This is a genomic window from Nonomuraea gerenzanensis, assembly GCF_020215645.1.
Classification (GTDB): domain Bacteria; phylum Actinomycetota; class Actinomycetes; order Streptosporangiales; family Streptosporangiaceae; genus Nonomuraea; species Nonomuraea gerenzanensis.
Window position 1 is genome coordinate 10,129,987 of the sequence record NZ_CP084058.1, and the last position, 112,553, is coordinate 10,242,539.

The 112,553-nt window shown below is 71.9% G+C and carries 102 protein-coding genes and 1 tRNA gene (2 of these 103 only partly in view); 45 read left to right on the top strand and 58 right to left on the bottom strand.

The features are described from left to right. The 3 genes from metG to LCN96_RS47130 all read right to left on the bottom strand — a co-directional run. Positions 1 to 898 carry the 5' portion of a methionine--tRNA ligase gene (gene metG / locus LCN96_RS47120; protein WP_225268909.1) on the bottom strand. It extends 719 nt beyond the left edge of the window, so 898 of the gene's 1,617 nt are visible here — the first part of the coding sequence; it begins with the start codon at positions 896 to 898; its stop codon lies beyond the left edge, outside the window. Between the two features lie 87 nt (positions 899 to 985). Beyond that, a complete protein-coding gene (locus LCN96_RS47125; protein ID WP_225268910.1) occupies positions 986 to 1,990 on the bottom strand; it encodes a hydroxyacid dehydrogenase in 1,005 nt (334 codons plus the stop codon). 138 nt (positions 1,991 to 2,128) lie between these two features. Then, positions 2,129 to 4,912, bottom strand: coding sequence for a helix-turn-helix transcriptional regulator (locus tag LCN96_RS47130; protein ID WP_225268911.1), 2,784 nt, complete (start codon positions 4,910 to 4,912; stop codon positions 2,129 to 2,131). A gap of 207 nt (positions 4,913 to 5,119) precedes the next feature. On the opposite strand from LCN96_RS47130, the gene LCN96_RS47135 reads away from it, so the two are divergent. The 3 genes from LCN96_RS47135 (at position 5,120) to LCN96_RS47145 (ending at position 8,871) form a co-directional block, all read left to right on the top strand. Beyond that, a complete protein-coding gene (locus tag LCN96_RS47135; RefSeq protein ID WP_225268912.1) occupies positions 5,120 to 6,118 on the top strand; it encodes a hypothetical protein in 999 nt (332 codons plus the stop codon). Continuing rightward, the gene (locus LCN96_RS47140; protein ID WP_225268913.1) at positions 6,118 to 7,665 is read left to right on the top strand and encodes a clostripain-related cysteine peptidase; all 1,548 of its coding nucleotides are present in this window, start codon (positions 6,118 to 6,120) and stop codon (positions 7,663 to 7,665) included. Before LCN96_RS47135 ends, LCN96_RS47140 begins: the two co-directional genes overlap by 1 nt. Positions 7,666 to 7,770: 105 nt before the next feature. Beyond that, entirely contained in the window at positions 7,771 to 8,871 is a 1,101-nt protein-coding gene (locus LCN96_RS47145; protein WP_225268914.1) for a winged helix DNA-binding domain-containing protein, read from the top strand. Here the strand turns inward: LCN96_RS47145 and LCN96_RS47150 are convergent. From LCN96_RS47150 to LCN96_RS47160, 3 genes are read right to left on the bottom strand one after another with little or no spacing between them, the layout of a single operon-like run. Continuing rightward, entirely contained in the window at positions 8,842 to 9,657 is an 816-nt protein-coding gene (locus LCN96_RS47150; protein WP_225268915.1) for a carbohydrate ABC transporter permease, read from the bottom strand. The genes LCN96_RS47145 and LCN96_RS47150 overlap by 30 nt on opposite strands. Beyond that, complete coding sequence (locus LCN96_RS47155; protein WP_225268916.1) at positions 9,654 to 10,535, bottom strand: carbohydrate ABC transporter permease; 882 nt, start codon at positions 10,533 to 10,535, stop codon at positions 9,654 to 9,656. Before LCN96_RS47155 ends, LCN96_RS47150 begins: the two co-directional genes overlap by 4 nt. Continuing rightward, positions 10,532 to 11,776, bottom strand: coding sequence for an extracellular solute-binding protein (locus LCN96_RS47160; protein WP_225268917.1), 1,245 nt, complete (start codon positions 11,774 to 11,776; stop codon positions 10,532 to 10,534). Before LCN96_RS47160 ends, LCN96_RS47155 begins: the two co-directional genes overlap by 4 nt. A 118-nt stretch (positions 11,777 to 11,894) precedes the next feature. Here LCN96_RS47160 and LCN96_RS47165 point away from each other — a divergent pair, with 118 nt between their 5' ends. The 5 genes from LCN96_RS47165 (at position 11,895) to LCN96_RS47185 (ending at position 16,906) form a co-directional block, all read left to right on the top strand. Then, a complete protein-coding gene (locus LCN96_RS47165) occupies positions 11,895 to 12,650 on the top strand; it encodes an IclR family transcriptional regulator (protein ID WP_225268918.1) in 756 nt (251 codons plus the stop codon). Then, the gene (locus LCN96_RS47170) at positions 12,647 to 13,627 is read left to right on the top strand and encodes a sugar kinase (RefSeq protein ID WP_225268919.1); all 981 of its coding nucleotides are present in this window, start codon (positions 12,647 to 12,649) and stop codon (positions 13,625 to 13,627) included. The genes LCN96_RS47165 and LCN96_RS47170 overlap by 4 nt, the downstream gene beginning before the upstream one ends. A gap of 84 nt (positions 13,628 to 13,711) precedes the next feature. After that, a complete protein-coding gene (locus LCN96_RS47175; protein ID WP_225268920.1) occupies positions 13,712 to 14,758 on the top strand; it encodes a serine/threonine-protein kinase in 1,047 nt (348 codons plus the stop codon). Between the two features lie 38 nt (positions 14,759 to 14,796). Continuing rightward, positions 14,797 to 15,171: a BlaI/MecI/CopY family transcriptional regulator gene (locus tag LCN96_RS47180; protein ID WP_225268921.1), complete on the top strand. Its 375-nt coding sequence runs from the start codon at positions 14,797 to 14,799 to the stop codon at positions 15,169 to 15,171. Positions 15,172 to 15,247: 76 nt separating this feature from the next. Further along, entirely contained in the window at positions 15,248 to 16,906 is a 1,659-nt protein-coding gene (locus tag LCN96_RS47185; protein WP_225268922.1) for a catalase, read from the top strand. Positions 16,907 to 16,961: 55 nt separating this feature from the next. Here LCN96_RS47185 and LCN96_RS47190 read toward each other — a convergent pair whose 3' ends face one another. From LCN96_RS47190 to LCN96_RS47210, 5 genes are read right to left on the bottom strand one after another with little or no spacing between them, the layout of a single operon-like run. Continuing rightward, a complete protein-coding gene (locus tag LCN96_RS47190; protein WP_225268923.1) occupies positions 16,962 to 17,867 on the bottom strand; it encodes a dihydrodipicolinate synthase family protein in 906 nt (301 codons plus the stop codon). Then, positions 17,864 to 18,853, bottom strand: a complete 990-nt coding sequence (locus tag LCN96_RS47195; protein WP_225268924.1) for an oligopeptide/dipeptide ABC transporter ATP-binding protein — start codon at positions 18,851 to 18,853, stop codon at positions 17,864 to 17,866. The genes LCN96_RS47190 and LCN96_RS47195 overlap by 4 nt, the downstream gene beginning before the upstream one ends. Then, positions 18,846 to 20,783 (bottom strand): dipeptide/oligopeptide/nickel ABC transporter permease/ATP-binding protein, encoded by a 1,938-nt coding sequence (locus tag LCN96_RS47200; protein ID WP_225268925.1) that lies wholly within the window; start codon positions 20,781 to 20,783, stop codon positions 18,846 to 18,848. The genes LCN96_RS47195 and LCN96_RS47200 overlap by 8 nt, the downstream gene beginning before the upstream one ends. Then, positions 20,780 to 21,739 (bottom strand): ABC transporter permease, encoded by a 960-nt coding sequence (locus LCN96_RS47205; RefSeq protein WP_225268926.1) that lies wholly within the window; start codon positions 21,737 to 21,739, stop codon positions 20,780 to 20,782. Before LCN96_RS47205 ends, LCN96_RS47200 begins: the two co-directional genes overlap by 4 nt. Beyond that, entirely contained in the window at positions 21,736 to 23,340 is a 1,605-nt protein-coding gene (locus LCN96_RS47210) for an ABC transporter substrate-binding protein (protein WP_225268927.1), read from the bottom strand. Before LCN96_RS47210 ends, LCN96_RS47205 begins: the two co-directional genes overlap by 4 nt. 136 nt (positions 23,341 to 23,476) lie before the next feature. On the opposite strand from LCN96_RS47210, the gene LCN96_RS47215 reads away from it, so the two are divergent. Beyond that, positions 23,477 to 24,187, top strand: coding sequence for a FadR/GntR family transcriptional regulator (locus LCN96_RS47215; protein WP_225268928.1), 711 nt, complete (start codon positions 23,477 to 23,479; stop codon positions 24,185 to 24,187). A 95-nt stretch (positions 24,188 to 24,282) separates the two neighbouring features. On the opposite strand, the gene LCN96_RS47220 is transcribed toward LCN96_RS47215, so the two are convergent. After that, positions 24,283 to 24,867: an HD domain-containing protein gene (locus LCN96_RS47220; RefSeq protein WP_225268929.1), complete on the bottom strand. Its 585-nt coding sequence runs from the start codon at positions 24,865 to 24,867 to the stop codon at positions 24,283 to 24,285. Between the two features lie 49 nt (positions 24,868 to 24,916). Between LCN96_RS47220 and LCN96_RS47225 the strand changes: the two genes are divergently transcribed. Beyond that, on the top strand, positions 24,917 to 25,780 hold the full coding sequence (locus LCN96_RS47225) for a DUF4429 domain-containing protein (RefSeq protein WP_225268930.1): 864 nt from the start codon (positions 24,917 to 24,919) through the stop codon (positions 25,778 to 25,780). Positions 25,781 to 25,849: 69 nt separating this feature from the next. Next, positions 25,850 to 26,182, top strand: a complete 333-nt coding sequence (locus tag LCN96_RS47230) for a hypothetical protein (protein ID WP_225268931.1) — start codon at positions 25,850 to 25,852, stop codon at positions 26,180 to 26,182. 48 nt (positions 26,183 to 26,230) lie between these two features. Here the strand turns inward: LCN96_RS47230 and LCN96_RS47235 are convergent. The 3 genes from LCN96_RS47235 to LCN96_RS47245 all read right to left on the bottom strand — a co-directional run bounded on the left by LCN96_RS47235 (position 26,231) and on the right by LCN96_RS47245 (position 27,921). Continuing rightward, positions 26,231 to 26,307, bottom strand: a tRNA-Lys gene (locus LCN96_RS47235). Positions 26,308 to 26,351: 44 nt separating this feature from the next. Further along, positions 26,352 to 27,278: a nucleoside hydrolase gene (locus LCN96_RS47240; protein WP_225268932.1), complete on the bottom strand. Its 927-nt coding sequence runs from the start codon at positions 27,276 to 27,278 to the stop codon at positions 26,352 to 26,354. A gap of 250 nt (positions 27,279 to 27,528) precedes the next feature. Further along, positions 27,529 to 27,921 carry an OsmC family protein gene (locus tag LCN96_RS47245; RefSeq protein ID WP_225268933.1) on the bottom strand — a complete coding sequence of 131 codons (393 nt, stop codon included), beginning with the start codon at positions 27,919 to 27,921 and terminating at the stop codon, positions 27,529 to 27,531. A gap of 51 nt (positions 27,922 to 27,972) precedes the next feature. On the opposite strand from LCN96_RS47245, the gene LCN96_RS47250 reads away from it, so the two are divergent. Together LCN96_RS47250 and LCN96_RS47255 are read left to right on the top strand one after the other, a co-directional pair. Further along, positions 27,973 to 28,677 carry a ferredoxin reductase domain-containing protein gene (locus tag LCN96_RS47250; protein ID WP_225268934.1) on the top strand — a complete coding sequence of 235 codons (705 nt, stop codon included), beginning with the start codon at positions 27,973 to 27,975 and terminating at the stop codon, positions 28,675 to 28,677. Positions 28,678 to 28,729: 52 nt separating this feature from the next. Beyond that, positions 28,730 to 29,533 carry an FAD:protein FMN transferase gene (locus tag LCN96_RS47255; protein ID WP_225268935.1) on the top strand — a complete coding sequence of 268 codons (804 nt, stop codon included), beginning with the start codon at positions 28,730 to 28,732 and terminating at the stop codon, positions 29,531 to 29,533. Between the two features lie 215 nt (positions 29,534 to 29,748). Here LCN96_RS47255 and LCN96_RS47260 read toward each other — a convergent pair whose 3' ends face one another. Continuing rightward, on the bottom strand, positions 29,749 to 30,024 hold the full coding sequence (locus LCN96_RS47260; protein WP_148442270.1) for a hypothetical protein: 276 nt from the start codon (positions 30,022 to 30,024) through the stop codon (positions 29,749 to 29,751). A gap of 132 nt (positions 30,025 to 30,156) precedes the next feature. Here LCN96_RS47260 and LCN96_RS47265 point away from each other — a divergent pair, with 132 nt between their 5' ends. Together LCN96_RS47265 and LCN96_RS47270 are read left to right on the top strand one after the other, a co-directional pair. Next, positions 30,157 to 30,537, top strand: coding sequence for a phage holin family protein (locus tag LCN96_RS47265; protein ID WP_225268936.1), 381 nt, complete (start codon positions 30,157 to 30,159; stop codon positions 30,535 to 30,537). A 9-nt stretch (positions 30,538 to 30,546) separates the two neighbouring features. Beyond that, positions 30,547 to 31,893 carry an aromatic amino acid ammonia-lyase gene (locus tag LCN96_RS47270; RefSeq protein ID WP_225268937.1) on the top strand — a complete coding sequence of 449 codons (1,347 nt, stop codon included), beginning with the start codon at positions 30,547 to 30,549 and terminating at the stop codon, positions 31,891 to 31,893. Positions 31,894 to 31,975: 82 nt separating this feature from the next. Here LCN96_RS47270 and LCN96_RS47275 read toward each other — a convergent pair whose 3' ends face one another. Continuing rightward, on the bottom strand, positions 31,976 to 32,965 hold the full coding sequence (locus LCN96_RS47275; RefSeq protein ID WP_225268938.1) for a LacI family DNA-binding transcriptional regulator: 990 nt from the start codon (positions 32,963 to 32,965) through the stop codon (positions 31,976 to 31,978). Positions 32,966 to 33,196: 231 nt separating this feature from the next. Between LCN96_RS47275 and LCN96_RS47280 the strand changes: the two genes are divergently transcribed. Both LCN96_RS47280 and LCN96_RS47285 read left to right on the top strand, forming a co-directional pair. Further along, positions 33,197 to 34,054 (top strand): amidohydrolase, encoded by an 858-nt coding sequence (locus tag LCN96_RS47280; protein ID WP_225268939.1) that lies wholly within the window; start codon positions 33,197 to 33,199, stop codon positions 34,052 to 34,054. Beyond that, positions 34,051 to 34,650 (top strand): cysteine dioxygenase, encoded by a 600-nt coding sequence (locus tag LCN96_RS47285; RefSeq protein WP_225268940.1) that lies wholly within the window; start codon positions 34,051 to 34,053, stop codon positions 34,648 to 34,650. Before LCN96_RS47280 ends, LCN96_RS47285 begins: the two co-directional genes overlap by 4 nt. Before the next feature lie 60 nt (positions 34,651 to 34,710). Here the strand turns inward: LCN96_RS47285 and LCN96_RS47290 are convergent, their stop codons facing one another. Beyond that, the gene (locus LCN96_RS47290) at positions 34,711 to 35,367 is read right to left on the bottom strand and encodes a hypothetical protein (protein ID WP_225268941.1); all 657 of its coding nucleotides are present in this window, start codon (positions 35,365 to 35,367) and stop codon (positions 34,711 to 34,713) included. Positions 35,368 to 35,391: 24 nt separating this feature from the next. Then, positions 35,392 to 36,540, bottom strand: coding sequence for a CynX/NimT family MFS transporter (locus LCN96_RS47295; protein ID WP_225268942.1), 1,149 nt, complete (start codon positions 36,538 to 36,540; stop codon positions 35,392 to 35,394). 92 nt (positions 36,541 to 36,632) lie between these two features. Here LCN96_RS47295 and LCN96_RS47300 point away from each other — a divergent pair, with 92 nt between their 5' ends. Next, positions 36,633 to 37,625, top strand: coding sequence for a LacI family DNA-binding transcriptional regulator (locus tag LCN96_RS47300; protein WP_404823898.1), 993 nt, complete (start codon positions 36,633 to 36,635; stop codon positions 37,623 to 37,625). A gap of 100 nt (positions 37,626 to 37,725) precedes the next feature. Here the strand turns inward: LCN96_RS47300 and LCN96_RS47305 are convergent, their stop codons facing one another. After that, on the bottom strand, positions 37,726 to 38,916 hold the full coding sequence (locus tag LCN96_RS47305) for an MFS transporter (protein WP_225268943.1): 1,191 nt from the start codon (positions 38,914 to 38,916) through the stop codon (positions 37,726 to 37,728). 59 nt (positions 38,917 to 38,975) lie between these two features. Between LCN96_RS47305 and LCN96_RS47310 the strand changes: the two genes are divergently transcribed. The 9 genes from LCN96_RS47310 (at position 38,976) to LCN96_RS47350 (ending at position 48,808) form a co-directional block, all read left to right on the top strand. Next, entirely contained in the window at positions 38,976 to 39,950 is a 975-nt protein-coding gene (locus tag LCN96_RS47310) for a DUF5937 family protein (protein WP_225268944.1), read from the top strand. An 84-nt stretch (positions 39,951 to 40,034) separates the two neighbouring features. Further along, positions 40,035 to 41,000, top strand: a complete 966-nt coding sequence (locus tag LCN96_RS47315; RefSeq protein WP_225268945.1) for a sugar-binding transcriptional regulator — start codon at positions 40,035 to 40,037, stop codon at positions 40,998 to 41,000. A gap of 131 nt (positions 41,001 to 41,131) precedes the next feature. Continuing rightward, the gene (locus LCN96_RS47320) at positions 41,132 to 42,220 is read left to right on the top strand and encodes an ABC transporter substrate-binding protein (protein WP_225268946.1); all 1,089 of its coding nucleotides are present in this window, start codon (positions 41,132 to 41,134) and stop codon (positions 42,218 to 42,220) included. Then, positions 42,220 to 42,981, top strand: coding sequence for an ATP-binding cassette domain-containing protein (locus tag LCN96_RS47325; RefSeq protein WP_225268947.1), 762 nt, complete (start codon positions 42,220 to 42,222; stop codon positions 42,979 to 42,981). The genes LCN96_RS47320 and LCN96_RS47325 overlap by 1 nt, the downstream gene beginning before the upstream one ends. A 5-nt stretch (positions 42,982 to 42,986) precedes the next feature. Further along, complete coding sequence (locus LCN96_RS47330; RefSeq protein ID WP_225276213.1) at positions 42,987 to 44,210, top strand: sugar ABC transporter permease; 1,224 nt, start codon at positions 42,987 to 42,989, stop codon at positions 44,208 to 44,210. Continuing rightward, entirely contained in the window at positions 44,210 to 45,685 is a 1,476-nt protein-coding gene (locus tag LCN96_RS47335) for an FGGY-family carbohydrate kinase (RefSeq protein ID WP_225268948.1), read from the top strand. Before LCN96_RS47330 ends, LCN96_RS47335 begins: the two co-directional genes overlap by 1 nt. Next, positions 45,682 to 47,109 (top strand): FGGY-family carbohydrate kinase, encoded by a 1,428-nt coding sequence (locus LCN96_RS47340; RefSeq protein ID WP_225268949.1) that lies wholly within the window; start codon positions 45,682 to 45,684, stop codon positions 47,107 to 47,109. The genes LCN96_RS47335 and LCN96_RS47340 overlap by 4 nt, the downstream gene beginning before the upstream one ends. Further along, on the top strand, positions 47,106 to 47,807 hold the full coding sequence (locus LCN96_RS47345; protein ID WP_225268950.1) for a histidine phosphatase family protein: 702 nt from the start codon (positions 47,106 to 47,108) through the stop codon (positions 47,805 to 47,807). The genes LCN96_RS47340 and LCN96_RS47345 overlap by 4 nt, the downstream gene beginning before the upstream one ends. After that, on the top strand, positions 47,804 to 48,808 hold the full coding sequence (locus tag LCN96_RS47350; protein WP_225268951.1) for a 2-hydroxyacid dehydrogenase: 1,005 nt from the start codon (positions 47,804 to 47,806) through the stop codon (positions 48,806 to 48,808). The genes LCN96_RS47345 and LCN96_RS47350 overlap by 4 nt, the downstream gene beginning before the upstream one ends. On the opposite strand, the gene LCN96_RS47355 is transcribed toward LCN96_RS47350, so the two are convergent. The 5 genes from LCN96_RS47355 to LCN96_RS47375 all read right to left on the bottom strand — a co-directional run bounded on the left by LCN96_RS47355 (position 48,798) and on the right by LCN96_RS47375 (position 55,506). Beyond that, entirely contained in the window at positions 48,798 to 49,658 is an 861-nt protein-coding gene (locus LCN96_RS47355; protein WP_225268952.1) for a carbohydrate ABC transporter permease, read from the bottom strand. The two genes, LCN96_RS47350 and LCN96_RS47355, sit on opposite strands and share 11 nt — an antisense overlap. After that, entirely contained in the window at positions 49,655 to 50,536 is an 882-nt protein-coding gene (locus tag LCN96_RS47360; protein ID WP_225268953.1) for a carbohydrate ABC transporter permease, read from the bottom strand. The genes LCN96_RS47355 and LCN96_RS47360 overlap by 4 nt, the downstream gene beginning before the upstream one ends. 52 nt (positions 50,537 to 50,588) lie before the next feature. After that, complete coding sequence (locus tag LCN96_RS47365; RefSeq protein WP_225268954.1) at positions 50,589 to 51,884, bottom strand: ABC transporter substrate-binding protein; 1,296 nt, start codon at positions 51,882 to 51,884, stop codon at positions 50,589 to 50,591. 129 nt (positions 51,885 to 52,013) lie between these two features. Continuing rightward, the gene (locus LCN96_RS47370; protein WP_225268955.1) at positions 52,014 to 52,787 is read right to left on the bottom strand and encodes an AMP-binding protein; all 774 of its coding nucleotides are present in this window, start codon (positions 52,785 to 52,787) and stop codon (positions 52,014 to 52,016) included. A gap of 337 nt (positions 52,788 to 53,124) precedes the next feature. Next, the gene (locus LCN96_RS47375) at positions 53,125 to 55,506 is read right to left on the bottom strand and encodes an ATP-binding protein (RefSeq protein ID WP_225268956.1); all 2,382 of its coding nucleotides are present in this window, start codon (positions 55,504 to 55,506) and stop codon (positions 53,125 to 53,127) included. A gap of 84 nt (positions 55,507 to 55,590) precedes the next feature. Between LCN96_RS47375 and LCN96_RS47380 the strand changes: the two genes are divergently transcribed. Next, positions 55,591 to 57,453, top strand: a complete 1,863-nt coding sequence (locus LCN96_RS47380) for an ABC transporter ATP-binding protein (protein WP_225268957.1) — start codon at positions 55,591 to 55,593, stop codon at positions 57,451 to 57,453. Positions 57,454 to 57,460: 7 nt separating this feature from the next. On the opposite strand, the gene LCN96_RS47385 is transcribed toward LCN96_RS47380, so the two are convergent. Beyond that, on the bottom strand, positions 57,461 to 58,897 hold the full coding sequence (locus LCN96_RS47385; RefSeq protein ID WP_225268958.1) for a penicillin-binding transpeptidase domain-containing protein: 1,437 nt from the start codon (positions 58,895 to 58,897) through the stop codon (positions 57,461 to 57,463). A 36-nt stretch (positions 58,898 to 58,933) separates the two neighbouring features. Next, positions 58,934 to 59,293 carry a MerR family transcriptional regulator gene (locus LCN96_RS47390; RefSeq protein WP_225268959.1) on the bottom strand — a complete coding sequence of 120 codons (360 nt, stop codon included), beginning with the start codon at positions 59,291 to 59,293 and terminating at the stop codon, positions 58,934 to 58,936. A gap of 81 nt (positions 59,294 to 59,374) precedes the next feature. On the opposite strand from LCN96_RS47390, the gene LCN96_RS47395 reads away from it, so the two are divergent. Beyond that, positions 59,375 to 60,298 (top strand): aldo/keto reductase, encoded by a 924-nt coding sequence (locus LCN96_RS47395; RefSeq protein ID WP_225268960.1) that lies wholly within the window; start codon positions 59,375 to 59,377, stop codon positions 60,296 to 60,298. 49 nt (positions 60,299 to 60,347) lie between these two features. Here LCN96_RS47395 and LCN96_RS47400 read toward each other — a convergent pair whose 3' ends face one another. Beyond that, entirely contained in the window at positions 60,348 to 60,974 is a 627-nt protein-coding gene (locus LCN96_RS47400) for a TetR/AcrR family transcriptional regulator (protein ID WP_225268961.1), read from the bottom strand. An 85-nt stretch (positions 60,975 to 61,059) separates the two neighbouring features. On the opposite strand from LCN96_RS47400, the gene LCN96_RS47405 reads away from it, so the two are divergent. Beyond that, entirely contained in the window at positions 61,060 to 62,373 is a 1,314-nt protein-coding gene (locus LCN96_RS47405; RefSeq protein WP_225268962.1) for a GH1 family beta-glucosidase, read from the top strand. On the opposite strand, the gene LCN96_RS47410 is transcribed toward LCN96_RS47405, so the two are convergent. Further along, on the bottom strand, positions 62,355 to 63,245 hold the full coding sequence (locus tag LCN96_RS47410; protein ID WP_225276214.1) for a prefoldin domain-containing protein: 891 nt from the start codon (positions 63,243 to 63,245) through the stop codon (positions 62,355 to 62,357). The two genes, LCN96_RS47405 and LCN96_RS47410, sit on opposite strands and share 19 nt — an antisense overlap. Positions 63,246 to 63,476: 231 nt before the next feature. Here LCN96_RS47410 and LCN96_RS47415 point away from each other — a divergent pair, with 231 nt between their 5' ends. Then, complete coding sequence (locus tag LCN96_RS47415; protein ID WP_225276215.1) at positions 63,477 to 64,910, top strand: aldehyde dehydrogenase; 1,434 nt, start codon at positions 63,477 to 63,479, stop codon at positions 64,908 to 64,910. Between the two features lie 200 nt (positions 64,911 to 65,110). Here the strand turns inward: LCN96_RS47415 and LCN96_RS47420 are convergent, their stop codons facing one another. The 5 genes from LCN96_RS47420 to LCN96_RS47445 all read right to left on the bottom strand — a co-directional run bounded on the left by LCN96_RS47420 (position 65,111) and on the right by LCN96_RS47445 (position 72,061). After that, entirely contained in the window at positions 65,111 to 65,863 is a 753-nt protein-coding gene (locus tag LCN96_RS47420) for an alpha/beta hydrolase (protein ID WP_225268963.1), read from the bottom strand. Positions 65,864 to 65,873: 10 nt separating this feature from the next. After that, complete coding sequence (locus LCN96_RS56990; RefSeq protein WP_263657403.1) at positions 65,874 to 68,273, bottom strand: LuxR C-terminal-related transcriptional regulator; 2,400 nt, start codon at positions 68,271 to 68,273, stop codon at positions 65,874 to 65,876. A 116-nt stretch (positions 68,274 to 68,389) separates the two neighbouring features. Next, positions 68,390 to 68,770 carry an AMP-binding protein gene (locus LCN96_RS47435; RefSeq protein WP_225268964.1) on the bottom strand — a complete coding sequence of 127 codons (381 nt, stop codon included), beginning with the start codon at positions 68,768 to 68,770 and terminating at the stop codon, positions 68,390 to 68,392. A gap of 77 nt (positions 68,771 to 68,847) precedes the next feature. After that, on the bottom strand, positions 68,848 to 71,265 hold the full coding sequence (locus tag LCN96_RS47440; RefSeq protein ID WP_225268965.1) for a LuxR C-terminal-related transcriptional regulator: 2,418 nt from the start codon (positions 71,263 to 71,265) through the stop codon (positions 68,848 to 68,850). 52 nt (positions 71,266 to 71,317) lie between these two features. Then, complete coding sequence (locus tag LCN96_RS47445; RefSeq protein WP_225268966.1) at positions 71,318 to 72,061, bottom strand: AMP-binding protein; 744 nt, start codon at positions 72,059 to 72,061, stop codon at positions 71,318 to 71,320. A 78-nt stretch (positions 72,062 to 72,139) separates the two neighbouring features. On the opposite strand from LCN96_RS47445, the gene LCN96_RS47450 reads away from it, so the two are divergent. From LCN96_RS47450 to LCN96_RS47460, 3 genes are all read left to right on the top strand, one after another. Next, entirely contained in the window at positions 72,140 to 72,679 is a 540-nt protein-coding gene (locus tag LCN96_RS47450; RefSeq protein WP_225268967.1) for a TetR/AcrR family transcriptional regulator, read from the top strand. 57 nt (positions 72,680 to 72,736) lie between these two features. Further along, positions 72,737 to 74,587 carry a translational GTPase TypA gene (typA, locus tag LCN96_RS47455; RefSeq protein WP_225268968.1) on the top strand — a complete coding sequence of 617 codons (1,851 nt, stop codon included), beginning with the start codon at positions 72,737 to 72,739 and terminating at the stop codon, positions 74,585 to 74,587. Positions 74,588 to 74,939: 352 nt separating this feature from the next. Further along, positions 74,940 to 77,336 carry a hypothetical protein gene (locus tag LCN96_RS47460; protein ID WP_225268969.1) on the top strand — a complete coding sequence of 799 codons (2,397 nt, stop codon included), beginning with the start codon at positions 74,940 to 74,942 and terminating at the stop codon, positions 77,334 to 77,336. 27 nt (positions 77,337 to 77,363) lie between these two features. On the opposite strand, the gene LCN96_RS47465 is transcribed toward LCN96_RS47460, so the two are convergent. From LCN96_RS47465 to LCN96_RS47480, 4 genes are all read right to left on the bottom strand, one after another. After that, complete coding sequence (locus LCN96_RS47465; RefSeq protein ID WP_225268970.1) at positions 77,364 to 78,014, bottom strand: DUF2461 domain-containing protein; 651 nt, start codon at positions 78,012 to 78,014, stop codon at positions 77,364 to 77,366. Positions 78,015 to 78,057: 43 nt separating this feature from the next. Beyond that, a complete protein-coding gene (locus LCN96_RS47470; RefSeq protein ID WP_225268971.1) occupies positions 78,058 to 78,852 on the bottom strand; it encodes a polysaccharide deacetylase family protein in 795 nt (264 codons plus the stop codon). A gap of 30 nt (positions 78,853 to 78,882) precedes the next feature. Then, positions 78,883 to 79,188: a hypothetical protein gene (locus tag LCN96_RS47475; protein ID WP_225268972.1), complete on the bottom strand. Its 306-nt coding sequence runs from the start codon at positions 79,186 to 79,188 to the stop codon at positions 78,883 to 78,885. A gap of 140 nt (positions 79,189 to 79,328) precedes the next feature. Beyond that, the gene (locus LCN96_RS47480; protein ID WP_225268973.1) at positions 79,329 to 79,940 is read right to left on the bottom strand and encodes a helix-turn-helix domain-containing protein; all 612 of its coding nucleotides are present in this window, start codon (positions 79,938 to 79,940) and stop codon (positions 79,329 to 79,331) included. 90 nt (positions 79,941 to 80,030) lie between these two features. Here LCN96_RS47480 and LCN96_RS47485 point away from each other — a divergent pair, with 90 nt between their 5' ends. After that, positions 80,031 to 80,870 carry a DMT family transporter gene (locus LCN96_RS47485; RefSeq protein WP_225268974.1) on the top strand — a complete coding sequence of 280 codons (840 nt, stop codon included), beginning with the start codon at positions 80,031 to 80,033 and terminating at the stop codon, positions 80,868 to 80,870. 70 nt (positions 80,871 to 80,940) lie between these two features. Continuing rightward, a complete protein-coding gene (locus LCN96_RS47490; protein WP_225268975.1) occupies positions 80,941 to 81,834 on the top strand; it encodes a sensor histidine kinase in 894 nt (297 codons plus the stop codon). On the opposite strand, the gene LCN96_RS47495 is transcribed toward LCN96_RS47490, so the two are convergent. Then, positions 81,831 to 82,415 carry a sigma-70 family RNA polymerase sigma factor gene (locus LCN96_RS47495; RefSeq protein ID WP_225268976.1) on the bottom strand — a complete coding sequence of 195 codons (585 nt, stop codon included), beginning with the start codon at positions 82,413 to 82,415 and terminating at the stop codon, positions 81,831 to 81,833. The genes LCN96_RS47490 and LCN96_RS47495 overlap by 4 nt on opposite strands. Positions 82,416 to 82,663: 248 nt before the next feature. Here LCN96_RS47495 and LCN96_RS47500 point away from each other — a divergent pair, with 248 nt between their 5' ends. The 4 genes from LCN96_RS47500 to LCN96_RS47515 are packed head-to-tail and all read left to right on the top strand — an operon-like array spanning position 82,664 to position 86,675. Beyond that, positions 82,664 to 83,740: a PLP-dependent cysteine synthase family protein gene (locus tag LCN96_RS47500; protein WP_225268977.1), complete on the top strand. Its 1,077-nt coding sequence runs from the start codon at positions 82,664 to 82,666 to the stop codon at positions 83,738 to 83,740. A gap of 60 nt (positions 83,741 to 83,800) precedes the next feature. Continuing rightward, positions 83,801 to 84,835: a FecCD family ABC transporter permease gene (locus tag LCN96_RS47505; RefSeq protein WP_225268978.1), complete on the top strand. Its 1,035-nt coding sequence runs from the start codon at positions 83,801 to 83,803 to the stop codon at positions 84,833 to 84,835. Further along, the gene (locus tag LCN96_RS47510; protein ID WP_225268979.1) at positions 84,835 to 85,878 is read left to right on the top strand and encodes a FecCD family ABC transporter permease; all 1,044 of its coding nucleotides are present in this window, start codon (positions 84,835 to 84,837) and stop codon (positions 85,876 to 85,878) included. The genes LCN96_RS47505 and LCN96_RS47510 overlap by 1 nt, the downstream gene beginning before the upstream one ends. Beyond that, positions 85,875 to 86,675 carry an ABC transporter ATP-binding protein gene (locus tag LCN96_RS47515; protein WP_225268980.1) on the top strand — a complete coding sequence of 267 codons (801 nt, stop codon included), beginning with the start codon at positions 85,875 to 85,877 and terminating at the stop codon, positions 86,673 to 86,675. The genes LCN96_RS47510 and LCN96_RS47515 overlap by 4 nt, the downstream gene beginning before the upstream one ends. A gap of 19 nt (positions 86,676 to 86,694) precedes the next feature. On the opposite strand, the gene LCN96_RS47520 is transcribed toward LCN96_RS47515, so the two are convergent. From LCN96_RS47520 to LCN96_RS47545, 6 genes are all read right to left on the bottom strand, one after another. Continuing rightward, a complete protein-coding gene (locus tag LCN96_RS47520) occupies positions 86,695 to 88,419 on the bottom strand; it encodes a tetratricopeptide repeat protein (protein ID WP_225268981.1) in 1,725 nt (574 codons plus the stop codon). A 463-nt stretch (positions 88,420 to 88,882) separates the two neighbouring features. Next, positions 88,883 to 90,058: a signal recognition particle-docking protein FtsY gene (gene ftsY / locus LCN96_RS47525; RefSeq protein ID WP_225268982.1), complete on the bottom strand. Its 1,176-nt coding sequence runs from the start codon at positions 90,056 to 90,058 to the stop codon at positions 88,883 to 88,885. A 76-nt stretch (positions 90,059 to 90,134) separates the two neighbouring features. Continuing rightward, a complete protein-coding gene (smc, locus tag LCN96_RS47530; protein WP_225268983.1) occupies positions 90,135 to 93,833 on the bottom strand; it encodes a chromosome segregation protein SMC in 3,699 nt (1,232 codons plus the stop codon). Between the two features lie 171 nt (positions 93,834 to 94,004). Beyond that, positions 94,005 to 94,199 carry a hypothetical protein gene (locus tag LCN96_RS47535; protein ID WP_043618321.1) on the bottom strand — a complete coding sequence of 65 codons (195 nt, stop codon included), beginning with the start codon at positions 94,197 to 94,199 and terminating at the stop codon, positions 94,005 to 94,007. 190 nt (positions 94,200 to 94,389) lie between these two features. After that, positions 94,390 to 94,677 carry an acylphosphatase gene (locus LCN96_RS47540; RefSeq protein WP_225268984.1) on the bottom strand — a complete coding sequence of 96 codons (288 nt, stop codon included), beginning with the start codon at positions 94,675 to 94,677 and terminating at the stop codon, positions 94,390 to 94,392. Positions 94,678 to 94,689: 12 nt separating this feature from the next. Further along, entirely contained in the window at positions 94,690 to 95,586 is an 897-nt protein-coding gene (locus LCN96_RS47545; RefSeq protein ID WP_225268985.1) for a LysR family transcriptional regulator, read from the bottom strand. A 93-nt stretch (positions 95,587 to 95,679) separates the two neighbouring features. Here LCN96_RS47545 and LCN96_RS47550 point away from each other — a divergent pair, with 93 nt between their 5' ends. Continuing rightward, on the top strand, positions 95,680 to 96,954 hold the full coding sequence (locus LCN96_RS47550) for an MFS transporter (protein ID WP_225268986.1): 1,275 nt from the start codon (positions 95,680 to 95,682) through the stop codon (positions 96,952 to 96,954). Here the strand turns inward: LCN96_RS47550 and mutM are convergent. The 8 genes from mutM to LCN96_RS47590 all read right to left on the bottom strand — a co-directional run bounded on the left by mutM (position 96,902) and on the right by LCN96_RS47590 (position 104,732). Further along, entirely contained in the window at positions 96,902 to 97,747 is an 846-nt protein-coding gene (gene mutM / locus LCN96_RS47555) for a bifunctional DNA-formamidopyrimidine glycosylase/DNA-(apurinic or apyrimidinic site) lyase (protein ID WP_225268987.1), read from the bottom strand. The genes LCN96_RS47550 and mutM overlap by 53 nt on opposite strands. Positions 97,748 to 97,828: 81 nt before the next feature. Then, the gene (gene rnc, locus LCN96_RS47560; protein ID WP_225276217.1) at positions 97,829 to 98,548 is read right to left on the bottom strand and encodes a ribonuclease III; all 720 of its coding nucleotides are present in this window, start codon (positions 98,546 to 98,548) and stop codon (positions 97,829 to 97,831) included. A gap of 216 nt (positions 98,549 to 98,764) precedes the next feature. Next, positions 98,765 to 98,944 (bottom strand): 50S ribosomal protein L32, encoded by a 180-nt coding sequence (gene rpmF, locus LCN96_RS47565; protein ID WP_033409409.1) that lies wholly within the window; start codon positions 98,942 to 98,944, stop codon positions 98,765 to 98,767. Between the two features lies 1 nt (position 98,945). Further along, entirely contained in the window at positions 98,946 to 99,515 is a 570-nt protein-coding gene (locus tag LCN96_RS47570; protein WP_311132102.1) for a YceD family protein, read from the bottom strand. 54 nt (positions 99,516 to 99,569) lie between these two features. Continuing rightward, on the bottom strand, positions 99,570 to 100,046 hold the full coding sequence (gene coaD / locus LCN96_RS47575; RefSeq protein WP_225268989.1) for a pantetheine-phosphate adenylyltransferase: 477 nt from the start codon (positions 100,044 to 100,046) through the stop codon (positions 99,570 to 99,572). Between the two features lie 14 nt (positions 100,047 to 100,060). After that, entirely contained in the window at positions 100,061 to 100,627 is a 567-nt protein-coding gene (gene rsmD / locus LCN96_RS47580) for a 16S rRNA (guanine(966)-N(2))-methyltransferase RsmD (RefSeq protein WP_225268990.1), read from the bottom strand. A gap of 336 nt (positions 100,628 to 100,963) precedes the next feature. Continuing rightward, a complete protein-coding gene (recG, locus tag LCN96_RS47585) occupies positions 100,964 to 103,141 on the bottom strand; it encodes an ATP-dependent DNA helicase RecG (RefSeq protein WP_225268991.1) in 2,178 nt (725 codons plus the stop codon). 46 nt (positions 103,142 to 103,187) lie between these two features. Beyond that, the gene (locus tag LCN96_RS47590) at positions 103,188 to 104,732 is read right to left on the bottom strand and encodes a DAK2 domain-containing protein (protein ID WP_225268992.1); all 1,545 of its coding nucleotides are present in this window, start codon (positions 104,730 to 104,732) and stop codon (positions 103,188 to 103,190) included. 199 nt (positions 104,733 to 104,931) lie between these two features. Between LCN96_RS47590 and rpmB the strand changes: the two genes are divergently transcribed. Further along, positions 104,932 to 105,117: a 50S ribosomal protein L28 gene (rpmB, locus tag LCN96_RS47595; protein ID WP_043618345.1), complete on the top strand. Its 186-nt coding sequence runs from the start codon at positions 104,932 to 104,934 to the stop codon at positions 105,115 to 105,117. A 219-nt stretch (positions 105,118 to 105,336) separates the two neighbouring features. Here rpmB and LCN96_RS47600 read toward each other — a convergent pair whose 3' ends face one another. Next, positions 105,337 to 107,046, bottom strand: coding sequence for a hypothetical protein (locus LCN96_RS47600; protein WP_225268993.1), 1,710 nt, complete (start codon positions 107,044 to 107,046; stop codon positions 105,337 to 105,339). Between the two features lie 266 nt (positions 107,047 to 107,312). Beyond that, the gene (locus LCN96_RS47605) at positions 107,313 to 108,260 is read right to left on the bottom strand and encodes a thiamine-phosphate kinase (protein WP_311132644.1); all 948 of its coding nucleotides are present in this window, start codon (positions 108,258 to 108,260) and stop codon (positions 107,313 to 107,315) included. 68 nt (positions 108,261 to 108,328) lie between these two features. Between LCN96_RS47605 and LCN96_RS47610 the strand changes: the two genes are divergently transcribed. After that, positions 108,329 to 108,562 carry an Lrp/AsnC family transcriptional regulator gene (locus LCN96_RS47610; RefSeq protein WP_225268994.1) on the top strand — a complete coding sequence of 78 codons (234 nt, stop codon included), beginning with the start codon at positions 108,329 to 108,331 and terminating at the stop codon, positions 108,560 to 108,562. Positions 108,563 to 108,572: 10 nt separating this feature from the next. Then, positions 108,573 to 109,004 carry a DUF3515 family protein gene (locus LCN96_RS47615; protein WP_225268995.1) on the top strand — a complete coding sequence of 144 codons (432 nt, stop codon included), beginning with the start codon at positions 108,573 to 108,575 and terminating at the stop codon, positions 109,002 to 109,004. 16 nt (positions 109,005 to 109,020) lie between these two features. Here the strand turns inward: LCN96_RS47615 and LCN96_RS47620 are convergent, their stop codons facing one another. The 3 genes from LCN96_RS47620 to LCN96_RS47630 all read right to left on the bottom strand — a co-directional run bounded on the left by LCN96_RS47620 (position 109,021) and on the right by LCN96_RS47630 (position 111,905). Then, positions 109,021 to 110,115 carry a D-alanine--D-alanine ligase family protein gene (locus LCN96_RS47620; protein ID WP_225268996.1) on the bottom strand — a complete coding sequence of 365 codons (1,095 nt, stop codon included), beginning with the start codon at positions 110,113 to 110,115 and terminating at the stop codon, positions 109,021 to 109,023. Positions 110,116 to 110,179: 64 nt separating this feature from the next. Then, positions 110,180 to 111,190 carry an NAD(P)H-dependent glycerol-3-phosphate dehydrogenase gene (locus LCN96_RS47625; protein WP_225268997.1) on the bottom strand — a complete coding sequence of 337 codons (1,011 nt, stop codon included), beginning with the start codon at positions 111,188 to 111,190 and terminating at the stop codon, positions 110,180 to 110,182. 4 nt (positions 111,191 to 111,194) lie between these two features. Then, entirely contained in the window at positions 111,195 to 111,905 is a 711-nt protein-coding gene (locus LCN96_RS47630; RefSeq protein WP_225268998.1) for a lysophospholipid acyltransferase family protein, read from the bottom strand. A gap of 79 nt (positions 111,906 to 111,984) precedes the next feature. Here LCN96_RS47630 and cofC point away from each other — a divergent pair, with 79 nt between their 5' ends. Continuing rightward, positions 111,985 to 112,553: the 5' portion of a 2-phospho-L-lactate guanylyltransferase gene (cofC, locus tag LCN96_RS47635; protein ID WP_225268999.1), read on the top strand. Its footprint extends 97 nt past the window's final position; the window shows 569 of its 666 coding nt (coding positions 1-569); the start codon lies at positions 111,985 to 111,987; its stop codon lies beyond the right edge, outside the window.

Below are 112,553 nucleotides of genomic sequence, written 5' to 3' on the forward strand. Positions count from 1 at the left end.
GGCCGGGCAGCCGCAGCCCGTTGGCCATGAGCAGCGCCGGCCAGATGACCGCGTGGAAACGGAGGATGTCCTTGCCGATCAGGTGCACGTCGGCGGGGAAGCGCGTCTCGAACTTCTCCTGGTCCTGGTTGTAGCCGGCCGCCGTCGCGTAGTTCAGCAGCGCGTCCACCCAGACGTAGATGACGTGCTTGTCGTCCCACGGGATGGGCACGCCCCAGTCGAAGGTGGAGCGGGAGATGGACAGGTCCTGGAGGCCCTGGCGGACGAAGTTGACCACCTCGTTGCGGGCGGACTCGGGCTGGATGAAGCCGGGATTGGCCGCATAATGCGCGAGCAGCTTGTCGCCGTACTCGCTCAGCCGGAAAAAGTAGTTCTCCTCCTTGAGGATTTCCACCGGCCGCTTGTGGATCGGGCAAAGCTGCTTACCGGCGTACTCTCCCGTGCCCGCGATCAATTCGCCGGGAAGTTTGTACTCCTCGCAGCCGACGCAGTACGGGCCTTCGTATCCGCCCTTGTAGATTTCCCCCTTGTCGTACAGGTCCTGGACGAACTCGCGCACCCGGTCGGTGTGCCGCTTCTCCGTGGTGCGGATGAAATCGTCGTGGGCGATCTCCAGGTGCCGCCAGAGGGGTTTCCACGCCTCCTCCACGAGCTTGTCGCACCAGTCCTGCGGGGCGACGCCCTTGGCCTCGGCGGTGCGCAGCACCTTCTGGCCGTGCTCATCGGTGCCCGTGAGGAACCACACCTGCTCGCCGCGCTGCCGGTGCCAGCGGGTGAGGACGTCGCCCGCGACGGTCGTGTAGGCATGACCCAAGTGCGGAGCGTCGTTCACGTAGTAAATGGGAGTGGAGACGTAGAACGCCTTTCCACGCTGATTGCCGGATCCGGTGGACACCATGGGCGAGATCCTACTGGCCGCGTCACAGTCGTTTCACTTGAATGGGCAAGCCGGCGGTTTCCAGCGCGGGCCGGCGAATAATTCCGTTCAGGCGAGCTTGGCCAGGTCGTCCGCCACCACGCCGTGCGCGAACGGCAGCCCCCTGGCGTACCTGGCCAGCTCGTCCACGGCCAGGTCGGCGATGCGGGCCAGCTCGCCGCCCAAGGAGCCGGCGATGTGCGGGGTGAGCAGCACGTTCGGCAGGTCGTACAGGGGCGAGTCCGCGGGCAGCGGGTCGGGCTCGGTGACGTCGATGACGGCGTACAGCCGCCCCGAGGCCAGCTCGGCGATGAGCGCGTCCTGGTCCACGAGGGCGCCGCGGGCGGTGTTGATCAGGGTGGCGCCGTCGCGCATGCTCGCCAGGCGGGCGGCGCTGACGAGGTGGCGGGTCTCGGGCAGCGCGGGCGCGTGCACGCTGACGACGTCGCTGCGCTCGAACAGCTCATCCAGCTCGACGCGTGGCACGCCGAGGTCCTCCGTCAGGTACGGGTCCGCGACCAGCACCTCCAGCTCGAACGGCCGCAGCAACTCGATCACCCGCCGCCCGATCTTGGACGCGCCGATGATGCCGACCGTGCGCCGGTAGTTGCCGAACCCGGGGAACGTCGCGTCGAGGTCCACCCGCAGCCCCCGGTGCTCCCGGTAGAGCCGGGCGATGTCCGTGACCCGCTTGTTGGCGAACAGGATCGCGGCCAGCGTGTACTCGGCGACGGGCTCGGCGTTGGCGGCCGCCGCGGAGGAGACGAGCAGGCCGCGTTCCCAGCACGCCTCGGTGATGTGGTGCTTCACCGAGCCGGCCGCGTGCACGACGGCCCGCAGGCGCGGGGCCGCGGCCAGCACCTCGGCGGTGATGGGCGGGCAGAACCAGCTCGTGTAGAGCACCTCCGCCTCGGCCAGCGCCGCGGCCACGGCCGGGTCGGCGAAGTCGGCGGCCACCAGGTCGGGGTCCACGTCGGCGACCGCGACCAGGCGCTCGCGCACCGGGGCGGTGACGAGCCGGGCGACGATCTGCGGTCCCATCGCGAGCAGGGTCTTCGGCCGCGAAACGGTCATCACGCTCCCCCGGACGTCAACAAGGTCACCGCGATCATAACGATCGTCCCCGGAACGGACCCGCCCGGGCCGTCTGATGCACGACCCGGCCCGCGCACGCGGAAAGCCGCCCCGCTGGTCCCACCGGGAAACGGCACCTCACTCCCCGAGATCGCTCAGCTTCCCGATCAGCGCCGTGCGGGAGGTGATGCCGAGCTTGGTGTAGATGTGGCTCAGGTGGTACTCGACGGTCTTGACGCTCAGCACCAGCTTGCGTGCCGCCTGCCGGTTCGTCAGCCCCCGGCTGATCAGCACCGCGACCGTGTGCTCCTGCGGCGTCAGCCCCAGCCGGGCGGTGTCCTGCGGGCGCAGCACCGCCCGCCCGCTCGCTGCCAGCTCCAGGTCGCACTGCTCCAGGTACGGCAGCGCCCCCAGCCTGGACAACGTGAGCTGGGCCGCTTCGAGCTGCTCGGCGGCGGCGGAGCGGCGGCCCCTGCGGCGTAGGAACGTTCCGTAGGCGAGCTGGATCCTGGCCTCCTCGAACGGCATCTCGATCTTGGCCGTGTGCTCCAGCGCCACCTGGTAGCAGATCTCCGCCTCGCCGTGCTCGTGCCTGGAGGCGTGCAGCCCGGCCCTGGCGCGGGCGGCGGCGGCCAGCACGCTGCGCCGCTCCCTGTCCAGGGCGAGCAGCTCGCACGGGATGAGCACCGCCTCCGCCTCCTCCGGCCTGCCGACGTTGACCAGGGCGTCCGCCAGGAGCGTGCGCCAGAGCACCACGGTCGGCTCGTCAGGCAGGTCCGTCCTGGTGAGCGGGGTGAGCGCGGTCACCACGGCGTCGTGGTCGCCGCGCGCCGTGGCCACCAGGGCTTCGGCGGCGGCCGTGCTGACCTGGGCGGAGACGTTGCCGGGCGAGCAGGCGGCGCGGGCGGCTCGGACGTGGGTGGCGGCCCGCTCCCACTCGCCGCGTGCGGCCGGGACGAGCGCGGCCACGGCGTGGGCGTAGCTGGCCAGCCAGGTCTGGCCGAAGTCGTCGGCGGTCGAGGCGCCGAGCTCGGCGTGCCCGGCCGCGTCGTCCCACCGGCCCAGCCGGTACTCGGCCTGGGCCAGCGCGACCGCCACCAGGAGCTGGAAGGGGGCCGACCGGCCGGCGCCGACGGCCAGCAGGCCGAGCAGGTCGGCTTGGGCTCCTGCCAGGTCGTCGGCCCACAGGCGCAGGGTGCCGCGGCCGAGCAGCGCGTCCAGCTCGCCGGAGCCGGCCTGCGCGGGCACCGGCAGCTCGGCGCCCTCCGCCAGCCCCGCCTCGACGTCCCCCGCCAGCCCCAGCCCGACCAGCCGGGCGAACCGCACGAACTCGGTCCCGTCGCAGGGCGGGCACGTGGCCCGTTCCGCCCACCGGGCCGCGTCGGCGCCGCACCCCTTGAGCAGCGCCGCCATCGCCTGCCGGCCGGCGACGGCGGAGGCGAGCCACCCATCACCGCCCCCGCGCCCGCACGCCTCACCGCGCCCGTGCGCCCAGGCGTCGTCGAGGTGCCGCACCGCCTCCTCCACGCGCCCCGCCACCAGCGCCACCGCCCCCTGCGCGTACCCGTGCACCCCGGGGTCCCCGCCGGGCGCCACCTGCGCCGCCAGCGCCTCCGCGTCGCCGGGACGGCCGGCGGCCAGCAGGGCCTCCACCGTCTCGGCGATCAGCCGGTCCCGCTCGGGCCCGTCCTCGGTGAGCTGCACGGCCCGGGTCAGGCATCCGCACGCCCCGGCCCAGTGCCCGGCCGCCGCCTGCCGCCGCCCGACCAGCGCCACCTCCCGGACGAGGTCGCCGTCCACCTGGTCGGCGGCGGCGAGCCGGTGGTGCAGCCGGTGCACCACGTCATCGACGAGGGAGGCGGCCAGCAGGTGCAGCCGCCGCCGGGTGGCGGGCCCGAGGTCGTGGTAGACGGCCGCCCTGACCAGCGGGTTCGGGAAGCCCACCGACACCCCGGAGCCCGTACGCCACTCCACGAGCAGCTTCGCGCCGGTGAGCTGCTCCAGCGCCGGCAGCGGCTCGGCCAGCTCGGCCATGCGGGCCACGAGGTGCAGGGGCGCGGACGTGCCGAGCACGGCGGCGGCGGTGAGCAGCCGCTGCGCGGCGGTGTCGCACTCCCCCAGCCGCCCGCGCACCAGCGTGGCGTAGGCGCGCGGCGCCGGCAGCGGCGCGTCCACGTCGGACAGCGTCTCGGCGCGCACCTGCTGGAGCAGCGCCCGCGCGTGCAGCGACACGCCCTTGGTGTGCTCGTGCAGCCGCTCGGCCGCCTGGGGCGTCAGCCGTACGGGGCCGAGGCGGGCGCTGAGCGCCTGCAGCTCGCGCGCGCTCAGCCCGCCCAGCGGCAGCCGCAGCGCCGCGCTGCTGCGAAGCAGCCGCCGCAGCCCGTCGGGCAGCCGGGGATGGTCGCTCTCCCTGACGATCACGATGGCCAGCACCCGGTCGGTACGCAGCCGCCGCAGCGCGAACGTCAGCGCCTGCAACGAGGGCAGGTCCGCCCAGTCGACCCCGTCGATGGCGATCACCACCGGCGCGCCGAGCTGGAGCTGGGCCAGCAGCTCCAGCAGCGCGGCCCCCACCACCAGCGGGTCGGGCGTGACCCCGGTGGCCGGCCTGGCCAGCCCCGCCAGCGCCTCGGGCGCCTGCTGGGCCTGCGCCCCGAGCTGCCCCAGCATGCCGTACGGCAGCTCGGACTCGCCTTCGTCCCCGCTGCACTCCAGCACGATCGCGTTCTCGATCGTGGACAGGAACTCTCCCGCCAGCGCCGTCTTGCCGATCCCGGCGGGACCCTCCAGCACGACGAGGCTCGACCGCCCCTCGCAGACCCGGCCGAGCTGGGCGTGGAGCACCGCCAGCTCCCGACACCGGCCGACGAACTGTTCGTCCCTTGAGCGCTCGGGTCCCTTGCGGAGGGCGTGCACCGCCATCGGACTCACCCCCTCGCCGGATGTTCCCTAGGCCAAAGTTCATCGTGTGCCTTGGCCCGGCGGGCGTCCAGTGTCCTTGACCCGAGTCAGCTCTTTCGGTCATTAGGGAAACGCCCCGGGGTTATCCCCAGGGCGTTCCCTGATGCTCGCGGCAAAACCCGTTCATACCGTCCAACGTGGACGAATGCCCCAAAACGCCGGGAGAACATGATGCCGTCCTACATCGCCGAGGAGCAGCGGGGAGCGGAGGCACGGATTCTCAACGTGCTGTTCCCCACGATCCTCCAGGGACTCCAGCTGACCCACCAGGCAGCGGACCAGTTCGGCGCACGTCCGCAACAGGCGCACATGCTGCCGATGAGGCCGCGCGTGGAGCACCGGCCCGTCGACTACCAGCAGCAACAGCAGCAGTACGCCACCCCGGAGACCTACGCCCAGCTCGCCGCCGACCGCTCGTTCATGGACGTCGCCGCCGTCCTCATGCCGGTCGTACAGGCCATCATCCCGCCGCTCGTGGAGCAGCTCCTCTCCTTCGGCCCGCCCAAGGCCGACACCGACCAGAACGAGGAGGAGCGCTTCCTGCAGTTCGTGCCGCAGCTGCTCGGCACGGTCACGCCGATCATGATGCAGGTGCTGCCCGGCCTGCTGCGGGGCATGCACGGCATGCGCGCCGAGCACCCCGTACGCATCACCGACCGCGAGCTGAACCAGCGCTACTTCGGCCCCATCGTGCAGGCCACGCTGCCCGCGATCGTCTCGCAGCTGCCCGAGCTGCTGGCCATGGTGCACGGCGACCAGCGCTCCCCCGTCCGCTACGAGCGCATGCCCGGCCGCGGCCCGATCCAGCTCATGCGGATCAACAGGAACGACCTCGTCAACGCGCACCGGCTGCGCGACGGCGACGTCCTGCACCTGACCGAGACCCCGGCCCAGCCCGGCACCACCGAGATCCGCATCACCACCGCGCCGCACAGCATGTGGTGGAAGGGCGTCCAGGTCACCGACGAGACCGACAGGCAGCTGTGCTTCGTCGAGGCCGACGGCGACCGCTACGCCTCCTTCGAGTCCAGGGCCGTGCAGGCCGGCGGCGCGATCGTGCTGTGGAAGGCGCGGATGTTCGGCGAGCACACGCCGATGTACCTCATCCCGATCGGCGAGCTGTCGCCCGACGGCAAGTGCTTCAACTTCCACTGGGCCGCCGACTGATGGCCGGGCCCACGCTGCGGCTCGGCAGCAGAGGAGAAGAGGTCAGGCGGCTGCAGGAGCTGCTGCGCGCCCGCGGCTACCGGGTACAGGCCGACGGGTACTTCGGCGGCGCCACCTACGGGGCCGTGCTCAGCGTCCAGCAGCGCGAGGGGCTGCCCGCCGACGGCGTGGCAGGACCGGGCACGTGGCGGGCGCTCGGGCGGACCGGGACGACCATGGCGGACGAGCCCCGCCGGGACGAGCCGGCCGAGTGGAACGTCATGATCTACATGGCGGGCAACAACAACCTGTCCGACGCGGCGGGCCGCGACCTGGAGGAGCTGCGCTCCGTCCAGTCGTACAACGGCGTCCGCGTCACCTGCTTCGTCAAGCGGCAGGACACCGGCGGCAGGGCCCAGCACATGGAGATCAGGGCCGGCGGCGCGCCCGACCTGATCGAGGAGCTGCACCCGCCCGTCGACTCCGGCCACCCGCAGACGCTCCTGGACTTCGTCCGCTGGTCCGTCAGGCGCGCGCCCGCCAGGCGGCACGCCCTGGTGATCTGGAACCACGGCGGCGGCTGGACCCCCGACGACCTCGACCAGATCTACACCCAGGTCAGGGGCCGCGCGGTGCGGCGCGACGTGGAGAGCGGATACGTCCGCAGGGCGCCGCGCGCGTCCATGGCCGACGGCGAGCCGGCCTTCTCCGAGCTGTCCAGGCTCACGGAGTCGCAGGAGATCACCAAGGCGCTGTTCAGCACCTCGCTGACCGAGGTGCTGCGCCTGCCGACCGGGCACGACAGGGCGATCGCCGGCGACGACGGCACGCTGCACTCGCTGGACACCATCGAGCTGTGCAACGTCATGCGGGCCGTCCACCAGGAGCTCGGCCGGCCGGTCGACCTGCTCGGCATGGACGCCTGCCTGATGAGCAACCTCGAGGTCTGCTACGAGCTGCGCGAGCACGTCGGCGTCGTGGTGGGCTCGGAGGAGCTCGAACCCAACGAGGGCTGGCCGTACACCGAGATCCTGTCCGCCATGGCGGCCGACCCGCGCATGGACGCGCGCGAGCTCGGCCGGATCGTGGTGGAGGAGTACGTCAAGTCCTACCGCGGCACGCACCAGACCGTCACCCAGTGCGCGGTGGACGCGACGCGGATCGAGGAGTTCATGCGCGAGTTCCAGACGCTGGCCGAGAGCATGCGCCGGCAGGTGCAGGTCAACCGGTCCGTCGTGGACAGCGTGCAGTCGGTGGCGACCCGCTTCCACCTCGACCGGTCGCTGATGGACCTGCGCACGATCTGCCTGGCGCTGGTGGCCGACTCGCGGACCGACCCGACGCTGGCCTCGGTGGCCGACAAGCTGCTGGCCATCCACGGGCCGGGCGGCTTCGTGATCAACGAGGGTCACCAGGGCGAGAAGGTCGAGGAGTGCGGCGGGCTGAGCGCGTACTTCCCGATGGAGCGCACGATCTCGCGCTACTACGGGGACCTCCAGATCTCCCAGCACACCGAGTGGGACGAATTCCTCAGGGATTACGCCAACGCGCGTACCATCAGGCGGTAGGAGGACCGTTCAGGCAGCGTTTCAGGCCACATGCCGGTGATCCGCCGGCGTCGCTGGGGCTATTGCGGCCCGGGACCGGCCGCAATAGCCCCTACCTTTACTGTCATGGATCCCCTCATCAGCCGCAGGGCCCTCAACCGGGCCACGCTGGAGCGGCAGCACCTGCTGCGCCGCACCGACCGCACCGTGATCGAGGTCGTGGAGCAGCTCGGCGGGCTGCAGGCGCAGACCCCGCACACCTGGTACGTCGGCCTGTGGACCCGCATCGCCGGGTTCGAGCCCGCCCAGGCCGCCGACCTGCTGCTCTCCCGTGAGCTGGTGCGCATCGCGCTGCAACGCTCCACCATTCACCTGGTCTCCGCCCGCGACTGCCTGGCCATGCGGCCGCTGCTGCAGCCGGTGACCGAGCGCATGACGCGCACGACGTTCGGCAAGCGGCTGGCCGGCGTGGACCTCGGCGAGCTGGCGGCGGCGGGGCGGGCGCTGCTGGAGGAACGGCCGATGACGTTCGCCGACCTGGGGCGGGCGCTGGCCGAGCGCTGGCCGGACCACGACCCGCACGCGCTGGGCCAGGGGGTGCGCTGCTTCGTGCCGCTGGTGCAGGTGCCGCCGCGCGGCGTGTGGGGCAGGAGCGGCCCGGTCGCGCACACCAGCGCGGAGTCCTGGATCGGCTACGAGGTGCCGCCGATGACGCCGGCCGAGCTGGTGCGGCGCTATCTGGCCGCGTTCGGGCCCGCCTCGGTGCAGGACGCGCAGACCTGGTCGGGGCTGACCCGGCTGGGCGAGGTGGTCGAGTCGATGGACCTGGTCAGGCTCAGGGACGAGCACGGCAGGACCCTCTACGACCTGCCGGACGCGCCCCGGCCGGGCGCGGACGTGCCCGCCCCGGTGCGGCTCATGTACGACTTCGACAACCTCTTCCTGTCCTACGCCGACCGCTCCAGGGCGATCAGCGACACCGGGGCGGCGGCGATCCAGGGCTTCATGGGCACGAACGTGGTGCCCCGGGTGATCCTGGTGGACGGGATGACGGCCGGCGACTGGACGGTCACCCGCGCCAAGGGCGTCTCCACGCTGAACCTGCACCAGTGGGAGCCGATCAAGGTGCTGGACGAGGTCGAGGAGGAGGGCCGGCGGCTGCTGGAGCTCCTGGCCCCGGGCGACCGGCACGAGATCTCAGTCCTTGACGGCGCCTCCAAGTCCTGACACCAGCCGCCGCTGCACGGCGACGAAGAAGATCAGCACCGGGATCGTCATCAGCGTCGAGGCCGCCATGATCCCGCCCCAGTCGTTCTCGTCCGGCTTGAAGAAGACGAGCAGCGCCGCGGGCAGGGTCTGGTTGTCCTTGGCCGAGATGATGAAGGTCCTGGCGAAGACGAAATCGTTCCACGCGGTGATGAAGGAGAACACGCTGGTCGCCACCAGCCCGGGGGCGACCAGCGGGAACAGGATCCGCCACAGCACGGTCGCCCGCCCGGCCCCGTCGATCATCGCCGCCTCCTCCAGCGCCTCGGGCACGGCGGCGACGAACCCGCGCATCAACCAGATCGCGAACGGCAGCGTGAACGCGAGCTGCACCAGCACCAGCGAGGCCAGCGTGTTCAGCAGCCCCAGGTCCCGCACCACGAAGAACAACGGGATCGTCAGCGCCTCGACCGGCACCATCTGCGCGATCAGGAACATCACCAGCACGGTCGTCCTGAACCGGAACCTGAACCTGGTCACCGCCACGGCCGCGAGGAAGGCGACCCCGGCCGACAGCACGACCACGCTCAGCGCCACGCCCGCGCTGTTGAGCAGGTAACGCCCGAAGCCCTCCCCGGTCAGCACCCTGGCGAAGTTGTCCAGGGTCGGGTGCAGGGTCCACGGCCTGACCTCCAGCGACTGGATCTCGCCGTCGGGCTTGAGCGCCGACACCACCATCCAGTACAGCGGGAACGCGGTCAGGAACGCGACCACGCAGGCCACGGTGTTCGGCACGGTCCTTCTCACAGCCGTTCTCCTCCGCGTCGCAGCGCCCGGATGTAGAGCAGGGTGAACGCCAGCAGCACGAGCGTCATGACGACGGCGATGGCCGAGCCGAGCCCGTACTCCGAGGAGCCGAACGCGGTCTGGTAGGCGTACACGTTCAGCACGGTGTTCTGCCCGGCCACGCCGCCGCCGTTGGTCATCACGTAGATCTGGGTGAACACCTTGAAGTCCCAGATCACCGACTGGATGACGACGATCGCGATCAGGGGCCGCAGCATCGGCACGATCACCTTCCAGAACGCGTGCCAGGCCGAGGCCCCGTCGAGCGCCGCCGCCTCCAGCACCGAGCCGGGGATGGCCTGGATGCCCGCGTACAGCGTGAGCATGACCAGCGGGAACGAGTGCCACACGATCGTCGCCCCGACCACGAGGAAGGTGACCCAGCGGTCGTAGAACCAGTTGAACCCGTCGAGCCCCAGCACCTGGTTGACCAGCCCGAGGTCGGCGTCGAACAGGAACATCCACACGGTGGAGCCGGTCATCGCGGGCGCCGCCCACGCGCCCAGCGCGGCCAGCGACAGCGCCGTCCGGGGGATGGGGCCGGTGCGGGTCAGCAGCACCGCCAGCGCCGCCCCGACCGCCAGCGTGGCCAGCACCAGCGCCGCCGCGAAGGCGACCGTCTGCAGCAGCACCTCCCAGAACCGGCCGTCGCCCAGCAGCGTCGCGTAGTTCCCGAACCCGACGAACGTGCTCGGCTGCCCGCCGCTGACCTGGGCCTGCCGGTAGTCGAAGACCGACAGCAGGCCCAGCATGTAGAGCGGGTAGCCGAGCAGCGGCACCAGCACGGCCGCGGCGGGCAGCAGGTAGAGCCAGGGCCGATGGTCGAGCCCGGCTCTCACGAGCGGCCGAAGGCCGTCTTGACGGCGGCGGCCGCCTCGGTGGTGGCGGCGTCCACGGTGGCCTGCCCGGTGGCGATCCTCTGCAGCATCGTGGGGATGACCTTGCCGTTGTCGATCTTCACCCAGGCGGGGTCGATCGGGACGAACTTCGTGCCCCCGGCCACCGTGTCGAGGAACGGCTTCAGGAACGGGTCCTTGGCCGCCAGCTCCTCCCGCGCCGAGGTGAGCGTGGGCAGGTTGCCCATGGCCTCGTACATCTTGGTCTGGTACGCCTTGCCGCCCAGCAGCTCGACGAACTCCACGGCCAGCGTGCGGTGCCCGGCGTTCTTCATGACGCCGAGGTTGTTGCCCCCGGCGAAGGCCGGCGCGATCGAGCCCTCGGCTGAGCCGGGCAGCGGGACGACCGCGTACTTGCCGGCCGCCGCCCCGGCGTCCACGGCGGAGCGGCTGAAGTTGCCCAGGATGCCCATGGCGGCCTTGCCACTGGCGAACAGTTCGACGGTCTTGCCACCGGTGAGCGACACGCAGGCCGAGGGTGGGCAGATGTCGTCCGTCAGCAGGTCCGTGTACGCCTTGACGCCCTTGCGCGAGGCCGGCGAGTCGAGGGCGGTGATGTCCCCGCCGGCGTCCCAGACGAAGGGCAGGGCGCCGAAGGTGTACTCGCCGCCGACGGCGATGCCGTACAGGTCGGGTTTCTTCGCCCGGATCGTGCGGGCGGTCTCGGTCAGCTCGGCGATCGACGCCGGCGGTTCCAGCTTCAGCTCCTCGAAGACGTCGGTGCGGTAGTACAGGGCGCGGATGCCGATGAACCAGGGCAGGCCGTACTGCTTGCCGTTGACGGTGGCGGACTCGACCAGGGCCGGCGTCAGGTCCTTGCCCGCCAGGTCCAGCTCGGCGAAGCCGCCGGCGGCGGCGTACTCGGCCAGGTCGGTGTTGCCGTACTCGGCCACGTCGGGCGAGCTGGCCGGGTCGTTGAAGGCGCCCTTGAACTTCTCGTGGCGGGCGGGGGTGGTGGGGATGTAGGTCACCTCGACCTGGACGCCGGCGTGCGCGGCGGTGAACTCCTTGACGGCCTCGGCGACGACCTTCTCCTTCGGAGCGCGGTTCGGCTCGTCGTAGAGCCAGACGCGCAGCGTGCCGGTCTTCTCGTCGCCGCCGCCCGTGGCGGGGGCGGTCGAGGGGGCGCAGGCGGCCAGCGCGAGCAGGGCGGCGCCGGCGGCGACATAGTTAAGAAACTTCACTATTACCTCCCGAGCGCGACCCTAGGAACCGGCGGACCGGACGGAAAGTCAACACGCGGGTTGTTGTGCAGTGCACAACGACATGTTGCAGAGCGGGCCGGCCGGTAGGGTGGCCCGCGTGCAGGAACGCAACCAGTCCGCCTCGCTCAGGCGCGCGCTGACCGTGCTCGACCAGGTACGCGAGCACCCGGGCCTGACACTCACCCAGCTCGCCGAGGCGGTCGGCCTGTCCAAGAGCACCGTGCTGCGGCTGACCGTGCCCCTCGTCGAGGCCAAGCTCCTCGACCGTGACCGCCGGACCGGCGTCTACCGCCTGGGCCACGGCACGCTCCGGCTCGGTCAGGCCTACCTGTCCACGCTCGACCTGCGGGCGGTGGCGGCCGAGGAGTCGCACCGGCTGATGAGCGAGGTGCGCGAGACCGTCCACCTGGTGGTGCACGACCACCCGCACGTCGTCTACATCGACAAGGTGGAGAACGAGGCCAACGTGCGCATGGCCTCCCGGATCGGCAGCCGCGGCCCCGTCCACTGCACCGCCGTCGGCAAGGCCATCCTCGCCTGGCAGCCCGAGGAACTGCTGGCCGGCCTCGTCCTGGAGCCCAGGACGAGGCACACGATCACCGACGCCGAGCGGCTGCGCGCGGAGCTGGCGCACATCAGGCGCCGCGGCTACGCCGTGGACGACCGCGAGAACGAGCCCGAGGTGCGCTGCGTCGCCGCGCCGATCTTCAACCACCAGGACGCCGTCGCCGCGGCCATCTCCGTCTCCGGCCTCACCTCGCGGATCACCGCCGCGCGGGTGCGGGAGCTGGGGCCGCTGGTGGCCGGGGCGGCGGCCCGCATCTCAAGAAAGCTGGGGAGCACGAGCCGATGACTGAGCTGGTGACTGGGCCGATGACCGAGCCGATGACTGGGCTGGTGACGTTCGGCGAGACGATGGCCTTGTTCGCGGCCCGCCGCACGGGCCCGATGCGTTTCGCCCGTGACTTCGACCTGGGCCTGGGCGGCGCCGAGTCCAACGTGGCGATCGGCGTGGCCCGGCTCGGCCACGACGCGACGTGGATCGGCCGGGTGGGTGCCGACGAGTTCGGCGACCTGATCAGGGCCACGCTCACCGGCGAGGGCGTGCGCACGCACGCGATCCCCGACCCGGCCGCGCCCACCGGCCTGATGATCAAGGGCAGGCGCACGGCCGACCTCATCGACGTGCGGTACTACCGCAAGGACAGCGCGGGCTCCCGGCTAAGCCCCGCCGACCTCGACCCCGGCCTCATCCGCTCGGCCAAGGTGCTGCACGTCTCCGCCATCACGCCCGCGCTCTCCGCCTCGGCGCGCGAGGCCGTGGGCCACGCCATCGGCGTGGCGCGCGAGGCCGGGGTGACCGTCTCGCTCGACGTCAACTACCGGCGGGCGCTGTGGACGCCGCAGGAGGCGGGGAAGTGGCTGCGGGAGGTGGCCGGCGAGGTGGACGTGCTGTTCGCGACCGAGGCGGAGGGCCGGCTGATCGCCGACGTCGAGGGGGCCGAGGAGCTGGCAGGGGCGCTGGCGGGGCTGGGGCCGCGGCACGTGCTGCTCAAGTTCGGCGCCCAGGGGGCGCTGGAGCTGTCCGGCGGCGTCGTGCTGCGGGCGGAGCCGTACCGGGTGACGGAGGTCGACTCGGTGGGCGCCGGCGACGCCTTCGCGGCGGGCTGGCTGGCCGACTGGCTGGCGGGGGCCGAGCCCGAGCGGCGGCTGGCCACTGCGTGCGCGGCCGGGGCGTTCGCGGTCACCAGCCAGGGCGACTGGGAGAGCCTGCCCCGCCGCGCCGACCTCGACCTGCTCCGCACCCCCGCCGACGGCGTCAGCCGCTGACCACCGCACGAGCGGCGGCGCACGCGGCCCGCCGTCCGGCCCATCAACATCCCACCGAGTCCCGATATGTCGTAGCCTGCCGGAATGCTCGATCATCATCTCGACGCGCTCTTGCAGGCGGCCACCGACCGCGATCCCGACCGGCTCTTCGAGCACGCCTCCCAGCTCTACGCGGCGACGGAGCACACCGACAGGGCGACCCTGTCGGCCGTGGCCGCCCGGTTCGGCACGGTCTTCGACCTCGTCCCGCCCGGCATCGGCGCCCGCCTCGGCATCGTGGCGGGCGCGCTGGCGGAGCGCGGCGCCGACCCCGTCCCGCTGGGCGCGCCCCTCGTGGACCAGCTGGTCGGGCTGCTGGAGCAGTCGGCGCGGTTCGCCGCGGCCTGGCGGTCGGCCACCGGCGAGGCCCCGCCCGAGCCTGACGACGACGACCCGGCCTGGGTGCCGAGCGCGGCCGGCCGCCTGACCGGCCTGCCGGAGCAGGAGGCGTTCGCGCTGGCCGACGCGTGGGCGAGCCTCTACATGGCGCAGATGCCGGTCCTGTCCATCCTGCAGCTCTCGCCCGAGCTGCGTGCCGCGCTGCCGAGCCGCGAGCGCCTGGTCGCGGCCCTGACGGCGGTCATCGAGGACCGCGGCGACCTGGAGTGGCTGGCCGGCCTGCTCTCCGTGCTGGAGGGCGAGCACCTGATCGTCCTGCACCGGCGGGAGCGCCGCGGCTACGAGGTCGTCATCGGCGGGATCGGCGACAACTTCCAGCTGCACACCCTGCTGGCGGACGTGGTGAGCGGCCCTGCCGAGCACGGCCTGATCGAGGGCGTGCAGCCGGAGCCCGAGTGGGTCATGGGCGCCTCGGACGGCGACGTGGACCCCGAGGACGGCCCGGTGCACGGGCAGTTCAACCTGGTGGACGCCTACGGCAAGTGGATCTGGAACGAGGGCGTGCCCGCCGACATCCCGCAGCTCGACGGGGTGCGGGTGGTCGTGCTGGACCCGCCGCCGTACGAGCGGTCGTGGAGCCCCGGCAGGCGCTACCCGATGATGCCCGGCACCATCCGCCTGGAGCGCATCCTGCCGGCCGACGAGGCGGCGGCGTGGCTGGCCAGGATCGCCCTGGAGAGCGATTCCCAGTAGGGGATGCCGATCAGGGCTCAGCCCTTACCATGTGGGGCATGAAGCGCCCCCTCGGTGAGCTCGAATCCACGATCATGGACAGGATGTGGTCCTACCGCAGGCCCGCCTCCGTCCGTGACGTGCTCGATGACCTGCGTACGGAGCGCGAGATCGCCTACACCACGGTCATGACCGTGATGGACAAGCTGCACACCAAGGGCCTGCTCAGGCGCGAGCCGGTCGGCCGCGCCTACGTCTACGAGCCGATCGCCACCAAGGAGGCCTACACCGCCGAGCTGATGCGGCACGCGCTGGCCGCCAGCGGCAACCAGGCCGCCACCCTCGTGCACTTCCTGGAGCGCCTCACCCCGGAGGAGGCCACCGCCCTGGAGACCGCGCTCCAGGTCGTGCCGCCCGGCAGCCGCCGCCCGTAGGCGCAACCTTTGCCCGTTCGCCCTGCGGTCTTGATGGCCGGAGGGGAAGGTCTCGTCCGGGGGAAGGAACGGTGCGATGACAGACGTCTCGGGCATGGGTTCGCAGCCTGACGATCGGCGCGGGGTGCTCACCAACCGGCAGGGCCACCCGGTCTACGACAACCAGAACCAGCGTACGGTCGGCCCGCGCGGCCCGGCGACGCTGGAGAACTACCAGTTCCTGGAGAAGATCAGCCACTTCGACCGGGAACGCATCCCCGAGCGCGTGGTGCACGCCAGGGGCACGCTCAGCTACGGCTACTTCGAGGCGTACGGCAAGCTCGGCGACGAGCCCATCGGCCGCTACACCCGCGCCAAGCTCTTCCAGCAGGAGGGCCTGCGCACCGACGTCGCCGTGCGCTTCTCCACCGTGATCGGCGGGCGCGACTCGGCCGAGACCGCCCGCGACCCGCGCGGCTTCGCCATCAAGTTCTACACCGAGGACGGCAACTGGGATCTGGTCGGCAACAACCTGGCCGTCTTCTTCATCAGGGACGCGATCAAGTTCCCCGACGTCATCCACGCGCTCAAGCCGGACCCGGTCACCTTCCGGCAGGACCCGAACCGGATCTTCGACTTCATGTCGCAGACACCGGAGTGCATCCACATGCTGGTCAACCTGTTCAGCCCGCGCGGCATCCCGGCCGACTACCGGCACATGCAGGGCTTCGGGGTGAACACCTACAAGTGGGTCAACCAGGACGGCCAGTCGTTCCTGGTGAAGTACCACTGGATGCCCAAGCAGGGCGTACGCAGCATGACCGAGGCGGACGCGGCGGCCGTGCAGGCGCACGACCTCGGCCACGCCACCAAGGACCTGCACGACGCGATCGAGCGCGGCGAGCACCCGGAGTGGGAGCTGCTGGTCCAGCTCATGACCGACGACGAGCACCCCGAGCTGGACTTCGACCCGCTCGACGACACCAAGGTGTGGCCGGAGAACGACTTCCCCGCGCTGCCCGTCGGCAGGCTGGTGCTGAACAGGAACGTGGACAACCAGTTCGCCGAGAACGAGCAGTCCGCGTTCGGCACCGGCGTGCTGGTGGACGGGCTCGACTTCTCCGACGACAAGATGCTGATCGGCCGGACCTTCTCCTACAGCGACACGCAGCGCTACCGGGTCGGCCCGAACTACCTGCAGCTCCCGGTCAACCAGACCAAGGCGCCCTGCCGCACCAACCAGCGCGACGGGCAGATGACGTACGTCGTGGACACGGGCGGCGAGAGCCCGCACATCAACTACGAGCCCTCGCTCCGTGACGGCCTGCGCGAGGCCCGCTACCCGCACCCGGACGAGGTGGGCCCGGTCATCACCGGCCGGCTCACCCGCAAGCGCATCCCGCGCACCAACGACTACGTCCAGGCCGGGCAGCGCTACCTGCTCATGGAGGAGTGGGAGCGCGACGACCTCGTCACCAACCTCGTCGCCAATCTCAAGCAGTGCGACCGCCCGATCCAGGAGCGCATGGTCTGGCACTTCCTGCTCGCCGAGGACGACCTGGGCCTGCGCGTCGGCGAGGGGCTGGGCATCACGCCGGACGACGTGGCGGGGCTGGCGCCACTGCAGAGCCAGGACCTGACGGAGGAGGACCGCGACCGGCTGTCCAAGCTGGGCAGGAACGGCCCCCGCGACGTCGCCGGCCTGCGGATGACGCACTGCGTCCCGAACGAGCGGGCGGCCCACGCCGGCCGCTGACCGCCCGCTCGGAGACGGCGCCGAGGACGCGGCCCGGCTCGTGAGTCCCGCCTGATCACAACAGCCCGGCGGCGGCCAGCAGCTTGCCGATCCGGCCGACCTCGTCCTCGTTCAGCGGGATCTGCGGCAGCGCAGTGACGGGGCAGTCGATGATGCCGCGCAGGTGCAGCGCGGCCTTGAACGCCCCGAGCCCCGACGAGCTGCCACCCATGCGGCCGCCGCCGACGTAGACGATCTCGAACAGCCTGACCAGGCGCTCCTGCTCCGCCCTGGCCGCCTCCCAGTCTCCCCGGGAGGCGCAGCGGTACAGCTCGGCGTACCCCTGCGGGTCCACGTTGCCCAGACCCGGCACCACGCCGTCGGCTCCCATCCACAACGCGGAGTCGACCGTCACCTCCGACCCGGTGAGCACGCTGAACGGCGCCTCGCGGCCCAGGACGACCGCGCGCAGGCCGCCGTCGTCGCCGCTGGAGTCCTTCAGCCCGGCCAGCACCCCCTCGCCGGCCAGCTCCAGCACCAGCTCGGCGCTGAGCTTGGTGTGCACGGAGACCGGCAGGTCGTAGGCGTAGACGGGCAGGCCCGCCCGGGCGGCGACCGTCCTGAAGTGGGTGCGGATCTCCTCGGGATGCGTCCGCGTGTAGAACGGCGCCGTCACCACCAGTCCCGACGCCCCGGCGCCCACCGCAACCCGGGCGTGTTCGAGCACCCGGGGCGTGGTCATGTCGATCACCCCGGCCAGCACCGGCACCTGGCCGCCCACGTGCCCGACCACGGTGTCCAGCACCGTCCGCCGCTGCGCGTCCGTCAGGTACGCCACCTCGGAGGAGGAGCCCAGCACGAACAGCGCGTCCACACCGCCGTCGATCAGGTGGTCCACCAGCCGCACCAGTGAAGCCGTGTCCACTTCGTAGTCAGGGGTCATGGGGGTGCACACCGGAGGGATCACACCGGACAGCCTCATACTCGCTCCTGGATCAGTTCAATGTCGGTCGCCCCGGCCGCCACCGGATGGTGGCAGTGGAACAGGTGATCGCCCTCGGCCGTCGCCTCGGGCATCTCGGCGGCGCAGACGTCGTCGGCCCGCCAGCACCGCGTGCGGAACGGGCAGCCGCTCGGCGGCCTGGTGGCCGACGGGACGACCCCCACCAGCGGGATCGGGTTGATCGGCGAGATCAGCCCCGGCGTGGCGGAGAACAGCGCCCGGGTGTACGGATGCCGCGCGCCGAGCGGCACCGACTGAGCGGGCGTCCGCTCCACGATCCTGCCCAGATACATGGTGACCACGCGGTCGCTCATCCTGCGCACCGTCTGGATGTCGTGCGAGACGAACACCAGCGCCAGCCCGAGCCGCTCCTTCAGGTCCAGCAGCAGGTTGAGTATCTGCGCCCGCACCGACACGTCGAGCGCGCTGGTCGGCTCGTCGGCCACGACGAGGCCGGGTTCGAGCGCCAGCGCCCTGGCCACGGCCACGCGCTGGCGCTGGCCGCCGGAGAGCTGGCCGGGCAGCGCGTCAGCCGCGCCGGCGGGCAGCCCGACGAGGTCGAGCAGCTCGCGCACGCGGGCGTCGCGCTGGGCGGGGGTGCCGCGGCGGTGCACGTCGAGGGGGTCGCGCAGCACCTGCCTGACGGGCAGCCGCCGGTTGAGCGCGGTGGAGGGGTCCTGAAAGATCATCCCCACGCCGGTGCCGACCGCCTCGCGCCGCTCGGCCTCCTTCATCCGCCACAGGTCACGGCCGCGGAAGGTCACGGTGCCCGCGGTCGGCCGCTGCAGCCCGACGAGCACCTTGGCCAGCGTGGACTTGCCGCAGCCCGACTCCCCCACCACGCCGACCGTCTCGCCGGGGTGCACGGTGAGGTTCGCGGCGGTCAGCGCGTACACGCGGTCGCGCCCGAACAGGCCGCCCGAGCGGGCCTTGTGCACGACGTGCACGTCCTTCAGCTCAAGCATGCTGCTCGCTCCTCACCAGCGTCTGGGCCGGGTGGTGGCAGGCCACCTGGTGCTTGGCGTCCCCTTCCAGGACCGGTTTGTCGGTACGGCACACCTCCGTGGCCATCGGGCACCGGTCGGCGAAGCGGCAGCCGGGCGGGAAGTCGGCCGGCGCGGGCACCACGCCGCGGATCTGGGTGAGCCGCTCGGCCCCCGACTCCAGCGACAGCACCGAGCCGAGCAGGCCGCGGGCGTAGTGGTGGGCGGGCCTGCCGACCAGGGACGCGGTGACGCCGGTCTCGACGATCTGGCCGCCGTACATGACGACCACGCGGTCGGTCACGTCGGCCACCAGCGCCAGGTCGTGCGAGACGAGGATCAGCGCGAACCCCAGCTCCGCGCGCAGCTTCAGCAGCAGCTCGATGACCTGCGCCTGCACGGTCACGTCGAGCGCGGTGGTGGGCTCGTCGGCGACGATCAGCTTGGGCTCGCGCGAGAGCGCCATCGCGATCAGCACGCGCTGCCGCTGGCCGCCCGACAGCTCGTGCGGGTAGGCCGACAGGGTGCGGCGGGCGTCGAGGCCGACGAGTTCGAGCAGCTCGGCGGGGGTGCGCCGGCCGCCGCGCCGGGTGAGCTGCTTGAGCTGGGCCTTGATGGTCATGGCCGGGTTCAGCGACGACAGGGCGTCCTGGTAGATCATCGCCATCTCGTGGCCGAGCAGGCGGCGCCGCGCCCTCCTGGACTCGGCGAGCAGCTCCCGCTGGTCAAAGCGGACGTGGCCGCTGACGCGGGCGTCGCGGGGCTGCAGGCCCATGATGGTCAGCGCGGTCAGCGACTTGCCGCAGCCGGACTCGCCGACCAGGCCGAGCACCTCGCCGGGACGCACCTCGAAGCCGATGCCGTCCACGATGTCCACACCCTCGGTGAACCCGATCCGCAGCCGCTCGACGGCGAGGATCGGCGGGCCCTGCGGCAGCGGGCGGGCCCGCTCGGCCAGCCTGCGCGCGGCCTCCTCCAGGCCGGGCAGCTCGACGACCTCGCCGGAGCCGGGCTGGGCCTGCTCGAACGCGTCGTCGTCCGTGCGGACCCGCGCCTTGCGCGCCGCCGGGGCGGCCCAGGCGTCGGAGATGCCCTCGGACACGATGTTCAGCGCCAGCACGGTGAGCAGGATGAGCAGGCCGGGGAAGACGGTGGCCCACCAGCCGCCGAGCAGCACCAGGTTCTTGCCGTCGGCGATGACGCTGCCCCAGGACGGGTTCGGCGGGCGCACACCGGCGCCGATGAACGACAGCGACGCCTCGAACACGATCGCGTCGGCCACCATCACCGTGCAGAACACCAGCACCGGCGCGGCGCAGTTGATCACGACGTGCCTGATGACGATGTGCGGCGTGCGGGCGCCGATGACGCGCTCGGCCGCCACGTAGTCCTCGCCGTACTGGGCGATCACGTTGGCCCGTACGACGCGGGCCACGGACGGCATGTAGAGGAAGGCCATGGCCATGACCAGCACCGGGATGCTGCCGCCGAACACGGCCACGAGCACCGCGGCCAGCGCGATGCCGGGGAAGGCCATGATGACGTCGAGCATGCGCATGAGCGTCTCGTCCACGGCCCTGCGGGAGGTGGCGGCGAGGGCGCCGATGATCGCCCCGGCCAGCAGGGCCAGGCCGGTCGCGCCGAGGCCGATGATCAGCGACCAGCGGGCCCCGTACAGCAGCCTGGACAGGATGTCGCGGTTGGCGCTGTCGAGCCCCATCCAGTGCTCGGCCGACGGCCCACCGCCCGCCGCTTCCTGGAAGTACGGCGAGTGCGGCGCGATCCACGGCGCCAGCACCGCGGCCAGCACGACCACCGCGATGATGCCGACCGACACCCACGACAGCGGCTTCAGCCGGCGGAAGCCGACACCGCCGGGCCTGGACAGGCGTTCCGTCAGACCACGTCTCATGTGGCGCTCCTGAGGCGAGGGTTGACCAGCAGGTACAGGATGTCGACGACCAGGTTGACGACCATGAAGCCGACCGCGATGGTCAGCACCACGCCCTGGACGACGGCCGGGTCGCCGTCGCGCACCGCGTTGATCATGAGCTGGCCCATGCCGGGCAGCCCGTAGATCGTCTCGATCACCACCGTGCCGCCGATCAGGTAGCCGATGCGCAGGCCGAGCACGGTCAGCGGGTTGATCAGGGCGTTGCGCAGCACGTTCCGGCCGACGACCACGATCATCGGCAGGCCGCTGCCGATCGCGGTGCGGACGTAGTCGCGGTCCAGCTCCTCCACCATCGAGGTGCGGATGATGCGGGTGAGCTGGGCGGCGATCGGCAGCGACAGCGACAGGGCGGGCAGCGTCATCGACACCAGCCACCCGGAGAGCGAGTCGGCCGGGTTGATGTAGCCGCCGGTCGGGAAGAGCCCCTCGCCGACGGCCAGCCACTGGATCATCAGCAGCGCCAGCCAGAACGCCGGAGCCGCCACCCCGATCAGCGACACCATGCGGATCACCTGGTCGGGCCACCGATCGCGGAACAGCGCCGCCGTCACGCCGAACACCAGCGACAGCACCACGGCCACGGCCAGGCCGAGGAACGTGAGCTGCAGCGTCAGCGGCAGCGCGGTCGTCACGGACTCGATGACCGGCTTCCTGGTCAGCACGCTGGTGCCCAGGTCGCCCTGGGCCAGGTCGGCGACGAAGCGCACGTACCGGACGGGGAGCGGGTCCAGCAGGCCGTTCTCGAGCTGGAACTGACGGATCTGCTCGGGGGTCGGGTTCGCGCCCTGGAAGTAGGCGTACTCCGGCTTGACGCCGGAGAAACGCATGACGACGAACACGAACGCGATCACGCCGAGCACCAGCGGGATCAGGATGAGGAGCCGCCGCAGCAGCATCCGGGCGACGAGCGTCATGTCCTCTTGGCCTGCAGCAGGTTGATGCCCGGGTACGGCTGGGCGCGGATGCCGGACAGCTTCTTCGGGTCCCACGCGGTCATCAGCTCGTTGTGCACGACCGGGTAGAGGATGGCCTGCTCGGCCACGAAGTCCAGGTACTTGTGGATCAGCTCCGTGCGCTGGGCCGCGTCCGTCTCCTTGGCGGCCTCGTCCATCATCGCGAACAGCTTCTCGGCGTCCTCGGTGCCGTCCCAGTGGGCGTACTTCATCCACAGGCCGCCGGGCACGTAGTTGTAGTGCAGGATCAGGTCGGCGTCCATGCCGAACTGGTTGGGGTTCGAGGCCGCCGCGACGACCTGGTACTCCTGGAACTGGTCCATCTTCGTGAACAGGGCGGCCGTGTCCTGCGGCTCCAGCGTCGTCTTGATGCCGACGGCCTCCCAGGAGGAGGCGATGGTGGGCAGGCAGTCGGCGATCCAGCTCACGTTGACGGCCATGAGGTTGATCGTCAGGTCGCTGACGCCGGCCTCCTTCAGCAGCGCCTTGGCCTTGTCCGGGTCGTAGTCGTAGACGACCGAGGCCCGCTTGTGGTCGGGGTGGCCCTCGTTGAGGAAGGAGCTGGAGGCGGTGCCGTGGCCCTTGAGCGCCACGTCGATCATCTTCTGCTTGTCGATGGCGTAGTGCAGGGCCTGGCGCACGCGGACGTCGTCGAACGGCTTGGTGGCCGTGTTGAACATCAGGAACAGGTGGTTCATGCCCTTGCCGCCCTCGACCGTGAGCCCCTGCTGCTTGAGCTGCTCGACGTTGGCGTACGGGATGTTGTCGGCGATCTGCGCCTCGGCGGAGCCGCCGGAGATCTTGGCCACCCGGGCGGCGGCGTCCACGATCGTCAGCCAGTTCATCTTCTCGACCGTGGCGGGCCGCGGCCCGTTGTAGCCGTCGAACGCCTCGAAGGAGGTGTTCGACTTGGGGTTGTGCGCGGCCAGCCGGTACGGCCCCGAGCCCACCGCCTTGCCGCCCTTGGCCTGGTCCCAGGCTCCGGCCTGGCTGAAGACGTGCTTGGGCATGATCTTGGCGATCGTCAGCCGCGGTGCCGCGTCGGGGAAGGGGAACTTGAAGACCAGCTCCACGTTCCTGTCGTCCACCTTCTTCACCTCCTTCAGCCAGGACTTGAAGAAGTTGCCGGCCAGCACGTTGTCGGGGCCGAGGATGCGCTCGAAGGTGAACACCACGTCGTCGGCTGTGACGGGCTGCCCGTCGTGCCACTTGGCGCCGTCCCTGAGCGTGAACTTCCAGGTGGTCGCGTTGGGGTCGGCGGGCAGCGCGGTGGCGAGCGCGGGGTAGGGCTCGCGCGTGATGGGGTCGGTGTCCAGCAGACCCTCGTAGACGTGGTTGATGCCGGCCATGGCGAAGGCCGAGGCGGTCTGCGTCGGGTCCCAGCTCTGGTCGTTGCCGTAGCCGATGACGGCGGTGATCAGGTCCTTGTTGGTGCCGGCGCCGACCGAGCCGGTCGAGGCCGGGCCTCCGGAACAAGCGGAGAGCGTGGCCGCGATGAACGCCGCCGCACCGGTCGCCCCGCTGTAACGCAGGAAGTCGCGGCGACTGAACTCAGAGCTCACGGTTGCCTCCTGAAGAGGGGATAGGACGTGGGACATCCCATGTCCTACGATGTGCGTAAAGTGGACGCTAATTGCCCACACGGCTTGAGGTCAACGGAAGATTTCCGGATTGTTACCTGTGATGAAAGGATTCTTCATGACCACAGTCCCGCGTCCGGCGCGCCCGAGCCGCGCCGTCGAGGCCCAGGAGGGCGTCAAGGACCTCATCGTCAGACGCGGGCTAGTGGCGGGCGACCCCCTCCCCACCGAGTCGGAGCTCATGGAGGAGCTGCAGGTCAGCCGCAACTCGATCCGGGAGGCGCTGAAGGCCCTGCAGGCGGTGGGCATCGTGGACATCCGCCACGGTTTCGGCATGTTCGTGGGCCGCATGTCGCTGGCCGGGCTGGTGGACGAGCTGACCTTCCACAGCCGCATCACGCTCCAGAACGGCGCCAACCACCTGGCCCACCTGGTCGAGATCCGCGAGCTGCTGGAGAGCGGGCTCGTGCAGCGCCTGATCGAGCTGGGCCCCGAGGTGGACCTCACGCCGGTCGCCGACGTCATGGCCAGGATGGAGAGCGAGGCGCAGGCCGGGCTGGTCTCCCCCGAGACCGACCGCCTCTTCCACGACCTCCTCTACCGGCCGCTCGGCAACCCCCTGGTCAGCCAGCTCCTGGGAGCCTTCTGGGACGTCTACTACCAGCTCCGCGACGCGCTCGGCGCGCCCGACGAGCCGCCCGCCGACGTGGCCAGGCGGCACCGCGACATCTACACCGCCGTGCTCAAGGGCGACGGGGACGCCGCCGTGGCCGCCGTGCACGCGCACTTCGAGGGCGTACGCAACCGCACGGCCCGCATCGGCGGCTGACCGCGGCGCTTCCGAGAGGCGGGGCACGCTCGGGACGCGGGCGCGCGCTGGGGGCGGGCGCGCAGGAGGCAGGCGCGCGCAGGAGGGGGGCGCACTCAGGACCCCGGCCAGCGCTCCACGCGCTGCCACCGCAGGCGCCATTCGGTGAACCACTCGGCGAACCACGGGTGCGCCCCGGCCAGCGGCATGATGTGCGCCACGGTCTCCAGGTAGTAGCGCCGCTGGAACCGCCACGTCATCCGGTGCAGCTCCTGCACGTTGCTCACCCGGTCCGACAGCTTCACCAGCACGGCCCGGGGCGGCGCCTTGAGCAGCGCGGCCAGGTAGTCGGCCTTCGAGCCGCCGACCGGCTTGCTCACCCACCGCACGAGCGCCGCCACCTCGGGCCCGAAGCGCCGCGCGATCTCACCCTCGGTGCACGGCGTGTCCTCCAGCACGTCGTGCAGCACGATCGCGACCAGCACCTCCCGCTCGCTCAGCCCCGCGCCGGAGACCGCCACCTCCAGCGCCTCCAGCAGGTGCTCGACGTACGGCCTGCCGGTCGGCCGCTGCTGCAGCCCGTGCATGCGCCGGGCGAAGACGAACGCGTCGCGGAGGGAGGCCACGGTGGGCGCCGGGAGCGCCCGGCTCAGCGGGCCTTCCGCGTGCGCCCAGGACGGCCAGCTCGTGAAGATCTGCATCCCGCTCCTTCGCATGGGTGGTGCCGCGAGCGTGTCCTAGGCTGAGAATATGGCCGAGATCGCTGTCCCAGACGGGTCATGGACGTTCAATGGGGAATTGCTGCGGATCGTCCCCGGAAGCGGCAAGGACATCGACGAGCTGCGCCGGACACTGGGCGAGGTGCGGGTGCCGCTGGAGGCGATCGCCGGCGTGGCCTTCGAGCCCGCGCGCAAGGGCGGCCACCTCCGCTTACGGCTGCGCAAGGGGGCCGACGCGCTGTTCGACGTGGCCGCCGGGGCGCTGGGGCCGCCCGCCGACCCGTACCGGCTGGCCGTGCCGAAGGGCCGGGTGGGCGCGGCCGAGTACTTCGCCGACGAGATCCGCGACACCCTGACCGTCTACCAGACGCCCAGCGGGCCCTGCGACGACTACCTGCTGCCCGTCCCCGACGTGCCCATCACGGCCTCGGCCGGCGACGGCGCGGCGTTCTTCGACGGCGAGCGCGTCCGGCTGGAGTGGTCCGGATGGGCCGCCACGGAGAAGGAGAAGGCGGGCCCGCAGGAGTTCCCGCTGTCCGACATCTGCGGCGTGGAGTGGAAGCCGCAGTCCGGCATGGGTTACGGCACGCTGCGCTTCCGGATCAAGGGCGAGGCGCCGAGCGCCAAGCCGCCGCAGAAGGACCTGCGCTGCGTGTCCTGGGGCATCCAGCGCTTCGGCGGCGCGACGGTCCTGGTCGCCGCGGCCGTGCTGGCCCGCCTGCCGCGCGAGCAGCCGGAGCTGCCCGCCGCTCCCGCGCCTGGTGCCGACGACGTGCACGACGCCGTCCTGCGCCGGCTGGCGGAGCTGGGCGAGCTGCACCGTTCGGGGGTGCTGACGGACGAGGAGTTCGCCACGGCCAAGCAGGCGATGATCCGGCGGCTCCAGGAGCCGTAATCCCCTTTTCCCGGCGCCACTTCTTGCGTACGCTCGACCACGCACAGTGACATCGCGGGAGGGGCGAGGATGGGAAGAACACACATGGCGGCGGCCGCGGTCGGGGCGGCCTTCGCGCTCGTGTCGGCGGGGCTGCCGTCGTCGGCGTCGGCGGCGGCGACGGTGCTCAGGTGCGAGACCTTCGTGCACGCCGCCGACAATGACCTCGGCATCGCCGCCTGCAGCAACCCCACGGGCCAGACCTGGATCTTCCGGGCCGTGGTCGTCTGCGGCCGGGCGCCGGACGTGGTGGGCGAGTGGGTGACGCTCCCGCCGGGCGGCTACGGCGAGTCGCAGGGCTACTGCGGCGGCATCTTCACCAGCGGGGTCGGCGCCGTCGGCGTGGACGAGCGACCCGCCTGAGCGGGAAAGACGAAGGGCACCGTCGGTGGACGGTGCCCTTGTCAGTGGTGGTGCGCCGCCAGGGACTCGAACCCCGGACCCGCTGATTAAGAGTCAGCTGCTCTGACCAACTGAGCTAGCGGCGCAACAAGAGAAACTCTATCAGCCGCCAGGCAGTGGTCGCGCCGGGTCAGCCCAGCCTGGTGGCCAGCTTCTCGTACGCCCCGATCACCAGGTCCCAGAACGCGGGCACGTCCACGGCCGTCGCCACCAGCGCGTTCGCCTCCCGGCCCGCCACCCTGAAGTCGGTCACGGTCATGCCGCGGGTGAACTCCCCCGCCGTCTCCACGTTCACCACGGCCGGCACGCAGGTGAACAGCGTCGGGTCCAGCACGTACGCCACCGCGCACGCGTCGTGGATGGCCGGGCCGCCCTCCGCCGAGACCACCCCGTAGAACTGCGCGGCGGGCACCAGCAGGTCGGCCAGCCGGCCGAGCGGCCGCATCCGGTCCAGCACGTCCGAGGTCACCGTGGCCTTGAGCGTCACGTCCAGGCCGAGCATCGTGACCGTCCACCCGGCCTCGAACACGATCGCCGCCGCCTCCGGGTCGGCCAGCATGTTGAACTCGGCCGCCGGGTTGTGGTTGCCGCGGGTGTAGGAGCCGCCCATGATGACCAGGTCACGGGCCCACTCCACGACGCGCGGCTCGCGGCGTACGGCCAGGGCGAGGTTCGACAGCGGGCCCACGGCCACCAGCGTGATCTCGCCGGGGGCGGCCTTCAGCGTCTCCACGATGAAGTCGACCGCATGACCCTCGGACGGCCCCCGCTCCGGCATGGGCAGCACCACGTCGCCCAGCCCGGTGGTGCCGTGCACGGCGGTGGCCCGGACCGTGCGGCGCAGCAGCGCGCCCGCGCTGCCCGGCGTCACGGGCACGTCGCCCATCCGGAGGAACTCCCGCAGCGCCAGCGCGTTGGCCGTGGTCAAGTCGAGGTCGACGTTGCCGCCCACCGTGGTCACGCCGACGACGTCGAGGGAGTCGGCGGAGCCGGCCGCCAGGGCCAGGGCGAGCGCGTCGTCGATGCCGGGGTCGCAGTCGATGAGAACTTTCTTCACAAAACCGGAGGATACGCATGGATCGGGCCGGGCAGTTCCCCCAAAGCTGCCCGGCCCGATCACTGGCGGTCCAGGCCGGCGCTTTCCCCCAAAAGCGCCGGCGGTCCCGCACTTGCGAACCGCGGTCCCCCTCCGCGTCCGCATCGGTGAAGGTCCTTCGGTCAGTTGCTGAGCTCCTGACCTGCTACAACGCTACCGAGACGAATGCAACGCTCGCGTCATAACGGGGTCGAATATCTGTCTTATCCGCCTACGGAAGCTCCAACCGCACCTCTGTGCCCTCCTCCAGCGACCGGCTGACCGTGCAGTACTTCTCGTGCACCCGCCCGGCCACCGCCCTGAACACCTCGTCGGCCTCCTCGGAGGGCAACTCCACGTCGTACGTGATCGTCACCGGCCCGAGCTTGTTCGACTCGACCTTCTCCGCCTGCACCGTCATCGCCAGCCGCACCAGGCGATGCCCGCGCTTGGCGGTGAGCGGCTCGACGGTCACGATGTTGCACCCGCCCACCGCCGCCAGCAGCAACTCGACGGGGGTGAACACCCCGTCCTCGTCGCCGCCGCCGATGAGCACCTCGGCGCCACGGGCGTTGGTGGCCCGGAATCCGCCCTCTTCAGTCCGCTCGACACGTACGTTAGCCATGTTTCAGACCCTACTCAGGAACCTTTAATGTTCGTTCAGCATCGTGAAGCCATGGCTAGCGAGGTGAATGTTCATCAGGGCCCGATCCTCTTCTGGAGCGGGGTCGCGGTGGCCGAGTTCGGCGCGATCGGGCCTGGTTTCGGTTACCCCTGGTCCCCGGCTGCCTATGCGGCCGCGGCGCTGCTCGTGGCGCTGGGCTTCCTCAGCGTCAAGGCCGCCGCCTACCTGCGCACCGAGGAGGCCAGGCAGCGCCTGCGGCTCGGCGGCTACCTCGCCGGCGCGCTGCTGGTGGCCCACCAGTTCAGCTCCACGGCCCACGTGACCAGCCTCAGCCGGGTGGGCTCGATGCTGCTGTACGCGATGGCGGCCGTGATGGTCGTCTGGAGCCACCGGGTCCCCGACGACGGGAGCAGGCCGGCCCTGCTCATCGCCACGGGGCTCGACCCGCGCTCGCTGCGCGAACGCCTGGCCGGCGCGGCCGACACCGTGGCCGTCTACCGTACGGACCGGGTCACCGACGAGCTGCGCGAGCTGGAGACCCGCTACCGCCTGATCCTCGTGGTGGGCGACGAGCACGACCCCCGGGTCAAGGAGCGGGTGAGCGCCTCCGGCCTGAGCCGCCAGATCCCCGACATCGCCGAGCGCGAGGTGGTCGTGGCCGGTCCGCGGCAGTTCAAGCGGTACGTCGCGGGCGCGCTGTCACGCCTGGCGATCCCCAAGTCACAGATTCATTTCAAATCCGGGCAAAAGGTTTAGGCCCACCATACGCCTCACCTGACAGCGTGGATCCCAGCGACAAGGAGGCAAGGTGACGAGTTCTCAGATCGCCCAGTCCACGACGGCGTTCCCAGGCAGCGCCCGAGTCGAGCTGGTCATGGGCAGGCCCGTCAGCGTGGACATCCGCACGGCCCTGCCGGCCCGCGAGCTGACCCCGCTGCTCGACGACGCGTTCGCCTGGCTGCGCTGGGTGGACGACACCTTCGACCCGGCCCGGCCCGACAGCCAGATCGCCCGCCTCAACCGCGGCGGGACCATCGAGCAGATCCCGGAGCTCGTCGAGGTCCTGCACCGCTGCGCCGAGCTGAGCGAGGCCACCGGCGGCTGGTTCGAGCCCCGCATCGGCGGCGTCACCGACCCGTCCGGCTACATCAGGGGCTGGGCACTGGAGCGCCTGTCCCGCGCCCTGTCCAACGCCGGCGCCGGCGACCACCGCATCACCTCGGGCGACGACATCCGGGTACGCGGCTCCTCGGCCCCCGGCAGGCCCTGGCGCATCGGCGTCCGCGACCCGCACTCGGGCACCGTCCGCAAGGTCGTCTTCGCCCACGACCTGGGCATCGCCACCTCGGGCGGCTCCCCGGTCGTCGACCCGCACACGGGGCAGGTCGTGGACGGGCTGGCCTCGGTCACCGTCCTCGGGCCCGACCTCGGCGCGGCCGACGCCTACGCCACGGCCGTCCACGCCATGGGGCCGGCGCGGGGGCGCCGCTTCGCCGCCGAGCTGGCGCGGGCCCGGGCGTACGAGACCATGATCGTCCTCAAGGACGGGCAGGAGGTTGTCACGCCCGGGTTCCTCGACCACAGCGGGGCAGCGGCACGTTTGGCGGGCTGACTGCCTGCACCGCGCCGCACGCGCACTGCGATCGCGCCGCGCGCTACGGCCACCCCGCGTACTGCGGTGGCGCCGCCCGCTGCGGACGCCGCGCGCACCGTGGCGCAGCGCTGTGCGAGCGCCTCCAGGCCCCGGCAAGCGCCGTCCGGGCGGCGGGCCGCTCCTGCCGCAGCCGGCGAAGGAGGGCCTGCCGCCCGGACGGGCGCGCGCCGGCGCTAGGCGTCGGGATGTTTACGCAGGTAGTCGATGTAGACCGGCCGCAACGCCTCACCCAGCTTGCCTTCACCCGCCGCGATGGCGTCACTGAGCAGAGCGGACACCTTGCTGAGGTCGTTGGCGGTCTCGTTGGCGTGACCGCTGGCGGCCTCGGCGGCCGGGATGACCTTCAGCAGCTCCCACAGGAACCCCAGGTCCCCGTGCCGCACGGCATACCGCACCGCTCTCTCGTGCAACTCGTTGGCCGGCAGCGACTCGAGCCCGTTCGCGTCCATTTCGCTCCCTCCCCTGCACGCCTGTTCCCTCGTTGGGCCGACGATAACCGGGACTACGGACAGTGACGGCCGGGCATCGTAGTGACTGCGCCCTCTATCGAGTACTGATCTCAAGTGGGAGGATCATTCAGCGTGAGATTCATCATCAGAACCATCGCCGCGGCGGTGGCCTTGTGGGTGGCCATCCAGTTCATCGACGGCATCGACGTCGACGCCCCCACCAACTCGGCCACGTACTGGGGTGTCCTGCTGCTCGTGGCGTTGATCTTCGGCATCGTCAACGCCATCGTCAAGCCCATCGTGAAGGCCCTGGGGTGTGCGGTCATCGTGCTGACCCTGGGCCTGTTCCTCCTCGTGATCAACGCGGCCATGCTGTACCTGACGAGCTGGATCGCCGGCCAGTTCGACATCCCCTTCCACGTGGACAACTTCTACCCGGCGGCCTTCTGGGGCGCGGTCATCGTCAGCCTGGTGAGCTGGGCGCTCGGCCTGTTCATCCCCGACAAGGACTGACCCTCCCCCATGGAGCTCGACGGCGCCGGCCTGACCTGCGCGCAGGTCCACGAGGTCGCGTACGGCGGGGCCCGGGTCGCGATCGCCTCGCTCGATCGCGCCCGGGCCGCGTGGGCCACCGCCCAGGAGCTGACCGGCCCCGTGTACGGCAGGAGCACCGGCGTCGGCGCCAACCGCGACATCGTGGTGGAAGGCGCGGGCCTCGACCTGCTGCGCAGCCACGCCGTCTCCGCAGGCCCGCCCCTGCCGCCCGCCCGGGCCAGGGCCATGCTCGCGGTCCGGCTCAACCAGCTCCTGGCGGGCGGCTCCGGCGTCGATCCCGCCGTCTGCCTCGCGCTGGCCCAGGCGATCAACGACGGCTACACCCCGCCCCTGCACACGTACGGCGCCATCGGCACCGGTGACCTCACCGCCCTGGCCACCACCGCCCTCTGCCTCCTCGGCGAACTCCCCTGGCACCACACCCCGCCTGCGCCTGAGCCACCTGCCACCGCGCCCATCAGCGCGGGTCCCCGCCACCCCCTCACCTCGGGCGACGCGTTGCCGTTCATCAGCTCCGGCGCCGCCACCCTCGCCGACGCCGCCATCGCCTGCCACCGCCTGCGCCACCTCCTCGACGCCGCCGTGGACGTGGCGATGATGTCGTTCACCGCCGTGGACGCCTCGGCCGAGCCGCTGGCCGCCGTCGTGCAGGAGGCCCGCCCGCAGCCGGGCCAGGCCGCCGTCGCCGCCCGGCTGCGCGGCCTGCTGGCCCACGAGCCCACCCCCCGCATCCAGGACCCGTACGGCTTCCGCGCCTTCCCCCAGGTGCACGGCGCCGCCCTGGACGCGCTCGGCCGGGCCGTCACCACGATCGAGACCGACCTCAACGCGGCCACCGAGAACCCGCTCTTCGCCGCCTCCCTCGCCTGGCACAACGGCAACTTCCACTCGGCCCCGGTGGCCCTGGCCCTGGACGCGCTGCGGGCCGCGCTGGTGCAGACGGCCCAGCTCAGCACGGCCCGCCTGGCCACCCTGATGGACCCGGCCTACACCGGCCGCCTGCCGTTCCTCGCCGACCGCCCCGGCGCCTCGGGTGCGCTGATCCTCGAGTACGTCGCCCAGGACGCCCTGGCCGACCTGCGCCACCTCGCGAACCCGGCGACGACGGGCACGGCGGTGATCTCGCGCGGCGTGGAGGACCACGCGGGGTTCGCCACCCAGGCCGCCCGCCACACGCTGCGCTGCCTGGAGCCCTTGGAGATCGTCCTGGCCTGCGAGCGCACCGCCGCCGTGCGCGCCCTGCACACCCCGGCCCCCGACCGCCCCCTCACCGCCGACCTGGAAGCCTCCCGCACCGCACTGTCACCAGGCTGAGCACCCCTCACGACACAGGACCTCACGACACAGGACCTGACGACACGGGACCTCACGACACGGGACCTCACGACACGGGACCTCAGGACACCCGCGCCACCGACCCCCGCTCCCTCAGCGTCGGTCTCTGCATGACGCGCCGCCGCCGCCCCCCGCCGTCGGCCGCCGCCGAGATGAGCCGCACCGCCGCCCGGACGATCCCCGCGATGTCCCAGTCGACGGTCGTGAGCCCCGGTGACAACAACCCTGACATCGGATGGTCGTCGTACCCCATGACGGACACGTCACCGGGAATCGACAACCCCAGCTCCTGCGCCGCCGCGTACACCCCGTAAGCGATGGAGTCGGCGAAGCAGAACACGGCGCTCGGCTTGTCGCCGCTGAGCAGCTCGTGGGCGGCGGCGGTGGCGCCGGCGAGCCCGAGGGGCGCGGTGGCGACCTCGATGTCCAGCCCCAGCCGGTCGGCCTCGGCCGTGACGTGCACGTCGGCGGGACGGTCGGGGGTGCTGGCCTGGGTGGAGGTGAGGACGGCGATGCGGCGGTGGCCGAGCGCGCGCAGGTGCTCCAGGGCGAGCGTCACCCCGCTGCGGTTGTCGAAGACGACCTCGCCGGCCGTGCCCGAGATCGAGTCGCCGATCGCGACCACCGGCAGGGACTCGCACAGCTCGGGCCAGAACGCGGCGGCCGGGTCGATCGGCTGCACGATCATGCCGTCGACGCGCTGGTCGCGCAGCTGCTGGGCCAGGGCCCGCTCCCTGGCCGGGTCGCCGAAGGCGTCGAGGATGAGGGCGTAACGGTCTTTCTCCCGCAGGCCCCTGCTGATGCCGACCGCCAGCGACTGCTGCCAGAGATCCTCCAGCGAGCCGCACAGCAGGCCGATCATGCCGGTGCGCCCGCTGGCCAGGGCTCTGGCGATGGGATCGGCCTCGTAGCCGAGCTCGGCGGCGGCGGCGCGCACCCGCTCCATGGTCTCCTCCGACACCTGAAGACCGCGTAGCGCGTAGGAGACGGCCGCCGGTGACAGGCCTGTGGCCTGGGCCACCTCACGGATCGTCGCTCTCTTGCGAGGCATTACGCCAGCCTATTGCGTGACACCGACAGAAGCAGATTTCCAGTCAGCGAATTGTCAGATTTGCCGTGGTCGGGTTCGTGGCGGGGGCGAGGGAGGTGGCCTGCCATTGACAAGCCTCTAGTGAAGCGGTTCACTGAACCGTATCACTGAAACGGTTCACGATGAGAACGTCACAGCGCAGAGCGTTTACATGTATTGTGAGTAGGAAATAGCGGAAGGAGGAGCCCGCCGGTGGGTATCGACGTGCACCAGCACCTGTGGACGAGCGCGTTCGTCGATGCGTTGCGCGCCCGCGGCACTCCCCCGTACCTCGACGGCTGGACGCTGATCCTCGACGGCGAGCCGCCGTACGAGGTGGATCCCGCCGACCACGAGCGGCGCGACACGACCGGTCTGGAGCTGGCCCTGGTGTCGCTGTCGAGCCCGCTGGGGATCGAGTTCCTGCCGCCCGAGGAGTGCTGGCCGCTGCTCGACGCCTACCACGACGGTGCCCTGGCGCTGGGCGAGCCGTACGGGGCGTGGGCGGCCACCTGCCACAGCGAGCCCGACGCCGACCGCCTGGCCAGGGATCTCGACCGCGGGTTCGCGGGGCTGCAGATCCCGGCCACGGCCGTGCCCGAGGACGAGTTGCTGGAGGTGCTGACCGGGCGCGACCTGCCGTTGTTCGTGCACCCTGGCCCGGCCGACCCCGGAAGCGGCACGCCGCCGTGGTGGCCGGCCCTGGTGCCGTACGTGCAGCAGATGCACGCGTCCTGGCACTACTTCCACGCCGTCGTCCGCCCCAGGCACCCGCGCCTGCGCGTCTGCTTCGCGCTGCTCGCGGGGCTGGCGCCGCTGCACTCGGAGCGGCTGATCACCAGGGGCGGCGGGCGCGGCCTGGTCGATCGGGACTTCTTCGTGGAGACCTCCTCGTACGGCCCGCGCGCCATCGACGCGATCGTCCGCGAGCTGGGCATCGACGTCGTCGTCAACGGCTCCGACGCCCCCTACGCCACAGCACCCGACCCCGGGCTCGGCGCCGCAGCCGAGCACGCCATCAAGGTCGTCAACCCCCGTCGCCTCATCAGCGGAAAGGAGTCTCGTAAGTGAACACTGAGCACATCCAGGACGGGGGCACCTGTGCAGGGCTCCCGGAGCGCACCCTCGACCGGCGCGAGCTGCGCGCCCTGGTGGACGAGCTGGCCGCCAACCCCGAGGAGTGGCGCGGCCAGGTGGACTTCCCTGCCGACGGCGGGCGGCACTACGCCTCGCTGTACCGCGACGCGTACGTGGACGTCTGGCTGCTGTGCTGGCGCCCCGAGGACGACACGGGCTGGCACGACCACGACATCTCCTCGGGCGCCGTGCACGTCGTCCAGGGCGCGCTGAAGGAGTGCAACCCGCGCATCGGCGGCGAGCATCTGGAGACGGTGGTCTCGGAGGGGCAGTCGTTCTCGTTCGGGCCCGACCACATCCACCGGCTGACCGGCGCGGTGGCGCAGAGCGTGTCGATCCACGCGTACTCGCCGCCGCTGTGGCGGCTGGGCCAGTACTCCATCGACGGCACCGGCGTCATGCGCCGCGTCTCGGTGAGCTACGCCGACGAGCTGCGGCCGATGGACGAGCCCGTCGGCCCGGAGCCGATCGCCCCGGAGCCGGCGAGCGCGACGGCGATCAGCCCCGACCCGGTCGGCTCCGTGGCCTAAGAGCCCCGTGGCCTAAGAGCCCCGTGGCCTGAGAGCCCCGTGGCCTAAGAGGCGCGTGGCCTAAGAGCTGCGTGGTTTGAGTACGCAGCAGCTTCCGCAGGGCTCCACGTCGGGCAGCGCGATCCACAGGCAGCACGTCCTGCGGAAGTAGCCGTCGCCGGCGGGCTCGACCAGCCCGTCGAGCGGCGGGCCGAGCTCCTTGAGCAGCCGCAGGTAGTCGCCCGGCACGATCGAGGTGAGCGGGTGGGCGACGGCCTCCGCCGTGGAGCCCCACAGCGTGCGCTCGCCCACCTTGGCCAGCCGGCTGAGCACCTCGACCAGCGGCCGCTGCGACTCCTCCACCGACTCGCGGATCGCGCCCGCGCCGGCGGCCCAGCTCACGCTGGTGGCCGCGAGCGTCACCCCGGCGCCGGACACCTTGAAGTACGTCAGCGCGGGCCGCATCACCGGCACCCGCCCGTCCAGCGCCCACCCCAGCACCATGGGCAGCGTGTGCCAGTAGGCGTAGGTCTTCCAGAACAGCGCCGCGCCGACGTGCCAGGGCGCGTTCCAGCGCCCGGCCGTCTCGTCCACGAGCCGCGTGAGCAGCGCGTACGGCTCCCGCACCAGCTCGCTCACCGGCGTCCAGCTCTCGTCGGGCTCGACGACCAGGCCGGGCTCCACCCCGAGCACCCCACCGCGCTCGTCGGCCAACCTCCGCAGCGTCTCCGTCAGCACGCCCGAACTCCCCGGCACCCGCACCTACACCTCAGCCCTGCTCAACGTAGCAGGACGCCCGGCGAACCAACCGGCCACGATCTGCACCCCGATCACCCCCAGCCCCGCCACCAGCGGAACCGTCCACCCACCGGACACCTCCCGCAGCAGCCCGAACAGCAACGGCCCCAACGCCGCGATCACATACCCCACGGACTGCGCCACGGCCGACAACGCGGTCACCTCGGCGGGACTGGACGGACGCAGTGCGATGATCAGCAGCGCCAGCGCGAACGAGGCCCCCTGCCCGATGCCGAGCACGATCATCCACACCCACGGCACGGTGGTGGGCGCGAGCAGCATGCCCAGGTACCCGAGCACGGTCAGCACCCCGGCCCCGACCACGTACGGCACCTGCGAGGCCCGCCGGCCGGCCAGGACGGGAACGGCCAGCGAGGTGCCGACCTGGACCGCGTTCGTCAGGCTGAGCAGGTAACCGGCCTCCTCCGGAGTCAGGCCCGCCTCCAGGAAGATCGTGGGCAGCCAGGCCAGCATGACGTAGAAGGTCAGCGACTGCAGGCCCATGAGGGCGGTGATGGACCAGGTGACGCGGCTGCGCAGAACCGTGCCGAACGGCCGGGGCCCGTTCTGGGCGGCCTCCGGCCTGCGCAGCGCCTGCGGGAGCCAGAGCAGCGCCGCCAGCAGGGCGGGCACGGCGAGCAGGGCGGAGACGCCGCGCCAGTCGTAGCCGGTGGCGTGCTCGATGGGGATCACCAGCGCGGACGCGGCCGCCGCGCCGGCCACCACGCAGGAGACGTAGACCCCGGTCAGCAGGTTGACCCTGGTGGGGAAGTGCTGCTTGACGATGCCGGGCATGGAGACGTTCATGACGGCGATGGCGGTGGCGGCCAGGGCGGAGCCGAGGTAGAGGACGGGCGCGCCGTCCAGGCCGCGCAGCGCGACGCCCGCGGCGATGACCAGCAGGCCCGCCATCAGCGTGCGGTCGAGCCCGATGCGCCGGGCGAGCAGCGGCGTGACGGGCCCGAACACGCCCAGGCAGACCACCATGACCGTGGTGATCGCGCCGCCGCCGGCGGGCGAGAGGCCCACGTCGTTCATGATCTCGTCGAGGAGGGGGGAGACACCCGCGATGGCCGGGCGCAGGTTGAGCGCGGCCAGGGCGAACCCTGCCACAAGCAAAGCGGATCTCAACGACATAGGGCACCACTCTCGCACAAGCCCTTGACAACGTTGTCTGCCCCTCCCGCATGAGAAATGATCCAGGCGTGAGACCGACGATGAAGGACGTCGCCTCGGCGGCGGGGGTGGCGCTCAAGACCGTCTCGCGGGTCGTCAACGGCGAGCCCGGCGTGCACCCCGCCACCGCCGAGCGGGTACGCGCGGCCATCGACCGGCTGGGCTACAGCCGCAACGAGAGCGCCCGGGTGCTGCGCAGGGGCAGGACCGCCACGGTCGGGCTGGTCATCGAGGACGTCGCGGACCCGTTCTACGCGGGCCTGAGCAGGGCGGTGGAGGACGTCGTCATCGACCACGGCTGCCTGCTGCTGAGCGGCTCGTCAGGGGAGGAGCCCGGCAGGGAGCGGGAGCTGGTCGAGACGTTCTGCGCGCGCCGGGTGGACGGGCTGATCCTGGTGCCGGCGGGCGACGACCACACCTACCTGCGGGCCGAGCTGGAGGCCGGCACGCCGGCGGTGTTCGCCGACCGGCCGCCGGGACCGGGCATCGACGTGGACACCGTGCTCGCCGACAACGTGGGCGGGGCCAGGCAGGCGGTCCGCCACCTCATGACGCACGGTCATCGCCGCATCGCCTTCCTGGGCGACGACCCGGCCATCTACACGGCGGCCCAGCGGCTGCTCGGCTACCGGGAGGAGCTGGGCGGGCTCTACGACGAGCGGCTGGTGTCGATGCGGCCGCCCGCGCTCGACGCCGCCCGCGAGGACCTGGCCCGGATGTTCGCCCTGGACGATCCGCCGACGGCGCTGTTCACCGGCAACGGCCGGCACACCGTGACGACCCTGCGGGCGCTGGAGGGGCGGCGGGTGGCGCTGGTCGGGTTCGACGACTTCGAGCTGGCCGACCTGCTCAGGCCGGGGGTGAGCGTGGTGGCGCAGGATCCGTCCTGGATGGGGCGGGTCTCGGCGGAGCTGCTGTTCCGCCGCCTGCGCGGCGACGGCGGCCCGTCCGAGCACCTCGAACTCCCGGTACGGCTCATTCCGCGCGGCTCGGGTGAACTCGCTCCGGAGGACCAGGGGTGAAGGCCGGGCCACGACCGCAGGCGGCTGTGGCCGTGGTCGGGCAGCGGGCCGGGCAGCGGGCAGCGGGCAGCGGGCAGCGGGCAGCGGGCAGCGGGCCAGGCTAGGCAGTCACTCGGCCGCGCGCGGGCCGCAACACGCCGGCCAGCGCGACCGCCACCACCACCCCCATCGCCCCCGACACGGCGATGGCCTGCCCCGGCGCGATCACCTCCCCCAGCACCCCGACCAGCGCCGCCCCCGCCGCCTGCCCCGTCATGAGCCCGGCCGACTGCAATCCGAACGCCTGCCCCCGCACCTCCTCGGGCACCGCCTCCACGAACCGCCGCTGCAACCCGAGCTGGTAGGCCAGCCCCGCAGCCGCCAGCGCCGCGAGCACCGCAGCCCACCCGACCCCCGGCAGGAACACGAACCCCAACCACGGCACCCCCAGCAGCACGGCCAGCGGCAGCGACAGCCGCTCCCGCCCGCCGGGCGTGACGAACCGCCCGACCGTGAACTCCCCCACCGCCATCCCACCGGCGGCAGCCGCGAGCACCACCCCGGCCTGGCCCTGCCCGCCGAGGTAGGGCACCACCATGGCCTCGGCCCCCGCCAGGCACACGCTCGGCAGCCACGCGGCCAGCAGCAGCCCGCGCACCTGGCCGTCGGCCAGCAGCCGCCGGTTCACCCGCAGGGTCTGCCGCACCGCGCCCCGCTCCCCTGCGCCGCGCGCCCGCTGGTACGGCAGCCCGCACCGCAGCACCACGGCCCCCAGCACGGAGAGTCCCGCCGTGACCCCCAGCGCGCCCGACGCCCCCGCGAAGGCCAGGAACGCGCCCCCGACCGCGAGCCCCGCGATCTGCCCGCCGGCCGAGGCGACGTTGAGCACCGACCGCCCCAGCACGAACGCGTCGCCGGGCAGCACCTCGGGCAGCATGGCCGCCCGCGCCGCGAAGAAGACCGGCGAGAGCACCCCCGTGCCCACGACCAGCGCCAGCATCGCCCACACCGGCAGCCCCGCCCAGGCCAGCAACCCGCAGGTGACCGCCCTGAGCAGCTCCCCCGCCACCATCAGCGCCCGCGCGGGCATCCGGTCGGCCAGGGACAGCAGGAACAGCCCGCCGAAGATGAACGGCAGCCACCCGGCCATGTACGCAGCGGCGGACAACCCGGGTGACCCGGTCCGCTCGTACACCAGGACCGACAGCGCCAGCATCTTGACCGAGTCGCCGACGATCAGCAGCACGAAACCGGCGAACAGGACCCGGAACTCCTTGACGGCGAACACCTCGCCGAACGTCGCACCCTTCACGTCCCCGATGCTCCGGCCACCCCTGCCGTCCGAGCGACTTCTTCGGATATAACCGAAAGGTGCTGGTGACGATCGAGGTCGTGCCGCAGGATCTGATGGCGAGCAGGTTCGCGATCTCCCCGCTGATCGAGACCATGCACGCGCAGTGGGTGCTGACGGGCCGCTACCGCGCGGGCGCCCACGGCGCGTGGGTGGCCCGGTGGCGCGAGACGCACAGGGAGCTGATGCGCCGGCACCCCGTGCTGCGCGCCGCCGGCGCGGTCAGCGGCAACAGGGGCGACGCGAACGTGGACTTCATCGCGCCCCCGCCGACCACCGTGGACGTGCCGTTCGAGGCGGAGCTGGCGGCCATGCGGGCGACCCCGCCGGCGCAGGCGCGCGCGGAGATCGAGCGGGTGCTGGCCAAGCGGCCCCCGGTGGCCCGCTGGGTCAGGGAGCTGCTGCTGGGGCCCGGGGTGGTGACGCGGTTCGCGGACGCGTACGAGGCGCTGTGGACGGAGATCCTCGCCCACGACTGGCCGCGCTTCCGTGCGATCCTGCAGCGGGACGTGGCCTACCGGGCCGGGCGGCTGGCCGCCTACGGCTGGCAGGCGGCGCTGGAGGACCTCAGCCCGAACGTGCACTGGCGGGCGGGCGGCCGGATCGAGATCGAGATGAGCTCGTCGGGCGACCATCGGCTCGGCGGCAAGGGGCTGCTCTTCGTGCCCTCGGCGTTCATGGAGACCATCGGCACCTATCTGGAGGACGACTGGCCGTACGCGATGGTCTATCCCGCCAGGGGGATCGCGGCCGCGCCCGCCCCGCCACCGCGGGACCTGGCCTCGCTGATCGGGCGCAGCCGGGCGCGCATCCTGGCCGAGCTGTCGGAGCCCGCCAGCACCACCCAGCTCGCCGCCCTGCTCGGGCAGAGCGTGGGCACGGCGGGCGGGCACATCGCCGCGCTGCGCAGGACGGGCCTCATCGCGGGCACCCGCACGGGCCGCAGTGTGTTGTACGCGCGCACGCCTCTGGGTGATGCGTTGGTCAACGGCTAGCCTGTGCTCCGGTAAGCACAAAGCTATAGTGGTTGCGCATCAGTTCTGCAAATCTGTTCACGGATCCCATCCAGGAGCGCGCGCATGAATGCCGCCGACGCCGTCCCCGAGGCTCAGGCCAGGTTCCCCCACGAGCTGATGTACGCGGCGGCCCAGCAGTACTACCTCGAGGACGCCACCCAGGGCGACATCGCCAAACGCCTCGGCGTCAGCAGGGCGACCGTGAGCCGGCTGCTGACCGAGGCGCGCAAGCAGGGCATCGTGGAGATCAAGGTGCACCGCCCGGCCGCGCTCGGCGACGGCCCGCTGGCCGCCGAGGTGGCGCAGGCGCTCGGCCTGGACCGCGTGCACCTGGTCCCCAAGGTCAGCGGCCCGGCGCTGGGCCCGTGGCTGGCCCCCGGGGTGGCCCGCGCGCTGGCCACCGCCGGCCTGGAGTCGGGCGACGTGGTGCTGGTCTCCTCCGGCACCACCGTGTACGAGTGCGCCCGCGAGGGCCTCGGCCACTACCCGGGCGTCACCATCGCCCCGGCCGTGGGCGGCCAGGAGGAGCCGCAGCCGTGGTTCCAGACCAACGAGACCACCCGCATCCTGGCGGAACGCATCGGCGGCGTGCCCGCCTACCTCTACGCGCCCGCGCTGCCGGGTCCCGAGCTGTTCTACTCGCTGCAGCACGAGCCCTCCGTGCGCCGGGTCATGGACCTGTGGGCGCACGCCAAGTGCGCCGTCGTGGGCGTCGGCTCACCCCCGCTGACCAGGCAGATGGTGCCCTCCCTGATGCCCCGCGACGCCGACGGCCTGCGCCAGGCGGTGGGCGACGTGTGCATGCGGATCTACGACCGCGACGGCGCCCCCGTCACGTATCCGGGCAGCGAGCGCCTGGTGGCCGCCAAGCCGGAGGAGCTGCGCCGCATCCCGCACACGATCGCCGTCGCGGTCGGCGCGGAGAAGGTGCTCTCGATCGTGGCAGGAGCCAAGGGCGGCTACTTCAACCAGCTCGTCACCGACACGCCGACGGCGGAGGGCCTCCTGGCAGCCGCTCACCAACTCTGAACATTTTTGCTGGACAAAGTTTCTGAACGCGCGCTAACGTGAGCCGCACCACAGGGTGTGCGCTCAAGTGAAGGCGTTCCCTGTGTCGGGGGCAGGTGCATCAGGACCCGGCGTAAGTGAGGAAACAACCCGTGAACAAAGCTCAGATGCGGACCTCCGCGTTCGCTGCGGCGGCAGTGCTCGCAGCCTCCATGCTGGCGGCCTGCGGCTCAGGCGGTGGCGGCGAGGCAGGCGGGGGCAGCGGTGGGGGCGACGTGCAGAACGCCAAGGTCGCCTTCCTCATGCCCGACCTGGCCTCGACCCGGTACGAGCTGCAGGACAAGCCTCTGTTCGAGGCCAGGATGAAGCAGCTCTGCCCGACCTGCGAGGTCATCTACCAGAACGCCGACTCCGACGCCGCCAAGCAGCAGCAACAGGCCAACTCCGCGCTCGCCCAGGGCGTCAAGGCCATCGTGATCGACCCGGTCGACTCCGCCGCGGCGGCCACCATCGTCAAGTCCGCGCAGGCGCAGCAGGTGCCGATCATCGCCTACGACCGGCCGATCCCGGCCACCCCCGCCGACTACTACATCTCGTTCGACAACGAGAAGATCGGCTCCATGATCGCCCAGTCGCTGGTCGAGCACCTCAAGGAGAAGAAGGCCGAGGGCGGCATCCTCCAGGTCAACGGCTCGCCGACGGACGCCGCCGCGCAGCTCATCAAGAAGGGCATCCACACCGCGGTGGACCCGAGCGGGTTCAAGCTGCTGGCCGAGTACGACACCCCCGACTGGCAGCCGGAGAAGGCGCAGACCTGGGTCAGCGGCCAGATCACCCAGTTCAAGGACCAGATCGTCGGCGTGGTCGCCGCCAACGACGGCACCGGCGGCGGCGCGATCGCCGCGTTCAAGGCCGCGGGCGTGCAGGTGCCGCCGGTCACCGGCAACGACGCCGAGGTGGCCGCCGCCCAGCGCATCATCGCGGGCGACCAGTTCAACACGATCTCCAAGCCCATCAAGATCGTGGCCGAGGCGTCGGCCAACGTGGCCTGGGAGTTCATGCAGGGCAGGAAGCCCGCGGGCAAGACCCAGCTCTACGACACGCCGTCCGAGCTGTTCGTCCCCACGGTCGTGACCACGGACAACATCAAGGAGGTGCTGTTCGACAGCGGCATCATGAAGGCCGCGGACGTCTGCACGGGCGAGTACGCCAAGGGCTGCGCGGAGCTCGGGATCCAGTGATGAGCGTTCTGTCACTGCGCGGGATCAGCAAGACCTTCGGCGCCGTGGCCGCGCTCACCGACATCGAGCTCGACGTCGCCGCCGGCCAGGTCGTCGCCGTCGTGGGCGACAACGGCGCGGGCAAGTCGACGCTGGTCAAGATCCTGTCAGGGGTGCACCCGCCGGACGGCGGCACGATCACGTTCGAGGGCCGCGAGGTGGAGATCCCCACCCCGGCCGCCGCCCACAGGCTGGGCATCGCCACGGTCTTCCAGGACCTGGCGCTCTGCGAGAACCTCAACGTGATCCAGAACCTCTTCCTCGGCCAGGAGATCCGCCCGCTGCGCCTGAACGACGTGGCCATGGAGACCCGCTCGTGGGAGCTGCTCCGTCAGCTCTCCGCCAAGATCCCGAGCGTGCGGGTGCCGGTCGCGGCGCTGTCGGGCGGCCAGCGGCAGACGGTGGCCATCGCCAGGTCGCTGCTCGGCGACCCCAAGGTCATCATCCTGGACGAGCCCACCGCCGCCCTCGGCGTGGCGCAGACGGCCGAGGTGCTCAACCTGGTCGAGCGGCTGCGCGAGAACGGCCTGGGCGTCATCATGATCAGCCACAACATGGCGGACGTGAAGGCCGTCGCCGACACCGTGGCGGTGCTGCGGCTCGGCCGCAACAACGGCGTCTTCGAGGTGGACAGCGTCTCCACCGAGGACATCATCGCCGCCATCACCGGCGCCACCGACAACGTGGTGTCCCGGCGAGCGCAGAGGGGACAGCAGTCGTGACGACAATGGCGACCGACCGCCAGGACGAGCGGCTCCAGCACCGCGAAGGGCTGCGCGGCGCGCTGGCCGACGTGGTCGAGCGGGCCCGCGGCGGCGACCTGGGCGTGATCCCGGTCGTGGTGGGGCTCATCGTCATCTGGTCGGTGTTCCAGATCCTGAACCCGATCTTCCTGTCCAGCGCGAACCTGGTGAACCTCACCCTGGAGTCCGCCGCCGTCGGCGTCATCGCGCTCGGCATCGTGTGCGTGCTGCTGGTGGGTCAGATCGACCTGTCCGTCGGCTCGGTCAGCGGCCTGTCGGGCGCGGTGCTGGCGGTCCTGTTCGTCAGCGAGGGGCTGCCGGTCTGGCTGGCCGTCCTGGCCTCGGTGCTCATGGGCGCGGTCATCGGGTGGCTGTACGGGCAGCTGTTCAACCGGTTCGGCGTGCCGAGCTTCGTGATCACGCTGGCCGGGCTGCTCGCCTTCCTCGGGCTCCAGCTCTACGTGCTGGGCACCAAGGGCTCGATCAACCTGCCCTTCGACTCGGGGCTGGTGAACTTCGCCCAGCTCGACTTCGTACCGGCCTGGTTGTCCTACACCTTCGCCGTCGTCGCGGCCGTCTGGCTGTTCGTCAGCGGCTTCCTGCACGCGCGGGAGCGCCGCAAGGCCGGGCTGTCGGCCAGGAGCGTCTCCACGCTGGCCGTCAGGAGCGTGGCGCTGCTGGCGGTGCTGGCCTTCGTGGTCTGGTACCTCGGGCAGACGCGCGGCGTGGGCTGGATGTTCGTCTTCTTCGTGGCACTGGTGCTGATCATGCACTACCTGCTGTCGCGGACGAAGTGGGGCCGCGCCGTCTACGCCGTGGGCGGCAACGTGGAGGCCGCGCGCCGGGCGGGCATCAACGTCAAGGCGATCTACACCTCCGTGTTCGTGCTCTGCTCGACGTTCGCGGCCGTCGGCGGCATCCTGGCCGCGGCCCGGCTGGCGGCGGCCAACCAGAGCAGCGGCTCGGGCGACGTCAACCTCAACGCCATCGCGGCGGCCGTCATCGGCGGCACCAGCCTGTTCGGCGGGCGCGGCACGGCGTTCGGCGCGCTGCTCGGCATCATCGTCATCCAGTCCATCTCCAGCGGCCTGACGCTGCTCAACCTCGACTCCTCCATCCGGTTCGTGGTCACCGGGGCGGTGCTGCTGCTCGCCGTCATCGTCGACTCCGTGTCGCGCCGGTCCAGGACCTCCCACGGCAGGGCCTGATGGCGATCATCTGCGTGGACGCGGGCACCACGGTCATCAAGGCCGTCGGGTACGGCTCCTCGGGCGCCGAGGTCGCCGTCTCCCGGCGTGAGACCGTCGTGTCCAGGCCCGCGCCCGGCCACGCCGAGCAGGACATGCACGCCGTCTGGGACGCGGTCGCGGCCACCGTGCGCGAGGTCGCGGCCCAGGTCGGCGGGGCCGACCTCGTGGCGGTCACGGCCCAGGGCGACGGCTGCTGGCTGGTGGACGCGGACGGCGAGCCGACCGGGCCCGCCATCCTCTGGAACGACGCCAGGGCCGCCGCCATCGTGGACCGGTGGACCCGCGACGGGCTGGCCGCCGAGGCGTTCCGGCGCAACGGCTCCTCCGCCGCGTCCGGGCTGCCGCACGCCATCCTCACCTGGCTGCGCGAGCACGGCCCCGGGCGGCTGGCCCGGTCCAGCGCCATGCTGACCTGCGGCGGGTGGATCTTCTCCCGGATGACCGGCGAGCTGGTCGCCGACGAGTCCGACGCCTCGGCGCCGTTCATGGACCTGCGGGCGCGGGCGTACGCGCCTGAGCTGCTGTCCCTGTTCGGGCTGGACTGGGCCGAGCGGCTGCTCCCCCAGATCCGCCCCTGCCCCGTCGCCGGGCTGAGCGACGGGGCCGCCGCCGCGCTCGGGCTGCCCGCCGGCACGCCCGTCGTGATGGCCCCGTACGACATCGCCTCGACCGCGCTGGGCGCGGGGGCGGTGGAGCCCGGGCAGGCGTGCGGCATCCTCGGCACGACCCTGTGCACCGAGGTCGTCGTCGGCTCCCCCGACCTGGAGGGCGAGCCGACCGGCATCACGATCGCGCTGCCCGGCGGCTACCTGCGGGCGTTCCCGACCTTCGCCGGGACCGAGGTGGTGCAGTGGACGTGCCGGCTGCTGGGGCTGTCGGCACCCCACGAGCTGGGCGAGCTGGCGATGCTGAGCCGGCCGGGGGCGGGCGGGCTGACGTTCCTGCCGTACCTGTCGCCGGCGGGCGAGCGGGCGCCGTTCTCCGACCCGCTGGCCAGGGGATCACTGCTGGGCATGTCGTTCGAGCACGACCGCTCGGACGTGGCCAGGGCGGCGCTCGAAGGGCTCACCATGGTCATCCGTGACTGCCTGGCGGCCACCGGCGCCGCGCCGACCGAGCTGCGCGTCTGCGGCGGCGGCTCGGCCAGCGCCACCTGGCTCGGGCTGATCGCCGACGTCACCGGGCTGCCCGTGCGGCGCTCGGCCGACGCCGAGGTGGGGGCGCGGGGGGCGTACCTGGTGGGGCTGGCCGCCACCGGCGCCGCGCCGTCCGTCGCCACGGCCGCCGCCGAGCACGTACGGCTGCGCGACGCCGTCGAGCCCGACCCCGGGCGCCGCGACCTCTACGACCGGCTCTTCGCCGACTTCCTCGCCCTGCGCGGCGACACCGCGCGTACCTGGCCGCTGCTGGCCGACCTGCGGAGCCGTACATGAGCGGGTGGATCGGCATCGACCTCGGGACGCAGAGCGTACGGGCGATGGCCGTCGCCGCGGACGGCCGGGTGCTCGGCACCGGCAGCCGCCCGCTGACCAGCCACCGCGACGGGCCCCGGCACGAGCAGGACCCCGAGCAGTGGTGGCGCGAGCTGGCCGCCGCCACCCGCGAGGCCATGCGTTCCGTGGACGGGCCCGTCGAGGGCGTGGCGGTGGCCGCGACCTCTGGAACGATCCTGCTCACTGACCCCGCCGGCCGTCCCCTGACGCCCGCCCTCATGTACGACGACCGCCGCGCCGACGCCACCCTGGCCAACGAGGTGGGCGCGCAGGTGTGGGAGCGGCTCGGCTACCGGCGCATGCAGCCCAACTGGGCGCTGCCGAAGCTGCTGTGGCTGCTGCGCGACGCCCCCGCCGGCGTCCGGCTCGCCCACCAGAACGACTTCGTCAACCGGCGGCTGACCGGGCACCCGGTGGCCACCGACCTGAGCAACGCGCTCAAGACCGGCGTGGACCTCGTCGAGGAGCGCTGGCCGATGGACGTGTTCGACGCGCTGGGGGTGCCGGGCGAGCTTCTGCCCGAGGTGGTGCGGCCCGGCACGCGGCTCGGCGTGGTGTGCGCGGCGGCGGCCGAGGAGACCGGGATCCCCGCCGGCACGCCGGTGGTCGCCGGGAGCACCGACGGCTGCGCGGCCCAGCTCGGCGCCGGTGCCCTGCGGCCGGGGAGCTGGAACTCGGTGCTGGGCACGACGCTCGTGCTGAAGGGCGTGACCGAGCAGCTCATCCACGACCCGCTCGGGGTGGTGTACTCGCACCGGGCGCCGGACGGCTCGTGGCTGCCGGGCGGGGCCTCCAGCACGGGCGCGGGCGCGCTGACCCGCGACCTGCCGGGCCGCGACCTCGACGCGCTGAGCGCCGAGGCGGCGACCCGCACACCGGGCACTGAGTTCGCGGTCACCTATCCGCTCGTGTCGCGCGGCGAGCGCTTCCCCTTCGCCGCCCCCGACGCCGAGACCTTCACCCTCGGCGAGCCCGCCGACGACGTGGAGCGCTACGCCGCCATCCTGCTCGGGGCGGCGTTCGTCGAGCGCCTGTGCTTCGACTACCTCGACCTCCTCGGCGCCCCCGTGGACGGCGAGATCATCCTGACCGGCGGCGCGACGAGGAGCGCGTACTGGACCCGGCTCAGGGCCGACGTCCTGGAGCGACCTGTGACGCTGCGGGAGAACGCCGAGCCCGCGCTGGGCATGGCCGTCCTGGCGGGCGGCGACCCGGCGAGCATGATCAGGACCAGGGCGGTCGTCGAGCCGTCCGGGGCCGACCTGCGCGAGCCGTACCTGCGTTTCGTCGCCGAGCTGGAACGGCGGGGCTGGCTCGACGCGACCGCCGCCGCACACGCCCGCGAGAGGACCACCACCCGATGACCGACCTCGTGCTCGTCCGCCACGGCGAAACCGTCTGGCACGCCGAGAACCGCTACGCCGGGCTCACCGACGTCGAGCTGACCCCGCGCGGCCTCGCCCAGGCCGCCCAGCTCGCCGGCTGGGCGGCGGGCGCGGGCCTGGAGGCGGTCTGGGCCTCCCCGCTCAGCCGCGCCAGGATCACCGCCGAAACCGCGGCCAAGGCCGTCTCGCGCCGCGGCCACGCCGCCGGCTCACCCACCACCGACCCCGGCTCGCACGCCACCGAGGCGACCACGGCCGGCGCCACCGGCGCGGCGGTGCCGGTGCGGCTGGACGAGCGGCTGCGTGAGCTGGACTTCGGCCAGGGCGACGGTCTCACCTCGGCCGAGATGAAGGCCCGCTTCCCCGAGGCCCGCGCCGCGTTCGAGGCCGACCCCGCCGCCAACCCGCTGCCCGGCGGCGAGGACCCGCACCGGGCCGCCGACCGGTTCGTCGCCGCGCTAGGTGACATCGCAGCCGCGCACCTCGGCGGCCGGGTGCTGGTGGTCGCGCACACCACCGCCATCAGGCTGGCCCTGTGCCGTCTCATCGGGGTGCCGCTGGGCGAGTACCGGCGGCTGTTCCCGCGCCTGGACAACTGCGCCCTGACCGAGCTGCGCCTGCGCGACGGACAGGTGGCGATGCTGCAGTACAACTCCCCGATTGGAGCCGTTCGTTGACCATCCGAGTCCTTGCCGCCGGCGACCACTTCGTCCAGAACCGCCTGCTCATCGACGCCATCCGGCACGCGGTCCCCGGTGAGGTGGACATCCGCGAGCTGACGCTGCCGTGGCCGGTGGTGCCGTTCGGCCGGGTGGGCGAGGTGGACGAGGCCTCCGACGTGGAGGAGGAGCTGATCGAGGCGTTGCGCGGCGTGGAGGTGTGCGTGACGCAGATGGCCCCGCTGACCAAGCGCGTCCTGGACGCCTCGCCCGACCTGCGGCTGTTCTGCGTGAGCAGGGGCGGTCCCGTCAACGCCAACCTGGAGGCCGCCGCGCGGGCCGGGGTCGCGGTGACGTTCGCGCCGGGCCGCAACGCGGTGGCCACCGCCGAGCACACGCTGGCCATGCTGCTGGCCGCCACCCGCCGCATCCCGCAGACGCACGCCGACCTGGCGGCGGGCGTGTGGCGCGGCGACTACTACACCTACGACAACGTGGGCCCCGAGCTGGAGGGCAACACGGTCGGCCTGGTCGGCTACGGCGCGATCGGCCGCCGCGTGGCGCGCATGCTGGCGGGGTTCGGCGCCGACGTGCTCGTGTACGACCCGTACGTGACCGCGCCGAACAGCGTCGAGCTGCCCGAGCTGCTCGAACGTTCGCTGTTCGTCTCCCTGCACGCCCGCGCCACCGCGGAGACCGCCGGCCTGATCGGCGCCGCCGAGATCGCGGCCATGCCCAGGGGCTCGGTCCTGGTCAACTGCGCCAGGGGCGCGCTGCTCGACTACGACGCCCTGTGCGACGCGCTCGATTCCGGCCACCTGTTCGGCGCCGCGATGGACGTCTTCCCCGAGGAGCCCATCCCGCCGGGCTCCCGGCTGCTCGCGACGCCGAACCTGGTCATGACCCCGCACCTGGCGGGCGCGAGTAAGGAGACGGCGCGCAAGGCCGCCGCGATCGTGGCCGCCGACGTGGCCCGCTACGTGCGCGGCGAGCCCCTGGCCCACCTCGCTACCCCTTGAGCGCCCCCGCCATCAGGCCGCGCATGAAGAACCTGCCCAGCAGGATGTAGATCAGCATCGTCGGGACGGACGCGAGGATGGCCGCCGCCATCTGCTGGCTGTACGGGGTGGCCTGCGCGCCGGCGATGTTGTTCAGCATCACGGTCGTGGGCCAGCTCGTCGGCCCGGTGAGGAAGACGGCGAACAGGAAGTCGTTCCAGAGCGAGGTGAACTGCCAGATGATCACCACGGCGACGGCCGGCCCCGACACGGGCAGCACCACCGACCAGTACGCCCGCAACATCCCGGCCCCGTCCACCCGCGACGCCTCGATCAGCTCGTCGGGGATGGTCACGTAGTAGTTGCGGAAGATCAGCGTGCAGATCGGGATGCCGTAGACCACGTGCGCGAGCACCAGCCCGGGGATGCCGCCGTAGAACACCCCCTGCAACCCGGCGAACTCGTCGATCGACACCAGGAGCTGCACCAGCGGGATCATCACCCCCTGGTACGGGATGAACATCCCGAACAGGAACAGCGTGAACAGCACGTCCGCCCCGGGAAAGCGCCACTTGGACAGCACGTACCCGTTCATCGAGCCGAGCGCGCACGACAGCAGCGAGCCGGGGACGGCGAGCAGCACGCTGTTCCACAGCCCGGGGGCGAGCTTCTCCCACGCCACCCGCCACGCCTCGGTCGTCCAGGTTTGCGGCAGGTTCCAGGCCTGGCCGGGGTCCGCCTCGGTGAGCGGCTTGAAGCTGGTGGCGAGCAGGACGTAGATGGGGATCAGGAAGACCACCACGAACAGCAGCAGCAACCCGAACCGGGCCCAGCCGAAGACCGCCGCCCTGCGCCCGGCCACCGCCGTCATGAGCGCCTCTCCTTACGCACGGACCAGATCAGGTACGGGATCACGAAGATCGCCACGCTGAGCACGATGTACGCCGCGATCGTGGCCCCCTTGGCCGGGTCGTTGGAGTCGAACACGGCCACCCACATGAACACCGCGGGCACGTCCGTGACGATCTGCTTGCCGGACACCGCCACGATCAGGTCGAAGACCTTGAGCGAGATGTGCCCCAGGATGATCAGCGCGGACAGCGTGACCGGCCGCAGCAGCGGCAGCACCACGTGCCGGTAGACGCCCCACTCGGAGCAGCCGTCCACCCGCGCGGCCTCTCGCAGCTCCTCGGGCACGCCCCGGAAGCCGGCCAGGAAGAGTGCCATGACATATCCGGACATCTGCCAGATGGCCGGCAGCGCCATCGCCGCCATGCCCCACTCCTGGTCCCGGAACCACTGCCACTGCGGCAGCCCGATCCAGTCGAAGAGCCGGTTCAGCCCGACCGCCCGCTCCTGCGTGCCCGAGTTCATCAGCCACCGCCACACGATGCCGGTCGCCACGAACGAGATGGCCATCGGGAACAGGTAGATCGCCCGGAACGTGCCCTCGCCCCTGATCCCCTTCTCCATGAGGAACGCCAGGAACCAGCCCAGCGCCAGCGCACCCAGCACGAACACGATCGTGAACATGATCGCGTGGTTGACCGAGAGGTGCCAGCGCGGCTGATCCCAGATGTCGATGAAGTTCTGCAGCCCCACGAACCGTCCCTCGGAGACCGCGTCGTGCTGGTCGGTCATGGCGACCCGGAAGTTCCAGCCGAGCATGCCGTACACGAACACGCCGATCAGGATGATCGACGGCGCGACGAGGAGCAGTCCGGGCAGCCACGTACGTGCCCGCCTCACAAGCTTTCCCTCCCGGGGGACGGCCGGCCGCGACCGTCCCCCGTGTGCCGAGTCACTGGGCGTTGGCCGTGGCCGCGTCGGCCAGCCCCTGCTGCAGCGCCTTGACGTCCTTGCTGCCGACGTAGAGCCCGACCGCCTCGTTGATCGCGGCCAGCCACGGCTGGTTCACCGCCACGCCGTGCTGGATCGAGCCGGCGAGCTTGTTGCTCGACCAATCCTTCAGCGCGTCGGCCAGGTAGTCGGTGTAGAGCGACTGGTCGGCGTCCTTGCGGGCGGGGATGGAGCCCTTCATCGGGTTGAAGGCGTCCTGGCCCTCCTTGCTGGCCGCGACCTTCAGCCAGGCCATCGCCCCGTCACGGTTCTTCGCGCCCTTGGGCAGGGTGAAGCTGTCGGACAGCCACAGGTAGGTGCCCTCGGTGCCCGGCGCGGGCGCCCAGTCGAAGTCCGTCTTCGACTTCTTGCCCAGCCCGCCCTCCGGCGGGTTGTGGAAGTAGCCGTACGCCCAGTCGCCCATGATGTTGAACGCCGCCTGGCCGTCGGCCACCTGCTTGGCGGCGGGCTGCCAGTCGTCCTGCGGGTCGCCCGCGTACTCCATGATCTTGGCGAAGTTGGTCAGCGCGGTGGTCACCTGCGCGCTGTTCCAGTCGGCGCCCGGCTTGAACAGGGCGTTGTAGGCGTCGGCGCCGAGCGTACCGAGCAGCACGCTCTCCATCAGGTGGGTGACCGTCCACTCCGACCCGATCGACAGCGGGATCTTGCCCTTGGCCTTGACCTTCTCCAGCGCCGCGAGGAACTCCTCGATCGTCTTCGGCGCGGCGGCGACCCCGGCCTCCTTCAGCACGGCGGGGTTGAACCACAGCACGTTCGAGCGGTGGATGTTCACCGGGACGGAGTAGATCTTGCCGTCGACGCTGATCTGCTCGACGAGCTGGGCGGGGAAGACGTCCTTGAGCTTCAGCTCGTCGTAGAGGGCTGTGAGGTCCTCCAGGTTGCCCGCCTTGATGTAGCCCTGCAACTCGGCGCCCGCGTGCCCCTGGAAGGTGTCGGGCGGGGTGTTGGCCTGGAGCTTCGACTGCAGCAGCGCCTTGGCCTTGTCACCAGAGCCGCCGGCCACCGCCGCGTCGAAGAAGGTGTAGTTCGGGTTCTTCTCCTCGAAGATCTTCCTCATCGCCTTCAGGCCGTCGGCCTCACCCGGCCCCGTCCACCAGGAGAAGACCTCAACCTGCTGTTTACCGCCACCACTCGCGGCGGGCGCCTGGCTCGCGGTTCCGCCGCCGCCGCCTCCACAGGCCGCCAGGCCGAGCACGCTCGCCATCGTGATCGATACGGCAGCTAACCATCGTCGCATCCCACACCATCCCTTCGAAGTCCCCCGAAGTCGCGGTGATTTGACAACGTTGTCAACAACGGCTATCAACCCACCTCGGGCCGCGCTCAGTCAAGGGGATGGGCGGTAACAGCTCCGCATACCCGGCGGTCAGGCGACGCGCTCCAGCGTGCCGTCAGAACTCGTCACGACCGTGACGCCGTAGTCGTGACCGGTGCCGGTCAGATCGCCGCCGTCGGCGGCCACCACCAGCGCGCCCTTCGACACGCCCAGCCCCACCAGGGAGATCAGGCCGCAGCCGCCGTCGGGCAGCCACGTGGTCAGCACCACGTCCGTCTCGGCCAGGCGGACGGGCAGGTCCAGCTCGGCCATCCTGGCCAGCAGCCCCGTGTGGGACAGGCGGGCGCCGTCGGCCAGCAGTACGGCGAGCTGCCGCTTGGCGTCGAGCGCGGGCAGCGCGGTGGGCTCCAGCGTGAGCAGGCAGCGGAAGTCGATCGTGTCGAGCGCCGGGCCCAGCGAGACCACCTGGCGCACCCTCGACTCCTCCGCCGCCAGGATCGCCGTCTCCGCCAGGTCGGGCGTGGTGATCAGGACGCGGGCGTCGCACTCGCGCAGCCAGGCCGCCAGCTCGGCCGCGCCGAGCCCCGGATCGATCGGCGCCGCCACCCCGCCGGCGGCCACCACCGTGTGGACCGCCAGCGTCTGCGCACCCGCCGTGGACACGTGCACCCCCACCACCTGGTCACGCCGGGCGCCCCTGCACACCAGCCCGGAGGCCGCCCTGGTCACCTCGGTCACCAGCCTGCGGTAGCCGTAGACCAGGCCACCACGCAGGTCGATGAGGGCGGGGCGGTCACCGCGCTCGTAGGCCCGGCGGAACACTTCGTCGATCACGGTGCCGGTGGTCGAGGCGGTGGGTCTCATGCCCGTCAACGTACGGCCGCCGGGGCGGCCGGGCATCCACCGATGTATGTAGGCGGCTGTGCATTCCCGCGCGACGACCACGCGAGGTGGGCGGGCCCGAGCCCTGCGCGACTCGAGCCCGCTGTCACACGCCCGGATCCGGGCCCCCACCCCTCCGAGAAGGCCCGGCCCCGTGTTGACGTGTGACGTCCCCGACCGATCGGCCGCGGCGCCCCCGTCGCGAGGGGCGAGGAACGCGCGGTGCGGTCGATCACGGAAGAAACGGTAGGCGTGCACAGGGCCCCCGCACATGCGCTGACATGGCCATTCGACGATGTACGCGGGATGTGTAGAAGACTCAGCGGCTGCCGATCACCCATGCGGCGATCTGTGTACGCGTGGCGAAACCCAGCTTCGCCAGGATGTTGGCCACGTGCCGGGCGACGGTCGCCGGGCTGATGACGAGCTCGGCGGCGATGCCCCGGTTGCTCAGCCCCCTGGCGACCAGCTCGGCGATCTCCTGCTCCCTGGGTGTGAGTCTGCTGTCCTGGCGGGCCGGCACGACCGGCGCGGCCGGCGGCTCGGGCAGGTGGCCCTCCAGCGCGCAGGCCACCGCCTGGTCGGCGGTCAGCCGCATGCCCTCCGCCCACAACACGCCGACGACCGCCTCACCGAGGCTCTCCCTGGCCGGCCGCAGCACGTCCTCGGTGCGGGCGTCCGGCTGCCGCCCGCCCAGCGTCACCGCGGCGGCCACCAGCAGGACCGCCCGCCGGTGGTCGCCCTCGGCCGTGACCAGCGCCGCCCACGCCTCCAGCCGCCGCGCGACGCCGGCCCGCAGGCCCGCGTCGCGGCTGAGCACCAGCGCCTCGGTGAGCCTGGCCCTGGCCTCCGCCAGGTCGCCCTCGTCCAGCGCCACCCGGCCGAGCCCGGCCAGGCAGCTCACGATCTGCTGCCTGGCGTCCACGTGCCGCAGCAGACGCAGGCCCGACGCGTAGTGCCGCTTGGCGCCGGCCGGGTCGCCCGTCCTCCTGGCCACCTGGGCCAGCCCGATGTGCCCGAACGTCTGCCCGTAGTGGTTGTCGAGCTCCTGGCTGATCGTCAGCACCTCCTGGTAGGCGCGCCGCGCCTCGTGCAGGCGGCCCTGGTGCAGGCCGTAGCGCGCTCTCGTGGCCTGGGCCAGCGACTCAAGGACGAGGTCGCCGGACTGCCTGGCCGTGTCGAGGGCGCGGTCGAGTGCCGCCTGCTCCCCGGTGAGCTGGGCCAGTGCGATCGTGCCGACGGCCTCGCCATAGACGTCCTTGGCGGCGGCGCACAGCTCCAGCCCCGCGCGGATGTGCCGCATGGCCGGCTCGAAGTCGCCCGCCGCCAGCGCCAGCTCCCCCCGGACGACCGTGGCCCGGCCGCGCAGCCCCGGCGGCACCTGCGGGGCGTCGAGGGCGAGCAGCCGGTCGAGCCGCTCGGTGGAGTCGAGCTTGCGCCCGCTGCCGATCAGCAGGAAGCGGATGTCGGTCAGCAGGGTGAGCGCGGTCTCCGGCATGCCGATGGCGATCGACCAGTCGCAGGCGGAGTTCACCTCGGCCTTGAGGCCGTCGAAGAGGTTGACGTAGCGCTCGACCACCGGCCACGACGTGCGCACTCCGGGGGCCAGCGACTCCTTGAACCTGGTGGCCAGCCTGGCCAGCGCCGTCAGGTGGCGGCGGCGCAGCTCGGCCTCCTCCCCCGACTCGGCCAGCTGCTCCAGCGCGTACTCGCGGACGGTCTCCAGCAGCCGGTATCGCGCGTGCCCGGCCACCTCGCCGTCGAGCACGACCAGCGACTTGTCCACCAGGTCGCAGAGGCGGGGCAGCACCTCCTCCTCTGCGAGCCCGGGGCCGGAGCAGACCCACTCGGCCAGGTCCAGTGTCCAGGAGGAGCGGAAGGCGGCCGTACGGCGCAGCAGCAGCCGCTCCTGCGGGGTGAGCAGCCGGTAGCTCCAGTCCACCGCCGCCCTGAGCGTGCGGTGCCGGGCCGGAGCCGTACGGGCGCCGCCCGCCAGCAGCCTGAACCGGTCGTCCAGCCGCTCGACGAGCTGCCCCACGGACAGCACCCGCACCATGGCGGCGGCCAGCTCGATCGCCAGCGGCAGCCCGTCGAGCGCCCGGCACAGCTCCACCACCTGCGGGCGGGTGCGGCCGGTCAGCTCGAAGCCGGGCCGCGCCGCCGTGGCCCTGGCCACGAACAGCCGCACCGCCTCGCTCTCGCCGCCCTGCCCATGCCCAGGTGTTCGGTGCTCACCCACGGACAGCGGCGGCACCCGCCACACCGTCTCGCCGGGCACCCGCAGCGGCTCCCTGCTGGTGGCCAGCACCGTCACCCCGGGGCAGGCCCGCAGGAGGTCACGGCAGAGCTCCGCGCACTCCCCGATGACCGGCTCGCAGTTGTCGAGCAGCAACAGCACGTGCCGGTCGCCGATCGTCTCGGCCAGGTCGCCGGAGATGCCGAGCGTGGCGGCGACGTGCCCGGCCAGCCGGCCCTTCTCCAGGTCGGCCAGCTCGCTGACGTACACGCCGCCCGCCTGTGCCGCGGCCAGCCGGGAGGCCAGCCGCAGGGCCAGCCGGGTCTTCCCGATGCCGCCCGCGCCGCACAGCGTCACGAGGCGGGAGACGCGCATCAGGTGCCCGAGCTCGTCGAGGTCGGCCTCCCGGCCCACGAACGGGTTCGGCTCGGCCGGGAGGTTGCCGGGGTGCGCGAGTCGCTGCATCACTGTGAGTGTGTCATCAACCACGCTTCGCGCCCAGACCTTATTCGATGGAGAAGTGCCGGTCGGCGTGGGCACACTCACACCATGGCCGATGAGCCGCTCGAGCTCGGCGAGATGTCCTTCTCCGAGTGGTACGCCCACACCGACAAGATGGCGGAGGTCGGCTTCCTCGCCATCGCCACGAAACTGCCGTCCCTGATCCGCCAGGCGATGCGGATGGCCTGGCGGGCCAGCCCCCGCGACACCCTGGCCACCGTCGTGCTGAACCTGCTCGGCGGCCTCTTCACCGCGTTCGGCCTGCTGGCCACCACCGGCGTCCTGACCGCCCTGTTCAGCGAGGGCCCCACGCCCGACCGCGTCACGGCCGCCCTGCCCAGCCTCGCCCTGGTCGCCGGGGCCGCCGTGCTGCGCACGAGCATGCAGGCCGGCGCGGGCTGGGCGCAGGCCCGCCTCGACCCGCAGGTCACCCGGCTGACGGAGGAGCGCCTGTACGGCCTGACCAGCCAGGTGAGCCTGGCGGCCTTCGACGACCCGGAGTTCCACGACGCCCTGCAACGGGCCAGGCTGCGCGGCGTGGCCATGGCCGACTCGGTGGTCACCTGCACCATCGACGTGGTGACGGGATGCGTCGGCATCGTCGCCGTGGCTGGCGTGCTGGGCGTGCTGCACCCGGTCCTGCTCCCGCTCCTCCTGCTGGCCGTGCTGCCCGACGCCTGGGCCGCCGTCCGCAGCGCCCGCATGCAGTACGCGACCATGTACTCGCTCATCCCGGCCAACCGCCGCAAGTGGATCATCGCCCAGCTGCTGGCGGAGCGGGAGCCGGCGGCCGAGGTGCGCGCGTTCACGATGCGCGGCTTCCTGCTGCGCATGTACGACGCGGTCGCCAAGGCCGAGCAGGACGTCATGCTGCGCCTGGCCCGCCGCCAGACCGTGGCCCGGCTGGCGGGCGAGGCCCTCGGCGGTCTCGGCGCCGCCCTGGTCTACGTGGCGCTCGGCGTGCTGCTGGCGATCGGCGCCATCCCGCTGGCCGTGGCCGGCACCGCCGTCCTGGCCATCCGCTCGGCCCAGGGCTCGCTCGGCCAGCTCATGTTCTCCACCAACCGCCTCTACGAGGAGGGCCTCTACTTCACCGACTTCCTCGACTTCTGCGCCGACGCCGAACGCCGGATCCCCGCCGACCGCCCCACCCCCATCCCGGACAGCTTCGAGCGCATCACCGCCACCGACGTCGCCTTCACCTACCCCGGCGCCGCCACCCCGGCTCTGCGCGGGGTGTCGATCGAGATCAAGCGGGGCGAGGTGATCGCGTTCGTCGGTGAGAACGGCTCAGGCAAGACCACTCTGGCCAAGATCCTGGCCGGCCTGTACGAGCCCGACACCGGCACCGTCCGCTGGGACGACACCGACCTGCGCCAGGTCAGCCCCGAAGCGCTGCGCTCCCGCACCGCCGTCATCGCCCAGGACCACACCCGCTGGCCGCTGACCGCCCGCTACAACATCACCATGGGCACCGACAAGGGCGAGCCCGCCCTGCACGCCGCCGCCACCGTGGCCGGCGCCGACGAGGTCATCGCCGATCTGCCGCACGGCTACCGCACCCTGCTCGACCGCCGCTTCAAGGACGGTCACGAGCTGTCCGGCGGCCAGTGGCAGCGCATCGCCGTCGCCCGCGGCTTCCACCGCGACGCCGACCTGCTGATCTGCGACGAGCCCACCGCCGCCCTCGACGCCCGCGCCGAACACGCCCTGTTCGAACGCATCCGCCACCACGCCGACGGCCGCACCGTCCTGCTCATCACCCACCGCCTGGCCAGCGTCCGCTACGCCGACCGCATCTACGTGCTCGACCACGGCCTGGTCACCGAGGAAGGCGACCACGACACCCTGATGGCCCTCGACGGCCTCTACGCCGACCTCTACACCTTGCAGGCCACCGCCTACCGGTGAGCCCGGCTCAGCGCAGCGCCGCCTCGATGACGGCCCTGGCGATGGTGGCCACGGCGTCCACCCGCCTGCCCGGCCGCTCCAGCACCACCCCCACCGCCACCTCGGGCGCCTCGGCGGGCGCGAACGCCGTGATCACGGCATGCTCGCCGGGCACGGCCTCCGAGGCGGCGGTCTTGGCCGCCATCCGCATCCCGGGGACCCCGGCCCCCGTCCCCGACGCGGGTGCGACGGCGGTCATCATGGCCGCCAGGTACCGCGCCGACATCGGCGGCACGGCCGTGCGGTACGGCACGGGCGAGGCCCGGTGCATCACGGCCCCGTCCGCCAGCCGCACCTCCTCCACCAGGTAGGGCCGCATCAGCACCCCGTTGTTGGCCACGGCCGCCGACAACATGGCCACCATCAGCGGCGTCACCCGGTTGTCGTGGTGCCCGATGGCCGCCAGCGCCATCTGGGTCCTGTCCGTGACGGCCGGATACCGGCTGGGCGTGGCGAGCAGCGGGATCCGCAACTGCCCGCCGTTGAACCCGAACGCCTCCGCCTGGTCCCGCAGCAGGTCCTGCCCGAGCTGCAGCCCGATGGCGGCGAAGGCGGCGTCGCAGGACGCCTGGAACGCGTAGGCGAGCGTGGGCCGCCCGGCCCCGCACCGCCCGGCGTCCAGGTAGGCCGGCGCTCCTGGCAGCCGCAGCCGCGCGGGCGCGTCGATCGGCGCCATCGGCGAGTACTCGCCGGAGGCCAGCGCCGCCGCCGCGGTGACCAGCTTGAACGTGGAGCCGGGCGGATAGAGCTGGTTCAGCGCCCGGTTGAGCAGCGGCTGGGCGGGCGACTGCCTGAGCCGCCGAGCCGTCTCCGCCAGCAGCCCCTTGTCGAAGGTGGTCAGCACGTTCGGGTCGTACGTCGGGTACGTGGCCAGCCCCAGCACGGCCCCGGTCGCCGGGTCGAGGGCCACCACCGCCCCGGGGATGCCGGCGGTCCGCAGCCCCTGGTAGGCCGCCCGCTGCACCCGGTCGCGGATCGTCAGCCGCACGTCGGCGCCCTCGACGGCCCCGTCCCCGACCAGCGACCTGACCCTGACCTTCGCGTCGTCGCCCGACAGCACAGTGTCCTGCGCCTGCTCGATGCCGGTGGTGCGGTGCAGCGACACGTGGCCGGTGAGCGCCGCGTACTCCTCGCCGCGCGGGTAGGCGCGCCGGTACCGGTACGGGCCGCCCGTGGTCCGCAGGCTGGTGGCGACGGGCGTGCCGTCGTAGGTGCGGATGTCGCCGCGCGGGCGGCCGTACCTTTCGATCAGGGCCCGCTCGTTCCTGCGGTCGGCGTTCAGCGCGGGCGAGCCGAAGGCCTGGATGAGCGTGATGTGCGCGAGCAGCGCGAACAACATCACGGCGCACAGCTTCGCGACCCGGCTCAGCGGGACGTCGAGCCACCTCCCCCTCGATCCAGCCATGGATCGAGGTGTAGCAACCGGGCCGCAAAGGCCGGGCTAGAGGAGGCTGCGGTAGTAGGAAATCTTGTGGTGGATGTAGCTCTGGCGCTCGGCCAGGTTCGCGATCTGGGCCTGGACCTGCCGGTCGTGCTCCTCCAGGAGCTTGATGCGGTCGGGGACGGTGTGGTCGCCGGCGCGGACCAGCTCGGCGAAGCGCAGCATCGTGGCGATGGGCATGCCCGTGTCACGCAGGCAGCGCACCATGCCGAGCCAGCCGATGTCCTCCTGGCTGAACCTGCGCTGCCCGGCCGCGTTGCGGTCGACCCGCTCCAGCAGGCCGATCTTCTCGTAGTAGCGGAGGGTGTCGATGCTGAAGCCGGTCTCCTCGACGACCTCCGCCGGTGTGTACACGCTCACAAGACCAAGAATCTCACCTGGAGTGCACTCCAGGTCAACCGGTTTGACATGGAGTGCGCTCCAGGTCCCAGCATCTGCGCCATGAACATCGCACTGGGCACGATCCCGTTCGGCACCGCCGTGGACCTGGGCACCACCTTCGCCATCCTGGACCGGTTCGTGGAGGCCGGCGGCACCCGGCTCGACACGGCCAACAACTACCCGTTCTGGGTGGAGGGCCGGTCGGGTGACGAGAGCGAGCTGGCCATCGGCGCGTGGCTGGCCGCCCGCGGCAACCGGGACGAGGTCGTCATCGGCACGAAGGTGGGCGCCCGCCCTGCGGTCCCCGGCGACCTGACCCTGGACTCGGCCGAGGGCCTGTCGGCCGCCGCCGTCGCCAGGGGTGCGGAGGGCAGCCTGAAGAGGTTGGGGACGGACTACATCGATGTGTATTGGTCGCACATCGAGGACCGTTCCGTCCCGCTGGAGGAGACCCTGCGGGCCTTCGACGAGCTGGCCCGGGCCGGCAAGGTGCGGGCCATCGGTGCCAGCAACCTGCCCGCCTGGGGGCTGGAGCGGGCCAGGAACGTCTCGGCGGCGCGCGGCCTGATCCCCTACACCCACGTCCAGCAGCGCCACACCTACCTGCGGCCGCGCCCGCACGCCAAGCTGCCCGAGTCGGGGCACCGGCTGGTGTCGGACGACCTGCTCGGCTACCTGGCCGCCGAGCCCGGCCTGACGCTGTGGGCGTACAACACGCTGATGTTCGGCGCCTACACCCGGCCCGACCGCCCCCTCCCCGAGATCTACGACCACCCGGGCACCACCAGCCGCCTGGCGGTGCTGAGCGAGGTCGCCGCGGAGCTGGGCGCGACCCGCAACCAGGTCGTGCTGGCCTGGCTGATGGCCGACGGGATCGTGCCGATCGTCGGGGTCTCCACGCTGGAGCAGCTGGAGGAGGCGATCGGGGCGGCGGACCTCAAGCTGGACGCCGAGCTGCGCGACCGCCTGGACGCCGCCGCCTGACCGGCTCGACGCCGCCGCCTGACCGGCTCGACGCCGCCGCCTGACCGGCTCAGGCCAGGTGGTCCGCCAGGTAGCGGCGGACCAGTTGCTTGCACTCGGCGATCAGCTCGCGGTCACCGGCAGGGTCGGCGCGGAAGGCCAGCTTGAGCACGGCGTCGGTGGCCTCGACCGCCACCAGCAGCGCCCGGTCGAGCCCGGGGCCGACGGGGGCGTCGAGCAGCTCCATCGACAGGGCGCGCAGCCGCTCGGCCACGACGACGTTGTTCTCCTGCGTCTCGTCGAGCGACCGCTTGCCGGCCTCGCCGGGGGCGCCGAGCACCTCGCCGAAGTCCACGACGGCGAAGCCGGGGGTCGTGCGCTTCATGTCCACGAACTCGTCGATGGCCAGATCGACCAGGTCGGTCCAGTGGCCGAGGTCGGCCATGGGGATGCGCTCGATGATGCGCTGCAGGAACGCCTCGAGGTTGCGCCTGGCCAGCGCCCGCACCAGCCCCTGCTTGTCGTGGAAGAACTGGTAGAAGGTGCCGATGGGGACCTCGGCCCGGCGCGCGACCTCTTTCGTGGTCAGCGCCTCGTAGCCGACCTCGTCGAGCAGGAGCGCGCACTCGTCGAGCATCCGCTCCACGCGCTCGACGCTCCGGCGTTGTGCGGGTCGGCGGCGCAGGGTACTGGTCATGCTCCCATCCTTGCGCATTCCCGCCGTCATGAGTCAGAGTCTTTGACCTCAGATAACATGAGCCACCCTCGCGTAGGAGGCGGGAATGTTCTTGTGGGGCACGGCGACGGCGGCCTATCAGATCGAGGGCGCCGCCGGTGAGGACGGCAGGGGCGCCTCCGTCTGGGACACCTTCTCCCACGAGCCAGGCCGCACCAAGGGCGGGCAGACCGGGGACGTGGCGTGCGACCACTACCACCGCTGGCCCGAGGACGTCGCGCTGATGGCGGGGCTCGGCGTGAACGCCTACCGCTTCTCGATCGCCTGGCCGCGCGTGCTGCCCCAGGGCGGCGGCCAGGTGAACGCGGCCGGCCTGGACTTCTACGACCGGCTGGTGGACGCCCTGCTGGCGGCCGGGATCCAGCCGGTGCCGACGCTGTTCCACTGGGACCTGCCGCAGGCGCTGGAGGAGCGCGGCGGCTGGCTGAACCGCGACGTCGCCGGGCTCTTCGCGGACTACGCCGCCGTGGCCGCCGAGCGGCTGGCCGACCGCGTGCCGCTGTGGATCACGCTGAACGAGCCGTTCGTGCACATGGCCTTCGGCTACGCGATGGGCGTGCACGCCCCCGGCCGGGCGCTCATGACCGGCGCCCTGCCCGCCGCCCACCACCAGCTCCTCGGCCACGGGCTGGCCGTGCGGGCCCTGCGGGCGGCCGGCGCCCGCCAGGTGGCGCTCACCAACAACTGCACGCCCGTCTGGCCGGCCTCCGGGGAGGAGGCGGACGTGCGGGCGGCGCAGGCGTACGACGTCCTGCACAACCGCCTGTTCAACGACCCCGTCCTGCTGGGCCGCTATCCGGACCTGTCGGCCTACACCTCGGCGCCCGGCTTCGTCCGCGACGGCGACCTGGAGACCATCGCCGCCCCGCTGGACGCCCTCGGCGTCAACTACTACAACCCCACCCGCATCGCCGCGCCGACCGGCGAGGGGCTCCCGTTCGACGACGCGGGCATCACCGGCTACCCGACCACGGCGTTCGGCTGGCCGGTCGTGCCCGACGGCCTGCGGGAGCTGCTCACGGGCCTGAAGGCCCGGTACGGCGCCGCCCTCCCGCCGATCCTGATCACCGAGAACGGCTGCTCACAGCAGGACACCCCGGCCGCCGACGGCACGATCGACGACGCCGCCCGCATCGACTTCCTCGACCGGCACATCCACGCCATGCGCCGGGCCATGGCCGACGGGGTGGACGTGCGCGGCTACTTCGTCTGGTCGCTGCTGGACAACTTCGAGTGGGCCGAGGGCTACGACCAGCGCTTCGGCCTGGTGCACGTGGACTTCGCCACCCAGCGCCGCACGCCCAAGCGCTCCTACCACTGGTTCGCGCGGTTCCTGAGCGCTCAGAACACCGACACGTGAACGTGGTCGTAGTGGTTGGCGGTCACCCCGCCGCGGTCGGACATCGGGTCCCAGCCGCCGCCTGAGCGGATGTCGTAGTAGCGCTGCTTCCAGATGATGTACATGACGCCCAGCCGGGGACCGTTCTTGATCAGCCAGGCCGACAGCGCGTCGCCGTTGGCCGCGTCGTTGCCCGCGGCCATCCTGCCGCCGCTCGACATCATGAAGTCGCAGGCCCGGCCCTTGCCGTGCTCGCCGGGGTCGCCGGGGCGCAGGCAGCCGACGCCGTACTTCATGGGGAAGTTGGCCATGATCTCCGCGCGGACGTTGATCATGCGCGGCGTCAGGCCCTCGGCGCCCCCGGGCTGCTGGAAGCCGTACTTCTGGAGCAGCTTCTGGATGTCGTCCTTCTTGTTCTCGAGGGCCTTGATCTCCTTGCGCAGCTTCTCGATCTTCTCGTTCGCGTTGAGCTTGGCGTCGTCGGACTTCTCGATGAGCTTTCGGATGCTCTCGACGCGCTCGGCCCGCTCGTTGGCCATGTAGGTCAGGTTGGCGGCGCCGCCCAGCATGGCGTACGGATCGGAGCTGGGGGTCAGCAGGCGCACACCGTCGAGCGGCCCCAGCATGTAGGAGGTCTGGGCGATCCGGCTCACCTCGGCCTGCGCGGCGGCGAGCTGGGCCTCCAGGTTGCCCGAGGTGTCGGTGGCCCTCTTGGCCTGGATCCTGATCTCCTCCAGGCTCTGGATCTGGCCGCGGTAGAGCTCGTTCAGCCGGGCGGCCTGCTTGGTGAGCCTGCGCAGCTCGGCGGGGCTGGGGTCGGCCAGGGCCGGCGCCGGGGCGGGCAGTCCGAGCAGGCCGGAGAGTACGGCGACGAGAACGGCGAGCCGCCACATTCTCACACCCGTCCCCTCCCCTCATAGACGGACCGAAACTATAGAAGATGATCTTGATCTCTGTCATCCGAACGACCGAACTGCCGCACCTTTGGCGAAATTTGTAGGGTTTTGTCCGAGTCGCTGACCGGCGTGGCGCGCCCCTCTTGCATGCACGGACAGAACATGATTCGGTCGCCTTGGGACATGCCGAAGACAAGCAAGCATTCGGTCAAGCAGGAGGCTCACGACATGCGCCAGCACGACAAGCTGTTCATCGGGGGCGAATGGGTGGCCCCCGCGGGCACCGGGACGATCGACGTCATCTCCCCCCACACCGAGGAGATCGTCGGCCGGGTCCCGGACGGCACGGCCGAGGACATGGAGCGGGCGGTCGCCGCCGCCAGGCAGGCCTTCGACCACGGGCCGTGGCCGCGGATGACGTTCGCCGAGCGGGCCGAGGTGATCGCCCGGCTGGCGGCCATCTACAACGAGCGGCAGGCCGAGATGGCCCAGCTCATCACCGAGGAGATGGGCTCGCCGATCACGTTCTCCAACCTCGCGCAGGCGCCGCAGCCGCTCGGCATGCTGCAGTTCTACGCCGAGCTGGGGCGGACGTTCGAGCAGGAGGAGCAGCGGCCGGGGCTGTTCGGCCCGATCACCGTGCGCAGGGAGCCGGTGGGCGTCGTGGCGGCCGTCGTGCCGTGGAACGTCCCGCAGTTCGTCACCATGACCAAGGTCGCGCCCGCGCTGCTGGCCGGCTGCACGATCGTGCTCAAGCCGGCCCCGGAGACGCCGCTGGACGCGTACCTGCTGGCGGAGTGGGCGGCCGAGGCCGGCGTGCCCGCGGGCGTGCTCAACATCGTCGTCGCGGGCCGCGAGGTCGGCGAGCACCTGATCTCGCACCGGGGCGTGGACAAGGTCGCCTTCACCGGCTCGACCGCGGCCGGCCGGCGCATCGCCGCCGTCTGCGGCGAGCAGCTCAAGCGGGTCAGCCTGGAGCTGGGCGGCAAGTCGGCCGCGATCATCCTGGACGACGCCGACCTGGCCGCCAGCATGGGCTTCCTGTCCATGGCCTCCCTCATGAACAACGGCCAGGCGTGCGTCGCGCAGACCCGCATCCTGGCCTCGCGCAACCGCTACGACGAGGTCGTGGACGCGATCGCGGGCATGGTCTCCGCCCAGGCCGTCGGCGACCCCGCCGACGCGGCGACCGGCATCGGCCCGCTGGTGGCCAAGCGGCAGCAGGAGCGGGTGGAGGGCTACATCAAGCTCGGCATGGACGAGGGCGCCAAGATCGTGGTGGGCGGCCTCGACCGGCCGTACGACAGGGGCTGGTACGTCGCGCCCACGGTCTTCGCCGGTGTCAGCAACGACATGCGCATCGCCCGCGAGGAGATCTTCGGCCCGGTCCTGGCCGTGATCCCCTACGAGGACGAGGCCGACGCCGTCCGCATCGCCAACGACAGCGACTACGGCCTGGCCGGCACGGTCTGGACGGCCGACACCGAGCACGGCATGGAGGTGGCCCGCCAGGTCCGCACCGGCACGTACGGCGTGAACTGCTTCATGCTGGAGACCAACGCCCCCTTCGGCGGCTACAAGGCCAGCGGCATCGGCCGCGAACTGGGCCCCGAGGGCCTCAACAGCTACCTGGAGTACAAGACGATCAGCCGCCTCGGCTGATCTGCCGTCCAGCGAAGCGGAGGGCCCCGCCACCCATGGCGGGGCCCTCTTCGCGGATGGCCACCCAGCGCGCCCCCGCGACGCTGGGCTACCGCCCGACTACAGCAGTATGTCCCACGTCCACCGCATAGGCGGTTTCCTTCCCCAGGGACTTTCTCCCGGCGGTTTCCTTCCATCCGCCCTAGGTAGACGTGTTTCACTCAGGAAAAGTTCGAGGAGATCCATTTGCCGATCCGGCGGACCAATTCAGGCGTCGCCGCGGACTCCGCGTGCCCGAATCCCGGCTCGATCCACAGCTCCTTCGGCTCCCTGGCGCCGCCGTAGAGCTGCCGAGCGTGATCCAGCGGGAAGAACGTGTCCGCGTCCCCGTGCACGATCAGCAGCGGCGTGGGCGAGATGAGCCCGGCGGCCTCGTGCGGCGGCATCGGGACCGGGTCCCACTGGCCCCGTGCGATCCGCGTGCGCTTGGCCACCCGCGCCGCCCACCGCCCGAACGGCTGTTCGATGGCCCAGTGCACCTGCCGCATCGGCTTGGTCCCCCGGTAGTACCAGCGGGCCGGGCCGCTCACCGCCACCACCGCGTCCACCCCGCCGCGCAGCCCCGCGTGCCGCACCGCCACCGCCGCGCCCATCGAGAAGCCGACGACGGCCAGCTTCGAGTAGCCGATCACCCGGGCGTGCCTGACCGCGGCCTGCACGTCGAGGATCTCCAGGTCGCCCACCGTGGTCTCGCCGCCGGACCTGCCGTGGCCGCGGAAATCGAAGGCGATCACTCCGCCGTACCCGCTGAGCACGTGCACGATGCGGCGCGCGGTCCGGTCGCGCCAGGACCCGGTGAAGCCGTGCGCCACGACGATGCCCACGTCCGTACGGGCGGAGGGCGTGTGCGCGGCGTCGATGCGGACCCCGTCCTCGGTCCTGAGCATGACGGGGAAATGAGGCGCAAGAGGCATGAATATGAGGTTAAGTCCGCTGGACGTCGGTACCGCGTTCGGCCGCCCACACCGCGATCTGCGAGCGGGCGTCGAAGCCCAGCTTGTCCATGATGTTGGCGATGTGCCGCGCCACCGTGGCCGGGCTGATCACCAGCTCCGTGGCGATCGCCCGGTTGCTCAGGCCCCGCGTGAGCATCACGGCGATCTCGCGCTCCCTCGGCGTCAGCCCGGAGCAGCGCGGCCCCGCCCCCAGGCCCGCCGGCAGCGGCCCCTGCACGGCCGCGCAGTCGAGTACCCTCCTGGCCACCTCCTCGGGCGGGCACTCCATGCCCCTGGCCCACAGCAGCCTCACCCGGCCCTCGCCTAGCTCGTCGCGGGCCAGCGTCAGCAGCTCCTGCACCCGCCCCGGCATGCCGAACTGCCCGATCGACTCACGCAGCGCGGTGGCGGCGGCCCCGGCCAGCACCGCGCCCTCCAGATCGCCCTGCGCCAGGGCCAGCGCCGACAGCGAGGACAGCGCCCGCATGACGCCCCTGCGCTGCCCCGCCTTCCTGCTCAGCTCCAGCCCGGCGGCCACGTGCTTCTTGGCGGCCACGTGGTCGCCCAGCCCCGCGGCCACCCGGCCGAGCTGGGCGTGGCAGCGCGCCAGCTCGACCCGGTTGTCCATGCCCTCCAGCAGCGGCAGCGCACCCGCGTGGTGCGACATGGCCGCCTCCAGGTCGCCCGCCGCCTCGGCCACGGCGCCGAGATGCGTCAGCGCCCTGGCCTGGGTCCAGTGGTGGCCCGCCTCCCTGCCCAGCGCGAGCGCCTGCTCGCCGTACCGCTGGGCCTGCCGCAGCCGCCCCTGGAACAGCGCCAGGTTGAGCTGGGCGATCCGCACCGTGGCCAGGTTGAACGGGTCGTCGTGCGCGGTCGCCACCGCCTCCAGCTCCTCCAGGTAGCGCAGCGCCCGCTCGGTCTGCCCCGTGCGGAAGAACACGGTCAGCGCCACGCCGTAGGTGATGCCCAGCCAGTGCGTGTACGGGTGCCGCTTCTGCTCCTCCACCCCCTGCACGATCAGCTCCTCGGCCCTGACCAGCTCGTCGGCCAGCTCCAGCCCGTACGCCAGCGCGCCCGCGGCCACCGCCACGACGTCGTCGGGCACCTCCGCCAGGTCCAGCGCGAGCAGCCGCTCGTGCCAGCCGACGCTCTCGCCCAGGTCACCGCGGACGGCCAGGATCGCCAGCGCCGCCCGCGCCAGCCGCAGCCCGGTCACCGCGTCGCGCGACTCCACCGCCCAGTCGATCGCCAGCCTGCAGTCGTCGAGCAGCGTGCGGCCCCTGGTGAAGTGGGCGAACCGCGCCGGCCACGGCATCCGGGGCGCCAGCGAGCCACCCTCGTAGCAGCGCTCCATCTCCTCGCAGATCACCCGCAGGTGCCGCTCGCGCAGCCGGGCCACCTCACCCACCTCCGCCAGGCGGTCGGCGGCGTACTGCCGGATGGTCTCCAGCAGGCGGTAGCGGCCCGAGCCGCCCTGGTGCAGCACCAGCGACTTGTCCACCAGGCCGCCGAGCAGGTCGAGCAGCTCGGCCCTGCGCACGATCCCGCCGTCGGCGCACACCCGCTCGGCCAGCCCCAGGTCGAACAGCCCCGCGAAGACCGACAGCCGCCGCAGCAGCACCCGCTCCTTGGGCCTGAGCAGGTCGTGGCTCCACTCCACGGTGGCCAGCAGCGTGCGCTGCCTGGCCGGAGCCGTACGCGGGCCGGTGGTCAGCAGCGCGAACCGGTCGCCGAGGCGGTCGGCGATGCGGCCGGGGCTCAGCAGGCTCGTGCGGGCCGCCGCCAGCTCCAGGGCCAGCGGCAGGCCGTCGAGCGCCCGGCACAGGCGGACGACGTCGGGCATGTGCTCCGTCACCCCGCGCGCCCCGACCGCCAGCGCCCGCTCCACGAACAGCAGCACCGACTCGGCGTCGGGACGCCGCTCGTCGGGCAGCTCCAGCGGCGGCACCCGCCAGACCAGTTCCTCCTGAATGTGCAGCGGCTCGCGGCTGGTGAGCAGGAAGCGCAGGCCGGGACACTCGGCGACGAGCCCGGCCACCAGCTCGGCGCACTGTTCGACCAGGTGCTCGCAGTTGTCCAGCAGGATCAGCGTGCCGGCGTCGCGCAGGCGCACGCGCAGGCCGTCGAGCAGCCGTCCGGGGATCTCGTCGCGCACGCCGAGCACGCGTGCCAGCTCGCCGACCACCAGGCCGGGGTCACCGAGGCGGGCCAGCTCCACGAGCCACACGCCGTCGGCGAACCAGGGCCGCGCCTGTGCCGCCACGCGCAGCGACAGCCGGGTCTTGCCGATGCCGCCCACCCCGCTGAGCGTGATCACGCGTTCGTCGCGGACCAGGGCGGTCAGCTCCGACACGTCGCGGTCGCGGCCGATGAAGCGGTTGGGCTCCACGGGGAGATTGTGCGGGGCTTGCGCGGTCATGTCGGGCCCAAGGTGGTCGCGGGAGGCTCTCTACGAGCCAAGTCTCCCCCTTGGCGGGGCCCGGTGCGATCACTTTGCGTGCAGAGTCAGCAACCCGCCGGGTACGAATGTGAGGCGCCGAGGTCTGCGATGCTCATGACGATCCGCACGCGTGACTCGTCGGCCGCGTCGAGGGCCTGGCGGACGTTGGAGATCATCACGCGGGCGCCGCTCTCCTGGATGCGGTCCCGCAGCGTCGCGGTGTCGAGATCGGGCGGCAGGGGCCACACGACGCCACCCGCGGCGATCACCGCGTTGGTCGACACCAGCAGATCGGGGCCCACGGGCAGGCAGATGAGCACGGTGTCCCCAGCGCGCACTCCCCTGCGTCGCAACTGGAGGGTCGCGACCGCGGACCTCTCGTCCAGCTGCTCCTCGGTGAGCTTCAGGCCCGTGCCCGAGTCCACCATCACGATGCGCTCATCCATGTGGTTCACCGTAGGGAGGGCGTCTCGTGCACACATGGGGCGGAATATGCAGATCCCTATGCAGAACTCGGCAGACCCTACGAGGCTCCCTTCTGATGTTCGGTGGCCCACACCGCGATCTGCGCCCGTGAGGTGTAGCCGAGCTTCTCCATGATGTTGGCGATGTGGCGGGCCACGGTCGCCGGGCTGATCACCAGTTCCTCGGCGATGGCCCGGTTGGACAGCCCCCGCGTGAGCAGCCCGGCGATCTCCTGCTCGCGCGCGGTCAGCAGCGAGTGCTTGACCGGCTCGGCCGCCACCGGAGCCGGCTTCTGCGCCAGGCGCTCGCCCGCCAGCACGTGGCGGGCGGCGTCGTCGGGGCTCATCGCCCGGCCGCGCGACCACAGCGAGGTCGTGCGGCCCTCGCCCAGCTTGGTGCGGGCCCGGCCGAGCAGCTCCTCGATCCTGGTCGTGGCCGAGTGCTGCCCGATCGACTCGCGCAGCCCCGCCGCCGCGGCGGCGGTCAGCACCGCGCCCTCCAGGTCGCCCTCGCACTCGGCCAGCACCGACAGCCCCACCAGGCAGCGGGCCACGCCCTGCCGCTGCCCGGTGGCCCGCGCCAGCTCCAGGCTGGCGGCCAGCTGCTCGCGCGCGGTGCCGAACTCGTGCAGCATCGCCGCCACCCTGCCGATCCGCGTCAGGCACCGGGTCAGCTCGGGGTCGCCGCCCAGCTCGCTCAGCCACGGCACGGCCAGCTCGTACTGGGTCTTGGCGGTCACCAGGTCGCCGCGGGCCTCCGCCACCGAGCCGAGCTGGGTCGCGGCCCTGGCCATCAGCCAGCGGTGGCCGTGCGCGCGCGCCCGCGTCAGCGCCTCCTCGCCGTGCCGCTGCGCCTCCCGCAGCCTGCCGCGCACCAGCGCCACCGCCGACAGCCCGAGCAGCCCCGCCGCCTGGTTCCAGGTGTCGCCGGTGCGGCCGGCCAGGGCCAGGCCCGCCTCCGCGTGGTGCAGCGCGTCGTCGGTGCGCCCCATCCGGAGCAGCACCACGACGACGAGGCTGTGCATGACGCAGCGCGGGTACGCCTCGGCGGGCGCCATGCCCTCCAGGCTCTCCTCGGCCACCTCCAGCGCCCGGCTCAGCTCGTCGCGCGCCTCCAGCCCGTAGGCGAGATAGGCCTTGGCGTGCGCGACCTGCTCGGCGGGCACGCCGGGCGAGCCGAGCGAGAGCAGCCGCTCGATCCAGCCGACGATCTCCGTCACGTTGCCGCCGAGGGGCAGCAGCCCCGTGCTGGTCCTGCACAGCCACAGGCCCGCGCTGACGTTGCCGGACTCGACCGCCCACTCCAGCGCCACCCTCTGGTCGTCGATGAGGTCGCGGCTGGCGGTCAGCGCCTCCAGCCGCTCAGGCCAGGGCACGTCGGGGAGCACCATCTCGGTCGTGAAGTGCCGCTCCTGCAGCTCGCACAGGACGTCGAGGTGCCGCTGGCGCAGGATCTCGCGCTCGCCGGCCTGTTCGAGCCGCTCGACGGCGTACCGCCTGATGGTCTCCAGCAGCCAGTAGCGCCTGCGGCCCTCGTCGCACAGCACGAGCGACTTGTCGACCAGCCCGCCGAGCAGATCGACGATGTCGCCCGCGGGGATGGGCCGCTCGGCGCAGACCTGCTCGGCCAGGTCGAGGTCGAAATCACCGGCGAACACCGACAGCCGCCGCAGCAGCACCTGCTCCTTGACCGCGAGCAGGTCGTAGCTCCACTCCACGGCCGCCAGCAGCGTGCGCTGGCGGGGCGGCGCGGTACGGCCGCCGGTGGTCAGCAGCGAGAAGCGGTCGTCGATGCGGTCGGCGATCTGGCCGGGGCTGAGCAGGCTGGTGCGGGCCGCGGCCAGCTCCAGCGCCAGCGGCAGCCCGTCGAGCGCCCGGCACAGCCGCACCACGTCCGGCAGGCTCTCCGGCCCCAGCCTGGTGCCCGCCGCCGCGGCCCGGTCCATGAACAGCTGGACGGACTCGGCGTCGGAGGCGGCGGGGCCTGGCAGGTCGAGCGGCGGCACCCGCCAGATCAGCTCGCTGGGGATGCGCAGCGGCTCCCTGCTGGTGGCCAGGATGCGCAGCGAGGGGCAGGCGGCGACGAGCGCGGCGGCCACCTCGGCGCACTTGTCGACCAGATGCTCGCAGTTGTCGAGCAACAGCAGGCAGCACTGGTCGCGCAGCCGGGCCGTCATGGTGTCGAGCAGCGGCCTGGCGGCCTCCTCACGCAGGCCCAGCACGCGGCCCAGCTCCTGCTCGACCAACTCGGGCCGGCCGACCCTGGCCAGCTCCACCAGCCACACGCCGTCGGGGAACGACGGCACCAGCCCGGCCGCCACCTGGAGGGCCAGCCGGGTCTTGCCGATGCCGCCGACCCCGCACAGCGTGACCACCCTGGTGCCGCCGAACAGGTCGTGCAGGTCATCGAGATCGCGCTCGCGGCCGACGAACCGGTTGGGCTCAGCCGGAAGGTTGTGCCGGGGGAAATCTGGCATGTGCTCACCCTGCGTCGCGGAAGGATCACACTCTCCCACAGTGTCGCACTTCTCACAGGCCAAGCGAGCTCACGACCGCCCTTTCGTCCACGACGCGCAGAACGGGGTTGCCGAGCAGCTTCTTGGCCAGGTCGTACGGCGCCACGACCACGGTGGCCCGCCGCTCATGGGCCAGCACCCGGCAGCCGACCAGGCTCGGCTCGTGGGCGACCACGACGTGGGCGCCCGCCGTCATCGCCAGATCGATCAGCCGCAGCCCGCGGAACGGCTCGCTCACCGCGCTGAGCACGACGTCGTCCTTGCCGATCACCAGCCGGGTGGCCAGCTCGCGCAGGTCGGCCGCCAGCTCGAGGTTGTCGAACAGCCGGATGCCGTCGAGCGTGAGCGCGGGCCCGGCCAGCGGCCCGAACTCGACCGCGCCCGCGGTCAGCAGCTCCGTGAACGACCTGGCCCCCGGCGTGGGACGGAACGCGAACACCTGGTCCACCTTCACCGCGGCGGGGTCGTAGTGGTCCTGCGCGATCATCATCCGGGCGCTGCCGGTGGCCGAGAGCACCGCCACCCCGCCGGCCCAGGCCACGGAGTGGACGGCCAGGGGCAGGCTCGCGCCGAGCGGGAGGTTGACGAGCACCTGGTCGCCGTAACGCAGGCCCTGGGCCCGCAGCCCGGCGGCGGCGCGGATGACCCGCCGGGCGAAGGCGGTGTAGGACAGCACCTCGCCGGTCCTGACGTCGCTCACCGCCGGCTGCTCGCCCTTCATCGGTGCCGCCGCCATCACGAGCTCTGTCCAGGTCATGACGACAATCTAGGTACCGGCACCGGGATTGCCATGCGCACAATTGTGCAACCCCCTATGTATGTAGAGGCTTGTCCCATGGGGGAAGACCGCATTTTGGACGCGACCTACGCGGGGATGCTGGAGCAGGGGCTGCGAAAGCTGACAATGGACGACGTCGCGCGGCGCGCGGGCCTGGCCCGCATCACCGTCTACCGCCGCTTCGCCCGCAAGAACGATCTCATCCAGGCGGTCATCGCCCGCGAGCTGAGGCGGTTCCTGCACGCCTTCGAGCAGGCGCTGGCGCCCCTGCCGACGCGCGCCGACCAGGTGGCGGAGGGGTTCGCGATCACCTTGCGGCTGGTGCGCGGCCACCGCCTGCTGAACAGGCTGCTGGCCACCGAGCCGGAGACGATCCTGCCGCTGCTGACCCTGCAGGCGGGCCCGTATCTCGCGATGGCCCGCGACTACCTCGCGGCCCACGTGGGCGACGCGGAAGTGGCCGAGACGTTCGTCCGCGTCGCGCTGTCTTTCGTGCTGGTGCCCGCGACCTCGATCCCCCTGCTCGACGACGACGACGCCCGCGCGTACGCTCGCCGCCACCTTGTCCCGCTCTTGCCAGCGGAGGGGATCAACTAGACTTAGTGGGTCGCGACTTCGCGCGGCGGCCCCCACGACACAGAGCGAGACGTCATCATGCCTTTGAACAGCCGCGACGACCTGCGGAACATCGCGATCATCGCGCACGTCGACCATGGCAAGACCACGCTGGTCGACGCCATGCTCTGGCAGTCCGGGGCATTCCGCGCCAACCAGGATGTCGACGACCGCGTCATGGACTCCAACGATCTGGAGCGCGAGAAGGGCATCACCATTCTCGCGAAGAACACCGCCGTCCAGCACGGCGGCATGACCATCAACATCATCGACACGCCCGGCCACGCCGACTTCGGCGGCGAGGTCGAGCGCGGCCTGTCGATGGTCGACGGGGTCGTGCTGCTGGTCGACGCCTCCGAGGGGCCGCTGCCGCAGACGCGGTTCGTGCTGCGCAAGGCGCTGGCCGCCAAGATGCCGGTCATCCTGTGCATCAACAAGGTCGACCGGCCCGACGCCCGCATCAAGGAGGTCGTGGACGAGGTCTACGAGCTCTTCATGGACCTCGACGCCACCGAGGAGCAGATCGACTTCCCGATCGTCTACGCCTCCGCGAAGGCGGGCCGGGCCTCCATGGAGCGCCCCGCCGACGGCGGCATGCCCGACTCCGAGGACCTCGAGCCGCTGTTCGACATCATCAAGTCGACGATCCCGGCGCCCACCTACGACCCCAACGCGCCGCTCCAGGCGCACGTCACCAACCTCGACGCCTCCTCCTACCTGGGCCGGATCGCGCTGTGCCGGGTGCACCAGGGCGTGCTGCGCAAGGGCCAGCAGGTGGCCTGGTGCCGCACCGACGGCTCGATCCAGCGCGTGAAGATCACCGAGCTGCTGATGACGGAGGCGCTGGAGCGCAAGCCCGCCGAGCAGGCCGGGCCCGGCGACATCATCGCCATCGCCGGCATCCCCGACATCATGATCGGCGAGACGCTGGCCGACCCCGACGACCCGCGCCCGCTGCCGCTCATCACGGTCGACGAGCCGGCCATCTCGATGACCATCGGCACCAACACCTCGCCCCTGGTCGGCAAGGTCAAGGGCTCGAAGGTGACCGCCCGCATGGTCAAGGACCGCCTCGACAAGGAACTGGTCGGCAACGTCTCGCTGCGCGTGCTGCCCACCGACCGGCCCGACGCCTGGGAGGTGCAGGGCCGCGGCGAGCTGGCGCTGGCCATCCTGGTGGAGCAGATGCGCCGCGAGGGCTACGAGCTGACGGTGGGCAAGCCGCAGGTGGTCACCAAGGTCATCGACGGCAAGGTGCACGAGCCGGTCGAGCGGCTGACGGTCGACTGCCCTGAGGAGTACCTCGGCGCGGTCACCCAGCTCCTGGCCGTGCGCAAGGGCCGGATGGAGCACATGACCAACCACGGCACCGGCTGGATCCGGATGGAGTTCGTGGTGCCGGCGCGCGGCCTGATCGGCTTCCGCACGGAGTTCCTCACCGAGACGCGCGGCACGGGCCTGGTGCACCACGTGTTCGACTCCTACGAGCCGTGGTTCGGCGAGCTGCGCACCCGTAACAACGGCTCGCTGGTGGCCGACAGGTCGGGCCCGGTGACCGCGTTCGCCATGCTCAACCTCCAGGAGCGCGGCGTGCTGTTCGTCTCCCCGACGACCGAGGTCTACGAGGGCATGATCGTCGGCGAGAACTCCCGTTCCGACGACATGGACGTGAACATCACCAAGGAGAAGAAGCTCACCAACATGCGCTCCTCCACCAGCGAGGAGACGGAGAAGGTGATCCCGCCGCGCGTCCTGTCGCTGGAGCAGGCGCTGGAGTTCATCCGCGAGGACGAGTGCGTGGAGATCACTCCGGAGAACGTGCGCATCCGCAAGGTCGTGCTCGACGCCGCCACCCGTGGCCGCGCCGCCGCTCGCGCCAAGCGGGGCTGACCAAGAATCTTCTCCACCGGACCGCGCTTTGCTCGCTTTTTGCGAACAAAGCGCGGTTTTCGGTAAGTAAGGGAAGTAAGTGTCCCTGCTCAGCCACGAGCGATGGATGAACTCTCCCGGGTCACGCCGTAAAGAAAAGTTGTCATGGGAGGAGCTGTAATCACACCGTGACCCTTTGAGATAGAACAACGGCGTATGCCGGAGAATCATCACAATTGTGGGAAAGCTCCGGATGGCAATCGCGTTCGGGCTGGCGCTGGTGTCGTTGGGGGCGATCGTTTGGTGCACCGTTGCAGCCAGACCGGTAGCGGAGCCTGCGCCGCCGAAAGGCACCGCAGGACCCAATCCGTGGGTGGCCGCGGCCACCCGCGCCGATCCTGACGTCCAATGGGCCCGCAGGGCCGAGACCAAGGTGATGATCTCCAGGGCGAGCGGCGCCGACCTGGAGCCGGTCCCCGACGGCCGGCTCGATCCCCGCCAGCGCCACGTCAAGGTGACCGTCGAGCACCGGCTCCAGCTCGCCGCCAGAGACACGCTGATCGAGGCGCTGCGCCAGGGCAGCGGCTTCCCCGGCACGCTGCAGCAGGTCACCGATGCCGCGTTCGGCGCGATCAAGGTGGACGGCCCCGGGCTGGCGCCGACCACCCGCCTGGCGCCCGTGCTGACCTCCAGCGGCGGCAGGACCACCGCTCAGTTCACGGTCACGCTGCTGCGCCAGCTCCGGCCCGACCATCTGCTGAAGCTGCACTTCGAGGAGCCCAAGGCGTTCCCGCTCATCGTGACCGGCAGGAGCATCACCGTGCTGCCCGGCGAGTGGAGCGTGCTGCGGCTGGAGGGGATCACGCCGGAGCAGGAGCAGCAGGAGCGGCTCGCGTTCACCGTCGGGGCCTACCCGGTCAGCATGACGCTGGCGCCCGACACTTTCGGCTTCCCCGACGTGGTCGTCGAGGAGGACTTCTCCTGGGCCACCGCGCTCGGCGTGCTCACCGCGGTCGCGCTGATCGTCTTCCTGGTGCGCGCGCTCGGCCAGGGCTGGTGGGCCCGGCTGGCCAACAGGGAGCTGTTCGTCGGGCTCGCGCTGGCCGCGCCCGCGCTGGTGATCCCGCTGTTCGCCGAGGACTGGTCGGCGGTGGCGTACGTGATCCTGTTCATCGCCGTGCCTCTCATCGCGCTGCGGCACGCCGGCCGGGTGCTGCCGACTAGCCCGCCGTGGGACTCCCGCGACCTGCTCGTCGTCACCGGCGTGGGGGTGGCGATCGGGCTGGGCATGCTGAGCTGGTCGTGGCTGCACGGGCAGCTGTCCGGGCAGGCCCTGCTGGTGGGCGGGGCGGTGGCGGCCGTCGCGGCGGCGGGCTCGGCCGTGGCGTTCAGCGTGGACCTGGGCGTGCGGCCGGTCGTGGTGCGCCTGGCGGTGCTGTCGGCCGAGGCCGCGATCGGGCTGCTGGCGCTGGCGCTGTGGCTGCGGGCGCTGGCCGGCGGGGTGTACCCGCCCGACAGCATCCGGCTGGTGCTGGCGCTGAGCTGGGCGCTGATCCCGATCGGCGCGATGGCGGTGGCGACCAAGCAGTGGAAGCGCTCGGCCGTCGTGGGCGCCGTGCTGATCAGCCTGCTCGTGCAGGGCTGGCCCACCGAGTGGCTGGACGCCGGGTCGTGGAGCCTGGCCGTGCCCCAGGAGGAGCCGCGGATCGGCAGCCTGGTGCTGACCCCGATCGTGCGCGGCGTGATGGGTCTGCTGCTGCTCGGGTTCGTGATGCTGGTGCTGCGGCTGCGCCGGCTCGGCGGGCAGCTCTCCGCGGTGGACAACCCCGTGGCCGAGTCCACCATGATCTGCGTGCTGATGGTGCTCTACATCACGCCCAGCGGCAGCACCACGCTGGCCGACATCGACGTGCCGCTGCCGCTGCTGGCCATCACCTCGCTGGTCGCCTGGGCGACCACCCAGTGGCTGCTCACGGGCCCGCGCATGGTCATCCCCGAGCCGACGGACCTGGACGAGCACCGGGCCCTGGTCAGGGCCGCCCTGCACAAGCGGCTGCTGCTGGTCTCCGAGCAGGAGCTGTACAGGATCGGGCGGGCCAGGATCGGCGCGGGCGAGCTGACCATGGCCGACTTCGACCAGCAGCGCAACACGCTGGAAGCGGCCATGAACCGGCACGGCAGGCACCCGGAGACCGCGTTCGCCACCTCCTCCGGCTGCACGCCCTGGTACAACGGCGTGCACGCCTTCACCGTCAGCCTGCTGCTCAGCCTGCCCTTCGCCCTGGTGTACGGCTGGCCCGAGGGGGTGGACCTGACCAGCTTCGTCTTCGACGGGCGCTACCTGATCACGCTGCCCGCCTTCGGCTTCCTGTACGGCTACTTCTACCCGCGCGTACGCGGCACCCAGCCGATGACCAAGGCCCTGCACCTGACGGCCGCCGCCCTGCTGACGGAGCTGTCGGGCTACCTGTCGACGCTGGCCGAGCCCGACATCGGGATGTTCGACAAGGTGCAGGTCGTCGCCATCGTCGTGGGGCAGGTCATGATGGTGTGCATCGGGCTCGGGCTCTTCTGGGAGTGGCGCATCATGCACCTGGCAGGGGAGCCGTGGGCGCGGGTGCGCAACCTGCGCAGCATCCGCAGCCTGGCGGCGCCGACGCTCGCGCTGGTGCTGGCGGCGGGCACCACGGCGGCGTCCTCGGCCGCCGGGCAGACGGTGGACCGCATACTGAAGGGCGACCAGATCGTCACCATTCAGGCGCCGCGCTGACGACCGAGCCGGCCCGCCGCCGCCCGGCTACCGGCGGGGCAGCTCGCTGCCGCGTACGTGCGCGCACAGCCACTCCACCAGCGGCCCGTACGCCCGCCAGGTGTGCTCCACCCGCTCCCGCACCTGCGCCGTGTGCACCCACTCCTGCGGCTCGAACCGCTTGCCCGCGTACAGCGACCTGTGCCGCAGCAACTCGATGCGCGGGTGGTCCTCCTCGAAGCCCCGCGGCCGTGTCTTGAGCCGGTCGCCCAGCAGCTCGTAGCCCTCGGCCGCCAGCGCGCCCGCGATCGACTCCAGCGGCTTGCCCGACAGGTCCTCGTCCACGGCGGCCCGGTAGCGGCCCACCTGGTCGGAGGCCGTGGAGTAGACGCCGCCCGCGGTGAACAGCCCCTCGGCGCTGATCTCCACGTAGAGCCCGATCGCCGGCATGGCCTCCACGAACGCGCCCTGGTGCGTCTTGTAGGGCGCCTTGTCCTTGGAGAAGCGCACGTCACGGTAGGGCCGGAAGAGGTGGGCCGGGCCGAACTCGGCGGCCAGCTCCTCGGTGAGCGCCAGCATGGGCGCGCGCACCGCCTCCTCGTAGAGGTGCTTGTGCCGGGCGAAGTAGGTCTTGGAGTTGTCCGCCTCCAGCCCTTCGTAGAAGAGGAAAGCCTCGTCGGGAAAGCCGCTGAAACCCATGCCGCCAAGCCTGCCACGCCCCACCGACAGGTCCGCGCCCAGGTCATCGTGCCGTGTAGGTGCGGCCGGGCGCCGGTGTCCGGCCGTACAGCTCCGACACGGTGACGAACGTGAACCCCTTCCTGCCCAGCGTGTCGAGCATCGCCGGCACGGCGTCCACCGTGCTGCGGTGGATGTCGTGCAGCAGGACGATCGAGCCTGGCTTGGCGGCCCCCGCCCGCTTGGCGACGGTGGGCGCGACCCGGTCCTGCCAGTCGAGGGTGTCGACGTTCCACAGGATCTGGGCCAGCCCCTCGCGGCGCGTCTCGGCCGCGACGTCGTCGTCGGTGGACCCGTACGGCGGCCGCATCACCCGCATCCGCACCCCGGTGAGCCGCTGCACGATGTTCTCGGTGTGCTTGAGCTCCTTCTTGAGCGCCTCGTGCGGCAGCTCGGCGAGCGGCGGATGACTCCACGAGTGGTTGCCGATCTCGTGGCCGTCGTCCACGATGCGCCGGGTGGTCCGCCCGCCCTTGTCGGCGGCCACCATCTGCCCGATGACGAAGAACGTGGCCCGCACGTCGCGCTGCCGCAGCAGGTCGAGCAGCCGCCCGGTGTGCTCACCCGGGCCGTCGTCGAAGGTCAGGGCCACGCACTTGAGCCGGCCGCAGTCGAACTTGCGGCTGGCCGGCCAGCCCGGCTGCATCGAGCGCAGCCGCTTGGCGAGGGCCACGGGATCGACGACGACCGGTCTCGACGGCATGATCTGCGCCGTGGTGTGCTGCTGGCGCCGCGGCACCGACTGAGTCACGCAGCTCACCAGGGCGACAAGGGCCAGCGGCAGGGCCCATACGCGCATGCTTCCCCCCGAAACGCCGCATGCGGGGGCCTACGGATAATCCTGGACCGGTGCCCCCCGCAGCTCCCTGGCCAGGTCATCCCACCAGAGTGGGACATCCGCCTGCAATTCCTGGTAGCGGCGCGCCACGCGCATGGCACATCCGACCGGATCCGTACCCAGATGCCGACGTTTCACCGGCCCTTCCTGCCACCGGTAAAAACCATCCCTGTAGCGGACGACCAGGCCGATCCATACCGAGATGGTCTCGTCGTCGCCCATCTCGTAGGCGCTGGTGACGCCCAGACCATGCAGCTCCGCATGGAGCTTCTCCGTCGCCGCTCGGGCCTCACTCACACGCCACCCCCTGCCGACGTCTCCGGTGATCGCCGAGGGCGTTCACCGCACACAAGGGATGTACCCAACAACGGGCATCAGCCGTCCGAGACATGGAGTAATCATGAAACTCCGGGGAGTGTTCAGGGGGGCTTTCGCGCTTATTGCTCGCGCGCTTCCTGCGAGTCCAGAGGATAGCGGGAGTCATGGGGCTCACGTGGCTCGGCCACCACCATCACGAACCGCAGCTCGGCCTCGCCCCTGTTCGCGTAGCGGTGGGGACGGTCGGCGGTGAAGAGCACGGCATCGTCTTTCCCTATCACGTGACTCTTCCCGTACACCGTGAGCGTCAGCTCTCCCTCCAGCACCGTGAGCATCTCGCGGGTGCCGGCCGGATGGGCGTCGCCGTCGTGGTGCTCGCCGGGCGGCAGCCGCCAGTCCCAGAGTTCGAGGATCATCGGCATGTCGGCGCCCACCAGCAGCCGCGCCTCGGAGCCGCCCTGGCGGAACGCCACCACGTCCGCCTTGTCCACCACCCGCACCATCGGCACGTCGGCCACCTCGACCAGCCGCGCCACGGTGACGCCGAGCGCGGAGGCGATCCGGGTCAGGGTGGACACGCTCGGGTTCGTCCGCCCCTGCTCGACCTGCACCAGCATGCCCCGGCTGACGCCCGACCTGGCGGCCAGCGCGTCGAGCGTCAGCCCGCGGTGCGCGCGCTGGGCGCGCACGTTGTTCGCGATGGCCTGCGTGATCAGCTCCGCGTCATCCATGGGAGTGCAGTGTAGTGAAAAGAATTTGCAGCGGAATGTACCCTCTGTGTTGTACCAACAGTGCACTGCATTGAACTAAGGAGGCTCACGATGACGGTGATCCTGGCGACGGCCTGCGCCATCGTGTACGGCACGGCGGACTTCTTCGGCGGCCTGGCCACCCGGCGCACGCAGGTGCTGGCCGTCGTCGTGCTCTCGCAGCTCGCCGGGCTGGCCCTGATCCTCGGCCTGCTGCCGGTGCTGCCCGGCAGCTACAGCGGCCCGGCGCTGGCCTGGGGCCTGGCCGCGGGGCTGTCGGGCGCGGCCGGGCTGGTGCTGTTCTACCGGTCGCTGGCCACCGGCGTGATGTCGGTGGTCGCCCCCACGACCGCCGTCACCTCGGCCGCGCTGCCCGTGGTGTTCGGGCTGGCGACGGGCGACCGGCCGCAGACGTGGGCGCTGGTGGGGGTGGTGCTGGCGCTCGGCTCCGTGCTGCTGGTCAGCCAGGACGGCTCCGGCGGGGGGCGCGGCTCGCTCTCCTCGGTGCTGACGGCGCTGGCCGCGGGCGCCGGCTTCGGCGGCTTCTTCATCCTGCTCGCCATGGCGCCGCACGACGCGGGGCTGTGGCCGCTGGTCGGCGCGAGGCTGTCGTCGGTGTCCACCGTGGCCCTGCTCGCGCTGCTGACGCGGCGCGCGCTCAAGCCCGGCTCCGGCGCGCTGCCCATCATCATCGCCGCGGGTGTGCTCGACATGGCGGCGAACGTGCTCTACCTCCTGGCGCAGCGTGACGGCCTGCTCAGCCTGGTCGCCGTGCTGGTCTCGCTCTATCCCGCGAGCACCCTGCTGCTGGCCAACCGCGTGCTCGGGGAGCGGCTGCGGGCCGTCCAGGTGGCCGGCGTGGTATGCGCGCTCGCGGCAGTGGCGCTCATAGCCGTTGCGCAGCACCTCTAGCGCTTGCTACGTTTCGCCCGTGCGCCCTGAGCGGGCACGTATCGATGGTGAGTCGTTGAGGCACGTGGGGGTGTCTTACGACTCGGATGAGTCCTTTCTCGGGCTGGCCCTGCCGCGCGTGCGCGCCGCCCTCGACGAGGGCAGGCGGGTGCTGGTGGTCACCGGCGCGGCCAAGCTGGCCCAGCTGCGCGAGGCACTCGGGCGCGACGCGGAGCGCATCGACAGCCGGGTGCCCACCTCCTGGTACGACCACCCGTACCGGATGCTGGCCGCCTACCACGAGTACACCCGCGGCCGGCGCACCCTCGTCATCGGCGAGCCGAGCTGGACGGGCCGCAGCCGGCGCCAGGTCAGGGAGCTCATCCGCTGCGAGTCCGTGATCAACGCCGCGCTCAGCGCGACGGCGGTCATCATGTTGTGCCTGTACGACCTGCGCCGCGTCCCGGAGAGCGTGCTCCACTACGGCCCGGTCAACCATCCCGTGCTGCTCGGCTCCGACGGCGAGACGGCCAGCAACCGGTTCGTCGAGCCGCACGAGCTGGTGCTGCACGACGACCGGGCCCCGCTGCCCGAGCCGCCGGAGGACGCGGGCACCTTCGGCTTCACGGCCAGGGAGCTGAAGCGGCTGCGCCAGCACGTCGGCGACTACGCCAGGGCGGCCGGCATGGACCGCAACCTCATCACCTCGCTGGTGATCAGCGTGTCCGAGATCGCCGCCAACAGCGTCGAGCACGGAGCCGGGTACGGCACGATCACGATGTGGGTCAGCGACGGCGAGCTGATCTGCGAGCTCGCCGACCCCGGAGGCTCCCTCGACGACCCGTTACCCGGCTACATACCACCGGAGCCCGAATCCCCACGGGGATACGGGCTCTGGATCAGCAGGCAGCTCTGTGACCTGGTGGACCTGCGCGCGGAGAACGGCCTGTTACGCGTCCGCCTGCACCTCAGCATGAGCTCCTAGGCGGCACGCTGCGCGGGCAGGCGCACGGCGCCCTCCTCGCGGGCGTACTCCTCCAGCATCACGCGGAGCTGGCGGCGGCCACGGTGCAGCCGCGACATCACGGTGCCGATGGGCGTGCCCATCCGCTCGGCGATCTCCTTGTACGCGAACCCCTCGACGTCGGCCAGGTAGACGGCCACGCGGAAGTCCTCGGGCAGCGAGCGCAGGGCGTTCATCACGACGCTGTCGGGCAGCCGGTCGAGCGCCTCGGTCTCGGCCGAACGCAGGCCCGTCGAGCTGTGCGACTCGGCGGCGTGCAGCTGCCAGTCCTCGATCTCCTCGGCGGCCGACAGCTTCGGCGAGCGCTGCTTCTTGCGATAGTCGTTGATGAAGTTGTTGGTCAGGATCCGGTGGAGCCACGCCTTGAGGTTGGTGCCCTCGCGGAACTGGTGGTAGGACGTGTACGCCTTGGCGACCGTCTCCTGCACCAGGTCCTCGGCGTCGGCTGTGTTTCGGGTCAGGCGCATGGCGGAAGCGAACAGCTGCGACGTCACGGGCACGACATCGCGCTCGAACCAGTCCTGACGCTGCTCATCGGTCATAGTGATCAATTCATTCCCCCTTGCGCTATCCCCCGATTCGGCACAAGCCGCCTGACAGCGGTTCCATCTTCGCAAGTCCCAGTTAAGGGACGCGTTAGAGAGCTCCGCCTTGGTCAGAAGGGGTTGATCGTCCATCTGCTCGCGGCGTGCGTGGTCACGTCCACGGCCGGACAAGTCTCATTATCATAACACTACCCACCCAATTTTGTAGGAATAGTGGCGAGAGTCACATGGGATAGCGTATGAGGATGAGATTCGTGGACCGGCACCATTCGGGTACACGCCGCTGGGTGGCTGAGGCCATACGCAAGGTCGAGGCCGATGCCAACCGTAGTTGCGACACACATCTGCACGTCTTTCCGCTTCCCTCGCACTGGGGCGTAAACCTCTACTTGAAAGACGAGTCGGTGCACCCAACCGGTTCACTGAAACACCGTCTGGCCCGCTCCCTATTCCTGTACGGCCTGGCCAACGGCTGGATCGGCCCGTCCACGACGATCGTGGAGGCCTCCAGCGGGTCCACGGCCGTCAGCGAGGCGTACTTCGCCCGCCTGCTGGGCCTGCCGTTCATCGCGGTCATGCCGGCGGCCACGTCGCCGGAGAAGATCCACCTCATCGAGTTCTACGGCGGGAAGTGTCACCTGGTCGACGATCCCGGCACCATCTACGAGGAGTCGCACCGCCTGGCCGCCGAGACCGGCGGCCACTTCATGGACCAGTTCACCTACGCCGAGCGGGCCACCGACTGGCGTGGCAACAACAACATCGCCGAGTCCATCTTCTCCCAGCTCTCCCTGGAGCCCCACCCCGAGCCAACCTGGATCGTGGTGGGCGCCGGCACCGGCGGCACCTCCTCCACCATCGGCCGCTACCTCCGCTACCGCCGCCACGCCACCCGTCTGGCCGTGGTGGATCCCGAGGGCTCGGCCTTCTATCCGGGCTGGACCTCCGGCGACACCTCCGTCAGCGCTCCCGGCTCGCGCATCGAGGGCATCGGCCGCCCCCGCGTGGAGCCGTCGTTCCAGCCCACGGTCATCGACCGCATGATCGCCGTGCCGGACGCCCGCTCGATCGCCGCCATGCACTGGACCCGCGAGGTGACCGGCCTGGACGTCGGCGGCTCCACGGGCACCAACCTGGCCGCCTGCGTCGAGCTGATCAACGAGATGCGGGAGGCCGGCGAGCAGGGCAGCATCGTGACCCTGGTGTGCGACAGCGGCGACCGGTACAAGGGCACGTACGGCAACCCGCGCTGGCTGGCGGACCAGGGCCTGGACATCGAGCCCCACCTGGCGGACCTGCGCGCTTTCCTCAGCCTGAATTAGGTTAGGTGAGCCTAAGCTGTCATACTTCAGCGGAACGAGGCAACGCTGAGGAGGAGCTGGGTGAGCGCAACCGCCGTCGCCCCCCGCCTCCACGGCCTCCGCCGGCGCCGGCTCACCGTACTGCTCGCCCTGCTCGCCTGCGTGGCGGTCGCGGTCGTGCTGAGCGTCACGATCGGCTCCAAGCCCGTGCCGCTCGCCGACGCCTGGCACGCGATCACGGCGCCGACCGGCACCGAGAACGACATCGTCATCCGCTCCCTGCGCCTGCCCAGGACCGCCCTGGGCATCCTGGCCGGGATCGCGCTCGGCGTGGCGGGCGCGCTCATGCAGGGCCACACGCGCAACCCGCTCGCCGACCCCGGCCTGCTCGGCGTCACGCAGGGAGCGGCGTTCGCGATGGTCTCCTCGATCATCCTGCTCGGCGCCTCCAGCCTGCTGGTCCACATCTGGTACGGCCTGGCGGGCGCCCTGGTGGCCAGCGTGGCGGTGTTCGCGCTCGGCATGGTCGGCGGCAGGGGCGGCCCGACCCCGGTCACCCTGGCGCTCGCCGGGACCGCCGTCAGCGCCCTGCTCTACGCGCTGACCTCGACCATCGTGCTGCTGGACGAGCAGGCGATGGACGTCTTCCGCTTCTGGCAGGCCGGCTCGATCGCCTCCAGGGGCGGCGAGGTGGTCTGGCAGGTGCTGCCGTTCGTCCTGGCCGGCCTGGTGCTGGCGCTGGTGAACGCCCCCGGGCTGAACGCGCTCTCCCTCGGCGAGGACGTGGCGCGCGGCCTGGGCCAGAACGTCGGCAGGACCAGGGCCGTCGGCGTGGCCGCCGTCACGCTGCTGTCCGGCGCGGCCGTCGCCGCCTGCGGCTCGCTGGCCTTCATCGGGCTCATCGTGCCGCACCTGGTCCGCCCGCTGTCGGGCACCGACCACCGGTGGCTGCTGCCGTTCTCCGGGCTGGTCGGCGCGGCGCTGCTGCTGATCGCCGACGTCGTCGGCCGCGTCGTGGCCCCGCCGGGCGAGCTGGAGGTGGGCGTGGTGCTCGCGCTGCTCGGCGCCCCGTTCTTCGTCGCCCTGGTTCGCCGCAGAAAGCCCGTGCGCCTGTGATGACCGCCCTCCCCCTCCGCATCGGCGCCCTGTCCTGGCGGGTACGGCCGCGCGCCGTCACGCTCACCGTGACCGGGCTCGTCCTGCTCGTCCTGCTCATGGCGCTGAACATGCGCATCGGCGACCTGGAGCTGACGCTGCCCGAGGTGCTCACCGCCACCTTCGACGTCGACAGCGCCGCCCACTTCGTCATCATGGAGCTGCGCCTGCCCCGCGCGCTCACCGGCGCCCTGGTCGGGGCCGCGCTCGCGCTGTCGGGCGCGATCATCCAGTCGATCGCCCGCAACCCGCTGGCCAGCCCCGAGATCCTCGGCGTCACCACCGGCGCGTCCGTCACCGTGGTGGCCGGCCTGGTGGCGGGCGGCAGCGCGTACGGCACCGTCACGGGGCTGCTGGCCACCCTCGGCGTCCCCGCGCTCGCCCTGCTCGGCGGCCTGCTCGGCGCCGCCGTCGTGTACGGCCTGGCGTGGCGGCGCGGCCTGGACGGCTACCGCCTGGTGCTGGTCGGCATCGGCGTGGCCGCCGTGTTCACCAACGTCAAGTTCTGGCTGCTGACCGTCGGCGACGTCAACGACACCGCGCGGGCCATGGTCTGGATCAGCGGCTCGCTCAACGGGCGCGGCTGGGAGCACGTGACGCCCACGGCGCTGGCCCTGGCCGTGCTGGTGCCGCTGACCCTGCTCGGCACCCGCTCGCTGGACGCCCTGCGCTTCGGCGACGACACGGTCACCGGGCTGGGCGTCCGCATGAACCCGGCCCGCGCCCTGCTGGTCCTGGCCGCCGTGCTGCTGGCCGCCGTGGCCACCGCATCGGCAGGGCCGATCGCGTTCGTCGCCCTGGCCTCGCCGCAGATCGCGCTGCGCCTGGTCCGCTCGGACCGGCCGCCGCTGCTGTGCTCCGCGGTCGTCGGCGCCGTGCTCACCACGGCCGCCGACCTGATCGCCAGGACGGTGTTCTCCCCCATCGAGCTGCCCGTCGGCATCGTCACGGCCGTGCTGGGCGCCCCGTACCTGATCCACCTGATCTGGAGGTCGCGGAAGTGAGACTGCAGGCAGCCGGCGTCAAGCTCGGGTACGGCGACCGCCTCATCGTGGACGGGCTCGACCTGGGCATCGAGGCCGGCACGGTGACCACCATCATCGGCCCGAACGGCTGCGGCAAGTCCACGCTGCTGCGTGCCCTGGGCCGGCTGCTCAAGCCGCAGGGCGGCGAGGTGCTGCTGGACGGCAAGCGCATCGACCGGATCCCCACCCGCGAGGTGGCCAAGGTCCTCGGCGTGCTCCCCCAGTCGCCCTCCGCCCCCGAGGGCCTGACCGTGGCCGACCTGGTGGCGCGCGGGCGGCACCCGCACCAGACGTGGTACCGGCAGTGGTCCTCCGACGACGAGGGCGCCGTCGCGGCGGCCCTGGACATGACGGGCCTGGCCGACCTGGCCGAACGGCCGCTGGATGAGCTGTCGGGCGGCCAGCGGCAGCGGGCGTGGATCTCCATGGCCCTGGCCCAGGGCACGGACCTGCTGCTGCTCGACGAGCCGACCACGTTCCTGGACCTGGCGCACCAGGTGGAGGTGCTGGAGCTGGTCCGCCACCTGCATGAGGAGGCCGGCCGGACGGTCGTCATGGTCCTGCACGACCTCAACCTGGCCGCCCGCTACGCCGACCGCCTGGTCGCCATGCGCGCGGGCCGGGTGATCGCCGCCGGCACCCCGCACGAGGTGCTCACGGAGGACCTGCTGCGCGAGGTGTTCGAGCTGGACGCCAAGGTCATCGCCGACCCGGTGGCCGGCACGCCGCTGGTCGTCCCGATCGGCCCGCTCGCCCGCCCCAAGGCGGCGGGCTAGCTGTACTGACCACGGACGTCTACGTGGCGGGCCCGCCGTCGAACGGCCGGGGCAGTGGCTTGCCCTGGACCGGGTGGTGGAGAGCGCGCTGGACGTCATCGTCCTCCGGGGCCAGCTCGGCGGCCCGCAGCAGATCCTCGCGCTCCTGCGCCTCCAGGCCCGCCGCCCGGTACACCAGCGACCGGTTGAACAGCAGCTCGGCCGTCTCCTCCAGCTTCAGCGCCCGCGTCAGGTCCGCCAGCGCCGCCTCGTGGTCGCCCCGCTCGAACGCCAGCTCGGCCCGGCCCGCCCAGGCGGGCACCAGCTCGGGGTTGAGCTCCAGCGCCTGGTCGAAGGCCATGCGAGCCTCCGGGTAGCACTCCTCGGCCAGCTCCACCTGGCCGAGCACGCACAGCAGGTACGCGTCGCCGGGCGCCAGCTCCAGGCCGCGTTCCACGTCCTGCCTGGCCCTGGCGTAGTCGCCGGCCGCCACGTGCAGCCCGCAGCGGTTGACGTAGGCGGGGGCGAACTCCGGGTCAAGCTCCAGCGTGTGGTCCAGGTCGGCGCGGGCCCCCGCCAGGTCACCGGCGGCGTACCGCACCTCCGACCGGTTGTAGTACGCCTCGGGGAAGGGCGGGCTGAGCCGCATGACCGCCTCGTAGTCGGCCAGCGCCTCCTCGTCGCGGCCCAGCTCGTGCAGCAGGTTCCCGCGGTCGAGGTAGTAGTCGGGGTAGCCGGGGTCGGCCTCGATGGCCCGCGTGTAGTCGGCCAGCGCCGCCTCCCGCAGCCCGGCCATGGACAGGAGCTGCGCCCGGTTGGCGTGCAGCACCAGCCGGTGGATCGGGTGCTCGGCCGCCAGGTGCGTCTCGGCCAGCTCGATGGCCTGGCCCACCAGCTCCATGGCGGCGTCGCGGCGGCCCCTGCGCAGCTCCACCAGGGCCTTGCCGTTGAGGTCGAAGCCCAGGTGGAAGGCGCGCTCCCGGGGGTCGGGCAGCAGCGAGGTGATCGTGACCGCCTCGTTGATCCAGGCCAGCGCCTGCTCGGGGTCGCGCTGGGCGGGGTCGTGGTGGCGCACGAGGATCATGGCCGTGGCGTAGGCCGCCGTGGCGCGGTGCTTGGGGTCGGTGCTGAGCCGCCTGAGGCGGTCGTAGAGCTCGCGGGCCTCGTCCTCGCGCCCGATGGCCTCCAGCGCCGCCGCCACCCGCTGCAGCAATCGCTGCCAGCGCTCCGGATCGTCCTCGTACGCCAGCCCGCGCAGCACCTCCAGGCCCGACTCGGCCATGGCGTGGTGGAAACCCTCGTCGCGATACCGGTCGAAGTCACCGGGCAGCGGCCCCGTGCCGGGCCGCGACGGCCCCTCCGCCACGACCAGCAGGCCGGGGTCGAGCCTGCGCCGCAGCACGGCGACCAGCTCGGTGTCGGTATGGTCGGCCTCGCCCAGGTTCGTCACGTGCACGGTGAGCGGCCCCGAGCCGCTCAGGCAGTCGCGGACGAACTCCGCCAGCCCGTTCGCGATCCGCAGGCTGCGCCGGGCCCCGGGCACCAGCACCCGCTGCTCCCTGGGCAGCTCGTCGGCCAGCGATCGCCGCCGGGCGGGCACCACCTCACGCAGCCCCGGCGCCGCCGCCCTGATCTCGATGTCGTACGCGGCCACCAGCTCCGGCCTGCGCTCCAGCTCTCCCGGAACCAGGCGCCCGAGCAGCGCCGCGGCCAGCGTGTACGGGCCGCCGATCCGGCGATCCGCGTCGATGAAGATCGTGTCCACGCGGCCCCTCTCCCCACAGCGCGCACACCATTCTGGCTCGCCCACCCCCGCACCGTCACCTGGCGGCGGCGAGCCGGCCATACCAGGACACTCATGCCGGCACCCACACCGGCACCCACACCGGCACGCGCGGTCCGGCGCCGCGGCCCGGCATGGCCGACGCGCCATCGAGGCGACGCCGGCCTGTGGACCGAGCCCCTCTCCGCACGTGCCGCCGCACCACCCTCGCCCGGCGCGCACCGTGCGGAGTCCGGTGGGCTAGGAGCTGTGCCTGGGCGCGGCCCCGGCGGTCGGCTTCACGGTGCCGGGCTTGTGAACAACGAGCTTCTTCATGTGCGGCCTTCCACGTTCAAACGGGACCGAACGATCAATGACCGATACATGTCAACACATTGAAAAGTGGCCGATCAAGGTTTCATCTGATAAGGCCTCTTACAACCGGATTTTGGACGCGCCCGAAAGCTCAGTCGCCGAGGATCGCGTCCACGAACACCTCGGGGTCGAACGGCGCCAGGTCGTCGGGCCCCTCGCCCAGCCCCACCAGCTTGACCGGCACGCCCAGCTCCCGCTGCACCGAGATCACGATGCCGCCCTTGGCGGTGCCGTCGAGCTTGGTCAGCGCGATGCCGGTGATGTTGACCACCTCGGCGAACACCTGCGCCTGGCGCATGCCGTTCTGCCCGGTGGTCGCGTCGAGGACCAGCAGCACCTCGTCGACCGTGGCCTTCTTCTCGATGACCCGCTTGACCTTGCCCAGCTCGTCCATCAGGCCGGTCTTGGTGTGCAGCCGCCCCGCGGTGTCGACGATCACCACGTCGACCTTCTCCTCGATGCCCTTGGCCACCGCGTCGAACGCCACGGACGCCGGGTCACCGCCCTCGGGCCCGCGCACCGTGTCGGCGCCCACCCGCTCGCCCCACGTCTGGAGCTGGTCGGCCGCGGCGGCGCGGAAGGTGTCGGCCGCGCCGAGCACCACCTGCTTGCCGTCGCCGATCAGCGAGCGGGCCAGCTTGCCGGTGGTGGTGGTCTTGCCGGTGCCGTTCACGCCCACGACGAGCACGACCGCGGGCCGCTCGCCGTGCTTCTGGACGTGCAGGGTGCGGTCGAGGTCGGGGTTGACCTGGGTCAGCAGCTGCTCCCTGAGCAGGCCGCGCACCTCGTCCTGGGTGCGGCTGCCCAGCACCTTCACCTTGGTGCGCAGCTCCTCCACCATGGCGCGGGTCGGCGCGACGCCCACGTCGGCGGTGATCAGGCTCTCCTCGATCTCGTCCCACACCTCGTCGTCGAGGCGGTCGCGGGACAGCAGCTCCAGCAGCCCGCGCCCGAGCGCGTTCTGCGAGCGGGCCAGGCGCGAGCGCAGCCGCACCATCCGGCCCGCGGACGGCGGCGGCACCTCGACCTCGGGCTCGACGACCATCGGCTCGGCGGGCTTGACCGGCGGCGGGAGCGTGGTGGTCGCGCCCTCGGCCTCCTCACCCGCTCCTGCGGGCCGCTTCTCCTCCTCGGGAAGCACGGGGGCCTCTGGCGGCTTGACCGGCGGGGCCGCCTTGCGACCCGGCCTGAACAGCAGGAAGAGACCGCCGGCCGCCAGCAGGGCGACGACGGCCACGATCACGATGACGCCGAGGTAACCATCCACAAGATGTCAGTTTTCCAGATCGACCACCATGGTCACGCCCAAGGCCACACCGATCAGACGGACCAGTGCGCATCGATCAGGCGCTTTCGCGCTCCCTGAGCCGCTGGCTGACGACCTGGGTCACGCCGTCACCGCGCATGGACACGCCGTAGAGCGCGTCGGCGATCTCCATCGTGCGCTTGTTGTGGGTGATGACGATGAGCTGTGAACTCTGTCTCAGCTCCTCGAACAGCATGAGCAGCCGCTGCGTGTTGGTGTCGTCGAGGGCCGCCTCGACTTCGTCCATCACGTAGAACGGCGACGGCCGCGCCTTGAAGATCGAGATCAGGAACGCCACCGCCGTCAGCGACCGCTCGCCGCCCGACAGCAGCGACAGCCGCTTGACCTTCTTGCCCGGCGGCCTGGCCTCGACCTCGATGCCGGTGGTCAGCATGTCGTCGGGGTCGGTCAGCACCAGCCGGCCGTCGCCGCCGGGGAAGACCCGGCCGAAGATCTGCTCGAACTCGCGGGCCACGTCCTCGTACGCCGAGGCGAACATCTGCTCGACCCGGTCGTCGACCTCCTTGACCACGGTCATCAGGTCGCGCCTGGTCTTCTTGAGGTCCTCCAGCTGGGAGTTGAGGAAGGAGTGCCGCTCCTCCAGCGCCGCGAACTCCTCCAGGGCGAGCGGGTTGACCTTGCCGAGCTGGTTCATCTGCCGCTCGGCCGCCCTGGCGCGCTTCTCCTGCTCCTCGCGTACGTACGGGACGGGCGGCTCGCCCGGCACCGGCGCCTCGGGGCCATACTCGGCGACCAGCGCCTCGGCCTCGACCCCGAACTCCTCCAGCGCCCGCTGCTCCATCTGCTCCAGCCGCAGCCGCTGCTCGGTGCGGGCCACCTCGTTGCCGTGCACCCGGTTGACCAGCTTGTCGAGCTCCTGGCCCAGCTCGCGGACGCGCAGGCGCACCTGCTTGAGCTCGGCGTCCACGGCCACCCTGGTCAGGTCGGCCTCGTCGCGCTCCCTGGAGGCGAGCTGGACGGACGCCGCGAGCGCCTGGAGCACCTGCTTGGCGCCCTTGCTCACGGCCTCCGCCAGCGCGGCCTGCCTCCTGCGCCTGGCGCGCTGAGCGGCCGCCTGGGCGCGTTCCTCGCGCTCCCGCCTGGCCGCCCGCAGCAGGCCGTCGGCGCGGCCCTCGATGCCCTTGACGCGCTCCTCTGCGGTGCGGACCTGCAGGCGGGTGTCCATCTCGCGCTGCCTGGCCAGCTCCACGGCGCTCACCAGCTCGTCGCGCTGGTCGGTGGTGGGCTCGGACTCCAGCTCCTGGGCGTACTCGGCCTCGGCCAGCCGGATCTCCAGCTCGGCCAGCTCCTCCAGGCCCTCCGTGCGCGCCTCCTCCGCCTTGGCCACGCTCCTGGCCAGGCGCTCGGCCTCGTCGCGGGCCGCGTTGGCGGCGGCCTCGATCTGGGCCAGCCGCTTGGCCGCCGCCGCGTTGCGCTGGTCGGCCTCGCGCTGACGGGCCCTGACCTGGTCGAGGCCGCCCTGGGCCGCGCTCACCCCCGCCTGGGCGGTGGTGACGGCGCTCTGGGCCTCGCCGACGTGCGCCTGGGCGGCCTCCAGGGCCGCCTGCGCGGCCTGCTCCGCCTCGAACGCCAGGTCCAGGGCCGTGGCACCGGCCTCCGCCCTGGCCTCGGCCTCCTCCAGGTCCGCGACTGCCTGGTCGAGCGCGGCGCGTACCTGGAGGACGGAGGTGCCCGCCTCGGCGCCGCCCGCCGCCAGGTGGGCGCTGACGAGGTCGCCCGCCTCGGTGACCGCCCGGAGATGGGGATGCCGGTCGGCGACGGCCCTGGCGGTCTCCAGGTCGGCCACCAGCACCACGTCGGCCAGCACCTGCTCCAGGGCCGGCCGGAGGTGATCGGGCACCGTCACCAGGTCGGCCACCCACCGGCCACCGCCGGGAGCCGCCGCGCGCGGTCGCCCGTGCGCGTGCTCCGGCTCACCGCCGAACCCGTTGCCCGCCACCAGCAGCGTCGCCTGGCCGGCCCCCCGGGACCGCAGCAGCTCCAGCGCCTCCACAGCCGTGTCGAGCGTCTTGACGGCGACCGCCTCGGCCACGGGCCCCAGGACGGCCGCCACGGCCTGCTCGGCACCCGGCGTCACCTGCATGGAGGCCGCCAGCGGCCCCAGCACGCCCGCCACGTCGGCGTCCAGCACCGCGGCACCGCCGTCGCCCTTGGCCAGGCCCAGCTCCAGGGCGTCACGGCGGGCGGCGAGGGCGGCGACCGAGCGCTGCGCCTGCTGGTCGGCGGCGCGGGCGGTGCTCACGCCCGCCTTGGCGGCCTGGAGGGCGGCGCGCGGCGCGTCGAGGCCGGACTTGGCCTCCTCCAGCGCCGCTCGCGCCTCCTCGGCGACGGCCTTGGCCTCCTCGACCATGGCCTGCGCGGTGGCCAGCTCCTCGGCCAGCCCCGGGTCCACGGCGGGCTCCTCCAGGCGCTGGGCCTCAAGATCTTGCCTCGCCTGCTGTTCGCGGGCGCCCGCGTCGGCCACGGCCTGCTGGAGCCGGCCGATCTCGTCCTCGGCGGCGCGGGCGCGGCTGCGTACGGAATCGACCCGGCCGCGCAGCTTGGCCAGGCCCTCGCGGCGGTCGGCGGCGGCCCTGGCGGCCAGCGCGAGCCGCTGCTCCTCGGCGCTCAGCTCGGCCTCGGCCTCCGCGCGCCGCTGGACGGCCTCCTCCAGCAGCTCCTCGGCCTGCTCCAGCTCGGCCTTGAGGATGAGCTCGCGCTCGCGCACCTCGGCGGCCTCGCGTTCGAGCTCCTCGGGGTCGCGGCCGCGGCGCTCGATGGCGGCGGCGTCGAGGGCGTGGCGGTGGCGCTCGGCGGCGAGCTGCTCCAGGCCGGTGATGCGCTCGCGCAGCGAGGACAGCCGGAAGTAGGTCTCCTGGGCGGCGGCCAGCCGCGGCTGGGCCTCGGCCTCGGCGGCCTCAAGCGCGCCCTCGCGCTGCTGCGCCTGCGCCAGCTCGGTCTCGACCTGCTGCCGCCTGGCCGTGATCGCGGCCTCGTCGGCGGCCTCGCGCTCCAGCGTGGCGCGCAGGATGCACACGTCGTCGGCCAGCAGCCGCAGCCGCGCGTCACGCAGGTCGGCCTGGATGACGGCGGCCTTGCGGGCGATCTCGGCCTGGCGGCCCAGCGGCTTGAGCTGGCGGCGCAGCTCGGTGGCGAGGTCCTGGACGCGGGTCAGGTTGGCCTGCATCGCGTCGAGCTTGCGCAGCGCCTTCTCCTTGCGCTTGCGATGCTTCAGCACGCCGGCGGCCTCCTCGATGAAGGCCCGCCGGTCCTCGGGGCCCGCGTGCAGAACGGCGTCGAGCTGGCCCTGCCCGACGATCACGTGCATCTCGCGGCCGATGCCCGAGTCGGACAGCAGCTCCTGGATGTCGAGCAGCCGGCAGGTGTCGCCGTTGATCGCGTACTCGCTCTGCCCCGACCTGAACATCAGCCGGCTGATCGTGACCTCGGTGTAGTCGATCGGCAGCGCGCCGTCGGAGTTGTCGATGGTCAGCGTCACCTCGGCGCGGCCCAGCGGGGGCCGGGAGGAGGTGCCGGCGAAGATGACGTCCTCCATCTTGCCGCCGCGCAGCGACTTGGCGCTGTGCTCGCCCATGACCCAGGCCAGGGCGTCGACGACGTTGGACTTGCCGGAGCCGTTGGGGCCGACGACACAGGTGATGCCGGGCTCGAAGCGGAGCGCGGTGGCCGAGGCGAAGGACTTGAAGCCGCGCAGGGTGAGGGTCTTGAGGTACAAGCGCGACCCCCTTCTCCTGAACGGACCCTGAACAGACCTCGGAAAAGCCTACTGGTCTTGACTGCCCCACGTGGGCATCTGCAGTCGGGTCCGCGCCCTGTCAGGAGGTTCAGGGCAAATAACAAGGGACGCCTCTCAGAGACGTCCCTGAATCTTGCGCTCCGATCACTCTCAGGTGAGTGCCGGCTCGCGCTCCTGCACGCGGCTTAGCGCCTCGTCGCGGGTTTGCGCTGCAAGAGCGTCATTCGTGGCCTGAAGTCGGATGAGTTCTGCCTCCAGATCCCGGATACGCTGCTGCAGGCGGCGCATCTCCGAGACCATCCGAGGGTCAGGACCGCCGACGTGGCCGAGTAGAGCCTTCGCCATGGTAAAGGGTCCTCCACGCTGAGTGACCAGACTGGTTCGCGCACTTCTATTCCGCGGGAGGGGTGCGCGTGGTACCTAACAAGAGTCGCACCGGCAGTGTGGGCGGTCAAGTCGAACCAACCGCTGAGCCCTACTGATGGGCACTCCCGACATACAACTATACCCTATTTGGGCGGTTCGACGAAACGCGCTACCTCTCCATGAATCCGCCCAAACTACCTCGGGGTTCGCTCCACCGTTCCACTACTCCATCCACTCTGCCCGGCGTGTCGCAACCTCTGAGCAGCTCCAGCAGCTTGACGCACGCCTGCCTCGGCCCCTCCGCGACGACCTCCACCCGGCCGTCGTCGGTGTTGCGCGCCCAGCCCGTCAGGCCGAGCTCCAGCGCCCGCGCCCGGGTCCACCAGCGGAAGCCCACCCCCTGGACGCGGCCCCGCACCCAGGCGGTCAGCCGGACGTCCTCGCTGCTCTGCGCCATCTCATCCCCTCTTCACGCGACCAGCGCCATGGCCGACTCACGGACCGCCGCCTCGTTGAACGCCCTGATGGCCGCCGTCTCCCTGGCCCGCAGCCAGGCCAGGCCGAGTATCGACGGAGGCAGCCCGGTGACGGGCACGAAGCTGAGATCGGGGCGGGCGAGCTGCAGCGCCGTGGGCGTGCAGAACAACATGCCGCCCCGGTTGAGCGCCACCTGGGTCAGGCCCTCCTGCGTGGTGGCCACCTTACCGGCCCGGGGAATCGGACGCCCGGAAGGGGTTACGGACGGTGCCATCCGCTCGTGCCAGGAGCGCGGCGCCGGCCCGTCGAGGCCGATCAGCGGCACCGAGGCCAGCTCCTCCACGCCCAGCCCCGCCCGGCCCGCCAGCGGGTGCCTGACGGAGACGCCGAGCAGGTGGGAGACGTGGTTCAGCCCCTCCCCCGTCGCCAGGTCGGGCTCGTCCACCGGCAGCAGCGTGAACGCGATGTCCACCAGGCCCGCCCGCAGCTTGCTGAAGGGGTCCGACAGCGGGATCTCCACCAGCTCGACCGCGCACCCGGGGTTGCGCCGCTCGAAGGCCCGCACGCTGCCCGTCACCACGTCCGTCGGCGTGGCCAGGAAGCCGACCCTGATCACCCCTGTCACCTCGCGCGCCGCCGCCCTGGCCCTGGTCACGGCCTGCGCCATGCCGTCGTAGGCGGGCCGCAGGTCGGCCAGGAACCGCTCGCCGAGCGGGGTGAGCCGCACCCGCCTGCTCGTCCGGTCGAAGAGCCGGCCGCCGATCCTGGTCTCCAGCGAGCGCAGGAGCTGGCTCACCCGCCCGGGTGACAGGTAGAGCCGCTCCGCCGTACGCGCGAAGTGCAGCTCCTCGCTGAGCACGATGAAGCACTCCAGCTCCCTGAACTCCATGACCGCCCCTCACGCCCGATCGTTAAGTCTGGTTAAAGCAAGCCTTCGGGGTTCGCCATTGTTCCCGCCCGGGGCCGGCAAGAGGCTGGCCGCATGACTGTGACAGAGGTTTCCGTACAGGCGCGCTGGCTCGCCGTGACGTCGGTGGCGGTGGGCACGTTCACCGTGGTGACCAGCGAGATGTTGCCCATCGGCCTGCTGACCTCGATGGCCGGCGACCTGGGCGTCTCCGCGGGCACGGCCGGTCTGGCCATGTCGGCTCCCGGGCTGGTGGCCGCGCTCGCGGCGCCGGTGCTGGCGGTGCTCGCGCGGCGGGCCGACCGGCGGCTCGTCCTGCTCGGGCTGATGGCCTTGCTGGCGGTGGCCAACCTGGCGGCGGCCGCGGCGCCGAACCATCCCGTGATGCTGGCCGCCAGGGTGCTGACCGGGGTGAGCATCGGCGGGTTCTGGGCGTTCGCGGCCGGGATCGGGGCACGGCTGGTGCCCGAGCCCGCCGTCGGCCGGGCCACCTCGATCATCCTGGGCGGGGTGTCGGTGGCCTCCGTGCTGGGGGTGCCCGCGGCCACGTTCGTCTCCTCGTTCGCGGGGTGGCGCAGCGCCTTCGCCGCCGCCGGGGTGCTGGCGCTGGCCCTGCTCGCGGTGCTGGCCACGTCGCTGCCGCCGCTGAAGCCGCCGGCCGAGCCCGAATCGTCACCCGTGCCGGAAAAGCGCTCCTCGTGGCTCTCAGGGCCGCTCAAGCTGGTTCTGGTCCTGACGACCCTGGCCGTCTCCGGCCACTTCGTGGCCTACACCTACGTCCGCCCGTTCCTGGAGGAGGTCGCGCACGCCGGTCCGGCCCTCGTCAGCAGCGCGCTCCTGCTGTACGGGGCCGCCGGGGTGGCGGGGAACTTCGCGGCGGGCGCCAGGGCGGCCAGGAACCCCCGGCTGACCCTGGTCACGCTGGCCGCGCTCATGGCCGCGGCCATGGCGGCCCTGGTGCTGACCGGCGTGCCCGCCCTGGTCGCGCTCGTGGTCTGGGGGCTCGGCTACGGCGGCGTCGGGGTGACGCTGCAGCTGTGGATCATGCGCTCGGGCGGCGGCGAGCTGGGCACGGCGCTCTTCGTCGGCGCCTTCAACGTCTCCATCGCGCTCGGCGCCTTCGCCGGCGGCCGGATCGCCGACGGGCTGTCGGTCCCGGCGGTGATGGCGGCGGGAGCCGGGCTCGCGCTGGCCGCCGCGGTCGTCGCCGCCGTCGCGGGCAGGACCCGCGCCGGAGGCGGGGCCGGCACGGCCGGCTCGGACGGCGGGGGCGGGTCCGAGGCCGGAGGCGGCGGGGTCAGCGCGGGCGGCGCTGGCAGCGAGGGCAGGAGTAGGAGGAGCGGTTCATGAACGCCTCGCGCCTGATGGCCGTGCCGCAGCGGGAGCAGGGCAGGTCGCGCCGCCCGTACACCTCCAGCGACCGCTCGAAGTAGCCGCTCTCGCCGTTGACGTTGACGTACAGGCTGTCGAAGGACGTGCCGCCCTGTTCGAGCGCGGCCCCCATGACCGTGCGCACGGCGGTCAGCAGCTCGGCCACCTTGGGCCTGGTCAGCGTCTCCGTCGGCCGGGCCCAGTGCAGCCTGGCGATCCACAGCGCCTCGTCGGCGTAGATGTTGCCCACGCCGCTGATCAGCGACTGGTCGAGCAGCGCCCGCTTGACCTCGGTGCGCTTGGCCCTGAGCCGGCGGGTGAACGCGGCCTCGTCGAAGGCCGCCTCGAACGGGTCGGGGGCGATGTGCGCGATCGGCTCGGGCACGCCGCCCACCAGGGGGCTGAGCATGACGTGGCCGAACGTGCGCTGGTCCACGAAGCGCAGGTCGGGGCCGCCGTCGGCGAAGCGCAGGCGTACCCGCAGGTGCTTCTCCAGCGGCGAGTCCGGCTCCACGACCAGCAGCTGGCCGCTCATCCCGAGGTGGGCCAGGAGCGCCTCGGGCGGACCCGACAGCGGCAGCCACAGGTACTTGCCGCGGCGCTCGGCGGACAGCACCGCGCGGCCCTTGAGCCGCGCGGTGAACTCGTCGGCGCCGGGCACGTGCCGCCTGATGGCGCGGGGGTGCAGCACCTCCGCCGAGGCGATCTCACGCCCGATCACCCACTGCGCCAGGCCGCGCCTGACGACCTCGACCTCCGGCAGCTCAGGCACCTCGGACCTCTTCCGACTGGGGGTACACAACTCTCACCCTGTGGCCAACGCCCGGCGGCCCCGCAGCCCTTCCCCGGGCGCTCAGCCCGCGGGCTGGCTCTCGCGCTGGTCGCGGCGGGCCCTGATGCGGGTCCACGCCGCCTCGGCCGCCTGCTGCTCGGCCTCCTTCTTGCTGCGCCCGGTGCCGGAGCCGTAGGACTCGCCGCCGACACGCACCATGGCCGTGAACGACTTGGCGTGGTCGGGGCCGCTCTCCTCGACGTGGTACTCGGGCACGCCGAGCGCCTCGGAGGCGGTCAGCTCCTGCAGCGAGGTCTTCCAGTCGAGCCCGGCGCCGAGCGAGGCCGAGCGCACGATCAGCGGGTCGAACAGCAGGTGGACGACCCGGAACGCCTCGTCGAGGCCCTTGTCGACGTAGATCGCGCCGATCAGCGCCTCAAGGGTGTCGGCCAGGATGGAGGACTTGTCGCGCCCGCCGGTGCCCTCCTCGCCCCTGCCGAGCCGCAGGAACCGCCCGAGGCCGAGCCCTCTGGCCACGTCGGCCAGGGCCCGCATGTTGACCACCGCGGCACGCAGCTTCGCGAGCTGGCCTTCCGGCAGGTCGGGGTGGTTTCGGTAGAGGGTGTCGGTGACCACCAGGCCCAGCACCGAGTCGCCGAGGAACTCCAGGCGCTCGTTGGTGGGCAGGCCGCCGTTCTCGTACGCGTAGGAGCGATGCGTCAGCGCGCGCTCCAGGATGTCGGCGTTCAGGCCGACCGACAGGACCCGCTCCAGCTCGTCTCTGGCGACCTCGACGGCCACCGGCTTAGGACCTGCGCCCACGTGCTTCCTCCTCGGACATCTTCCTATGGCGCGCCGACTGCGGAAGATGCCCGAAAACGTGGTGGGCGTCGGGGTAACACGTTAGCCCCGGCGTCCACCACGGCCGCGGGCGAACCGCCGCCGCACGCATCTGAGACGTTAACGCCGACCGAGGCACTTTGGCACCCGGTCGGCATCACGTCAACTGCTGCTGGATCAGGCGGACGGCTCGATGACCTGACGACGGTTGTAGGTGCCGCAGGTGGGGCACGCGATGTGCGGCTGCTTGGGCGAACGGCACTGCGGGCAGCTCACCAGGGCGACAGCAGTCGTCTTCCACTGGGAGCGACGGGCGCGGGTGTTGCTCCGCGACATCTTTCGCTTCGGGACGGCCACGTCACTTCTCCTGATCGTTATCTTTGTCGGTAATCAGACCTTGCAACGACGCCCAGCGGGCGTCGATCTTCTCGTGCCGGTGATCGTCGCCGGCCTCGGCCAGCTTGATCCCGCACTCCGTGCAGAGCCCCTCGCAATCCTCACGGCACACGGGGCTCAACGGCAGTGCGAGCACCACCGCGTCGCGGAACGTCGGCTCGAGGTCGAACAGCTCACCGTCGAGCAGCGAATCCTCCTCCGAGGCGTCCTCGTCGGAGTAGAAGAACAGCTCCTGCAGGTCGACCTCGATCTCCGAGGAGACCGGGTCGAGGCACCGCGCGCACTCCCCGGCGAGCGGGGCCTGCGCCGTGCCCGAGACGAGCACGCCTTCCATCACTGCTTCGAGCCGGAGATCCAGCTCGACTTCGGCGTCCTTGGGGACACCGATCATGTCGACGCCGAGATCCGCCGGTGCCGGCAGGGTCAGGGTCATCTGCCGCATCGTCCCTGGCCGCTTACCCAGGTCATGAGTGGAGATCACCCACGGGGAGCGGGGGTCGAGGTGCTGAGTCATCCTGCTCTCGCTAGGCATGGCGAAAACGATCGCCGTCGTACAAGGCCGAAATGAAAGGATAGCAGCTCGCGGTCAGCCCCTGAGCCGCTCGATGAGCAGCTTGTGCACCAGATCGGGCACCAGACCCGAGACGTCCCCACCATACCGGGCGATCTCCTTCACCCGGGAGGAGGACAGGAACGAGTACTCGGGGTTGGTGGGCATGAACAGCGTCTCGACTCCCGACAGGCGGTAGTTGAGCTGCGCCATCTGCAGCTCGTAGTCGAAGTCGCTGACCACCCTGATGCCCTTGACGATGGCGGGGATGTCGTTCTGCCGGCAGAAGTCCACGAGGAGGCCGTGGAACTTCTGCACCTTGACGTTCGGAAATTCCTTGGTCACGGTCTGGAGGATCTCGATCCGTTCGTCAACCGTGAACAGGCTGCTCTTCTCGACGTTGATGAGGACTGCCACGGTCACCTCGTCGTACAGCCGCGCGGAGCGGCCGATGATGTCGAGATGACCATTGGTGATGGGGTCGAACGACCCCGGGCAGACTACGCGGCGCAAGACGCCTCCCAGGTCTACGGGTTCCCGGCGGCGCGACCGTACCAAACGGATGCTTCGCCATAACGACGGACCCTCTCCTCAACGTACCCCTCAGGCCACATCAAGGGCTTTCCCCTGCTTTCCCTCTCGAACGCCACCAAAGCGTCAGACGTCAGCCAGCCGTTGTCGCGCAGCAGCACCAGCACCGTCTGGACCTCCTCGTCCGCCACCGCGTAGGGCGGGTCGGCGAAGACGATCTCGAACGGCGACTCCGGCGGCTGCCGCAGCAGCCGCTCCACCTTGTCGGCCACCACGCGGGCGCCCTGCAGGCCGAGCGAGGCGACGTTGGACTTGATCGTGCGGACCGCCTTGGCGTCGGACTCGACCAGCACCGCCTCGGCCGCGCCGCGCGACAGGGCCTCCAGGCCGACCGCGCCGGAGCCCGCGTACAGGTCGAGGACGCGGGCCTCGCGCAGCCCGTACAGCGAGTCGAGCGTCAAGAGGATCCCTTCTCGCGCCCTGTCGCTGGTCGGCCTCGTGCCACGCCCCGGCGGCACGGCCAACCGCCGTCCACCTGCCACGCCTGCGATGATCCGCGTCATGTGACCCATTGTTCCGCATGTTCGCGCAGGTCAAGAGTGGACAAGTGTCTGCCTCGACTGCGCAAGGGTGATTGGCATCCGGGCGCCCGGCCCCCAAGATGATGACTGCGGCCTTCAAGGTGACCCACGTGGAGGCCGACCGGCGTGATCGTGAGCCCTTCCGCACGCCGGTTCCCTCGGCACCTGACCCGAGGGTGGGCCCAGCCGGGGACGGCATTCGGGGGGAGGCCGTCCCCGCGGCTGGGTTCGTACGGAGTCAGGCACTCCGCGCGGCCGGGCTCGCGCGGGACCTCAGGTCATCTCCAGGTGCTCCGCGCGGCTGGCTTGTGCGGAACCTCAGGTCTTCTCCAGGTACTCCGCCCGCTCGTCGGCCAGCAGCCTGTCGATCTCCGCCCGCAGCCCCTCGTGCCGCGTCAGCTCCGGATCCGACTCCAGCAGCGCCGCCGCCTCGTCCCTGGCCGTGGCGATCACGTCCTCGTCGCGCAGCAGTTGCAGCAGCTTCAGCGACGACCGCTTGCCCGACTGCGCGGCCCCCAGCACGTCGCCCTCCCGCCGCTGCTCCAGGTCCACCCGCGACAGCTCGAAGCCGTCGAGGGTGGCCGCCACCGCGTCCAGGCGGGCGCGGGCGGGGGTGCCCTCGGGGAAGTCGGAGACCAGCAGGCACAGGCCGGGCAGGCCGCCCCGGCCCACCCGGCCGCGAAGCTGGTGGAGCTGGGAGACGCCGAAGCGGTCGGCGTCCATGATGATCATCACGGAGGAGTTGGGCACGTCCACGCCGACCTCGATGACGGTCGTGGCGACCAGGACGTCGAGCTCGCCCCGGGTGAACGCGCGCATGATCGCGTCTTTCTCCTCCGGCGGGAGCTTGCCGTGCAGGGTGCCGACGCGCAGGTCGTGGAAGGGCCCCTGGGTGAGCAGGTCGGCCACGTCGAGGACGGCCAGCGGCGGCCGGCGCTCGTCGTCGGAGGCCGCGCCCGCCAGGTCGCCCTCGTCGCCCTCCAGGTCGCCGATGCGGGGGCACACGATGTACGCCTGCCGCCCCAGCGCCACCTCCTCCCTGACCCGCTGCCAGGTGCGCTCCAGGTAGTGGGGCTTCTCGGCGGCGGGCACCACGTGCGTGGTGATCGGGGCGCGGCCGGAGGGGAGCTGGGAGAGCGTGGAGACCTCCAGGTCGCCGAAGACGGTCATGGCGACCGTGCGCGGGATCGGGGTGGCCGTCATGACCAGCACGTGCGGCCGCCCGCCCCCCGCCTTCTCGCGCAGCGCGTCACGCTGCTCCACCCCGAACCGGTGCTGCTCGTCCACCACGACCAGCCCCAGGTCGGCGAACTGCACGTGCTCCTGCAGCAGCGCGTGCGTGCCGACGACGATGCCCGCCGTGCCGGAGGCCGCGTCGAGCAGGGCCGAGCGGCGGGCGGCGGCGCCCATCGAGCCGGTCAGCAGCGTGACCGCCGTGCCGCCGAACATGCCGCCCTGCGCCAGGTCGCCCAGCATGTTCGTGATCGAGCGGTGGTGCTGCTGGGCCAGCACCTCCGTGGGGGCCAGCAGGGCCGCCTGGCCGCCGGCGTCGACGACCTGGAGCATCGCGCGCAGCGCCACGACCGTCTTGCCCGCGCCGACCTCGCCCTGCAGCAGCCGGTGCATGGGGTGCTCGCGCGCCAGGTCCGCGGCGATCTCCTCGCCGACCTGGGCCTGCCCCTCGGTCAGCGAGAACGGCAGCCGCGTGTCGAAGTCGGCCAGCATCCCGTCGGCCCGCCGCGGCCTCGGCTTGGCGGGCCAGGCGGTGGCGGCCTGGCGGCGCTGCAGCAGCACGGCCTGCAGCACGAACGCCTCGTCGAACTTCAGCCTGTCGCGCGCCCGCCCCACCTCCGCGAAGTCCTTCGGCCGGTGGATGGCCACCAGCGCCTCCGAGAGGTCCTGCAGCCGGTGCCGGCCTCGCAGGCTCGCGGGCAGCGGGTCGTCGAGCGGGCCGAGCGTGTCGAGCACCATGCCGATCGCGCGCCTGATCGCCCACGGCGTCAGGTCCTTGCCCGCCGGGTAGATCGGCACCGGTGCCGACGCGAACTCCTCCGCGCTCGCCTCGCTCTCCTCGAACAGCTCGAACTCGGGGTGCGTGAGCTGCCAGCGCGGATTCGTCCGGGTGCCGAACAGCCCCACCTTGCCGGCGAACATGCCGCGCCTCCCCGGCTTGAGCCGCGACTCGGCCACGTGGGAGCCCTTGCCGAAGAACGACAGGTAGATCCGGCTGCCGCTCCCGTCGACGACCTCGACCTCCAGCCAGGTGCCGCCGCGGTTGCGCATGGGCTTGCGCATGAGCCTGGTCACCTCGCCGACCACGGTGACGTGCTCGTCGACCTCCAGCGCGTCGAGCGAGGTCAGCTCGCCGCGCTCGGCGTAGCGCCGCGGGTAGTGGCGCAGCAGGTCGCCGACCGTCTCCAGGCCGAGCACGCTGTGCAGCAGCTTGGCGGTCTTCGGGTCGAGCGCCTTCGTCAGAGGCTCGTCGAAACGGCTCACGGCAATAAGTTCTACCGCCTGGGGCCGACAGGAATCCCCGCTCCGGTCATTCCACGCCGATGAGGAGCGGGTAGCCGCCCTGCTCGCCGTCGTACACCACCAGGTCCACGTCCGGCCGCGTACGCCGCAGGTGCTCCTCCAGCCCGGACGCCAGGCCTTCCGGCGCCTGCGCGCCCGTCACCAGCGTCACCAGCTCGCCGCCGCCCGCCAGCATCCGGTCCACGACGACGACGGCCACGCCGTCGACCGAGCCGCCGATCACCGCCACGTCCCCGTCGATCATGCCCAGCACGTCGCCGGGACGGCACACCCCGGCGCTCGTGAACGCCTCCCTGTCGGCCACCGTGACGTGCCCGTAGCGGGTGTGCCCCGCCGCGTCCGTCATCGCCACCACGTCGTCGTCGAAGCGGCGCAGCGGGTCGTGCACGGCCAGCGCCGCCAGCCCCTGCACGGTGGCCTTCGTGGGCAGCACGCTGACCGTCACGCCGTCCTCGCGGGCGATCTCGGCCGCCGCCGCGGCGACGGAGCGCACGCCGTCGTCGTTCGGCAGGACGGCGACCTCGCTGCCCGCCTCCCTGATCGCGGCCAGCATCGCGGGGAGCGCGGGCCGGGTGCCCGGCTCGCGCCGCACCACCACCGCACCGCACTCCTCGAACAGCGCCGCGATCCCGTCGCCCGCCGCGACCGCCACGACGCCGCGCCCCGCGCTGCCACGGTGCACGCGCTCGGCCAGGTACGTGATCCGGATCCGGTGCGGCCTGCCCGCGCGGATCCCCGCCTCGACGGCCGGCCCGGCCTCCGGGACGTGCACGTGGACGTTCCACAGCCCATCGCCGCCGATCACGACCAGCGAGTCGCCCATGCCGTCGAGCTCCTCGCGCAGCCCCGCCACCGCCCCGTCGTCGGCCTCCAGGAGGTACATCACCTCGTACCCCGCACCCACCTCCGTCATCGGCGTGACCCTGGCGGTGGGCGCGGGCACGTCGTAGTGGCCGGCCGAGGCGCCGCAGATCACCTCGGCGAGCGTCTCCAGCACGATGGCCGCCCCGGCGCCGCCCGCGTCCACGACGCCGCTGCGGGCCAGCACGTCGAGCTGGTCGGGCGTGCGGCGCAGCGCCGCACGCGCCTCCCCCGCCGCCTGCCTGGCCACCTCGTAAAGATCACCCTCCAGCTCCTGTACGGCCCGCGCCGCCGACTCCAGCACGCTCAGCACCGTGCCCTCGACCGGCCTGGCCACGGCCTCCCTGGCCAGCACGGCCGCCCTGAGCAGCCCCGCCCGCAGGTCGGCGCCGTCCTTCAGCACGTCGGCGAGGCCGCGCAGCGCCTGGCTGACGATCACCCCCGAGTTGCCGCGCGCCCCCACCAGCGCCCCGTACGAGAGCGTCTGCCACACCACGGCCGCGTCCACGTCGTCGGGCAGCGACTCGACGGCCTCGGCGGCGGACAGCATGGTCAGGTGCAGGTTCGTGCCGGTGTCGCCGTCGGCCACGGGGAACACGTTGAGCGCGTCGATCTCCGTCCTGGCCTGGCCGAGCGCGTCGGCCGCCAGGCGGGCCCAGCGCCGCACGGCGGGCGGGTCGAGGACCTGCATACGACCTCCCACCCTGCCAGGATGCGCTACCGTTGTCCGAGGAGAATATCGCCGCCCTGGACCTGATCCAGATGCTCTGGTTCGCGCCCATCGGCGTGGATCAGATATTCTCGTCTGGCTGGCCGGTTGTCCCGGCATGCCCTCCGCCCGGAAAGCATCAGCGGACAGGGCTACATCGACTGTTTTAAGGAGCGATACCGTGGCTTCCGTCTGCGATGTCTGCCGCAAGGGGCCGACCTTCGGCAACAACGTGTCCCACTCGCACCGCCGTACCCGCCGTCGTTGGAACCCCAACATCCAGACGGTCCGCGCGGTCGTCGGCGGCACGCCGAAGAAGCTGAACGTGTGCACGTCGTGCATCAAGGCGGGCAAGGTCACCCGCTAGTTCACACTTGTGCGAAGGCCCGCTCCTCCTGATGAGGGGCGGGCCTTCGTCATGCCTTGAGACGTCCGCCGGTGCGGGCGGGCGGGCGCGCGCGCTTCAGCTCGTGCGCATGGGCGACCGGCCCTGGGCGCAGGCGACCGCGCGCGGGCAGGCTTCAGGACGTGGGGGCGCGACCGGCACCCCCACGACGGCGACAGGCGTCGTTCAGCTCAGCTCAGCTCAGCTGACGACGCACTCCCCCTCGACCAGGCCGCAGTTCTGCGCCTGCGAGCCCCGGCCCGTGGCCGTGAACGTGACCTCGACCGAGGCCCCCGCGGCGATCGACGCCGTCAGGTCCAGGATCAGCAGGTCGCCGTCCTGGGTCCATTCGGCGCCGTCCACTCCCGTGACGCGCCCGTCCACGGGGACGGAGACGGTGGGGTTCTGGAGCGGCTGGGCGGAGGTGTTCGACAGCGTCAGATTCGCCGAGTAGGTGGCGATGCGCTGCTTGATCGTCTGCTGCACGTTGACCGAGCCCGCGCTGCCGCCCGAGGAGCCGAAGGTGCTCGAGGAGGTGGGCTCGGGGGTGCTGCCGCCGGGCGAGCCGGCGCCGGAGTCGGTGCTGGAGTCGTCCAGCGTCGAGGCCTCCTCGGTCGGGGTCTCCGACACGCTCTCCTCGACCGGCGGATCCTCCGTCTCCTCGTCCTCGGGCTCCGCCGGCTTCTTCGTCTTGCTCTTGCTCGGCGTGGGCGTCGGGGAGGCGCTGGTCGCGCGGGGCGGCGTGCGTACGTTGGAGGAGGCGGTCGGCGTCGGGGTCTCGGCGGGCTCGCCGTCCTCGGCGGCCTCCTCCGCGGGCTCGTCCTCGACCGGCGCCTCGGAATCCTCCTCGGCGGGGTCGGAGACGGCCGGGCCGGGCTGGCTGCTGGTGGCCTGTACGGCCGCGCAGGTCGTGCCCTCGCACTTGGCCGGGTCGCCCGAGCTCATGAACTTGACGCCCGCCACGGTGCCACCGAGCACGACGGCCACGGCGGCCACCGACAGCAGGGCGACCCTGCCCTTGCCTGCTCCGGCGGGGGCGGCCAGCACGTCGTCGCCACCGCCGCCGCGTCCTGACTTGCGGCGGCCACGGCGGCCACGGGGCTCGTCGGCCGGCTCGTCGCCGTCGTTGGACCAGCCTGAGCCGAGGAAGCCCGTCTCGGCGTTCGCCCAGGCCGGGGCCAGCGCGGCCGTCGGCTCGCCGGCCACCTTGACGTCGCCGGGCTCGGGCGGGGCGCCGTAGACTGCGTTGGGGCCCGAGGGCGAGTCGAACCTGGCCGTACGCTCGGGGTCGTCGAACGACCCGCGCCCGTCGGGGTCCTCACCGAACGGACCGGGACCGCCGAACGGACCGGGCCCGCCGAACGGATCGGGACCGTTCCCCGGCCCGCCACCGGGACCGTCGAACGGCCCTGGCCGGCCTGGCCCTCCATGAGGCCCGCCCATCCACCCGGGCGTGCCGTCAGGCCCGCCCATGTGACCAGGCGCGCCGTCAGGCCCCATGCGGCCCGGTGCACCGTCAGGCGCGCCCATGGGGTCGGCCGGGCCGTCGAAGAACGCCGTGCGCTCGGCCGGAATGTCGAAGAAGCTGGTGCGCTCGGCGGCGGCGTCGAACGGCCCCGGCCGGTCGAAGGGGTTGGCGGCCGGCGCCCCGGAGCCGCCCTGCGCGGCGGGGAGGTCTCCGGACGGGTGGCCGGGCTGGTCCCACTCGGGCGGCCGGGCGAAGGCACCGGTCGTCTCGAACGGGCCTGCCTCGTCCTCCCTGGGCCCTCTGTGCGGCGGGAAGGCACCCGCAGGGTCGTTGGCAGAAGGGAAACCGCCGGCGAGGTCGTTGGGCAGCGCGAAGGCGCCGGTGGTCTCGAACGGCTCGGGCTGCTGCCCACGCGGCGGCGGCGTGTCGCTACGCCGCGGCATGGGGGCCCACTGCCCCGTTACCTCCGGTCGGTCCGGCAGCGACGGCCAGCCCGGAGGCTCGGCCTGCTCGTCAGGACCCCAAAAAGCGCTGTTCCCCCGTTCATCCCCGTCGTCGGATCCACCTGTGCCGTGGCGGCCCATGGCTGCCCTTTCTTCCGGTTACAGTGGCCGCCAATCTTCATAACACCTTTACTACGCCGTTGTCACAGCAATCCCACTAGTCGTACCCCAAATACGGAGATTTTCACGTAAATCGGGACAGAGCATCACCCAAAGTGATCCCAGCCGCGAGCGGCGATGTCCCGGCCGTGGACCAGCACGCCCTCCCCCTCGGTCACCCGGCCTACCACGTGCCACCCGTCCGGCAGCCGCACCTCCGCCGGGAACACCGCGGCCAGGGCGTGATCCTCGCCACCCGCGAGCACCCACTCCAGCGGATCGGCCCCCAGTTCCTTGGCCGCCGCCACCACCGGCTCGCCCATGGGGAACGCCTCGGGATCCAGCTCCACCCGTACGCCACTGGCCTGGGCGATGTGCCCGAGGTCCTGCAGCAGGCCGTCGCTGACGTCCAGCATCGCGCTGGCCCCCAGCTCGGCCGCCAGCGGCCCCATCGCGTACGGCGGGCACGGCCGGCGGTGACCGGCCACCGCCTCCGCGAGCACCCCTGACCCCACGGGCACCCCGGCCTCCAGCAGCGCCCATCCGGCGGCGGCGTACCCGAGCCGCCCCGCCACCGCCACCACGTGCCCCGGCCGCGCCCCCGAGCGCAGCACGGCGGCTCTGCCGCCCAGGTCGCCCAGCGCGGTGACGCCGATGACGACCAGGTCGCAGCGGGTCACGTCGCCCCCTGCCACGGAGGCGCCGACCAGCGCGCACTCCTCGGCGAAGCCGTCGGTCAGCGCGTCGAGCCAGCTCACCGGCAGGTCGGCGGGCAGGCCGAGGCCGACCACGAGCGAGGTCGGCGTCGCGCCCATGGCGGCCACGTCGGCGAGGTTCTGGGCGGCGGCCTTGCGGCCCACGTCGTAACCGGTGGACCAGTCGCGCCTGAAGTGCCTGCCTTCGAGCAGCAGGTCGGTCGAGACGACCACGCGACCGTCGGGCGCGCCGACGATGGCGGCGTCGTCACCCGGACCGAGCATTACCGCCGCACCTTGGGGCAGACGAGCGGTAATACGATTTACCACACCGAATTCGCCGAGATCTCCGACTGTGATGACGCACCTCCTGACGCACACAGGGTACGGTGGGCGTTCGGCGTGATCCAATCGCCCGGGAGGACGTGATGGTGCAGGCCTACATCCTTATCCAGACCGAGGTCGGCAAGGCCGCCGCCGTGGCCCGCGAGATCTCCGGGATTCCGGGGGTCACCCAAGCGGAGGACGTGACGGGGCCCTACGACGTGATCGTTCGTGCGGAGGCGAGAAACGTCGATGAGCTGGGCAAGCTCGTCGTCGCGCAGATCCAGGCAGTGGCCGGGATCACGCGTACCCTTACGTGTCCGATCGTCCACATCTGAAAGTAGCCGCATGCGTGCCGCCGCCGTCCTGCTCGTTCTCCTGGCACTCGCCGGTTGCGGCGGCACCGTACAGGTCGAGCCGCCCGTCCCGCAGGGCGAGGCGGTCGCGGCCTGCGACAAGCTGGCCACCCTGCTGCCGCGGACCCTCGACGGCGACGAGCGCGGCACGTCCACGCCCGAGTCGCCGTACGTGGCCGTCTGGGGCTCGGGGGCCGTCGCGCTGCGCTGCGGCGTGCCGAGGCCGGCCAGGATGGCGCCCACCGACACGCTGCAGGAGATCGGCGGCGTCGGGTGGTTCGCCGATCCCGACAAGCCGGCGCTGTTCACGGCCGTGACCGACCTCGCCTACGTGGAGGTCACGGTCGGCGGCGAGCACGTGGCCGCCGAGGTGCTGTCGGACCTGTCGAAGCCGATCGCCCGGATCGCACCGCCGAACGGGTGAAGCCTCGGACGAGGTCTCACCGCAAGCCGGGCGAGCGCGACAGCGCGAGCTGGATGAGCCGGTCCACCAGCGCCGGGTAGGACAGGCCCGAGGCCGCCCAGAGCTGCGGCGCCACCGACAGCGACGTGAACCCCGGCATGGTGTTGATCTCGTTGAAGACCAGCTTGCCGTCGGGCGTGTAGAAGAAGTCGACCCGGGCCAGGCCCTCGCACTCCAGCGCCTCGAACGCGCGCACGGCCATCCCGCGCAGCTCCTCGGCCGTCTCCTGCGGGATGTCGGCGGGCACTGTCAGCGACATCTGGTCGGGGTAGTACTTCGCCTCGAAGTCGAAGAACTCCTGCCCGCCCTCGACCTTCACCTCTCCCGGCATCGACGCGGCGGCCGGCTCGTCACCGAGCGACTGCAGCACCGCGCACTCGATCTCACGGCCGGGGATCGCGGCCTCGACCAGCACCTTGGGGTCGTGCTGCCGGGCGAACTCCACCGCGGCCTCCAGCTCGGCCCTGTCGCCGGCCTTGGAGATGCCCTGCGAGGAGCCGGCCCTGGCCGGCTTGACGAAGACCGGGTAGCCGAGCTCCTCGGTCTCCTTGAGCACCTGCTCTCGGTTGAGCCGCCAGTCGCGGTCGCGGATGACCACGTAGGGGCCGGTCGGCAGCCCCGCCGCGGTGATCACGGTCTTCATGTACGCCTTGTCCATGCCGACGGCGCTGGCCAGGACGCCGGAGCCGACGTAGCGGACCCCCGCCATCTCCAGCAGCCCCTGGATCGTGCCGTCCTCCGCGAAGGGCCCGTGCATGACCGGGAACACCACGTCCACCGAGCCGAGCTCGACGGGGATGCTGCCGGGGTCGTAGGCCACCAGCGAGCCGGAGCCCGAGGGCAGCGCCAGTGCCGCGCCCGTGGTGTCGACGGCCGGCAGCTCGCCGGCCTCGATGGCGAACCGCTGGTCGGAAGCGGCCAGCACCCACCTGCCGTCCTGGGCGATCCCGATCGGGATCACCTCGTACTTGCTCCTGTCTATCGCATTCAGCACGCTGCCCGCGCCCATGAGGGACACGGCGTGCTCGGAATTGCGGCCTCCGAATACGACGGCGACGCGTGGCTTGCTCATGGTGTCCGAATCTACCGGGGTGTCCCTGTAACAGCGAGCTGAGCACGCCGTAATCAGGTCTTTCTCACACTCCGTAGCGCTCGGGTTTCGGCGATCGGGACATGAGCAGCATGCCCGCCTCCGACGGCGACATGCCGTCGTGCACGACCCCGACGACCACCTCGGTGATCGGCATCTCCACGTCGTGCTTCCTGGCGAGCTCCAGCACGGACTCGCAGGACTTCACGCCCTCCGCGGTCTGCTTGGTGGCCGCCACGACCTCGGCCAGCGTCATGCCGCGGCCCAGGTTCTCGCCGAACGTGCGGTTACGCGACAGCGGTGAGGTGCACGTCGCCACGAGGTCGCCCATGCCGGCCAGGCCCGCGAACGTGTGCGCGTCGGCCCCGAGCGCCGCCCCCAGGCGGGAGATCTCGGCCAGGCCCCTGGTGATGAGCATGGCGCTGACGTTGTCGCCCATGCCCATGCCCGCCGAGACGCCGACGGCCAGGGCGATCACGTTCTTCACCGCGCCGCCCAGCTCGACCCCGACCACGTCGGGGTTGGTGTACGGGCGGAACCACGGCGGCAGGTGGCAGATCGCCTGCAGCCGCTCGGCCACGGACAGGTCGGTGCAGGCCACCACGGTGGCGGCGGGCTGGCGCGCGGCGATCTCGGGCACCAGGTTCGGCCCCGAGACGACCGCCACCCGCTCCTCCGGCACCTCCGCCACCTCGCGGATGACCTCGCTCATCCGCTTGGTGGTGCCCAGCTCGATGCCCTTCATCAGGCTGACCAGCACCGCCCCGTCGGGGATCAGGCCGCGCCAGCCCGTCAGGTTCGCGCGCAGCGTCTGGGACGGCACGGCCAGCACCACGAACTCGGCCCCGTCGAGCGCCTCGGCCGGGTCGGTCGTGGCCCGCAGGCCGGCGGGCAGCGTCACGCCGGGCAGGTAGTCGGCGTTGGCGTGGTCGCGGTTGATCGCGTCGACCACCTCCTGCCTGCGGCCCCACAGCGTGGTGCGGCCGCCGGCCTCCGCCAGGATCATCGCGAACGTGGTGCCCCACGAGCCCGCCCCGAACACGGCCACCTTCGTCATCGCGTCACCGTCCAGCCGGGTCGTAGGGAGTCGCCGGGGCATTCTCCCCGCGCAGCTCGGCGAGCTGCGCGGTGATCGCCGCCATGATGTCGGCCGTCGCGTCGCGCAGCACGTCGGCGTGCGCCGGCTTGCCCGTGTACTTGGACAGGTCCACCGGCGGCCCCACGCTCACGCGGAACGTCTTGCGCGGGAACAACCTCGGCTTCTTCTCACCGTACGGCAGCAGCTCCTGCGCCCCCCAGTGGGCCACCGGGATGACCGGCGCCCCGCTCTCCAGCGCCAGCCGGGCCGCGCCCGTCTTGCCCACCATGGGCCACAGGTCGGGATCGCGGGTGCACGTGCCCTCCGGGTAGAACAGGATCGCGCACCCGTCGTCGAGCCGCTCGGCGGAGATGCGCAGCGACCTGGCCGCCTCGCTGCTGCCCCGCTCGACCGGGATCGCCAGCAGCGCGGTCACCGCCCGCCCCAGGAACGGCACCTTGAACAGCGCCGACTTGGCGAGGATCACCGGCCAGCGGCCGTTGTTGTACAGGAAGTGCGACAGCAGCACGGGGTCGGTCCACGACAGGTGGTTGGCCGCGATGATCACACCACCGGTCCTCGGGATACGGTCACCCTTGCGCCAGTCGCGCTTGACCAGGAGCCGCGACAGTGGCTTGACCACCACGACGGCGAAGGTCTCCCAGAAACGCGATGGTCGCGTGGGGCGGCTCATGCTCTCCTCCAACACGTACGGGATGCGCCCAAGTCTCCCGGTTGGCCACACGGGATGTCGAGGCGCGATGCTTAAGCCTATGAGCATCCGCTGGTCCCTGGTCATTCCGGTGAAGACGCTGGTCGCGGCGAAGACCCGGCTGGCGGCCGCGACGGGCCCGCACCGCACCCGCCTGGCCGTGGCCGTGGCCAGCGACACCGTGGCGGCGGCGCTGTCCTGCCCGCCGGTGGCGCGGGTGATCGTCGTGACCGCCGATCCCGCCGCCGCGGGGCCGCTCGCCGCGCTCGGCGCCGACGTGGTGCCCGACCCCGACCGCGGGCTGAACACGGCGCTGCGCACGGGCGCCGCGCACGCCGTGCGCGTGGCGCCGGGCGACGCGGTGGGCGCCCTCCAGGCCGACCTGCCCGCGCTGCGTCCCGCCGAGCTGGCAGTGGCGCTGGAGGCGGCGGCCGAGTTCGACCAGTCGTTCGTGCCTGATGCGCTGGACGTCGGGACGACGTTCTACGGGGTACGGCCCGGCGAGCCGTTCGCGCCCAGGTTCGGCGGGGAGTCGCGGGCCAAGCACCTGGCCGGTGGGGCCAAGGAGCTGTGCGTGCCCGGGATCGACTCGGTCAGGCGCGACGTGGACACGCCCGACGACCTGCGCGC

Coding starts and splice junctions, on each gene's coding strand:
- LCN96_RS47545 (WP_225268985.1), bottom strand. CDS start 95,586: ATGGAGTTCAGGGAGCTGGAGTGCTTCATCGTGCTCAGCGAGGAGCTG.
- LCN96_RS47415 (WP_225276215.1), top strand. CDS start 63,477: ATGCGCCAGCACGACAAGCTGTTCATCGGGGGCGAATGGGTGGCCCCC.
- LCN96_RS47125 (WP_225268910.1), bottom strand. CDS start 1,990: ATGACCGTTTCGCGGCCGAAGACCCTGCTCGCGATGGGACCGCAGATC.
- LCN96_RS47400 (WP_225268961.1), bottom strand. CDS start 60,974: ATGACCAGTACCCTGCGCCGCCGACCCGCACAACGCCGGAGCGTCGAG.
- LCN96_RS47480 (WP_225268973.1), bottom strand. CDS start 79,940: ATGGATGACGCGGAGCTGATCACGCAGGCCATCGCGAACAACGTGCGC.
- LCN96_RS47130 (WP_225268911.1), bottom strand. CDS start 4,912: ATGGCGGTGCACGCCCTCCGCAAGGGACCCGAGCGCTCAAGGGACGAA.
- LCN96_RS47495 (WP_225268976.1), bottom strand. CDS start 82,415: ATGACCGATGAGCAGCGTCAGGACTGGTTCGAGCGCGATGTCGTGCCC.
- LCN96_RS47500 (WP_225268977.1), top strand. CDS start 82,664: ATGAGATTCGTGGACCGGCACCATTCGGGTACACGCCGCTGGGTGGCT.
- LCN96_RS47385 (WP_225268958.1), bottom strand. CDS start 58,897: ATGGCTGGATCGAGGGGGAGGTGGCTCGACGTCCCGCTGAGCCGGGTC.
- LCN96_RS47245 (WP_225268933.1), bottom strand. CDS start 27,921: ATGGCTAACGTACGTGTCGAGCGGACTGAAGAGGGCGGATTCCGGGCC.
- LCN96_RS47270 (WP_225268937.1), top strand. CDS start 30,547: ATGGAGCTCGACGGCGCCGGCCTGACCTGCGCGCAGGTCCACGAGGTC.
- LCN96_RS47185 (WP_225268922.1), top strand. CDS start 15,248: ATGACAGACGTCTCGGGCATGGGTTCGCAGCCTGACGATCGGCGCGGG.
- LCN96_RS47140 (WP_225268913.1), top strand. CDS start 6,118: ATGGCCGGGCCCACGCTGCGGCTCGGCAGCAGAGGAGAAGAGGTCAGG.
- LCN96_RS47135 (WP_225268912.1), top strand. CDS start 5,120: ATGATGCCGTCCTACATCGCCGAGGAGCAGCGGGGAGCGGAGGCACGG.
- LCN96_RS47410 (WP_225276214.1), bottom strand. CDS start 63,245: ATGTGGCGGCTCGCCGTTCTCGTCGCCGTACTCTCCGGCCTGCTCGGA.
- LCN96_RS47620 (WP_225268996.1), bottom strand. CDS start 110,115: ATGAGCAAGCCACGCGTCGCCGTCGTATTCGGAGGCCGCAATTCCGAG.
- LCN96_RS47195 (WP_225268924.1), bottom strand. CDS start 18,853: ATGCTTGAGCTGAAGGACGTGCACGTCGTGCACAAGGCCCGCTCGGGC.
- LCN96_RS47215 (WP_225268928.1), top strand. CDS start 23,477: ATGACCACAGTCCCGCGTCCGGCGCGCCCGAGCCGCGCCGTCGAGGCC.
- LCN96_RS47395 (WP_225268960.1), top strand. CDS start 59,375: ATGAACATCGCACTGGGCACGATCCCGTTCGGCACCGCCGTGGACCTG.
- LCN96_RS47445 (WP_225268966.1), bottom strand. CDS start 72,061: ATGACCTGGACAGAGCTCGTGATGGCGGCGGCACCGATGAAGGGCGAG.
- typA (WP_225268968.1), top strand. CDS start 72,737: ATGCCTTTGAACAGCCGCGACGACCTGCGGAACATCGCGATCATCGCG.
- LCN96_RS47200 (WP_225268925.1), bottom strand. CDS start 20,783: ATGAGACGTGGTCTGACGGAACGCCTGTCCAGGCCCGGCGGTGTCGGC.
- LCN96_RS47220 (WP_225268929.1), bottom strand. CDS start 24,867: ATGCAGATCTTCACGAGCTGGCCGTCCTGGGCGCACGCGGAAGGCCCG.
- LCN96_RS47190 (WP_225268923.1), bottom strand. CDS start 17,867: ATGAGGCTGTCCGGTGTGATCCCTCCGGTGTGCACCCCCATGACCCCT.
- LCN96_RS47315 (WP_225268945.1), top strand. CDS start 40,035: ATGAATGCCGCCGACGCCGTCCCCGAGGCTCAGGCCAGGTTCCCCCAC.
- LCN96_RS47435 (WP_225268964.1), bottom strand. CDS start 68,770: ATGGATGAGCGCATCGTGATGGTGGACTCGGGCACGGGCCTGAAGCTC.
- rsmD (WP_225268990.1), bottom strand. CDS start 100,627: ATGACGCGGATCATCGCAGGCGTGGCAGGTGGACGGCGGTTGGCCGTG.
- LCN96_RS47600 (WP_225268993.1), bottom strand. CDS start 107,046: ATGCCGCGGCGTAGCGACACGCCGCCGCCGCGTGGGCAGCAGCCCGAG.
- LCN96_RS47485 (WP_225268974.1), top strand. CDS start 80,031: ATGACGGTGATCCTGGCGACGGCCTGCGCCATCGTGTACGGCACGGCG.
- LCN96_RS47225 (WP_225268930.1), top strand. CDS start 24,917: ATGGCCGAGATCGCTGTCCCAGACGGGTCATGGACGTTCAATGGGGAA.
- LCN96_RS47325 (WP_225268947.1), top strand. CDS start 42,220: ATGAGCGTTCTGTCACTGCGCGGGATCAGCAAGACCTTCGGCGCCGTG.
- LCN96_RS47590 (WP_225268992.1), bottom strand. CDS start 104,732: ATGCAGGTCCTCGACCCGCCCGCCGTGCGGCGCTGGGCCCGCCTGGCG.
- LCN96_RS47615 (WP_225268995.1), top strand. CDS start 108,573: ATGCGTGCCGCCGCCGTCCTGCTCGTTCTCCTGGCACTCGCCGGTTGC.
- LCN96_RS47570 (WP_311132102.1), bottom strand. CDS start 99,515: ATGCCTAGCGAGAGCAGGATGACTCAGCACCTCGACCCCCGCTCCCCG.
- LCN96_RS47230 (WP_225268931.1), top strand. CDS start 25,850: ATGGGAAGAACACACATGGCGGCGGCCGCGGTCGGGGCGGCCTTCGCG.
- LCN96_RS47405 (WP_225268962.1), top strand. CDS start 61,060: ATGTTCTTGTGGGGCACGGCGACGGCGGCCTATCAGATCGAGGGCGCC.
- LCN96_RS47370 (WP_225268955.1), bottom strand. CDS start 52,787: ATGAGACCCACCGCCTCGACCACCGGCACCGTGATCGACGAAGTGTTC.
- LCN96_RS47145 (WP_225268914.1), top strand. CDS start 7,771: ATGGATCCCCTCATCAGCCGCAGGGCCCTCAACCGGGCCACGCTGGAG.
- LCN96_RS47335 (WP_225268948.1), top strand. CDS start 44,210: ATGGCGATCATCTGCGTGGACGCGGGCACCACGGTCATCAAGGCCGTC.
- LCN96_RS47355 (WP_225268952.1), bottom strand. CDS start 49,658: ATGACGGCGGTGGCCGGGCGCAGGGCGGCGGTCTTCGGCTGGGCCCGG.
- LCN96_RS47170 (WP_225268919.1), top strand. CDS start 12,647: ATGACTGAGCTGGTGACTGGGCCGATGACCGAGCCGATGACTGGGCTG.
- LCN96_RS47260 (WP_148442270.1), bottom strand. CDS start 30,024: ATGGACGCGAACGGGCTCGAGTCGCTGCCGGCCAACGAGTTGCACGAG.
- LCN96_RS47250 (WP_225268934.1), top strand. CDS start 27,973: ATGGCTAGCGAGGTGAATGTTCATCAGGGCCCGATCCTCTTCTGGAGC.
- LCN96_RS47345 (WP_225268950.1), top strand. CDS start 47,106: ATGACCGACCTCGTGCTCGTCCGCCACGGCGAAACCGTCTGGCACGCC.
- LCN96_RS47440 (WP_225268965.1), bottom strand. CDS start 71,265: ATGCCAGATTTCCCCCGGCACAACCTTCCGGCTGAGCCCAACCGGTTC.
- LCN96_RS47275 (WP_225268938.1), bottom strand. CDS start 32,965: ATGCCTCGCAAGAGAGCGACGATCCGTGAGGTGGCCCAGGCCACAGGC.
- LCN96_RS47630 (WP_225268998.1), bottom strand. CDS start 111,905: ATGAGCCGCCCCACGCGACCATCGCGTTTCTGGGAGACCTTCGCCGTC.
- LCN96_RS47550 (WP_225268986.1), top strand. CDS start 95,680: ATGACTGTGACAGAGGTTTCCGTACAGGCGCGCTGGCTCGCCGTGACG.
- LCN96_RS47465 (WP_225268970.1), bottom strand. CDS start 78,014: ATGGGTTTCAGCGGCTTTCCCGACGAGGCTTTCCTCTTCTACGAAGGG.
- LCN96_RS47340 (WP_225268949.1), top strand. CDS start 45,682: ATGAGCGGGTGGATCGGCATCGACCTCGGGACGCAGAGCGTACGGGCG.
- LCN96_RS47540 (WP_225268984.1), bottom strand. CDS start 94,677: ATGGCGCAGAGCAGCGAGGACGTCCGGCTGACCGCCTGGGTGCGGGGC.
- LCN96_RS47610 (WP_225268994.1), top strand. CDS start 108,329: ATGGTGCAGGCCTACATCCTTATCCAGACCGAGGTCGGCAAGGCCGCC.
- LCN96_RS47510 (WP_225268979.1), top strand. CDS start 84,835: ATGACCGCCCTCCCCCTCCGCATCGGCGCCCTGTCCTGGCGGGTACGG.
- LCN96_RS47180 (WP_225268921.1), top strand. CDS start 14,797: ATGAAGCGCCCCCTCGGTGAGCTCGAATCCACGATCATGGACAGGATG.
- LCN96_RS47330 (WP_225276213.1), top strand. CDS start 42,987: ATGGCGACCGACCGCCAGGACGAGCGGCTCCAGCACCGCGAAGGGCTG.
- LCN96_RS47365 (WP_225268954.1), bottom strand. CDS start 51,884: ATGCGACGATGGTTAGCTGCCGTATCGATCACGATGGCGAGCGTGCTC.
- LCN96_RS47535 (WP_043618321.1), bottom strand. CDS start 94,199: ATGGCGAAGGCTCTACTCGGCCACGTCGGCGGTCCTGACCCTCGGATG.
- LCN96_RS47380 (WP_225268957.1), top strand. CDS start 55,591: ATGGCCGATGAGCCGCTCGAGCTCGGCGAGATGTCCTTCTCCGAGTGG.
- LCN96_RS47205 (WP_225268926.1), bottom strand. CDS start 21,739: ATGACGCTCGTCGCCCGGATGCTGCTGCGGCGGCTCCTCATCCTGATC.
- LCN96_RS47175 (WP_225268920.1), top strand. CDS start 13,712: ATGCTCGATCATCATCTCGACGCGCTCTTGCAGGCGGCCACCGACCGC.
- LCN96_RS47375 (WP_225268956.1), bottom strand. CDS start 55,506: ATGCAGCGACTCGCGCACCCCGGCAACCTCCCGGCCGAGCCGAACCCG.
- LCN96_RS47470 (WP_225268971.1), bottom strand. CDS start 78,852: ATGCGCGTATGGGCCCTGCCGCTGGCCCTTGTCGCCCTGGTGAGCTGC.
- LCN96_RS47450 (WP_225268967.1), top strand. CDS start 72,140: ATGGGGGAAGACCGCATTTTGGACGCGACCTACGCGGGGATGCTGGAG.
- LCN96_RS47420 (WP_225268963.1), bottom strand. CDS start 65,863: ATGCCTCTTGCGCCTCATTTCCCCGTCATGCTCAGGACCGAGGACGGG.
- LCN96_RS47625 (WP_225268997.1), bottom strand. CDS start 111,190: ATGACGAAGGTGGCCGTGTTCGGGGCGGGCTCGTGGGGCACCACGTTC.